This window comes from Micromonospora sp. AKA38 (genome assembly GCF_027925725.1).
Classification (GTDB): Bacteria; Actinomycetota; Actinomycetes; order Mycobacteriales; family Micromonosporaceae; genus Micromonospora.
Window position 1 is genome coordinate 567,819 of the sequence record NZ_BNEI01000003.1, and the last position, 97,182, is coordinate 665,000.

97 protein-coding genes, 2 rRNA genes, 1 pseudogene and 1 riboswitch (2 of these 101 running past the window's edge) are annotated in these 97,182 nt (G+C 72.9%); of the genes and pseudogenes, 33 read left to right on the forward strand and 67 right to left on the reverse strand.

What is annotated here, in order from left to right; genetic code table 11:
• Together TPA0908_RS11035 and TPA0908_RS11040 are read left to right on the forward strand one after the other, a co-directional pair.
• Positions 1-286, forward strand: the final stretch of a protein-coding gene (locus TPA0908_RS11035) for a beta-N-acetylhexosaminidase (protein ID WP_374709198.1). 1,493 nt of this gene lie to the left of the window's left edge; the window shows 286 of its 1,779 coding nt (coding positions 1,494-1,779); the start codon falls outside the window, past its left edge; it ends in the stop codon at positions 284-286.
• Between the two features lie 438 nt (positions 287-724).
• On the forward strand, positions 725-1,369 hold the full coding sequence (locus TPA0908_RS11040; RefSeq protein WP_281937151.1) for a C39 family peptidase: 645 nt from the start codon (positions 725-727) through the stop codon (positions 1,367-1,369).
• A 70-nt stretch (positions 1,370-1,439) separates the two neighbouring features.
• Here the strand turns inward: TPA0908_RS11040 and dusB are convergent, their stop codons facing one another.
• A complete protein-coding gene (dusB, locus tag TPA0908_RS11045; protein ID WP_281937154.1) occupies positions 1,440-2,588 on the reverse strand; it encodes a tRNA dihydrouridine synthase DusB in 1,149 nt (382 codons plus the stop codon).
• Positions 2,589-2,764: 176 nt separating this feature from the next.
• Here dusB and TPA0908_RS11050 point away from each other — a divergent pair, with 176 nt between their 5' ends.
• Positions 2,765-3,727, forward strand: a complete 963-nt coding sequence (locus TPA0908_RS11050) for a type IV toxin-antitoxin system AbiEi family antitoxin domain-containing protein (protein WP_281937156.1) — start codon at positions 2,765-2,767, stop codon at positions 3,725-3,727.
• Positions 3,728-3,780: 53 nt separating this feature from the next.
• Here TPA0908_RS11050 and TPA0908_RS11055 read toward each other — a convergent pair whose 3' ends face one another.
• The 3 genes from TPA0908_RS11055 to TPA0908_RS11065 all read right to left on the reverse strand — a co-directional run bounded on the left by TPA0908_RS11055 (position 3,781) and on the right by TPA0908_RS11065 (position 6,195).
• The gene (locus tag TPA0908_RS11055; protein WP_281937157.1) at positions 3,781-5,160 is read right to left on the reverse strand and encodes a glycine--tRNA ligase; all 1,380 of its coding nucleotides are present in this window, start codon (positions 5,158-5,160) and stop codon (positions 3,781-3,783) included.
• A 113-nt stretch (positions 5,161-5,273) separates the two neighbouring features.
• Positions 5,274-5,747 carry an Rv0361 family membrane protein gene (locus TPA0908_RS11060; RefSeq protein ID WP_281938539.1) on the reverse strand — a complete coding sequence of 158 codons (474 nt, stop codon included), beginning with the start codon at positions 5,745-5,747 and terminating at the stop codon, positions 5,274-5,276.
• 106 nt (positions 5,748-5,853) lie between these two features.
• Positions 5,854-6,195: an antibiotic biosynthesis monooxygenase family protein gene (locus TPA0908_RS11065; RefSeq protein WP_281937158.1), complete on the reverse strand. Its 342-nt coding sequence runs from the start codon at positions 6,193-6,195 to the stop codon at positions 5,854-5,856.
• A gap of 27 nt (positions 6,196-6,222) precedes the next feature.
• On the opposite strand from TPA0908_RS11065, the gene TPA0908_RS11070 reads away from it, so the two are divergent.
• The 8 genes from TPA0908_RS11070 to TPA0908_RS11105 all read left to right on the forward strand — a co-directional run bounded on the left by TPA0908_RS11070 (position 6,223) and on the right by TPA0908_RS11105 (position 10,725).
• Entirely contained in the window at positions 6,223-6,486 is a 264-nt protein-coding gene (locus tag TPA0908_RS11070; protein ID WP_281937159.1) for a DUF6703 family protein, read from the forward strand.
• An 84-nt stretch (positions 6,487-6,570) separates the two neighbouring features.
• Complete coding sequence (locus TPA0908_RS11075) at positions 6,571-7,518, forward strand: metal ABC transporter substrate-binding protein (RefSeq protein WP_281937160.1); 948 nt, start codon at positions 6,571-6,573, stop codon at positions 7,516-7,518.
• Positions 7,515-8,282, forward strand: coding sequence for a metal ABC transporter ATP-binding protein (locus tag TPA0908_RS11080; protein WP_107155732.1), 768 nt, complete (start codon positions 7,515-7,517; stop codon positions 8,280-8,282). The genes TPA0908_RS11075 and TPA0908_RS11080 overlap by 4 nt, the downstream gene beginning before the upstream one ends.
• A gap of 1 nt (position 8,283) precedes the next feature.
• On the forward strand, positions 8,284-9,162 hold the full coding sequence (locus tag TPA0908_RS11085; RefSeq protein ID WP_281937162.1) for a metal ABC transporter permease: 879 nt from the start codon (positions 8,284-8,286) through the stop codon (positions 9,160-9,162).
• A gap of 34 nt (positions 9,163-9,196) precedes the next feature.
• On the forward strand, positions 9,197-9,499 hold the full coding sequence (locus tag TPA0908_RS11090) for an ArsR/SmtB family transcription factor (RefSeq protein WP_281937164.1): 303 nt from the start codon (positions 9,197-9,199) through the stop codon (positions 9,497-9,499).
• Positions 9,496-9,894, forward strand: coding sequence for a Fur family transcriptional regulator (locus tag TPA0908_RS11095; RefSeq protein WP_281937165.1), 399 nt, complete (start codon positions 9,496-9,498; stop codon positions 9,892-9,894). The genes TPA0908_RS11090 and TPA0908_RS11095 overlap by 4 nt, the downstream gene beginning before the upstream one ends.
• A 45-nt stretch (positions 9,895-9,939) precedes the next feature.
• Positions 9,940-10,545, forward strand: coding sequence for a hypothetical protein (locus TPA0908_RS11100; protein ID WP_281937166.1), 606 nt, complete (start codon positions 9,940-9,942; stop codon positions 10,543-10,545).
• A gap of 9 nt (positions 10,546-10,554) precedes the next feature.
• A complete protein-coding gene (locus TPA0908_RS11105; protein WP_199199561.1) occupies positions 10,555-10,725 on the forward strand; it encodes a hypothetical protein in 171 nt (56 codons plus the stop codon).
• 58 nt (positions 10,726-10,783) lie between these two features.
• Here TPA0908_RS11105 and TPA0908_RS11110 read toward each other — a convergent pair whose 3' ends face one another.
• The 4 genes from TPA0908_RS11110 to TPA0908_RS11125 form a co-directional block, all read right to left on the reverse strand.
• Entirely contained in the window at positions 10,784-12,733 is a 1,950-nt protein-coding gene (locus tag TPA0908_RS11110; RefSeq protein WP_281937170.1) for an acyl-CoA dehydrogenase family protein, read from the reverse strand.
• 113 nt (positions 12,734-12,846) lie between these two features.
• Positions 12,847-13,350 (reverse strand): DUF6328 family protein, encoded by a 504-nt coding sequence (locus TPA0908_RS11115; protein WP_281937172.1) that lies wholly within the window; start codon positions 13,348-13,350, stop codon positions 12,847-12,849.
• Between the two features lie 91 nt (positions 13,351-13,441).
• A complete protein-coding gene (locus TPA0908_RS11120; protein ID WP_281937174.1) occupies positions 13,442-14,191 on the reverse strand; it encodes an SIS domain-containing protein in 750 nt (249 codons plus the stop codon).
• Positions 14,188-15,024, reverse strand: a complete 837-nt coding sequence (locus TPA0908_RS11125) for an alpha/beta fold hydrolase (RefSeq protein WP_281937177.1) — start codon at positions 15,022-15,024, stop codon at positions 14,188-14,190. The genes TPA0908_RS11120 and TPA0908_RS11125 overlap by 4 nt, the downstream gene beginning before the upstream one ends.
• A gap of 76 nt (positions 15,025-15,100) precedes the next feature.
• Positions 15,101-15,207, forward strand: a riboswitch (TPP riboswitch).
• A gap of 72 nt (positions 15,208-15,279) precedes the next feature.
• On the opposite strand from TPA0908_RS11125, the gene TPA0908_RS11130 reads away from it, so the two are divergent.
• From TPA0908_RS11130 to TPA0908_RS11140, 3 genes are all read left to right on the forward strand, one after another.
• On the forward strand, positions 15,280-15,870 hold the full coding sequence (locus TPA0908_RS11130) for an ECF transporter S component (protein WP_281937179.1): 591 nt from the start codon (positions 15,280-15,282) through the stop codon (positions 15,868-15,870).
• Positions 15,871-15,965: 95 nt separating this feature from the next.
• Entirely contained in the window at positions 15,966-17,441 is a 1,476-nt protein-coding gene (locus tag TPA0908_RS11135) for an ABC transporter ATP-binding protein (protein ID WP_281937181.1), read from the forward strand.
• Positions 17,438-18,238, forward strand: a complete 801-nt coding sequence (locus TPA0908_RS11140) for an energy-coupling factor transporter transmembrane component T family protein (RefSeq protein ID WP_281937183.1) — start codon at positions 17,438-17,440, stop codon at positions 18,236-18,238. The genes TPA0908_RS11135 and TPA0908_RS11140 overlap by 4 nt, the downstream gene beginning before the upstream one ends.
• Positions 18,239-18,437: 199 nt before the next feature.
• Here the strand turns inward: TPA0908_RS11140 and TPA0908_RS11145 are convergent, their stop codons facing one another.
• Complete coding sequence (locus TPA0908_RS11145) at positions 18,438-18,746, reverse strand: hypothetical protein (RefSeq protein ID WP_281937185.1); 309 nt, start codon at positions 18,744-18,746, stop codon at positions 18,438-18,440.
• A 275-nt stretch (positions 18,747-19,021) separates the two neighbouring features.
• Here TPA0908_RS11145 and TPA0908_RS11150 point away from each other — a divergent pair, with 275 nt between their 5' ends.
• Complete coding sequence (locus TPA0908_RS11150; RefSeq protein ID WP_107155720.1) at positions 19,022-19,318, forward strand: MTH1187 family thiamine-binding protein; 297 nt, start codon at positions 19,022-19,024, stop codon at positions 19,316-19,318.
• Between the two features lie 128 nt (positions 19,319-19,446).
• Positions 19,447-20,889: an NADP-dependent phosphogluconate dehydrogenase gene (gene gndA / locus TPA0908_RS11155; RefSeq protein WP_281937188.1), complete on the forward strand. Its 1,443-nt coding sequence runs from the start codon at positions 19,447-19,449 to the stop codon at positions 20,887-20,889.
• A 77-nt stretch (positions 20,890-20,966) separates the two neighbouring features.
• Here gndA and TPA0908_RS11160 read toward each other — a convergent pair whose 3' ends face one another.
• From TPA0908_RS11160 to recO, 4 genes are all read right to left on the reverse strand, one after another.
• Positions 20,967-21,167: a thioredoxin reductase gene (locus TPA0908_RS11160; RefSeq protein ID WP_281937190.1), complete on the reverse strand. Its 201-nt coding sequence runs from the start codon at positions 21,165-21,167 to the stop codon at positions 20,967-20,969.
• 113 nt (positions 21,168-21,280) lie between these two features.
• Positions 21,281-21,466 carry a hypothetical protein gene (locus TPA0908_RS11165; protein ID WP_107155717.1) on the reverse strand — a complete coding sequence of 62 codons (186 nt, stop codon included), beginning with the start codon at positions 21,464-21,466 and terminating at the stop codon, positions 21,281-21,283.
• 67 nt (positions 21,467-21,533) lie between these two features.
• Positions 21,534-22,310 carry an isoprenyl transferase gene (locus TPA0908_RS11170; protein WP_281938541.1) on the reverse strand — a complete coding sequence of 259 codons (777 nt, stop codon included), beginning with the start codon at positions 22,308-22,310 and terminating at the stop codon, positions 21,534-21,536.
• Positions 22,311-22,342: 32 nt separating this feature from the next.
• Complete coding sequence (gene recO / locus TPA0908_RS11175) at positions 22,343-23,218, reverse strand: DNA repair protein RecO (RefSeq protein ID WP_281937193.1); 876 nt, start codon at positions 23,216-23,218, stop codon at positions 22,343-22,345.
• 102 nt (positions 23,219-23,320) lie between these two features.
• On the opposite strand from recO, the gene TPA0908_RS11180 reads away from it, so the two are divergent.
• A complete protein-coding gene (locus tag TPA0908_RS11180; protein ID WP_281937195.1) occupies positions 23,321-24,166 on the forward strand; it encodes a DUF4097 family beta strand repeat-containing protein in 846 nt (281 codons plus the stop codon).
• 12 nt (positions 24,167-24,178) lie between these two features.
• Here the strand turns inward: TPA0908_RS11180 and TPA0908_RS11185 are convergent, their stop codons facing one another.
• From TPA0908_RS11185 to TPA0908_RS11220, 8 genes are all read right to left on the reverse strand, one after another.
• Positions 24,179-25,411 carry an acyltransferase family protein gene (locus TPA0908_RS11185; protein WP_281937197.1) on the reverse strand — a complete coding sequence of 411 codons (1,233 nt, stop codon included), beginning with the start codon at positions 25,409-25,411 and terminating at the stop codon, positions 24,179-24,181.
• A 120-nt stretch (positions 25,412-25,531) separates the two neighbouring features.
• Positions 25,532-26,428 (reverse strand): GTPase Era, encoded by an 897-nt coding sequence (gene era / locus TPA0908_RS11190; RefSeq protein WP_107155713.1) that lies wholly within the window; start codon positions 26,426-26,428, stop codon positions 25,532-25,534.
• Positions 26,425-26,811 (reverse strand): cytidine deaminase, encoded by a 387-nt coding sequence (locus TPA0908_RS11195; protein ID WP_281937199.1) that lies wholly within the window; start codon positions 26,809-26,811, stop codon positions 26,425-26,427. The genes era and TPA0908_RS11195 overlap by 4 nt, the downstream gene beginning before the upstream one ends.
• On the reverse strand, positions 26,804-28,210 hold the full coding sequence (locus TPA0908_RS11200; RefSeq protein WP_199199575.1) for a hemolysin family protein: 1,407 nt from the start codon (positions 28,208-28,210) through the stop codon (positions 26,804-26,806). Before TPA0908_RS11200 ends, TPA0908_RS11195 begins: the two co-directional genes overlap by 8 nt.
• A complete protein-coding gene (ybeY, locus tag TPA0908_RS11205; protein ID WP_281937201.1) occupies positions 28,186-28,659 on the reverse strand; it encodes an rRNA maturation RNase YbeY in 474 nt (157 codons plus the stop codon). The genes TPA0908_RS11200 and ybeY overlap by 25 nt, the downstream gene beginning before the upstream one ends.
• Before the next feature lie 17 nt (positions 28,660-28,676).
• A complete protein-coding gene (locus tag TPA0908_RS11210) occupies positions 28,677-29,735 on the reverse strand; it encodes a PhoH family protein (protein ID WP_281937202.1) in 1,059 nt (352 codons plus the stop codon).
• 133 nt (positions 29,736-29,868) lie between these two features.
• On the reverse strand, positions 29,869-31,245 hold the full coding sequence (locus TPA0908_RS11215; protein ID WP_281937204.1) for a serine hydrolase domain-containing protein: 1,377 nt from the start codon (positions 31,243-31,245) through the stop codon (positions 29,869-29,871).
• Between the two features lie 3 nt (positions 31,246-31,248).
• Positions 31,249-31,593, reverse strand: coding sequence for a histidine triad nucleotide-binding protein (locus TPA0908_RS11220; RefSeq protein WP_107155707.1), 345 nt, complete (start codon positions 31,591-31,593; stop codon positions 31,249-31,251).
• A 37-nt stretch (positions 31,594-31,630) separates the two neighbouring features.
• On the opposite strand from TPA0908_RS11220, the pseudogene TPA0908_RS31860 reads away from it, so the two are divergent.
• Both TPA0908_RS31860 and TPA0908_RS31865 read left to right on the forward strand, forming a co-directional pair.
• Positions 31,631-32,113: pseudogene (locus TPA0908_RS31860) on the forward strand (SDR family NAD(P)-dependent oxidoreductase); the annotation flags it as partial.
• A gap of 73 nt (positions 32,114-32,186) precedes the next feature.
• Complete coding sequence (locus TPA0908_RS31865; RefSeq protein ID WP_281937208.1) at positions 32,187-32,393, forward strand: SDR family oxidoreductase; 207 nt, start codon at positions 32,187-32,189, stop codon at positions 32,391-32,393.
• 20 nt (positions 32,394-32,413) lie between these two features.
• Here the strand turns inward: TPA0908_RS31865 and TPA0908_RS11235 are convergent, their stop codons facing one another.
• The 3 genes from TPA0908_RS11235 to hrcA all read right to left on the reverse strand — a co-directional run bounded on the left by TPA0908_RS11235 (position 32,414) and on the right by hrcA (position 35,389).
• Positions 32,414-33,148, reverse strand: a complete 735-nt coding sequence (locus TPA0908_RS11235; RefSeq protein WP_281937210.1) for a 16S rRNA (uracil(1498)-N(3))-methyltransferase — start codon at positions 33,146-33,148, stop codon at positions 32,414-32,416.
• A gap of 1 nt (position 33,149) precedes the next feature.
• Entirely contained in the window at positions 33,150-34,292 is a 1,143-nt protein-coding gene (dnaJ, locus tag TPA0908_RS11240) for a molecular chaperone DnaJ (RefSeq protein ID WP_199199573.1), read from the reverse strand.
• 71 nt (positions 34,293-34,363) lie between these two features.
• Positions 34,364-35,389 carry a heat-inducible transcriptional repressor HrcA gene (gene hrcA, locus TPA0908_RS11245; protein ID WP_107155704.1) on the reverse strand — a complete coding sequence of 342 codons (1,026 nt, stop codon included), beginning with the start codon at positions 35,387-35,389 and terminating at the stop codon, positions 34,364-34,366.
• A 208-nt stretch (positions 35,390-35,597) separates the two neighbouring features.
• Here hrcA and TPA0908_RS11250 point away from each other — a divergent pair, with 208 nt between their 5' ends.
• Positions 35,598-36,275, forward strand: coding sequence for a DUF4870 domain-containing protein (locus tag TPA0908_RS11250; protein ID WP_281937212.1), 678 nt, complete (start codon positions 35,598-35,600; stop codon positions 36,273-36,275).
• Between the two features lie 42 nt (positions 36,276-36,317).
• On the opposite strand, the gene hemW is transcribed toward TPA0908_RS11250, so the two are convergent.
• Positions 36,318-37,541, reverse strand: a complete 1,224-nt coding sequence (gene hemW / locus TPA0908_RS11255; RefSeq protein ID WP_281938545.1) for a radical SAM family heme chaperone HemW — start codon at positions 37,539-37,541, stop codon at positions 36,318-36,320.
• A gap of 19 nt (positions 37,542-37,560) precedes the next feature.
• Here hemW and TPA0908_RS11260 point away from each other — a divergent pair, with 19 nt between their 5' ends.
• Both TPA0908_RS11260 and TPA0908_RS11265 read left to right on the forward strand, forming a co-directional pair.
• Positions 37,561-38,346 carry an enoyl-CoA hydratase-related protein gene (locus tag TPA0908_RS11260; RefSeq protein WP_281937213.1) on the forward strand — a complete coding sequence of 262 codons (786 nt, stop codon included), beginning with the start codon at positions 37,561-37,563 and terminating at the stop codon, positions 38,344-38,346.
• A gap of 155 nt (positions 38,347-38,501) precedes the next feature.
• A complete protein-coding gene (locus TPA0908_RS11265) occupies positions 38,502-39,362 on the forward strand; it encodes a hypothetical protein (protein WP_281937215.1) in 861 nt (286 codons plus the stop codon).
• A 69-nt stretch (positions 39,363-39,431) separates the two neighbouring features.
• Here TPA0908_RS11265 and TPA0908_RS11270 read toward each other — a convergent pair whose 3' ends face one another.
• From TPA0908_RS11270 to TPA0908_RS11300, 7 genes are all read right to left on the reverse strand, one after another.
• Positions 39,432-40,262 carry a carbohydrate ABC transporter permease gene (locus TPA0908_RS11270; RefSeq protein ID WP_281937217.1) on the reverse strand — a complete coding sequence of 277 codons (831 nt, stop codon included), beginning with the start codon at positions 40,260-40,262 and terminating at the stop codon, positions 39,432-39,434.
• Entirely contained in the window at positions 40,259-41,248 is a 990-nt protein-coding gene (locus TPA0908_RS11275; RefSeq protein WP_281937219.1) for a carbohydrate ABC transporter permease, read from the reverse strand. The genes TPA0908_RS11270 and TPA0908_RS11275 overlap by 4 nt, the downstream gene beginning before the upstream one ends.
• A complete protein-coding gene (locus tag TPA0908_RS11280) occupies positions 41,245-42,537 on the reverse strand; it encodes a sugar ABC transporter substrate-binding protein (protein WP_281937221.1) in 1,293 nt (430 codons plus the stop codon). Before TPA0908_RS11280 ends, TPA0908_RS11275 begins: the two co-directional genes overlap by 4 nt.
• A 220-nt stretch (positions 42,538-42,757) precedes the next feature.
• A complete protein-coding gene (locus tag TPA0908_RS11285; protein WP_107155698.1) occupies positions 42,758-43,042 on the reverse strand; it encodes a GlsB/YeaQ/YmgE family stress response membrane protein in 285 nt (94 codons plus the stop codon).
• Positions 43,043-43,300: 258 nt separating this feature from the next.
• Positions 43,301-43,585: a GlsB/YeaQ/YmgE family stress response membrane protein gene (locus TPA0908_RS11290; RefSeq protein ID WP_091572003.1), complete on the reverse strand. Its 285-nt coding sequence runs from the start codon at positions 43,583-43,585 to the stop codon at positions 43,301-43,303.
• 234 nt (positions 43,586-43,819) lie between these two features.
• On the reverse strand, positions 43,820-45,697 hold the full coding sequence (gene lepA, locus TPA0908_RS11295; RefSeq protein ID WP_281937223.1) for a translation elongation factor 4: 1,878 nt from the start codon (positions 45,695-45,697) through the stop codon (positions 43,820-43,822).
• Positions 45,698-45,825: 128 nt separating this feature from the next.
• Positions 45,826-46,362, reverse strand: a complete 537-nt coding sequence (locus TPA0908_RS11300) for a DUF4240 domain-containing protein (protein ID WP_281937225.1) — start codon at positions 46,360-46,362, stop codon at positions 45,826-45,828.
• Here TPA0908_RS11300 and TPA0908_RS11305 point away from each other — a divergent pair.
• The gene (locus TPA0908_RS11305) at positions 46,361-47,440 is read left to right on the forward strand and encodes a phosphotransferase family protein (RefSeq protein ID WP_281937227.1); all 1,080 of its coding nucleotides are present in this window, start codon (positions 46,361-46,363) and stop codon (positions 47,438-47,440) included. The genes TPA0908_RS11300 and TPA0908_RS11305 overlap by 2 nt on opposite strands.
• 169 nt (positions 47,441-47,609) lie before the next feature.
• Complete coding sequence (rpsT, locus tag TPA0908_RS11310) at positions 47,610-47,876, forward strand: 30S ribosomal protein S20 (protein WP_089158054.1); 267 nt, start codon at positions 47,610-47,612, stop codon at positions 47,874-47,876.
• A gap of 177 nt (positions 47,877-48,053) precedes the next feature.
• Here the strand turns inward: rpsT and TPA0908_RS11315 are convergent, their stop codons facing one another.
• The 12 genes from TPA0908_RS11315 to pepN all read right to left on the reverse strand — a co-directional run bounded on the left by TPA0908_RS11315 (position 48,054) and on the right by pepN (position 60,267).
• Positions 48,054-48,551, reverse strand: coding sequence for a hypothetical protein (locus TPA0908_RS11315; RefSeq protein ID WP_281937228.1), 498 nt, complete (start codon positions 48,549-48,551; stop codon positions 48,054-48,056).
• Positions 48,548-49,528: a DNA polymerase III subunit delta gene (gene holA / locus TPA0908_RS11320; RefSeq protein ID WP_281937229.1), complete on the reverse strand. Its 981-nt coding sequence runs from the start codon at positions 49,526-49,528 to the stop codon at positions 48,548-48,550. Before holA ends, TPA0908_RS11315 begins: the two co-directional genes overlap by 4 nt.
• 124 nt (positions 49,529-49,652) lie before the next feature.
• Positions 49,653-49,880, reverse strand: coding sequence for a hypothetical protein (locus tag TPA0908_RS11325; RefSeq protein WP_281937230.1), 228 nt, complete (start codon positions 49,878-49,880; stop codon positions 49,653-49,655).
• Positions 49,881-49,951: 71 nt separating this feature from the next.
• A complete protein-coding gene (locus TPA0908_RS11330) occupies positions 49,952-50,317 on the reverse strand; it encodes a hypothetical protein (protein ID WP_281937232.1) in 366 nt (121 codons plus the stop codon).
• A 261-nt stretch (positions 50,318-50,578) separates the two neighbouring features.
• Entirely contained in the window at positions 50,579-52,954 is a 2,376-nt protein-coding gene (locus tag TPA0908_RS11335) for a ComEC/Rec2 family competence protein (protein WP_281937234.1), read from the reverse strand.
• Positions 52,951-53,898 (reverse strand): ComEA family DNA-binding protein, encoded by a 948-nt coding sequence (locus TPA0908_RS11340; protein WP_281937236.1) that lies wholly within the window; start codon positions 53,896-53,898, stop codon positions 52,951-52,953. Before TPA0908_RS11340 ends, TPA0908_RS11335 begins: the two co-directional genes overlap by 4 nt.
• A 282-nt stretch (positions 53,899-54,180) precedes the next feature.
• Positions 54,181-54,957: an SDR family NAD(P)-dependent oxidoreductase gene (locus TPA0908_RS11345; protein ID WP_281937238.1), complete on the reverse strand. Its 777-nt coding sequence runs from the start codon at positions 54,955-54,957 to the stop codon at positions 54,181-54,183.
• 61 nt (positions 54,958-55,018) lie between these two features.
• Positions 55,019-55,870 (reverse strand): DegV family protein, encoded by an 852-nt coding sequence (locus TPA0908_RS11350; protein WP_281937240.1) that lies wholly within the window; start codon positions 55,868-55,870, stop codon positions 55,019-55,021.
• A gap of 48 nt (positions 55,871-55,918) precedes the next feature.
• On the reverse strand, positions 55,919-56,548 hold the full coding sequence (locus TPA0908_RS11355) for a histidine phosphatase family protein (RefSeq protein ID WP_281937242.1): 630 nt from the start codon (positions 56,546-56,548) through the stop codon (positions 55,919-55,921).
• Positions 56,545-56,916 carry a ribosome silencing factor gene (rsfS, locus tag TPA0908_RS11360; RefSeq protein ID WP_107155880.1) on the reverse strand — a complete coding sequence of 124 codons (372 nt, stop codon included), beginning with the start codon at positions 56,914-56,916 and terminating at the stop codon, positions 56,545-56,547. Before rsfS ends, TPA0908_RS11355 begins: the two co-directional genes overlap by 4 nt.
• A 146-nt stretch (positions 56,917-57,062) precedes the next feature.
• The gene (nadD, locus tag TPA0908_RS11365; RefSeq protein WP_281937244.1) at positions 57,063-57,659 is read right to left on the reverse strand and encodes a nicotinate-nucleotide adenylyltransferase; all 597 of its coding nucleotides are present in this window, start codon (positions 57,657-57,659) and stop codon (positions 57,063-57,065) included.
• Between the two features lie 91 nt (positions 57,660-57,750).
• A complete protein-coding gene (gene pepN, locus TPA0908_RS11370) occupies positions 57,751-60,267 on the reverse strand; it encodes an aminopeptidase N (protein ID WP_281937246.1) in 2,517 nt (838 codons plus the stop codon).
• A 66-nt stretch (positions 60,268-60,333) separates the two neighbouring features.
• On the opposite strand from pepN, the gene TPA0908_RS11375 reads away from it, so the two are divergent.
• Positions 60,334-60,552: a DUF397 domain-containing protein gene (locus tag TPA0908_RS11375; RefSeq protein ID WP_013287999.1), complete on the forward strand. Its 219-nt coding sequence runs from the start codon at positions 60,334-60,336 to the stop codon at positions 60,550-60,552.
• 10 nt (positions 60,553-60,562) lie between these two features.
• Here TPA0908_RS11375 and TPA0908_RS11380 read toward each other — a convergent pair whose 3' ends face one another.
• Positions 60,563-60,952, reverse strand: a complete 390-nt coding sequence (locus tag TPA0908_RS11380) for a hypothetical protein (protein ID WP_281937249.1) — start codon at positions 60,950-60,952, stop codon at positions 60,563-60,565.
• Between the two features lie 271 nt (positions 60,953-61,223).
• Between TPA0908_RS11380 and TPA0908_RS11385 the strand changes: the two genes are divergently transcribed.
• Both TPA0908_RS11385 and TPA0908_RS11390 read left to right on the forward strand, forming a co-directional pair.
• Positions 61,224-62,471 (forward strand): cytochrome P450, encoded by a 1,248-nt coding sequence (locus TPA0908_RS11385; RefSeq protein WP_281937251.1) that lies wholly within the window; start codon positions 61,224-61,226, stop codon positions 62,469-62,471.
• A 100-nt stretch (positions 62,472-62,571) separates the two neighbouring features.
• Positions 62,572-63,654 (forward strand): glycosyltransferase family 2 protein, encoded by a 1,083-nt coding sequence (locus TPA0908_RS11390; protein WP_281937253.1) that lies wholly within the window; start codon positions 62,572-62,574, stop codon positions 63,652-63,654.
• 41 nt (positions 63,655-63,695) lie between these two features.
• Here the strand turns inward: TPA0908_RS11390 and TPA0908_RS11395 are convergent, their stop codons facing one another.
• From TPA0908_RS11395 to TPA0908_RS11405, 3 genes are read right to left on the reverse strand one after another with little or no spacing between them, the layout of a single operon-like run.
• A complete protein-coding gene (locus TPA0908_RS11395) occupies positions 63,696-64,334 on the reverse strand; it encodes a DUF3618 domain-containing protein (protein WP_281937255.1) in 639 nt (212 codons plus the stop codon).
• The gene (locus TPA0908_RS11400) at positions 64,331-64,783 is read right to left on the reverse strand and encodes a phage holin family protein (protein WP_107155680.1); all 453 of its coding nucleotides are present in this window, start codon (positions 64,781-64,783) and stop codon (positions 64,331-64,333) included. The genes TPA0908_RS11395 and TPA0908_RS11400 overlap by 4 nt, the downstream gene beginning before the upstream one ends.
• Positions 64,784-64,814: 31 nt before the next feature.
• Positions 64,815-65,597 carry a hypothetical protein gene (locus tag TPA0908_RS11405; RefSeq protein WP_281937256.1) on the reverse strand — a complete coding sequence of 261 codons (783 nt, stop codon included), beginning with the start codon at positions 65,595-65,597 and terminating at the stop codon, positions 64,815-64,817.
• Positions 65,598-65,791: 194 nt separating this feature from the next.
• On the opposite strand from TPA0908_RS11405, the gene TPA0908_RS11410 reads away from it, so the two are divergent.
• The gene (locus TPA0908_RS11410; protein ID WP_281937257.1) at positions 65,792-66,268 is read left to right on the forward strand and encodes a DUF4383 domain-containing protein; all 477 of its coding nucleotides are present in this window, start codon (positions 65,792-65,794) and stop codon (positions 66,266-66,268) included.
• A 75-nt stretch (positions 66,269-66,343) separates the two neighbouring features.
• Here TPA0908_RS11410 and TPA0908_RS11415 read toward each other — a convergent pair whose 3' ends face one another.
• The 11 genes from TPA0908_RS11415 to TPA0908_RS11465 all read right to left on the reverse strand — a co-directional run bounded on the left by TPA0908_RS11415 (position 66,344) and on the right by TPA0908_RS11465 (position 79,282).
• Complete coding sequence (locus TPA0908_RS11415) at positions 66,344-66,793, reverse strand: GNAT family N-acetyltransferase (RefSeq protein ID WP_281937258.1); 450 nt, start codon at positions 66,791-66,793, stop codon at positions 66,344-66,346.
• Between the two features lie 70 nt (positions 66,794-66,863).
• Positions 66,864-68,315 (reverse strand): GTPase ObgE, encoded by a 1,452-nt coding sequence (obgE, locus tag TPA0908_RS11420; protein WP_281937259.1) that lies wholly within the window; start codon positions 68,313-68,315, stop codon positions 66,864-66,866.
• Between the two features lie 89 nt (positions 68,316-68,404).
• Entirely contained in the window at positions 68,405-68,659 is a 255-nt protein-coding gene (rpmA, locus tag TPA0908_RS11425; protein ID WP_091072397.1) for a 50S ribosomal protein L27, read from the reverse strand.
• A gap of 10 nt (positions 68,660-68,669) precedes the next feature.
• Complete coding sequence (gene rplU / locus TPA0908_RS11430) at positions 68,670-68,987, reverse strand: 50S ribosomal protein L21 (protein ID WP_091072401.1); 318 nt, start codon at positions 68,985-68,987, stop codon at positions 68,670-68,672.
• Positions 68,988-69,174: 187 nt separating this feature from the next.
• A complete protein-coding gene (locus TPA0908_RS11435; protein WP_281937263.1) occupies positions 69,175-69,645 on the reverse strand; it encodes a hypothetical protein in 471 nt (156 codons plus the stop codon).
• A 121-nt stretch (positions 69,646-69,766) separates the two neighbouring features.
• Positions 69,767-72,991, reverse strand: coding sequence for an Rne/Rng family ribonuclease (locus tag TPA0908_RS11440; protein ID WP_281937265.1), 3,225 nt, complete (start codon positions 72,989-72,991; stop codon positions 69,767-69,769).
• Between the two features lie 130 nt (positions 72,992-73,121).
• Positions 73,122-73,937, reverse strand: coding sequence for a TIGR03936 family radical SAM-associated protein (locus TPA0908_RS11445; RefSeq protein ID WP_281937268.1), 816 nt, complete (start codon positions 73,935-73,937; stop codon positions 73,122-73,124).
• A gap of 62 nt (positions 73,938-73,999) precedes the next feature.
• The gene (mycP, locus tag TPA0908_RS11450) at positions 74,000-75,241 is read right to left on the reverse strand and encodes a type VII secretion-associated serine protease mycosin (RefSeq protein WP_281937270.1); all 1,242 of its coding nucleotides are present in this window, start codon (positions 75,239-75,241) and stop codon (positions 74,000-74,002) included.
• Between the two features lie 10 nt (positions 75,242-75,251).
• Positions 75,252-76,676: a hypothetical protein gene (locus TPA0908_RS11455; RefSeq protein WP_281937271.1), complete on the reverse strand. Its 1,425-nt coding sequence runs from the start codon at positions 76,674-76,676 to the stop codon at positions 75,252-75,254.
• Between the two features lie 13 nt (positions 76,677-76,689).
• A complete protein-coding gene (locus tag TPA0908_RS11460; protein WP_281937272.1) occupies positions 76,690-77,127 on the reverse strand; it encodes a hypothetical protein in 438 nt (145 codons plus the stop codon).
• A 169-nt stretch (positions 77,128-77,296) separates the two neighbouring features.
• Entirely contained in the window at positions 77,297-79,282 is a 1,986-nt protein-coding gene (locus TPA0908_RS11465; protein WP_281937273.1) for a TIGR03960 family B12-binding radical SAM protein, read from the reverse strand.
• 210 nt (positions 79,283-79,492) lie between these two features.
• Between TPA0908_RS11465 and TPA0908_RS11470 the strand changes: the two genes are divergently transcribed.
• Positions 79,493-81,325, forward strand: a complete 1,833-nt coding sequence (locus tag TPA0908_RS11470) for a hypothetical protein (RefSeq protein ID WP_281937275.1) — start codon at positions 79,493-79,495, stop codon at positions 81,323-81,325.
• A gap of 12 nt (positions 81,326-81,337) precedes the next feature.
• Here the strand turns inward: TPA0908_RS11470 and TPA0908_RS11475 are convergent, their stop codons facing one another.
• Together TPA0908_RS11475 and ileS are read right to left on the reverse strand one after the other, a co-directional pair.
• Positions 81,338-82,030: a lysophospholipid acyltransferase family protein gene (locus tag TPA0908_RS11475; RefSeq protein ID WP_281937277.1), complete on the reverse strand. Its 693-nt coding sequence runs from the start codon at positions 82,028-82,030 to the stop codon at positions 81,338-81,340.
• 158 nt (positions 82,031-82,188) lie between these two features.
• Positions 82,189-85,335: an isoleucine--tRNA ligase gene (ileS, locus tag TPA0908_RS11480; protein ID WP_281937279.1), complete on the reverse strand. Its 3,147-nt coding sequence runs from the start codon at positions 85,333-85,335 to the stop codon at positions 82,189-82,191.
• Between the two features lie 420 nt (positions 85,336-85,755).
• Here ileS and TPA0908_RS11485 point away from each other — a divergent pair, with 420 nt between their 5' ends.
• A complete protein-coding gene (locus TPA0908_RS11485) occupies positions 85,756-86,199 on the forward strand; it encodes a carboxymuconolactone decarboxylase family protein (RefSeq protein ID WP_281937281.1) in 444 nt (147 codons plus the stop codon).
• Positions 86,196-87,080, forward strand: a complete 885-nt coding sequence (gene sigJ, locus TPA0908_RS11490; RefSeq protein WP_281937283.1) for an RNA polymerase sigma factor SigJ — start codon at positions 86,196-86,198, stop codon at positions 87,078-87,080. Before TPA0908_RS11485 ends, sigJ begins: the two co-directional genes overlap by 4 nt.
• 31 nt (positions 87,081-87,111) lie before the next feature.
• On the opposite strand, the gene ndk is transcribed toward sigJ, so the two are convergent.
• Positions 87,112-87,537: a nucleoside-diphosphate kinase gene (gene ndk / locus TPA0908_RS11495; RefSeq protein WP_281937285.1), complete on the reverse strand. Its 426-nt coding sequence runs from the start codon at positions 87,535-87,537 to the stop codon at positions 87,112-87,114.
• A 144-nt stretch (positions 87,538-87,681) separates the two neighbouring features.
• Here ndk and TPA0908_RS11500 point away from each other — a divergent pair, with 144 nt between their 5' ends.
• Positions 87,682-88,935, forward strand: coding sequence for a VOC family protein (locus TPA0908_RS11500; RefSeq protein ID WP_281937287.1), 1,254 nt, complete (start codon positions 87,682-87,684; stop codon positions 88,933-88,935).
• Positions 88,936-88,952: 17 nt separating this feature from the next.
• On the opposite strand, the gene TPA0908_RS11505 is transcribed toward TPA0908_RS11500, so the two are convergent.
• From TPA0908_RS11505 to TPA0908_RS11515, 3 genes are read right to left on the reverse strand one after another with little or no spacing between them, the layout of a single operon-like run.
• Positions 88,953-89,351, reverse strand: coding sequence for a DUF4233 domain-containing protein (locus TPA0908_RS11505; RefSeq protein WP_281937289.1), 399 nt, complete (start codon positions 89,349-89,351; stop codon positions 88,953-88,955).
• Positions 89,348-90,691 (reverse strand): bifunctional folylpolyglutamate synthase/dihydrofolate synthase, encoded by a 1,344-nt coding sequence (locus tag TPA0908_RS11510; RefSeq protein ID WP_281937291.1) that lies wholly within the window; start codon positions 90,689-90,691, stop codon positions 89,348-89,350. The genes TPA0908_RS11505 and TPA0908_RS11510 overlap by 4 nt, the downstream gene beginning before the upstream one ends.
• On the reverse strand, positions 90,688-93,306 hold the full coding sequence (locus tag TPA0908_RS11515) for a valine--tRNA ligase (protein ID WP_281937293.1): 2,619 nt from the start codon (positions 93,304-93,306) through the stop codon (positions 90,688-90,690). Before TPA0908_RS11515 ends, TPA0908_RS11510 begins: the two co-directional genes overlap by 4 nt.
• A 69-nt stretch (positions 93,307-93,375) precedes the next feature.
• On the opposite strand from TPA0908_RS11515, the gene TPA0908_RS11520 reads away from it, so the two are divergent.
• Positions 93,376-94,053: a hypothetical protein gene (locus TPA0908_RS11520; protein WP_281937295.1), complete on the forward strand. Its 678-nt coding sequence runs from the start codon at positions 93,376-93,378 to the stop codon at positions 94,051-94,053.
• Positions 94,054-94,100: 47 nt separating this feature from the next.
• Here TPA0908_RS11520 and rrf read toward each other — a convergent pair.
• Positions 94,101-94,217: ribosomal RNA gene (rrf, locus tag TPA0908_RS11525) — 5S ribosomal RNA — on the reverse strand.
• An 82-nt stretch (positions 94,218-94,299) separates the two neighbouring features.
• Positions 94,300-97,182: ribosomal RNA gene (locus TPA0908_RS11530) — 23S ribosomal RNA — on the reverse strand (it continues 226 nt past the right edge of the window).

Consider the following 97,182-nt stretch of genomic DNA (forward strand, 5'->3'; position numbering starts at 1 on the left):
GGCTGTGCTGGGGGTGGAGGCGCCGCTGTGGACCGAGTCGGTCACCACCCGCGCCGAGATCGAGTTCATGATGTTCCCCCGCCTGCCCGCCGTCGCCGAGCTGGGCTGGTCACCCCGGTCGACGCACGACTGGGCCGGGTTCCGGGAACGGCTCGCCGGTCACGGCCCGCGCTGGGCCACCGCCGGCATCACCTTCCACCCCTCTCCCGAGATCCCCTGGCCGCAGTCCGCGACCGCCGGCATCCCGCGCCAGCCCGCGCACGACCAGACCGACATCGTGGCGTGATCCACCCGGAACCCGACACACCGGCCATCGGCGCTCCGGGCGGGCGACGGGTGCGCTCTCGACGGCCTGTCGACCTGATGGCGTGAACGACTCACCCCGGCTCTGACCCGTCCACGCCATCAGGTTCGTAGGCACGCCCCCGACCACCCGGGCCGTACTCCGTCACGCTCCGGCGCTCCGGCGGCGACATGTCCGTTCCGGGTGGGTGGTCGACGCCACCGCCACCGCGGAATCGACCCCGGGGCGGGGGCGTTGTACCTGGCTGACCGCGCCGCACCCGCCCGCCGACCTCGCCGCGAACGGCGGGGAATGACCCCGGGCCGCCGGTCGTTACACCCCCGAGCCGCCGGAGCAGGCCCCCTGGCCGCCCGCGCTGGCCACCACACTTCCGCGGCATCCCCCGATCGCCGCGCGCCCCCGACAGAGAGGCAACTGATCATGGCTACCACTCTGCTGCGCAAGACCGTGCTGACCGCCGCCGGTATCGCCGCCACCGCCGGTGGCATCGCCGGCCCCGCCATCGCCGCCCAGGCCACCCCCGCCGAGCGCGCCGCTGCTGTGGTCGCCGACCGCAAGAGCGGTGAGCGTGAGCTGGGCGTGCGCTACGAGGCCCAGCCCAACTTCTACTTCTGCGGCCCGGCCGCGGCCCGCAACGCGCTCAGCGTGCAGGGCAAGAACATCGACGTGGCCGCCATGGCCGAGGAGATGGGCACCACCGAGGCCGGCACCAACTCCATCAACGACATCACCCCGGTGCTGAACAAGGAGACCGGCAAGGACGTCTACAAGTCCACCGAGATCCCTGTCGACAAGGCCGGTGACAAGGTCGACAAGCTGCGCGCCGACGTCGTGCGCGCGGTGGACGACGGCCGGGCCGTGGTGGCCAACATCGCCGGGACCGCCACCGACACCGACGGCACCGTGCACTCCTTCGAGGGTGGCCACTACATCAGCGTGGTGGGCTACCGCGACGGCGGGAAGGTCGTGACGATCGCCGACTCGGCGAACCCGGACCAGGCCTCCTACCGGATGGACGTGGACGCCCTGGCGCACTGGATCGCCAGCCGCGGCTACAGCTCCTGACCGCACGACGATGACGAAGGGCCCGACCCCACCAACGGCCGTGGGGGTCGGGCCCTTCGGCGTACCGGGATCAGCCGCCGGAGTCGTCCAGCTCGGCGCCCTCCGGCGGGGTGTCGTCGTCGCGGCTGGCCAGCCAGCCGTCGGGCAGGAAGACCTTGCCCGGGGAGTTGGTCCGGCCGCGTGGCTGGCCGAGCGTCTCGACCGGGAAGGGCACCTCCGGGTCGAGCTTGCCGAGCAGGTCGTCGAGCTGGGCCAAGCTCTCGATCATGGCGAGCGAGCGGCGCAGCTCACCGCCGATCGGGAAGCCCTTCAGATACCAGGCGACGTGCTTGCGGAAATCGGTGCAGCCGTCCCGTTCGCCCCGGGCCGGGTTGCGGGCCCCGGCGACGAACTGCTCCACCAGCAGCTCGGCGTGCCGCCGCATGGTCACCGCGACCTCGCCCAGCGTGGGAAGCCGCCGGTCGGTGCGCCCCTCGAACGCGGCCTCCAGGTCGGCGAAGAGCCACGGCCGGCCCAGACAGCCGCGCCCCACCACCACGCCGTCCACGCCGGTGTGGGCGACCATCCGCAACGCGTCGTCGCCCTCCCAGATGTCGCCGTTGCCGAGCACCGGCACGTCCAGCGCCGCCTTGAGCGTGGCGATGGCGTCCCAGTCGGCGGTGCCCGAGTAGCGCTGCGCCGCCGTACGCCCGTGCAGGGCGACCGCCGCGACGCCCGCGTCCTGGGCGGCGAGCCCGGCCTCGACGTACGTCAGGTGGTCGTCGTCGATGCCCTTGCGCATCTTGACCGTGACCGGCACCCCGGCGGGTGACGCGGCGTCCACCGCGGCCTTGACCAGCCGGGCGAAGAGCCGGCGCCGCCACGGCAGGGCCGAGCCGCCGCCCCGGCGGGTGACCTTCGGGACCGGGCAGCCGAAGTTGAGGTCGATGTGGTCGGCGAGGTCCCGCTCGACCACGATCCGCACGGCGGCGGCGGTGATCTCCGGGTCGGTGCCGTAGAGCTGGAGGCTGCGCGGGTGCTCGTCGGCGCCGAAGGCGATCATGCGCAGCGTCTTCGGGTTCCGCTCGACCAGCGCGCGGGTGGTGATCATCTCGCAGACGTAGATGCCGCCGCCCTGCTCGCGGCAGAGGCGCCGGAAGCCGACGTTGGTGATCCCGGCCATCGGCGCGAGCACCACCGGCGGCCACACCGCATACGGCCCGATCTTCAGCTCACTCACCGCCCAAGTGTAAGGAGGGGCCCCCGCTTAACGCCTTCTGCATAGGCGGGGCCCCGCTTAACACGGCGCATATCACAGCGCCGGCGGGAGCTGCGGGGTTTCCACAAGCAGGCCGGTTGTCCACAGGACGGGGCGGCGGGCAGGACGAACTCCCGCCCATCGCCCACGCTTGCCGCATGGTCGATCACCCGCCCCGGCTGGCGGAGGTCGCGCACCGCCAGCAGGACCTGGTCACGCGCGTCCAACTGCTGGAAGCCGGCTACGACGACATGTTCATCTACCGGCAGACCCGCCGGGGCCGCTGGCAACGCGTGCTGCCGGCGACGTACGCCCTGGTCACCGGCGTGCTGACCGACGAGCAGCGGCGGATCTCCGCCGCCCTGTACGCCGGCCGGGGCGCCCAGCTGACCGGGCTGTCCGCGCTCGACTGGTACGGCTTCCGATACAGTCCGCGGACCACCGACGTACACCTGCTCGTCCCGCACTCGACGAGCCGCAAGTCGACCGGTCACGTGCTGGTGTCCCGGGCCCTGTCGCTTAATCCGAAGGCGCGTCCGACTGCCCACTACCCGGTCTGCTCGCCCGCGCGGGCCGTCGTCGACGCCGCCCGGGACCTGCGCGACCTGCGGACGGTACGGGCGATCGTGGCCGAGGCCGTCCAACGGAGTTTCACCGACCTGGCCGCCCTGGACGAGAAGATCATCCGGGCGAGGCGCAGCCGTACGGCGCTGATCCGGAAGGCGTTCCACGAGGTGACGGCCGGCACCCGCTCCGCGCCGGAGGCCGAGTTGCGGGACTGCCTCGCCGAGAGCCGGCTGCTCCCGGCGATCATCTGGAACCCACGATTGACGACCGATGAGGGGCACACGCTGCCGACGCCCGACGGGTACCTTGCCGAGTCGGCGCTGGCGCTGGAGGTCGACTCGCGGGAATACCACTTCAGTCCGGACGGTTGGGCGCGCACGCTCGACCGCCACAACGAGCTGAGCCGGCTCGGGGTGATGATCCTGCACTTCACCCCGGCGCAGATCCGGCGCGAGCCCCAGCGGGTACGCCGGACGGTGGAGCAGGCGCACGCTTCCCGCCAGGGTCTCGGCGCCACCGCGGTGGTCCATGCCGCCCCGGCGGCGGGGTGTTAAGCGGGGGCCCTTCCTCTACCGAAAGCGTTAAGAAGGGCCCCCGCCTTACACCGTCAGCAGCCGGGGAGGCGCTCGATCAGGTAGCGCTCTACCTGGTCCAGGGAGATCCGCTCCTGGGCCATGGTGTCCCGGTTCCGGACCGTCACCGCGTTGTCGTCGAGCGTGTCGAAGTCGACGGTGACGCAGAACGGGGTGCCGATCTCGTCCTGGCGGCGGTAGCGGCGGCCGATCGCCTGCGAGTCGTCGAACTCGACCACCCAGCGCTTACGCAGGTCGGCGGCGAGCTGCTTGGCCTTCGGCGAGAGCGCCTCGTTGCGGGACAGCGGCAGCACCGCCACCTTGACCGGGGCCAGTCGCGGGTCGAAGCGCATCACGGTGCGCTTGTCCACGCCGCCCTTGGTGTTCGGCGCCTCGTCCTCGTCGTACGCCTCCAGCAGGAACGCCAGCACCGCGCGGGTGAGGCCGGCGGCCGGCTCGATCACGTACGGCATCCAGCGTTCCTGCTTCGTCTGGTCGAAGTACGACAGGTCGACGCCGGAGTGCTTGCTGTGCGTGGAGAGGTCGAAGTCGGTGCGGTTGGCGATGCCCTCCAGCTCGGCGAACTCGGTGCCGCCGAAGCGGAACTTGTACTCGATGTCGACGGTGCGCTTCGAGTAGTGGGAGAGCTTGTCCTTGGGGTGCTCGTAGAAGCGCAGGTTCTCCTCGGACAGGCCGAGGTCGAGGTACCAGTTCCAGCGCTCGGAGAGCCAGTACTCGTGCCACTGCTCGTCGGTGCCCGGCTCGACGAAGAACTCCATCTCCATCTGCTCGAACTCGCGGGTGCGGAAGATGAAGTTGCCCGGGGTGATCTCGTTGCGGAACGACTTGCCGGTCTGCGCGATGCCGAACGGCGGCTTCTTGCGGGCGACCGTCTCCACGTTCTTGTAGTTGACGAAGATGCCCTGGGCGGTCTCCGGGCGCAGGTAGTGCAGGCCCTCGTCGCTCTCCACCGGGCCCAGGTAGGTCTTCATCAGGCCGTTGAACATCTTCGGCTCGGTGAAGGTGCCCTTGTTGCCGCAGTTGGGGCAGTTCAGCTCCGTCAGCGAGGTGAGCGGCTTGCCGTGCTTGGCCTCGTACGCCTCTTCCAGGTGGTCGGCCCGGAACCGCTTGTGGCAGGACTGGCACTCGGTCAGCGGGTCGACGAACTCGGCGATGTGGCCGCTGGCCTCCCAGACCTTGCGGGCCAGGATGACCGCCGAGTCGAGGCCGACCACGTCGTCGCGCTGCTGGACCATGGTCCGCCACCACTGCCGGCGGACGTTCTCCTTCAGCTCGACGCCGAGCGGACCGTAGTCCCACGCCGACCGGGTGCCCCCGTAGATCTCACTGGAGGGGAAGACGAAGCCCCGGCGCTTGGCGAGGCTGACGACGGCGTCGATACGGTCGGCTGGCATGTTTCCTCCTACGCCGGCTGGCGGTCGGCGCGGTCGAGATGGATGGAACCGGGCTGTTCGGGACCACGGTACGACCGCCGCTGCCCCGAGCCCAGCAGAATACCGGGGGCCGGTCAGCTCACCCCGCAGACCTCCATACCGCCGGTCTGCCGGTCGGGCGCCAGCGTGACGGTCTGCGCCTCCCGGCGCCCACCGGCCAGCGTGACGTCCACCGGCACGGTCAGCGTGGCGGTGTCGACCTTGCCCACCCGGTAGCCGGAGATCTGCGGCTCGGTGGCGGCCCGCCGCGCGAACTCCGGCCGGGACTCGCGTCGCCGGGCGTCGTCGCAGAGCCGGTCGTACGCCTTGGACCACTCCCGGGCGACAAGCGCCTGGTAGTAGTCGTCGGTGACGGCCCGGCCCTGCTCGCCGACCGCCTGCACGTTGCTCACCGCGAGCCCGACCACGGCCGCGCCGCCCCCGCCGCAGCAGAGCACCACGGCCAGCGCGCCGACGCCGAGGCCGAGCCAGAGCCGGGCCCGCCCGCCCTCGGTGGGCGGGGCGGCGAACGGCGGCGCGACGCCGGGACCGGGCGGCGGCGCGGGCACGCCCGGCTCCGCCGGGGCGGCCGGCGGCGTGCCGGGCGGCACGGGTGGCGGGGGCGGCGCGGCCGGTCCGGGAGCGGTCATACGCGCCAGGGTAGTGCCCCCGGACTCAGCGGTACGGGCCTGCGGCACGATCACTGGCGACGACGACGATCTCGCCCTGCGGGGCGGCGTTGGCGAGCGTCTCGTACGCCGACGGCTCGTCCACCGAGCGGGCGAGCAGCGGCACGGCGGTCACCTTGACGTCGAACCCGCCCAGCGCCCGCCGGTACGCCCCGACCGACTCCCACTCGGTGAGCAGGCACCAGTGGGTCGGGTCGTCGAGCGCCCGGAGCAGTTCGCCGCGCAGGTAGCCGGGGCGGGCGGCGAGCGCGGCCAGCGCGGCGTGCGCCTCCCGGGTGAACTCGTCAGCCGTTTCGGCGTCCACCACGAACCGGTTGGTGACCAGCACGGCGTTCCTCCTCGTAGAGTTTGTGGCATGCAGCGTACGCAGAGTCCCGTGCTGTCCCGGTTGGCCCGGCTCAACCCGACGACGGTGTTCCTCGCCGCGCTGGTGCTGGTGCTGGTCGGCCTCTTCGCGCCCGGCCCGGCCGGCGGCGTCCTGCTGTTGGTGCTGGCGGCCGGGCTGGTCGCGTTGATGTCGGTCACCTGGCCGGTGCAGCGGCCGGCGACCCGGGTGCTGCGGCTGTTGATGCTCACCCTGTTGATCGCGGTGGCGCTGGCGAAGCTGACGGTCGGCTGAGCCGCTCCGGGTCGGGCCGACCCGCGCTGACATGCAAGCATGCGTTTTTGACAATAATTTTCGTTATCGCGGACAGTTGCTTCCATGACCGCCCGTGCCACCCCCCGCGTCCTGACCGTCGCCACCGCCGCCCTGCTCGCCCTGGGCGGGCTCAGCGCCTGCTCGGACGGCGACGGCGGCGGTAAGGACCCGGACCGGGTCGACGTGGTGGCCGCGTTCTACCCGCTCCAGTTCCTGACCGAGCGCATCGGCGGCGACCGGGTCGTGGTCGGCAACCTGACCAAGCCCGGCGCGGAGCCGCACGACCTGGAGCTGAACCCCCGCCAGGTCGGCCAGGTGGTCGACGCCGAGCTGATCGTCTACCTGACCGGCTTCCAGCCGGCGGTGGACGAGGCGGTCGAGCAGAACGGCGGCGACCGCGCGTTCGACGTGGCCGGTGTCGCCCCGCTGCTCGACGCCGCCGCCGGCGGCCACGAGCACGAGGGCGAGGGTGAGGCCGGCCACGAGGAGGAGGGCGGCGGCAAGGATCCGCACCTCTGGCTCGACCCGACCCGGCTGGCCACCGTCGGCGACAAGCTCGCCGAACGCCTCGGCGCGGTCGACCCGGACCACGCCGCCGACTACACCGCCCGGGCCGGCGCGCTGCGCGCCGAGCTGACGACGCTCGACACCGAGTACGCCGAGGGCCTGCGTACCTGCCTGCGCCGGGAGATCGTGACCAGCCACACCGCCTTCGGTTACCTGGCCGAGCACTACAAGCTGGAGCAGATCGGGCTCACCGGCCTCACCCCGGAGGCCGAACCCTCCCCGCAGCGGCTCGCCGAGGTCGCGCGGGAGGCCCGGGAGCACCAGGCCGGTACGATCTTCTTCGAGACGCTGGTCAGCCCGAAGGTCGCCGAGACGATCGCCCGGGAGGTCGGGGCGAAGACCGCGGTCCTGGACCCGATCGAGGGCCCGCCCGCCGAGGGCGACTACCTGTCGGCCATGCGCGCCAACCTCCAGACCCTGCGAACCGCCCTGGACTGCTCATGACCTCATCACCCGTGATCGACATCGCGCACGCCACCGTCGGCTACGACGGCCGGCCGGTGCTGCGGGACGTCTCGCTGACGCTGACCGCCGGCGAGGTGGTCGCCGTGCTCGGCGCCAACGGCTCCGGCAAGTCGACGCTGGTCCGCGCCGCGCTCGGCCTGGTGCCGCTCGGCGCCGGGTCGGTCACCCTGTTCGGCACGCCGCAGCGCCGCTTCCGGCAGTGGCACCGCATCGGGTACGTCCCGCAGCGGCTCGGCGCCGGCGGCGGGGTGCCCGCAACGGTGGCCGAGGTGGTGGCGTCCGGGCGGCTGGCCCGCCGGGGTGTGCTCCGGCCGGCGGGGCGCGCGGACCGGGAGGCGGTGGCGGCGGCGCTGCGCGCGGTCGGGCTCGCCGACCGGGCCGGTGACCCGGTGGCCACGCTCTCCGGCGGGCAGCAGCAGCGCGCCCTGATCGCCCGCGCGCTGGCCGGCGGCCCGGAGCTGCTGGTGCTGGACGAGCCGACCGCCGGCGTGGACGCGGCGAGCCAGGAGGCGTTCGCCGGGGCGCTGCGCGGGTTCCGCGACGGCGGCGGCACGGTGCTGCTGGTCGCCCACGAGCTGGGGCCGCTGCGCCCGCTGATCAGCCGGGCCGTGGTGGTGCACCAGGGCGGGATCGCCCACGACGGCGCGGTGCCCGAGCCGGCCGGCCACCACGCCGACCCGGACCACGAGCACGTGCACCCGCACTGCGACGAGGAGCCCGCCGGGCTCTGGAGGAGCATCTGAGATGGACCTCTTCCAGTACGACTTCATGCTCCGTGCCCTGGTCGGCGCGCTGGTCATCGGCCTGGCCGCGCCGGCGCTCGGCATCTACCTGGTGCAGCGCCGGCTGGCGTTGATCGGCGACGGCATCGGGCACGTGGCGCTCACCGGCGTCGGCGCCGGGTTGCTGCTCAACCGTTCCCCGGTGCTGGTGGCGGTGCTCGCCGCCACGCTCGGCGCAGTCGTGATCGAGCTGGTCCGCGCGTACGGGCGCACCTCCGGCGACCTCGCGCTGGCGCTGCTGTTCTACGGCGGCATCGCCGGCGGTGTGATGCTCGTCGGCCTCTCCGACGCCAGCAGCGGGTCGCTCAACGCGTACCTCTTCGGGTCGCTGACCACCACGTCGCAGGGCGACCTGGTCACCATCGGCGTGCTCGGCGCGGTGCTGCTGGTGACCATGCTGGTGCTGCGCCCGGCGCTGTTCGCGGTCTGCCACGACGAGGAGTACGCGCGCGTCTCCGGCCTGCCGGTGCGGGCGCTGAACCTGCTCGTCGCGGTGGGCACCGCGGTGACCGTGACCATCGCCATGCGGGCGGTCGGCGTGCTGCTGATCAGCGCGTTGATGGTGGTGCCAGTGGCCACGGCCCAGCAGGTGACCCGCGGTTTCCGGTCCACCATGACGGCGGCCATGGCGTTGGGGCTGTTCGCGGCCGGGGCCGGGGTGTGGGTGGCCGCCACGGCCGACACCGCGCCGGGCGCCTCGGTGGTGCTGGTGGCGATCGGCTCGTTCCTGGTGGTGGCGCTGCTGGCGGCCGGCGGGCGGACGCTGCGGCGGCGTCGCGGCCGGGCGACGCCGACTCCCGCGCCGGTCGAGCCGGCCGAGCACGAGGTGCTGCTCGGATGAGAGCGCCCCAACCGGCAGTGGTTATCGTTACGGGGTGACCGGGACCAACGGGTACGACGCCTTCGAGGGCGCGGGCGAGCTGCTCCGTGCCCTCTCGGCCCCGATCCGGCTCGCCATCGTCAGCGAGCTGGCCGAGGGTGAGCGCTGCGTGCACGAGCTGGTCGAGACGCTCGGCGCCCCGCAGCCGCTGGTGTCCCAGCACCTACGCGTGTTGCGCGGCGCCGGGGTGGTGCGCGGCTCGCGACGCGGTCGGGAGATCGCGTACGCGCTCGTCGACGAGCACGTCGCGCACATCGTGGCGGACGCCGTCAGCCACGCCGGGGAGGGATCGGCATGACCACCGGCACGCCGCGTACCACCCGGCAACGCAGCGCGGTGAGCGCGCTGCTGGACGAGGTCGAGGGCTTCCACAGCGCCCAGGACCTGCACGCCATGCTGCGCCGACGGGGCGACCGGATCGGGCTGACCACGGTCTACCGGACGTTGCAGGTGCTCGCCGACGCCGGCGAGATCGACGTGATGCGCCCGCCGGGTGGCGAGCACCTCTACCGGCGGTGCAGCGACGACGGGCACCACCACCACCTGGTCTGCCGGGGCTGCGGTCGTACTGTCGAGGTGGCCGGGCCGGCGGTGGAGAAGTGGGCGGACCGCATCTCCGCCGAGCACGGCTTCACCGAGGTCAGCCACACCTTGGAGATCTTCGGCACCTGCCCGGCCTGCGCCGGCCGGTAAATCCGACCGGTGCCGCCGGGGCCGCGCCGTGGCAGGCTGTCCCGCGTGAAGATCTACGCCGACCGTTTTCCGACCGCCCTCCGCCAGCTCCTGACCGACCTGCTCGTGGTCGTCTGGGTGTACGCGGCGATCCGCTTCGCGCTCTGGCTGCACGACCTGGTCGAGAAGCTCGCCGTACCCGGGCAGAAGCTGGAGGGCGCCGGCGGCGGTCTCGCCGACAACCTGGCCGACGCCGGCGGCAAGGTGGGCCGGGTGCCGCTGGTCGGCGACGAGCTGACCGCGCCCTTCACCCGGGCCGCCGACGCCGCGCGCGCGATGGCCGAGGCCGGCCGGGACCAGCAGGAGCTGGTCGGCCAGTTGGCGCTCGCGTTGACCGTCGCGGTGCTGGTGTTCCCGCTCGGCCTGGTGCTGTTCGGCTGGCTGCCGCTGCGGGTGCGCTGGATGCGCCGGGCCGGCGCGGCGAAGGCCATGTCCGCCGCGCCCGCCGGCCGGGACCTGCTGGCGTTGCGCGCGCTCGCCGGTCAGCCGCTGTCGAAGCTCCAGCGGATCGCACCGGACGTGGCCGAGGCGTGGCGGCGCGGCGACGACGCCACCGTCGACGCGCTCGCCGCGCTGGAACTGCGCGGACTGGGGTTGCGCACCGGCCGGTAGGGTGTCCCGGTGCTGTACTTCCTGATCGTCGTGGCCGTGCTGCTGCTGGCCTACGCGGGCGTGCTGGTGAGTTTCGTCCGCAAGGGTCGCAAGATCCCGCCGGCGGCCTACCTGGTGCTGGCCGCCCTCAACGGCCTGATCCTCGCCGCGGTGATCGCCTGGGCCATCGCCCGCCGCTGAGCGGGTGTTGGAAGGGGCCCCCTCCTATACCGGAGGCGTTAACAGGGGGCCCCTCCTTTCACAGTCGGCGGCGGACGTCGTCGGCGGTGGAGGGGCCTGGGGTCCAGGGGGCCACCCAGGGGAGGTCAGTTGGTGGGGTGATCACGCCGGCCTCCACGGAGGCGTACCGGCCGGCGACGATCCGCTTCGCGGCGGCCACGTCGACCGAGTCGGTGTTCGACCAGAGGCCGGTGAACAGCTCGTCGACGCGCAGCCGCGCCTGGCGGCAGAACAGGTCGGCCAACTCGATGTTCTCCGGGTGTTCGAGCCGCTCGGCGTACGCCCGGACGCAGACCGCGGACATCGCGAACAGCTCCGCGCCGATGTCCACCACCCGGCCGAGGAACGCCTGCTTGCGCTCCATCCTGCCCTGCCACCGGGACATCGCGTAGAACGTCGACCGGGCCAGCTTGCGGGAGGTCCGCTCGACGTGCCGCAGGTGCCCGGCCAGCGGCCCGAACTCCTGGTACGCCCCGGGCGCCTGCCCCTTGCCGACCGCGAGCGTGGGCAGCCACTTCGCGTAGAAGGCACCGGCCCGCGCGCCGGCGGCGGCCTTGCGGCCCAGCCCGGCGTCCGGGTCGATGATGTCGCCGGCCACCGAGAGGTGCGCGTCGACCGCCTCGCGGGCGATCAGCAGGTGCATGATCTCGGTGGACCCCTCGAAGATCCGGTTGATCCGCAGGTCCCGCAGGAGCTGCTCGACCGCGGCCGGTCGTTCGCCCCGCGCTTCGAGCGAGTCGGCCGTCTCGTAGCCGCGCCCGCCCCGGATCTGGATCAGCTCGTCGGCGATCCGCCACGCCATCTCGCTGGCGTAGAGCTTGACCAGCGCCGCCTCGATCCGGATGTCGTTGCGGTCGTCGTCGGCGAGCAGGCAGGACAGGTCCAGCATGGACTCCATGCCGTACGTGGTGGCGGCGATGAACGACAGCTTCTTCGCCACCGCCTCGTGCTCGCCGACCGGCCGGCCCCACTGGACCCGGTCGGCGGCCCACTCCCGGGCCACGTTCAACGCCCACTTGCCGGCGCCCACGCACATCGCCGGCAGCGACAGCCGGCCGGTGTTCAGCGTGGTCAGCGCGATCTTCAGGCCCTTGCCCTCGCCGCCGATCACGTTCTCGGCCGGCACCACCACGTCGTGGAACCGGGTGAGGCTGTTCTCCAGGCCGCGCAGCCCGACGAAGGAGTTGCGCCGTTCCACAGTGATGCCCTCGCTGTCGCCCTCCACCACGAACGCGGTGATCCCGCCGCGCCGCCCCTCGGTGGCCGGCACCCGGGCCATCACCACCAGCAGGGTGGCGACCGTGCCGTTGGTGGCCCAGAGCTTCACCCCGTTGAGCCGGTAGCCGGTGCCGTCCTCGGTCGGCTCGGCGGTGGTGGCCAGCCGCGCCGGGTCGGAGCCGACGTCCGGCTCGGTGAGCAGGAACGCGGAGACCTCGCCGGCGGCCAGCCGGGGCAGGAAACGGTCCTTCTGCTCGGGCGTGCCGAACATCTTCAGCGGCTGCGGCACGCCGATCGACTGGTGCGCGGAGAGCAGCGCGCCGATCGCCGGGCTCACCGAACCGGCGAGCATCAACGCCCGGCAGTAGTGCAGGTTGCTGAGCCCGAGGCCGCCGTACTTCCGGTCGATCTTCATGCCGAACGCGCCGAGCCCGGCCATGCCGTGGAACACGTCGTCCGGGATCCGCGCGTCGCGCTCGATCGCCGCGCCGTCCACCTCGGCGCCCAGGTACGCCCCGAACGCGTCGAGGAACTCCGCCGCGCGGGCGGTGTCGGCCGGGTCGGACCGGGGCCACGGGTTGATCAGGTCGAGCCGGAACCGGCCGAGGAAGAGTTCCTTGCCGAAACTGGGCCGGTCCCAGGCCGCCTCGCGGGCCGCCTCGGCGACCTGGCGGGCCTCCTTCTCGGAGACCTGGCCGGCCTCGGTGGGCAGCGGCCCCACCCCGTCGGCGTTGTTCTGTGTCGTGGTCACGGCTGCCTCCTGGATGGTCGGTCCGGCTGCGATCGACGCGCTCGACGAAAACGACGCTACCCCCGGGTGTTACCCAGGGGTAGCGTCGCGTGCACGTCCGATTTGGCGGACCGTCAGTCGCCGGCCAGCGTCTGCGGATCGTCGTCATCGTCGTCGATGTCGTCCTCACCCCAGTTGCGCCGCGCGAACGGCAGGATCGCCCAGAACGTCAGGAACCAGATGCCGGTGAGCGCGCTGAGCAGGAACGCGATCGGCCGGTCCAGCACGAAGTCGCTGACCAGCAGCACCGAGCTGACCATCGCGATCAGCATGAAGAACAGGCCGCCGGTGGCCATCCGGTGGGCGAAGCGGACCAGCTCCGGCTTGCGGCCCTGGCGGAACAGCGCCCGGTGGAACGCCACCGGCGAGATGATCATCGCGGCGGACGCGGCGGCGGCCAGCAACGCCAGGATGTAGACGTCGCGCTGGAACTCGGTGGTCCGGGTGAACCCGTTGCTGAACGGCAGCGTCAGCAAGAAGGCGAAGAGGATCTGCACGCCGGTCTGCGCGACGCGCAACTCCTGGAGCAGATCGGCGAAGTTGCGCTGCCAGCGCTGCTTCTCGGATTCCTTGGACACTCGCGAACCTCCGGTGAAGACGGCACGGCCGGCGGGTGAACGCCCGCCGGCAGCAGCGCCTGTGCCCGATTCCGGTGATCGCGAAACCGGCTCAGGATCCCCGGCGGATCCGTCCTGCGTACCGGGCTTCCAGCTCCGCGTTGTGCTCGTCGCCGCCGGTGATGTTGGCGGACAGGTAGACCGGCGGCCGCTCTCCCGCCGCCACCAGCCGGGCCACCACCTCGACGGTGATCTGCTGGGCCAGCAGCGCCGCGGTGATCGACGAGACCGCGCCGACCGCGCCGCCGCCGGGCAACGGCAGCGTCGCGTCGCCGTACGGGGCGCCGTTGTCCAGCACCACGTCGGCGAAGTCGGCCAGCTTCCGCCCGGACGGGTGCCGCGAGGTCATCCGCGCCGAGTGCCGCGCCGAGGTGATCGCCACCAGCCCGTGCCCGCGCTGCTTCACGATCGACGCGAACTCGACCATCGCCCCGTTCACGCCCGAGTTGGAGGCGAGCACGAACACGTCCGGCGGCCGAACCGGGGCCAGCTCGTAGAGCCGGCGCGCCACCGCCGGCTCGCGTTCCAGCTTCGGACCGAGCACGTCGGCCGGCTCGCCGCCGTGCAGTACCAGGTCGCGCAGCGCGATGCGGTTGGTGGGCACCAGCCCGCCGGCGCGGCCGGCGATCTCCATGGCGAGCGCCTCGGAGTGCCCGGTGCCGAACGCGTGCACCACCCCGTCGGCACGGAGCGCCGCCACGATCAGATCGGCCGCCTCCGCCACGTTCCCCCGCTGCTCGGTGGCCACCTGCTGCATCGTCGACGTCACCGTCGCCAGGTACGCCTCGGCGCTCACCGTCATGCCTCCTCCGTCCCTCGGACCCGGGCCAGGACCGCCTCGGCCAGCGGGCCCGGGGCCTCGTCGGGGATCCAGTGGCTGACGCCGGCCAGGGTCACGAACCGGTAGTCGCCGGTGACGTGTCCCGCGCACGCCTCGGCGGCGGTCCGGCCGACCGCCACGTCCTTGTCGCTCCACACGTACGTGGTCGGCACCGCCACCGGGCCGACCGCCTTCATGTCCGACCCGCTCATCGCGCGGTACCAGTTCAGCGCCGCGGTGAGCGCTCCCGGCTCCCGCATCGGGTCGGCGTACCGGGCGACGGTGGCCGCGTCGCCGACGCCGCGCAGCATCCGGCGCAGCACGGCGCCGTGCAGCGCCAGCAGGACCTTCTCCGCCTTGCCCGGCATCCGGAACAGCGCCATGTAGGCGGACTTGGCCTTCTGCCGGGGATCGTTGGCGAGCGCGTGGCCCATCGCGGCCGGGTGCGGCACCGACACCGCGGTCAGCGTCCGCACCCGCTCCGGGTGCGCCGCCGCCAGGCCCCAGGCCACGATCGCGCCCCAGTCGTGGCCGACCACGTGTGCGGCGGTCACCCCGAGCGCGTCCAGCACGGCCGCCGCGTCGGCCACCAGCTCCGGAATCCGGTACGCCTCGACCGCCGCCGGCCGCGCGCCGGGCGAGTAGCCGCGCTGGTCGAGCGCGTACGTGCGCAGCCCGGCGGCGTGCAGCGCGGGCGTCACCGCGTCCCACTCGCCGGAGTGCTGCGGAAAGCCGTGCAGCAGCAGGACGGGGTCGCCGCCCTCGGGGCCGCCGGTGCGTACCTCGAACGTCAGATTTCGCGTCTCGACCCGCATGATCGCCAGCCTACCGACAGTCGCCCTGCTGGGCCCGGCCCCGACGTCGGTGCTAGCGTCTGCGACGAGACAACTTCACATCCGACAGGGGAGCGCACAGCGCTGAGAGTGCGGGCCGGTGCCCGCAGACCCTCGAACCTGATCTGGGTAATGCCAGCGCAGGGAGTTCGGTCGACCTCCAGCCGCGTCGACGTCCGGCATTCCGGGCGCGGCGTGCGTCTTCTCCTGGTTCCTCACCACGAACTGGGAGCCACCGTGAACCACACCGACAGCAACCGCTGGCGTACCGTCGACATCGTCGTCGCCTCGGTCATCGCCGTCGCCTTCGGCGTCGTCTTCTGGGCCTGGGGCCTGCTCTGGAGCGCCACCGACGCGGCGTTCGCGTTCTTTCCGCCGGCGCAGGCGGTGCTCTACGGCGTGTGGCTGATCCCGGCGGTGCTCGCCGGCCTGATCATCCGCAAGCCGGGCGCCGCGCTCTACTGCGAGACGGTGGCCGCGATCGTCTCCGCGCTGCTGGGCAGCCAGTGGGCGGGCATCGTGATCCTCCAGGGCCTGATGCAGGGCATCGGCGCGGAGTTGGCGTTCGCCGCGTTCCGCTACCGCTCGTTCAAGCTGCCGGTGGCGGTGCTGGCCGGCGCGCTGACCGGCCTGGGCGCGGCGATCTTCGACTTCGTCTACTGGAACAAGGCGTACGAGCTGACCTCCTACCGCATCCCGTACGCGCTCATCACGATCGTCAGCGCCACGGTCGTCGCCGGCCTCGGCGCCCACCTGCTGACCCGCGCCCTGGCCAACACCGGCGTCCTGGACCGTTTCCCCGCCGGCCGCGACCGCGCCCTGGTCTGACGGCGTCCGCCGTTGATCAAGGAGTTTGCGTCGGCGGCGGGCGGTTTCCCTGACGCGAACTTCTTGATCAACGAGGCTGGGGAGGGGGTGGCGCGGTGAGCGGGGTGGTTCTGCGGGGGTTCGGGTGGCGGCACGGGGGGCGGAAACGCTGGGCGGCGCGCGGGGTGGACCTGCGCGTCGAGAGCGGGGAGCGGGTGCTGCTGCTGGGGGCGTCGGGGGCCGGGAAGAGCACGCTGCTGGCGGCGCTGGCCGGGCTGCTGCCGGAGGACTCCGGCGAGCAGGAGGGGACCGTCGAGATCGACGGGCTGGACCCGCGCAAGGCCCGCGAACGCGTCGGTGTGCTGTTCCAGGACCCGGAGACCCAGCTCGTGATGGCCCGCTCCGGCGACGACGTCGCGTTCGGGCTGGAGAACCGCGGCGTGCCGGCCGGGGAGATCTGGCCCCGGGTCGACCACGCGTTGCGCCGGGTCGGCTTCCCCTACCACCGGGACCGCCCGACCGCCGCGCTCAGCGGCGGCGAGCAGCAGCGGCTGGCCCTCGCCGGGGCGCTCGCGCTGCGGCCGGGGCTGTTGCTGCTCGACGAGCCGACCGCCAACCTCGACCCGGCCGGCGCCGCGCTGGTCCGCCGCGCGGTCGCGGACGCGCTCGACCCGGACACCACGCTGATCCTGGTGGAGCACCGGGTCGCCGAGGCGCTGCCGCTCGTCAACCGCGTGGTGGTGCTGGAACCGGGTGGCGGCGTGCGCGCCGACGGGCCGCCCGGCGCGGTCTTCGCCGCGCACGGCGAGGCGCTCGCCGCCGCCGGGGTCTGGGTGCCCGGGCACACCGTGCCGCCGCGACACGCCACCGCGCCGGCCGGCGACGTGCTGCTCACCGCCGACCGGCTCGGCCTGCCGCCCCGGCTGGCCCCCACCGACCTCCGGGTACGCGCCGGCGAGGCGCTCGCCGTCCTCGGCCCGAACGGCGCCGGCAAGTCCACGCTGGCACTGCTCCTCGGCGGCCTGCTGCGCCCCGGCAGCGGCACGGTCACCGCGGCCACGGAGCTGGCCGGGCGGGACGCGCGCACTCCCCCGCACCGCTGGCGGGCGCCGGCGCTGGCCCGCCGGATCGGCTCGGTCTTCCAGGACCCGGAGCACCAGTTCGTCACCGGTACGGTCCGCGACGAACTGGCGCTCGGCCCGCGCCGGACCGGGCAGTCCGAGGCGGCGGTCACCGCCACCGTGGACGCGCTGCTGCACCGGCTGCGACTGGACCGGCTGGCCGGCGCCAACCCGTACACCCTCTCCGGTGGCGAGGCGCGGCGGCTGAGCGTGGCGACCGCCCTGGCCACCGCGCCCCGCCTGCTGATCTGCGACGAGCCCACGTTCGGCCAGGACCGGCGCACCTGGCGGGAACTGGTCGACCTGCTCGCCGAACTGCGCGACGCCGGCCACGGCGTGGTCACGGTGACCCACGACGCGGACTTCGTCGCCGCGCTGGCCGACCGGACGCTCACCCTGGACCGCCCGGCCGGGTCCGACGAGCCGGGCCGGTCTCCCTCCCCGCCGGGCCGAGGGGCGGGTACGCCGTGATCGACCTGGAGCCGGTGGCGACGCCGGGCGCCCCGCTGGCCCGGCGCAACCCGGTGGCGAAGCTGGCCGCCGCGATGGTGTTCACCATCGTGCTGGTGGCGACGCTGGACCCGGTCGCGCCGGCCATCGCCATCGCGGTCGAGCTGGCCGTGCTGCCGCTGTTCGGGGTCCGCTACCGGGTGCTCGCCCGCCGGGCGTGGCCGCTGCTGGCCGCCGCCGTCGGCATCCTGGTCACGCTGGTGCTCTTCGCCGCCGACCGGTCCGGGCCGGTGCTGGTCGAGGCCGGGCCGGTGCTGGTCACCCAGGGCGTCCTGGTCACCGCGCTCGGGCTGGTGCTGCGCATGCTCGCGGTGGCGCTGCCCGGCATCATCGTGTTCGCCACCACGGACCCGACCGAACTGGCCGACGCGCTGATCCAGAACGCGAAGGCGCCGGCCCGGTTCGCCATCGGCGCGCTGGCCGCGTTCCGGCTGGTGCCGCTGCTCGAACAGGAGTGGCGGATGATCAGCCTGGCCCGCCGGGCCCGGGGGGTGGACGCCGGCCGCAACCCGGTGGCCAAGCTGCGGCTCTTCGCGTCCACCGCGTTCACGCTGCTGGTCGGCGCGATCCGGCGCGGTACCCGGCTGGCCGTGGCGATGGACGCCCGTGGCTTCGACGCGGGCACCCCGCGTACGGTCGCCCGCCGACAGCGCTTCACCCGCGCGGACGCCCTGCTCGTGCTCGCCGCCGCCCTGCTGGCCGGTGCCGCCCTGACCACCAGCATCCTCCTCGGCACCTTCCGCCCCCTGATCGGCTGACCCCCTCCCCTCCCGGCCCGGCGATCATGAAGTTGACGGCATTCCCTGTCCGTTTTGCCGCCGCCAACCTCATGATCGACGCACCGCGGGGCGATCTTGGAAGGAAACGGCCCGTGGAGGGGCCGGGAGCTTCCAAGATCTATTGCGATCTCCGCGCACCCCCGTGACGGGGCACGCAGAGATCGGGGACGGATGAGGATCAGCTGCGCCGGAAGGCGTAGAACCGGTTCTGGCCGGCTCGCTGGCTACGGCCGGCCAACCGGGCGTCGCGGCCGGCGGACGGGCCGGCCTTCGGTGCCGAGCGAGCCGACGTCGAACCAGCCGGCTCCGACCCGACCGGCGCTGAACCAGCCGACACCGGCCCGGCCGACGCCGAACCGGGCGTCGAAACGGACAGGGTCACCGGTGTCGACGGGGACACGGTGAGCGCGTCGAGATCCGTCGGCGTCAACCCCAGCGGGGACGACGACGGCTTACGGGACTTCTTCGGGTTGCGCTTCGCGGGCATCCGCGGGCCTCCTGTCTGTCGGGCGCGCCGACCACGGTCGCGCCGGGGGCGCGCCGTTCGGGGACGCGCCGAGCGGGTGCGATCCGGTGCGATCCGACCGCGACAGACACCGCGAACAACGGCGACGGGAAGGGGATGCGGACGCCCGGAGCAGGACGGGTCCGCGGCATCTGCGGCGGCGGACCGGCTCGGAGGAAGGGCGTCAGTTGCGCATGCCGACACGCTAACCCGACGCCACCGACACCCGCACCCGAATTACTGACACCATCGTCGGCATGCTTGTCGCGTTCTCCATCACCCCGCTCGGCGTGGGTGAGTCCGTGGGCGACCCGGTCGCCGACGCCGTCCGGGTGGTCCGCGAGTCCGGCCTGCCGAACCGGACCGATGCCATGTTCACCACTGTCGAGGGTGAGTGGGACGAGGTGATGGCGGTGGTGAAGCGGGCCGTCGACACCGTCGCGGCCCAGGCGCCCCGGGTCAGCCTGGTGCTCAAGGCCGACCTGCGCCCCGGCGTGACCGACGCGTTGACCGCGAAGGTGGCGCACATCGAGGCGCGTCTCGCCGAGGGATGAGACGCGCCGCCACCGCCTCCTCACCCCTCGTCGCGGTGTGATCCCCTCACGCCACGACCGCGATACGGTCGCAGGACGGCAACGAGGACGGCCGCGGTCAGCGGCGCGGACGAGAGGTGGCGGTACGCATGGCAGAGCAGGCGACGGCGCAGATCGGGGTCACCGGTCTGGCCGTGATGGGTCGCAACCTGGCCCGGAACCTGGCCCGCAACGGCTTCGCCGTGGCGGTGCACAACCGGTCGCCGGAGCGCACCCGCAGCCTGGTCGCCGAGCACGGTGACGAGGGCACGTTCGTGCCGTCCGAGTCGCTCGCCGACTTCGTCACCTCGCTGGAGCGGCCACGCGCGGTGATCGTGATGGTGAAGGCCGGCGCGCCGACCGACGCCGTGATCGACGAGCTGATCCCGCTGCTGGAGGAGGGGGACATCGTCGTCGACTGCGGCAACGCGCACTTCGCCGACACCCGCCGCCGGGAGGAGGCGCTGCGCGCGCACGGGCTGCACTTCGTCGGCACCGGCGTCTCCGGCGGCGAGGAGGGCGCGCTGCGCGGCCCGAGCATCATGCCGGGCGGCTCGGCGGAGTCCTACCAGAAACTCGGGCCGATCTTCGAGAAGATCGCCGCACAGGTGGAGGGCGCGCCCTGCTGCCGGCACGTCGGCCCGGACGGCGCCGGCCACTTCGTGAAGATGGTGCACAACGGCATCGAGTACGCCGACATGCAGCTCATCGCCGAGGCGTACGACCTGCTGCGGGCCGGCCTGTCGGCGAGCCCGGCGGAGATCGCGGACATCTTCCGGGAGTGGAACGGCGGCGAGCTGGAGTCGTTCCTGATCGAGATCACCGCGGACGTGCTCGGGCACACCGACGCGGCGACCGGCCACGCGTTCGTGGACGTGGTGCTCGACCAGGCCGAGCAGAAGGGCACCGGCCGCTGGACCGTGCAGAGCGCGCTGGACCTGGGCATCCCGATCACCGGCATCGCCGAGGCCACGTTCGCCCGCTCACTGTCCGGCCACGCGGACCAGCGCGAGGCGGCCCGTCGCGTGTTCGCCGACGCCGGCGAGAAGTGGCAGGTGGAGGACCGGGACACGTTCGTCGAGGACGTGCGCCGCGCGCTGCTGGCCAGCAAGATCGTCGCGTACGCGCAGGGCTTCGACCACATCCGGGCCGGCAGCCGGGAGTACGACTGGAACATCGACCTGGGCGGCACGGCCACCATCTGGCGGGGCGGCTGCATCATCCGGGCCCGCTTCCTGGACCGCATCCGGGAGGCGTACGACGGCGAGCCGGAGCTGGCGACGCTGCTCGTCGCGCCGTGGTTCGCCGACCGGGTCAGCGCCGGTGTCCCGGCCTGGCGGCGGGTGGTGGCCGACGCGGCCCGGGCGGGCGTGCCGACCCCGGCCTTCGCGTCGTCGCTGGCCTACTTCGACGCGCTGCGGGCGCAGCGGCTGCCGGCCGCGCTGATCCAGGGGCTGCGGGACAACTTCGGCGCGCACACCTACCACCGGGTGGACCGGGACGGCGCGTTCCACACCCGCTGGGCCGGCGACCGCTCCGAAGTGGAGGGCTGAGCCCCACCACGCTCACCCGGCGGGCGGCCCGGGTCACGGCGCGGCACCGGACGCGCCGGGCCGGGGCCGTCGCCGGGTCACCGGGCCCAGTCCGCCGCCGGCTCACCGGCGGCCAGCTCGCCGATCTCGCCGGAACGGACGGTGGGGGTGTGTCCGAGGTCGGCGCACCACCGCTCGGCGACGCCGGCGCACAGCTCGGCGACCGTCTCCCGGCGGCTCGGCTCCACCAGGTCGGCGGCGGCCAGGGCGGCCGTCATCTCGTACCGGAGATCGCGCATCTTCCACCCCCGTGGCGGCGCGTCCCGGCGGCGCGCCCTGCGCCGATGGTAAAGCGGAACGCCCCACGGATGCGGGGCGTTCCGCCGATGGCCGGCCGACGCCGGCCGGCAGGTCAGAAGAACCGACGCCGCTTGGCCTTCTGCGGCCGGAGCAGGTCCGCGCCCTTGGTCAGCAGGCGGCTCACCCCGGTCGGCCCGCGACGGGCCTCCAGCGTGTGGCTGAGCCGGCGGGCGCCGGCCGCCGCCAGCGGCACGGCGACCGCCATGACCGCCCACTGCCCGATCCGCTTCTGAATCATGTGGCTCACCTCCGCGTTTGCTGTTGTCCCTACCGGTACCCAGCGCGTCGCCTCGGTAAGCGTGAGCTCAGACTCCCGGGGCCACCGGGTTGGGCAGCGCGCCGCCGAAGCGGCGGTCCCGCTGGGCGTACAGCTCGCAGGCGTACCAGAGATGACGGCGGTCGAAGTCGGGCCAGAGCGTGTCCAGGTAGACCAGCTCCGCGTACGCGGTCTGCCAGAGCAGGAAGTTCGAGATGCGCTGCTCGCCGGAGGGACGCAGGAACATGTCCACCTCGGGCACCTCGGGGTGGTAGAGGTAACGTGCCACCGTCTTCTCGGTGACCTTGTCCGGATGCAGCTTGCCGGCGGCGACGTCCCGGGCGATCGCGGCGGCGGCGTCGGCGATCTCCGCCTGGCCGCCGTAGTTGACGCAGAACTGGAGCGTCAGCGTCGAATTGTCCCGCGACATCTCCTCGGCGGTCTGCAACTCGGAGATGACGCTCTTCCAGAGCCGCCCGGCCCGGCCCGACCACACCACCCGGACGCCCAGGTCGACGAGCTGGTCCCGGCGGCGGCGGATGACGTCGCGGTTGAAGCCCATCAGGAAGCGGACCTCGTCCGGCGAGCGACGCCAGTTCTCGGTGGAGAACGCGTACGCGGACAGGTAGGGGATGCCCATCTCGATCGCGCCCTCGACGGTGTCGAACAGGCTGTGCTCGCCCTGCTCGTGCCCCTTGGTGCGGGGCAGCCCCCGCTCCTTGGCCCAGCGGCCGTTGCCGTCCATCACGATGGCGACGTGCCGGGGCACCGCGGCGGGTGGCAACGCCGGCGGCCGGGCACCGGACGGGTGCGGGGTCGGCGGCACCGGCTCACGGCGGTGCGCCCTCGTCGATCGGATCACTCGGTCATCTCCCTGTTCACACCAGCGACGGCGGGCCCGTCGCCGGTGCGCGGCGGGACCACACCCGGCCCCGCGCCGCCGGGCGGCGGGACCGCGCCGGGCGCCGGGGCACCCCGGTCGACCAGCGGCAGCGAGCGTAGCGCGCGCTCCAGATGCCACTGGAGGTGCGCCGCGACCAGCCCGCTGCACTCCCGGCGTACGCCGTTCTCGGCGGCGTCGGCGTACGCCCAGTCGCCGGTGGTCAGCGCGGACATCAGCACGAACGTGGCCGGCGCGGGATGGGCGGCGCCGGGCGGCCGGCAGTCCGGGCAGACGGCGCCGCCGGCCGGCACCGAGAACGCGCGGTGCGGACCCGGCTCGCCGCAGACCGCGCAGGCGGCCAGCGCCGGCGCCCAGCCGGCGAACGCCATGCCGCGCAGCAGGTACGCGTCGAGCACCAGCGTGGTGGCGTGATCGCCGCGGGCCAGGGACTTCATCGCGCCGAGGGTGAGCTGGAACAGCCGCAGCGACGGCTCCCGCTCGACCGGGGTCAGCCGTTCGGCGGTCTCGGCGATCGCGCTGGCCGCCGTGTAGCGGGGGTAGTCGCCGAGGAACCGCTTGCCGTACAGCTCGATCGCCTCGACCTGGCTCACGGTGTGCAGCGAGCTGCCCTGGTTGCCCTTGGGGTCGCCGGCGAGTTGGAGGTCGACGTGGCCGAACGGCTCCAGCCGGGCGCCGAACCTGCTGGTGGTGCGCCGGACGCCCCGGGCCACCGCGCGCAACCGGCCGTGCCGCCGGGTGAACAGCGTGATGATCCGGTCGGACTCGCCCAGCTTCTGCACGCGCAGCACCACCGCGTCGTCGCGGTAGAGCTGTCGGCGGTACCCGGCCATCGGTCCATTCTCCCTCGGGGTGCGATCTCAGGGTCGGCTCGGGGTGGACCGGCGGGCGATCCCGGATGTGGCGGTCACCCGGCCGGCCCTAGTGTGCTGGCCATGGCTTCGCTCCGAACGGCGCTCCGGCCGCGTGGCACCGCTTCCCGGCCGTACGGCGCCGCTTCCCGCCCGCGCACGGTGGTGGCGGCGACCGCGACCGCCGCACTCATCGTGCTCGCCGGGTGTGACACCCTCTCGTTCCGCCGGCTCGACTACGACCAGTCCGAACGCGCGAAGATCACCCGGATCACCGTGGACGGCAACGGCGACGGCTCCGGGGACGTGGTGGTGCGCGCCACCGGCCCGGTCGACCAGGTGCAGATCAAGCGCGTGGTCCGCTACCAGGGCAGCGAGCCGGACAGCCGGTACGAGATCAGGGGCGACGAGCTGGTGCTGCCCACCGACTGCGGGCAGCGGTGCAGCATCTCCTGGGAGGTGACCGCGCCGCCCGGCGTGGCGGTCCGGGGCGGCACCGGCTCGGGCAACGTCGACCTCACCGAGGTCGGGGCGGTGGAGTTCACGCTCAGCTCCGGCGACCTGACCATCAGCGGAGCCCGCGGCGAGGTCCGCGCCTCCACCGCCTCGGGCAACATCCGGCTGACCGAGGTGGCCGGTCCGGTCCGGCTACGGACCGGCTCCGGCGACATCGAGGCCCGCCGGCTCGCCTCCGCGGTCGACGCGGAAGCGGCCCCGGGCAACCTGACCGTCGAGCTGGACCAGCCGGCCCCGGTCCGACTGCACGCCACCAGCGGGAACATCGACCTCGCCGTGCCGGCTGGCCGATACCGGGTGCGGGCCGACGCGAAGTCCGGCGACACCGACGTGCGGGTGTCGAACGACCCCGGTGCGTCCCTGCTGCTCGACGTGACGGCCACCAGCGGCAACGTCACCGTCAGCAGCCGCTGAGCCGGCCGCCGCTCAGTTGGCGGCGCGGACGCCGGACGATCCGGCGGCGCGGCCCGCGGACGACCCGGCGGCCCGGTCCCGGGGCGCGTCGGCGTCGGCGGGCGGCCCGTCGGATCGGCCGGGCGTCGGCCCGGGAGCACGGCGGGGTGCCGGCACCCGGGCCCCGGCGCCGACCAGCCGGCCGGCCGCGCCGGCCGGGGCCGGGCTGGCCGGCGCGTCCGCCGCCCGCGCCGGCACGGTCCGCCGTGGCCGGCCGGGCACCAGTTCCGGGGTACGCCGGGCAGCCACGTCCTCGACCCAGCCGACCAGCAACGTCACCACGCCGACGAGCACGAAGACCAGCCCCACCCGCAGCCACAGGCCGACCGGGTCCCGCGGCGACCAGCCGACCAGGCCGACCAGCGGGGTGAGCGCCACCACGAACGGCATGTGCCAGAGGTAGACGGTGAGCGCCCGCCGGTTCACCACGGTCACCGCCCGGCCGAACACCGGGAACCGGTCGATCCACGCCGCGCCCGTGGGCGCCCGTCCGATCGCCACCAGGATGAACGCGGTCGCCCAGAGCGCATTGCCCAGCGGGATGTCGTTGATGTCGTAGCCGCGCGGCCCGGGATGGGTGACGATCCAGGCCAGACCGGCCGTGCCGAGCACGCCGGCGACCGGCAGCAGCACCCGGTTGCGCATCCGGCGCAGCAGGCCGTCGTGGTGGGCGAAGCCGAGCAGCCACGCGCCGAAGTAGAGGCCGAACTCGCGCAGCACCGTCGGCGGGTTCAGCAGGATGCCGAACTCGATGGCGGCGAGCAGCGCGTACGGGGCGACCAGCGTGGGCAGCGGCGCGCGGCGGAACAGCCACAGCGCCACCGGCGAGGCGAGCACGAACCAGAGGTAGTCCCGCAGGTACCAGATCGGGCTGAGCGCCAGCCCACCCCAGTAGTTGGCCGGCGGATCACTGATCGGGAAGAGCCAGAGCAGCACCTTCGGCTCGAACGCCAGCCCGGTGAGCAGCATCGCCGGCACGAAGACCGCCGCCGCCACCCAGAGCGAGGGCAGCAGCCGACGCAGCCGGCGCCCCACGGCGGACACCCCGCTGCGGTCCAGCGACGCGGCCATCAGCGACCCGGCCAGGGCGAACATCACCGCCATCGCCGGGAACACCAGTGTGAGCGTGGCGTAGCCGGTGACGTGGTAGGTGACGACGCGCAGGATGGCCAGGAAGCGGAGCAGGTCGAGGTAGCGGTTTCGCATCAGCTCGCAGCGGGGTCCGGGGGCAGAGACAGAAGTCCCTACCCTGCTCCCGCCGCCTGTGAAACGTGTAAGAACGCCCACGGAACGTGAGATGCCCCATAAGACTGACTGATCCGGCCCTCAGAAGCCGAGCTTGCGCAACTGCTTCGGGTCGCGCTGCCAGTCCTTCGCCACCCGCACATGCAGGTCCAGGTAGACCCGGGTGCCCAGCAGCTCCTCGATCTGCCGGCGCGCGGTGGTGCCGACGTGCTTGAGCCGGCTGCCCCGGTGACCGATGACGATCGCCTTCTGGCTGGACCGCTCCACGTAGAGATCCGCGTAGATCTTCGTGAGGTTGCCCTCCGGGATCATCTCCTCCACCACCACGGCGATGGAGTGCGGCAGCTCGTCCCGGACCCCCTCCAGCGCCGCCTCCCGGACCAGCTCGGCGACGAGCACCTGCTCCGGGTCCTCGGTGAGCATGTCGTCCGGGTAGAGCTGGGGCGACTCCGGCAGGTAGCCGGTCATCACGTCGACGAGCGTGTCGACCTGGTGGCCGGAGACCGCGCTCACCGGCACCACGGCCGCGAACTCGCCCAGCTCGCTCACCGCGAGCAGTTGCTCGGCCAGGCGCTTCTTGTCCACCAGGTCGGTCTTGGTGACCACGGCCAGCACGGTCGCCTTGAGGCTGGCCAGCTCGCCGGTGATGAACCGGTCGCCCCGGCCGACCGGCTCGTTCGCCGGCACGCAGAGCCCGATCACGTCGACCTCGCTCCAGGTCTCCCGGACCAGGTCGTTGAGGCGCTCGCCGAGCAGCGTGCGGGGACGGTGCAGGCCGGGCGTGTCGACCAGCACGAGCTGCGACTCCGGCCGGTGCAGCACCGCCCGGATGACGTGCCGCGTGGTCTGCGGCTTGCTCGACGTGATGGCGATCTTGGTGCCGACGATCGCGTTGGTGAGCGTCGACTTGCCGGCGTTCGGCCGGCCGACGAAACAGGCGAAACCGGCCCGGTACGGGCGGTCCACGGGGGCCGTCACTCGACCACCGTGCCGAGCACCGAGCCGTCCGGCGCGGCCACGTGGATCGGCGCGTCGGCGGAGAGGTCACGCACCGCGGCGTGTCCGGCGCCGTCCAGCGTCGACGCCTCGGTCACCACCACCGCGGCCTCCAGCCGGCTCGCGCCCGCGGCCACCGCCGAGGCGACCGCCAACTGGAGCGCGGTCAGGGTCAGCGACGGCAGCGCCACGCTGGCCGCCGCGTACGTCCGGCCGTCCTGGTCGCGGACCGCCGCGCCCTCCACGGCCCCCACCCGGCCCCGGGCGCCCCGGGCCAGCACGACCAGCTTGCCGTCCTCGGCGCTCAGCTCGGCCGGATCGGCGGGGGTGGGCCGGGCGGCCGGCACGGCGGGTGACTCAGGCATCGGCGGGTTGCCTCTCCTCGGAACGGTTGTGGTTGCCACGGGACTCGGTCGGATCGGGCCGCCCCGCGCCGTCCGGCGCGGAACCCGGCTCGGACCGGCTCACCAGCACGGTGTCGATCCGGTTGCGTCGGCCGGTGGTGCCCTCGGCGATCAGCCGCAGGCCGGCCACCTCGGCCTCGGCGCCCGGGATGGGCACCCGGCCGAGCGCCTGGGCGAGCAGGCCACCGACCGTCTCCACCTCGTCGGTGGGCAGGTCGGTGTCGAACAGCTCGCCCAGATTCTCCACCGGCAGCCGGGCGGTCACCCGCACGGCCCCGTCCGGCAGATGCTCCACCGGTGGGCGCTCGACATCGTACTCGTCGGTGATCTCACCGACGATCTCCTCCAGGATGTCCTCGATGGTGACCAGCCCGCCGGTGCCGCCGTACTCGTCGACCACGATGACCAGGTGGTTGCGGGCCGCCTGCATCTCGGAGAGCAGGTCGTCCACCGGCTTGGACTCCGGCACGAACGTCGCCGGGCGCATCAGCTCGGCCACCGGCATCTGCCGCGCTCCCCGGTCACCCTGGGTCCGCCGGATCAGATCCTTGAGGTAGAGCACGCCGAGCACGTCGTCGACGTTCTCGCCGATCACCGGGATGCGGGAGAACCCGGACCGCAGGAAGAGCGCCAACGCCTGCGCGAGCGTCTTACGTTCCTCTATCCACACCATCTCGGTACGCGGCACCATCACCTCACGGGCGATCGTGTCGCCGAGCGCGAAGACCGAGTGGATCATCTGACGCTCGCCGTGCTCCACCACGCCGCGCTGCTCGGCCAGGTCGACCAGCTCACGCAGCTCCACCTGGGTGGCGAACGGCCCCTCGCGGAAGCCCTTGCCCGGGGTCACCGCGTTGCCGATCAGGATCAGCAGCGACGCCAGCGGGTTGAGCGCCCGCCCCAACCAGCGCACCAGCGGCGCGACCGCCCGGCCGACCGCGTAGGCGTGCTGCCGGCCCAACGTGCGCGGCGCGACACCGACCACCACGAAGCTGACCACCGTCATCGCCCCGGCGGTGACCAGGGCCGCCCGCCAGCCGGCGCCGAACGTGTCCACCGCCACCAGCGCGACGAGCGTGGTGGCGGTCAGCTCGGCCAGCAGGCGGAGCAGGAGCAGCAGGTTGAGGTGGCGGACCACGTCGCCGGCGACCGCCTGGAGGGCACGCGCGCCGCGCGCCCCGTCGCGGGCCAGCTCGGCCGCGCGCGCCGGGGAGACCGCCGCCAGCGCCGCCTCGGTCATCGCGATCAGGCCGGCGAGCACCACCAGCCCGGCCCCGAAGAACAGGAGCTGAAGATCGGGCAGGCCGGCCGGGGCCGCCGCCGCGAGAGTGACCATCACCGGGACCGGGTCGACCGCCAGCTGGCCAGCAGCCGGGCCTGGAGACCGAACATCTCCCGCTCCTCCTCGGGCTCGGCGTGGTCGTAGCCGAGCAGGTGCAGCACGCCGTGCACGGTGAGCAGGTGCAGCTCGTCGGCGGCGGAGTGCCCGGCGGTGGCCGCCTGCTTGGCGGCCACCTCCGGGCAGAGCACGATGTCGCCGAGCAGGGCCGGCTCGCCGCCGGCCGGGCTGCTCTCGCCCGGGCCGTGGTCGACGCTTCCCTCGTCCATCGGGAACGCGAGCACGTCGGTCGGGCCGTCACCGCCCATCCAGCGGTGGTTCAGCTCCGACATGTATTCGATGTCGACAAGCAGCACGGACAGCTCGGCGAGCGGGTTGACCCCCATCTCGTCGAGGGCGTGCCGGGCGACGGCGAGCACGGCGTCGGTGTCGACGTCGGCACCGGACTCGTTGGCGATCTCGATGGACAACTGTCTTCCTCTGGTGGTTAGCGGCGCCGACCGGCCCGGCCGCCCTGGGCGGTCCGCCCCGGCACGGCGTGCACGCTCTGCGCCTGCTGGTTCTCCCGCTCGGCGTCCCAGCGGGCGTACGCGTCGACGATCTCACCGACCAGCTTGTGGCGGACCACGTCGGAGCTGGAGAGCTGGGCGAAGTGCACGTCCTCGACGTTGTTCAGGATCTCCCGGACCACCCGCAGGCCGCTGCTCGTCCCGCCGGGAAGGTCCACCTGGGTGATGTCGCCGGTGACCACGATCTTGGAGTTGAAGCCGAGTCGGGTGAGGAACATCTTCATCTGCTCGGGCGTGGTGTTCTGCGCCTCGTCGAGAATGATGAAAGCATCATTAAGGGTCCTTCCGCGCATGTATGCCAGCGGCGCGACCTCGATCGTGCCGGCGGCCATCAGCTTCGGGATGGACTCCGGGTCGAGCATGTCGTGCAGCGCGTCGTAGAGCGGGCGCAGGTAGGGGTCGATCTTCTCGTTCAGCGTGCCGGGCAGGAAGCCCAGCCGCTCGCCCGCCTCGACCGCCGGCCGGGTCAGGATGATCCGGTTGACCTGCTTGGCCTGGAGCGCCTGGACCGCCTTCGCCATGGCCAGGTAGGTCTTGCCGGTGCCGGCCGGGCCGATGCCGAAGACGATGGTGTGCGAGTCGATCGCGTCGACGTAGCGCTTCTGCCCGAGCGTCTTGGGACGGATGGTGCGACCGCGCCGGGAGAGGATGTTGAGCGTCAGGACCTCGGCGGGCCGCTCGGCGCCGCCCTGCTCGAGCATGCCGACGGTACGCCGAACGGCGTCTGTGGTCAGGGTCTCGCCTTTCTCGATCAGTTCGAGGAGCTCACTGAAGAGACGCTCGGCGAGGGCGTTGTCGGCGGGCGCACCGGTGATGGTGATCTCGTTGCCGCGCACGTGGACGTCGCTGTTGACCGAGCGTTCGACGAGACGCAGGATCTCGTCGCCCGCGCCGAGCAGGTTCACCATGATCTTCTGGTCTCCGACCGTGATCCTGGTCTGCACCCGGGGCGGGTCGGGAGGTGGGGTGCCGGTCATAGGTCGGGCCCGTCGGGCCCTGCGCCACCTGCTCTCCGATCTCGGCGCCGGGCCCTGCTGGCGCGGCGTACGGTGACTTCCATCGTATCGGGTCCGCACCGTACGCACCGCGCCCATTTCCGGTGCCCGGCGGTCAGCCGCCGGCGCGGAAGTCGTACCCGTCGAACGCCTCCTGCCGCCGGGTGAAGCGGTAGGTCGCCCAGTGCATCCGGACCACCTCGCCCCGCTCGTCCCGGGTGAGCCGGAGCAGCTCGCCCGCCTCCCGGCCGGAGACCGTGCGGAACACGTCCGGCCGGTCCGGCAGCGGCGCGAACACCGACGGCGGCTTGCCGGCCGGGTCGTCCGCGCCCCGGGCCCGCAGCGCGCCGTCGTGCCAGGAGAAGACGGACTCGAACCCCTCGCCCCACCAGCGGCCCAGCATGCCGCGCAGGTGTTCCGGGGCGGGTGGGCCGGGACACCACGGCTCGATCTCCGCCGGGTCGTGCTCGGCGGCGGCGGCGAGCAGCTCGTGCGCCAGGTCGAGCACCTCGACGCCGGTGCCGGACGAGCCGAGCACCGCGCAGCCCATCGCCCCGGCGGTGCCCTCGCCGCCACGGCGACCGTAGACGGCGGCCAGGAAGCCCGGCATCGCACCGTCGTGCCCGACGTGGGTCACCCGGCCCGGTCGGGGCACCAGGATCAGCCCGAGCCCGAAACCGGCCGTCCAGAGCGACTCGTCGGTGGTGGTGAGCGGCCAGCGCATCTCCTCGACGGTGGTCGGGGCGAGCACCGCGCCGGCCGGGTCCAGCGCCGCCGGGTCGGCCAGGAACGCCGCCCAGCGGGCCATGTCCGGCGCGGTGCTCCAGAGCTGGGCGGCCGGCGCCACCGCGCCGAAGTCGACGGGCGGCTCCGGGTGCGCCTCGTCGGAGTACGCGTCCACCAGGAAACCGGTGACGGCCCGCTCCCCCGGCGTGACGCCGGTGGCGGTCAGCCCCAGCGGGGCGAGCACCCGCTCGGCGAGCACCTCGGCCCAGGTGCCGCCGCGCCGCCGGGCGACCGCCTCGCCGAGCAGCGCCAGGCCGAGGTTGGAGTAGTGGAAGCGACGGCCGGTGGGCAGCACCCGCTCCACCCGGGCCAGGTCGGCCAGCAGCTCGTCGACGGCCGGGGCACGCAGCGTGTCCCACACGTCGCCGTACGGCTCGCGTTGCAGGCCGGCGGTGTGCGACAGCAGCCGACGGACGGTCAGCTCGCCGTACGCGGGCAGGTCCAGGTGCCGCCCGATCGGGTCGTCCAGGTCGAGCAGCCCGTCGTCGCGGCACTGCATGACCAGCACCGCGGTGAACGTCTTGGTGACCGAGCCGATCCGGAAGACGCTCTCCGGATCGAGCGCGGTGTCGTTGCCGGTGCCGCCCACCGCGCAGGCCCAGAGCGGCCGGTCGGCCCGGTGCAGCGCCGCCGACAGCGCCGGGACCCGCCCGTTCGCCTGGGCCCGCCGGGCCATCCGGTCGAGCCGGTCGGAGATCGAGGTCATGCCTCAGCGGCAGAGCATCGGGCCGAGTGGCGCGCCACCCAGCAGGTGGGCGTGCACGTGGAAGACCTCCTGGCCGCCGTACGGGCCGGTGTTGAACATGAGGCGGAACCCGTCCACGGTCAGGCCCTCCTCCTCGGCCACCAGGGCGGCGGTGTGGAGCACCTCACCGGCCAACGTGGGGTCGCCCTGGGCGAGGGTGGCCACGTCCGCGTAGTGCTCCTTCGGGATCACCAGCACGTGGGTGGGGGCCTTCGGGTCGATGTCCCGGAAGGCGAGGGTGGTGGCGGTCTCGCGGACGATGGTGGCGGGGATCTCCCCGGCGACGATCCGGCAGAACAGACAGTCCATCGCAGCAGTGTAGGGAACGTCCGGCAGGATGGCCGACATGGCGGGACGGGCGGTACTGGTGACGGGGGCCTCGCGGGGCATCGGGCGGGCGGTGGCGCGGGCGTTCGCGGCTGGCGGCGACCGGGTGGCGGTCCACCACCGGGACTCGGCCGGGCTGGCCGAGGCGTTGCGCGCCGAACTGCCCGGCGACGGCCACGTGGTGGTCCGCGCCGACCTGGCGGACCCGGACGCCGTACGGGCCATGGTGGACGAGGCGGCCCGGCTGCTCGGCGGTCTTGACGTGCTGGTCAACAACGCCGGTGTGTTCGGGCCGGCCGACCCGCCGCACCCGGTCTTCGAGAGCAGTTACGAGCAGTGGCGGGCGCGCTGGCGCGAGGTGCTGGACACCAACCTGGTCGGCGCCGCCAACGCCGCCTGGTGCGCCGCCCAGCACATGCGGGAGCGGGGCGGTCGGATCGTGAACGTCTCCTCCCGGGGCGCGTTCCGGGGCGAACCGGCCAATCCGGCGTACGGGGCCAGCAAGGCGGGGATGAACGCGATGGCACAGTCGCTCGCGGTGGCGCTGGCGCCGTACGGCATCGGGGGTGGCCTGCGTGGCCCCGGGCTTCGTCGAGACGGACATGACCAACGAGCACCTGAAGAGCGAGCGCGGCGAGGCGGTCCGGGCGCAGTCGCCGTTCCACCGGGTGGCCCGCCCCGAGGAGATCGCCGCCGCGGTCCACTGGCTGGCCAGCCCCGACGCGGAATGGGCCGCCGGCACCATCGTCGACCTGAACGGCGCCTCCTACCTCCGCACCTGACCGCCCGGAGGGGTTGGGGGTTACCAGCGGGGGAGGCGGGTGGAGAGGACGGCGAGGGCGGCTACGCCGGCGGTGGAGGTGCGCAGGACCGAGGGGCCCAGGCGGACCGGGCGGGCACCGGCCTCGCGGAACGCGGCCAGCTCCGGCTCGGCGATGCCGCCCTCGGGGCCGACCACCAGGACGATCTCGCCGGTCGACGGCAGCGCGACGGTGGTCAGCCGCTCGTCGGCCTCCTCGTGCAGCACGAAGGCGGCGTCGGCGCCGGCGATCCGGCGGGCCACCGTGACGGTGGACTCGTCCGGGGCGCCGGCCACCACCGGCAGCCACGGGCGGCGGGCCTGCTTGGCGGCCTCCCGGGCGGTGGCCACCCACTTCTCCCGGGCCCGGACGCCCCGGTCGCCGCGCCACTGGGCGACCGAACGGGACGCCGCCCAGGGCACGATCTCGTCCACCCCGACCTCGGTCATCGCCTGCACGGCCAGCTCACCCCGCTCGCCCTTGGCGATCCCCTGCACCACCACCAGCCGGGGGACGCACGCGTCGGCGTACCCCCGGGAGGTGACGCGCAGGTCGAGCGTGCCCCGGCCGACGGCGGTGACGACGGCGGCGGCGGTGCCACCCCGGCCGTCGGCGAGCAGCAGTTCCTCGCCGACGCGCAGCCGCTGCACGGTGGCCGCGTGGTGGCCCTCCGGGCCGTCCAGCGTCACCGTGTCACCGGCGGGCAGCGCCTCGACCAGGAACAGCGGCGCCGACACCTCAGGCGTGCCCGTTGAACGCGTCGCGCATCCGGGAGAAGAAGCCGCCCTGCTTGGTCAGCTCGGCGACCTCCTCGCCGCGGGTCTTGGCGAAGTCGCGCAGCATCCGCTCCTGGTCGGCGTCGAGCTTGGTCGGGGTCCGCACGTCCAGGTGGACGTAGAGGTCACCCCGGCCGGTGCCGCGCAGGTGCGGCACGCCGCGGGCGCGCAACCGCATCGTGCTGCCGGGCTGGGTGCCGGCCTTGACGTCGACGATCTCCTCGCTGTCCAGCGTCTTGATGGTCAGCCGGGTGCCGAGCGCGGCGGCGGTCATCGGCACCGTGACCCGGCAGTGCAGGTCGTCGCCCTTGCGCGAGTAGACGTCGTGGGTCCGCTCGTGGATCTCGACGTAGAGGTCGCCGGCGGTGCCGCCACCCGGGCCGACCTCGCCCTGCTGGGCCAGCCGGATCCGCATGCCGTCCTCGACGCCGGCCGGGATCTTGACGGTCAGCGAGCGGCGGGTCCGTACCCGCCCGTCACCGGCGCAGGTCGGGCAGGGGTGCGGGATCGTGGTGCCGTAGCCCTGGCAGACGGTGCACGGCCGGGCGGAGACCACCTGGCCGAGGAACGTCCGCTGCACCGACTGCACCTCACCGCGGCCCCCGCACGCCTCACAGGTGGCCAGGTGGGTGCCGGCGGCGGTGCCGGCGCCGGAGCAGGTGGTGCAGAGCACCGCGGTGTCGACAGTGATCGGCGCCTCGACGCCGAACGCGGTCTCGTTGAGGTCCAGTTCCAGCCGCAGGATCGCGTCGGCGCCCGGCCGGGTACGCGGCCGGGGACCCCGGCTGCCGCCCGCCGCGCCGCCGAAGAACGCGTCCATGATGTCCTGGAAGCCGACGAACGGGCCGGCGCCGCCCGGGCCACCCGCGCCCGCGCCCCCGCCGCCCGGGGCGAGCGGGTCGCCACCCAGGTCGACGATCTGCCGTTTCCGGTCGTCCGAGAGGACCTCGTACGCGGCGTTGATGTCCTTGAACTTCTCCTGTGCCTCCGGGTCCGGATTGACGTCCGGGTGGTACTGCCGCGCCAACTTCCGGTAGGCACGCTTGATGTCGTCGTCGGAGGCGTCCCGGCTCACGCCGAGAATTCCGTAGTAGTCCCTGGCCACTGCGTTCGGTGTCCTCATGTTCGTCTCGCGTCGCCGGTCGCCGGCCGTTCCCGGCCGTCGGCCCTGACTGGTCAGTTCTGGGCCAGCAGTTCGCCCACGTAGCGTGCCACGGCCCTCACCATGGCGATATTGCCGGGGTAGTCCATCCGGGTGGGCCCGAGCACGCCGAGCCCACCGACGATCGTGGCACCCGGGCCGTAACCGGTGCTGACCACCGAGGCGGCCCGCAGATTGTCGATCTCGTTCTCGTCGCCGATGAGCACCCGGGTGGTGTTGCTCGGCTCGGTCTCGCCGATCAGCTTGAGCAGCACGACCTCCTCTTCGAGCGCCTCGAGGATGGGGCGCAGCGAGCCCTGGAAGTCGAGCAGGCCGCCCCGGGTGAGGTTGGCGGTGCCGGCCAGCGCGATCCGCTCCTCGTGCCGCTCGACGAGCGTCTCCAGCAGCACGGTGGAGAGCGTGGTCATGGCCGGGCGCAGGTGCGGCGCGGACTCCTCGACCAGCGCCTGCACCAGCGGGGGCGTCTCGGCGAGCTGGCTGCCGACCAGTTTCTCGTTGACCAGCCGGCGCAGGTCCGTCACGTGTTCGGCGGGGACCGGGGCGGGCAGCTCGACCAGCCGCTGCTCGACCCGCCCGGTGTCGGCGATCATGACGACCATCAGCCGGGTGGTGGAGATCGGCACCAGTTCCAGGTGGCGCACCTTGGAGCGGGCCAGGCTCGGGTACTGCACCACGGCCACCTGCCGGGTGAGCTGGGCCAGCAGCCGGACCGTGCGGTGCACCACGTCGTCGAGGTCGACGGCGCCGACCAGGAAGCGCTCGATCGCCCGGCGCTCGGCCGGGCTGAGCGGCTTGACCCGGGAGAGCCGGTCCACGAAGAGGCGGTACCCGCGGTCGGTGGGCACCCGGCCGGCGCTGGTGTGCGGCTGCCGGATGTAGCCCTCCTCCTCCAGCACCGCCATGTCGTTGCGCACGGTGGCCGGTGAGACGCCGAGCTGGTGGCGCTCGACCAGGGCCTTGCTGCCCACCGGCTCCTGCGTGGCGACGTAGTCCTCGACGATGGCGCGCAGCACGGCGAGCTTGCGGTCGTCGAGACCCATCTCCCCACCTCCTGACGCACCTCGGCCGGGTGACGCGCGGCATCCGGCGGGCAACTGGCACTCGACTGTAGCGAGTGCCAGTCTACGTCGGCACCCCCGCCGGCGCGATGATCAGCGCCGCACCCCGGGTGCGGTCCGCCGGGGTCGGGCGGCGCGTCGGGCCGAACAGCCCTGGTGCCGCTTGCCCCCGGGACCTACCGTGACGTCCATGACTGAACCTCCTCGCCCTCCCGGAGCGGGGGACCCCGGCCCCCAGCCCGACCCGTTCCCGCCGTCGGCGCCGTACGGCTCCTCGCCGGCCGACGAGCCCCCCACCGCACCACTGTCCGGGGCGCCGGGCGGGGGCGGCTATCCCCCGCCCGGCGGTTATCCGCCCCCGGGCGGCCAGCCTCCGCCGGGCGGCTACCCCCCGCCGGGCGGCTATCCCCCGGCCGGTGGTGACACGCCGGGCTACGGCGCGCCCGGCGGTGGCGCCCCGGGCTACGGCGCGCCGGGCGGCGGCTACCCCGCCGGCGGCTCCTACGGCCCGCCGGCCGGCTACGCCAACAACGACGACAAGACCTGGGCCCTGGTGGCGCACTTCGGCGGCGCGGCCGGGATGCTGATCGGCGGCGGCGTGCTGGGCTGGGTCGCGCCGCTGGTGGCGCTGCTGGCCCGGGGCAACCAGTCCCCGACCGTCCGGGCGCACGCGGTCGCCGCGCTGAACTTCCAGCTCATCTGGTCGATCATCGCGCTGGTCGGCTGGATCCTCACCTGCATCCTGATCGGCCTGGTGGTCGGCTTCGGCGCCATGATCGTCGGCATCATCTTCGGCATCCTGGCCGGCGTGAAGGCCAACGAGGGGCAGCTCTACCGCTACCCGATGTCGGCCAGCCTGATCAAGTGACAGCCGCCGGCCGGTCCCGCACGGCGGGGCCGGCCGGACCGGTCAGGGCAGCAGGTCGCGGACCACGCCGTCGGCCAGCAGTCGACCGCGCAGCGTGAGCACGGCGCGACCGTCCGCGTACGCGTCGGCGTCCAGCAGCCCGCCGGCCCGGGCCCGCTCGGCACCCACCCGGCCGGCTTCGTCCAGCACGACAAGCGGCAGCCCGGAGTCGAGCCGCAGCCGCAGCATCACGTCCTCCATGTGCTGCTCGTCGGCGGTGAGCCGTTCCCGGGCCAGCGCCGGCGAGGCGCCGCCGGCGAGCCGCTCCGCGTACCCGGCCGGGTGCTTGACGTTCCACCAGCGCACGCCGCCGACGTGGCTGTGCGCCCCCGGGCCCAGGCCCCACCAGTCGGCGCCGGTCCAGTAGAGCAGGTTGTGCCGGCACCGGGCCGCCTCGGAACGGGCCCAGTTGGAGACCTCGTACCAGGAGAAACCGGCCGCGTGCAGCGCCGCCTCCGCGGCCAGGTAGCGGTCCGCCGCCACGTCGTCGGAGGGGTACGGCAGCTCGCCCCGGCGCATCCGCGCGGCCAGCCGGGTGCCGTCCTCCACGATCAGGGCGTACGCGCTGACGTGGTCCACGCCGGCGTCGACCACCTGGGCCAGCGAGGCGGCGAAGTCGTCCGCGGTCTCCCCCGGCGTGCCGTAGATCAGGTCCAGGTTGACGTGGTCGAACCCGGCGTCGCGGGCCTCGGCGGCGGCGGCGGTGGCCCGGCCCGCGCTGTGCCGCCGGTCGAGCACGGCGAGCACGCCCGGGGCGGCGGACTGCATGCCCAGCGAGATCCGGGTGTAGCCGGCCGCCCGCAGCGTCTTCAGCGACTCCGGGGTGACCGACTCGGGGTTGGCCTCGGTGGTCACCTCGGCGTCGGCGGCCAGCCCCCAGGTGCGGTCGATGGCGTCCAGGATCCGGGCCAGGTCGTCGGCGGGCAGCAGGGTGGGTGTGCCGCCGCCGACGAAGACGGTGTCCACCCGGGGCGGCGGGGAGTCGCCGAGCACCCGGCCGGCGAGCGCCAGCTCGGCCAGCACGCTGTCGGCGTACGTCTCCCGGCTCACCCCGCCGCCCAGCTCCGCGGCGGTGTACGTGTTGAAGTCGCAGTAACCGCACCGGCTGGCGCAGAACGGGACGTGCACGTACACGCCGAAGCCGCGGGCGCCGACGGCGCGGCGGGCGGTGGCGGGCAGCGACCCGTCGCGCGGGACGGGTTCGCCTTCTGGAAGGACGCCGGGCATGGCCACTAGTGTGCCCGGCATGACCTCTCCGGACGCTCTCGTGCGGGTCGCCACGGCCCGTGGGGTGACGACCCTCACCCTGGACAGCCCGCACAACCGCAACGCGCTCTCCACGCCGCTGATGACCGAGCTGCTGGCCGGGCTGGCCGCGGCGGTCGCCGACGACACGGTCCGGGCGATCGTGCTGGACCACACCGGCCCGGTCTTCTGCTCCGGCGCCGACCTGAAGGAGACCGCCGCCGCGTACGTCAGCGGGACCGTGCCGGCCGGCATGCTCGGCGACGTGCTGGTCGCCGTCCGGGAGTGCCCGAAGCCGGTGCTGGCGAAGGTGGCCGGGCCGGCCCGGGCCGGCGGGCTGGGCCTGATCGCCGCCGCCGACCTGGTGGTCTGCGCCGAGGAGGCGACGTTCGCGTTCACCGAGGTCCGGATCGGCGTGATCCCGGCGGTGATCTCGGCGACCGTGCTGCCCCGGCTGAGCCCGCGGGCCGCCGCCGAGCTGTACCTGACCGGGGAGACGTTCGACGGCCGGCGGGCCGCCGAGATCGGCCTGGTCACCGCCGCCGTGCCGGCGGACGGGCTGGACGCCGCCGTGGAGCGCTACCGCGCGGCGCTGGTGAAGGGCGCGCCGAAGGCCCTCGCCGGGGCGAAGGAGCTGCTGCGCCGGCCGGCCGCCGCCGACCTGCGGGCGGAGATCGCCGCGTTGGCGGCGCTCTCCACCGGGTACTTCCTCTCCGAGGAGGGGCGGGAGGGGGTGCTCGCGTTCCGCGAGAAGCGTCCGGCGGCGTGGGTGCCCGCCGGAGAATAGAAGGCGGGGCCCCCTGTTAACGCCTCCGGTATAGGCCGGGGCCCCGCTTGACAGCGACCCGTCACGGGGCGGTGACGCGGCGGCGAGCAGGCCGGTCGGCCGAGCCGGAAAGTGGGACGGGCGACGTACGCTGGTCGGACTGTCAGGAACAGGGGGTGCGGGTGCGGACGCGACCGGCGATCGTGGCATCTGGTGTGGTGGTGTGCGTGCTGGCCCTGCTCGCGATCTGGTTCGTGACCAAGCAGTTCGGTCACCACCTGCGGCTGCCGCTGGCCAGCCGGACCTGCACCGTCCAGGCCGACGGCGAGGTGGTGCTGGGCGCCGACCAGATGGCCAACGCGGCCACCATCGCCGCCATCGGCGCCCAGCGCCGGATGCCCGAGCGCGCGGTGGTGGTGGCGCTGGCGACCGCCTACCAGGAGTCGCACCTGCGCAACATCGCGCACGGCGACCGGGACTCGCTCGGCCTGTTCCAGCAGCGCCCGAGCCAGGGCTGGGGCACGCCGGAGGAGATCCAGGACCCGCGCTACGCGGCCCGGAAGTTCTACGCCGCGCTGAAGAAGGTCAAGGGCTGGGAACGGATGCGGGTCACCGAGGCCGCCCAGCGGGTGCAGCGGTCGGCCTACCCCGAGGCGTACCAGAAGTGGGCGGACGAGTCGGAGGTCCTCACCCGCGCGTTGCTCGGCCAGGCGACCGGCGCGGTGGCCTGCACGGTCGGTTCGACTCCGACGCTGCGGGGCCCGGCCGCCGCCAGCGCGGTGCTGGAGGGTCTGACGCTGGACTGGGGCCTGCCCCGCCTGACCGCGGCGACGACGCTGACCGGGCTGACCGTGCCGGCCGGTGACGACCGCGACGGCTGGCGCTACGCGCACTGGCTGGTCTCGCACGCCGACGACAACGGCGTGAAGCGGGTCCGCTTCGGCAGCCTGGAGTGGACCGCCGAGCAGGGCACCTGGGGCCGGGTGAAGGGCGACCCGGCGACGCAGGTGCTGGCCGAGGTCTTCGCCGACACCTGAGCCGACACCTGAGCCGGCGACGGGCCGCCGGCGTCCCGCCGACGGCCTGTCATCGAGGTCGACCGGGGATCAGCCCTTCACCGCGCCGGCGACCAGCCCGGAGACCATCCGGCGCTGGACCAGCAGGAAGAAGATGATCACCGGCAGCGTGAACAGCGTGGACGCGGCCATCACCGAGCCCCACGCGGTGTCGTCCCGGCCGAAGAAGAACGTCATCGCCACCGGCAGCGTGTACCGCTGCTGGTCGTTGATGAACGTCAACGCGAAGATCAGCTCGTTCCAGGCGGTGATGAAGGAGAAGATGCTGGTCGCCACCAGACCGGGCGCGACCAGCGGGAACAGCACCTTGCGGAACGTCTGCGCCCGGCTGGCCCCGTCGATCGCGGCGGCCTCCTCCAACTCCTTCGGCACCGCCGCGACGAAGCCGCGCAGCATCCAGACCGCGAACGGCAGCGAGAAGCCGAGGTAGGTGAGGATCAGGCTGGGCAGCGTGTTGTAGAGGCCGAGCCGCTGGATCATCAGGAACAGCGGGATGACCAGCGCCTCCAGCGGGATCATCTGTACCACCAGGAGCAGGATCAGGAAGCTGGTGCGCAGTTTGAACCGGAACCGGGCCACCGCGGTCGCGGCGAGCAGCGCGACCAGCCCGCTCAGCAGCACGGTGGCCACCGCGACCAGCACGCTGTTGACGAAGAAGTCGAGGAACGTCACGCCGGGGATCAGGTTGCCGGTGAGGATCTCCCGGTAGTGCTCCAGGGTGGGCTCCGCCGGCACCGGGCGCGGCGTGGCCGAGAAGATCTCCCGGTTGGGCTTCAGCGACGTCGCGATCATCCAGTAGACGGGGAACGCGGCGAAGAGCGCGACCAGCAGGCCGGCGCCGTTGAGCGCGATCTTCTTCACGACTCGTCCTCCTGCTTGAGCACCATGCGGACGTACAGGGCGGTCACCGCGAGCAGGATCACGGTGAGGATGACGGCGATCGCCGAGCCGAGGCCGTACTTGGGCGGCGGCGAGAACGCCTCCGCGTACGAGTAGATCGACAGCATGAACGTCGACCGGTCCTGGGTGCCGCCGGCGAGCACGAACTGCTGGGTGAAGACCTTGAAGTCCCAGATCGTGGAGAGCACCACCAGGATGCCGAAGACCGGCCGGAGCATCGGGAACGTGACCGACCAGAAGACGCGCCACGGCCCGGCGCCGTCGACGCGGGCCGCCTCCTGCAACTCGGTGGGCACGCTCTTGAGCCCGGCCAGCACGCTCACCGCGATGAACGGGAACGAGTGCCAGACCACCACCAGCGTCAGGATGCCGAAGAACAGCAGCGGGTCGTTGAACCAGCCGTAGCCGGTCCAGTCGCTACGCCCGAACAGCGTCGTGGAGAGGCCGTCGGGCAGCTTGTTGAACAGCCAGGTGACCAGGCCGCTCGTGTCGTCGAAGATCCACTTCCAGACGATGGTGCCGGTCAGCGCCGGGGTGGCCCAGGCGAGCATCACGCAGCTCGCCACGAACGTGGCCATCTTCTTGCCGAGCCGGTTGAGCAGCAGCCCGACCAGCGTGCCGAGCACCATGGTGAGCGCCACGTTGGCGACCGCGAAGAGCACCGTGTTGCGCAGCACGGTCCGGAAGAACGGGTCGCCGAGGATCTGCGCGTAGTTGGCCAGGCCGACCCAGGGCCACTCGCGGTCCCCCCGGAGCTGCCGGACGCTGTCCAGCTTGTAGAAGGACATCATCACGACCTGGCCGAGCGGCCAGAGCAGCAGCACGGCGATGATCGCCAGGCAGGGCAGGAGCAACAGGTACGGGAGGCGGTCCACCTTTCGGCGGCGCCGCCGCGCGGGGTTCTCCCGCGCGGCGGCCTCGCCGGTGGCCTTGGTCAGCGTTGTCACTTGGCGTTGAGAATGCTTTCCATCTCGGTGGCCGCGTCGGCGGTTGCCTTCTCGACCGTCTTCTGACCCTTGATGACCGAGCTGTTCATCGCCTGGGTCACCGTCTTGGTGCGGCTGACCTCGACCCACTTCGGGGTGAGCGGGGTCAGCTTGGTGTTCTGGATGGCGGTCGCGAACGCGGCCATCACCTTGTCGTTGGCGTAGTTCCCGCCGCTGACCAGGTCCTGGTAGACCGGGAAGAAGCCGAGGCTGCTGGCGAACTCCTGGTCCTTCTGCTTGCTCAGCAGCACGGTCATGTAGTCCCAGGCCAGCGCCTGCCGCTCGCTGTCCTTCCAGACCGCGATGTCGGAACCGCCGGCGAACGCCGGGGCGGCCTTGCCGTCCGGGCCGGGGATCGGGAACGTGCCCCAGACCTTCTCGATGTCGGGGTTGTCCTTCTTCATCGCGCCGCCCTGCCAGCTACCGGCGAACGCCATGGCGGCCTTGCCGGTGGCGAACTGGGTCCGGGCGTCGACCTCGTTCCAGCCGGCGGCGGCCGGCGGGGCGACCTTGTGCACGGTCACCAGGTCGGTCCAGAACTTGACCGCCTTCTGCGCCTCGGGCGTGTTGTAGCCGGACTTCCAGCTGTCGCCGTCCTTGGTGGCGATCTCGCCGCCGGCACCCCAGAGGAAGGAGTAGAACGGCAGCTCGGAGTTGCCGGGCAGGGCGATGCCGTAGGTGCCGGGCTTCTTGGCCTGGACGGCCTTGGCGGCGGCGACCATCTCGTCCCAGTTCGTCGGCGGCTTCACACCCGCCTCGGCGAACCAGTCGGTGCGGTAGTAGACGGCGCGCACGCCGGCGTACCACGGCACGCCGTACTGCTTGCCGTCGAGCTGGGCGTTCTTCACCAGGTCGGGCAGGATGTCCTTGCCCTCGGACCAGCCGTTGAACTTGTCCGTCACGTCGGCCAGGGCCTCCTGCGCGGCCCACCCCTGGGTCTCGGTGTTGCCCAGCTCGGTGACGTCCGGGCCCTCGCCGCCGGCGAGCGCGGCCTGGAACTTCTTCGGCGCCTCGAGCCAGGGAATGTACTGCACCACGACGTCGGTCTCGGGGTGCTTCTTCTTGAACTCCGCCTCGACCGTGTCGAGGAACGTGGTCTGGGCGTCGCCGCCCTCGCCCATCATCCAGACCGTCAGCTTGCTGTTGTCGGCGGCCTTGTCATCGTCGCCGGAGCCACCGCAACCGGTCAGCACCAGCGCGGCCGACGCCACGATGGCGGTGACCGGAGCCAGCCGCTTCCACCTGTTCACGCCATATCTCCCTCAGGGCCGTTTGGCACTAACCTTCTCCGCCGCACCTTAGTAGGAAAATTTCCTTTACAACAGGGGGTGGGCCCGGCGGGCGACCGAGGCGACCGTATCGCAGCCGAACGCCCGGCCGGCAGGGGTGCCGTCCGGGCAGGTCAGAGCGGGAGTACGCGGACGGGCGCCCGGCCGGTGGCCGGGCGCCCGTCGAGCGTCGTGGTGGGGGTCAGTAGCGCGAGACGCCACGCCGACGGCCGACACCGGCCACCAGGGCGACGCCGATGGCGGCGAAGAGCACCTGCAGCAGCAGCTCGCGCCAGTCGATGCCGGCGGTCTCGGCGAAGCCGGAGGCCCGGGCGACGATCGTGCCCAGCAGCGCGGCGCCGACGCCGATCAGCATGTGCAGCCACATCGGCATGTTCTGCCGGCCCGGCACGACCAGGCGGCCCAGCGCGCCGACGATCAGACCAACGACCAGCGCCGTGATGATGCCCCAAACGGTGAGCTCCATGGTCGCCCTCCTCCTTCAGATCGAGTCACACGATGTCGTGTGGTTTCTGTCGTGACCGGTAAGTTCCCGACCGGCGAAAAATCCAAACCGACTCCGGTGACGAATTGTTCATCCCTACCCTGAGCTTGGGTTTCCCGCCCAAAGTCCGGCCGGGGCTGCCGTCGTCCATACCGTCAGCGAACCGACAACTTCAATGCCAAACGGCGACGGGCGCCCGGCCGGTCGGCCGGGCGCCCGTCGCGGCGCGTTGGTACGCGGTCAGTGGTGGGTGACGCCCCGCCGACGACCGACCCCGGCCACCAGGGCCACGGCGATGGCGGCGAAGAGCACCTGCAGCAGCAGCTCGCGCCAGTCGATGCCGGCGGTCTCGGCGAAGCCGGAGGCCCGGGCGACGATCGTGCCCAGCAGCGCGGCGCCGACGCCGATCAGCATGTGCAGCCACATCGGCATGTTCTGCCGGCCCGGCACGACCAGGCGGCCCAGCGCGCCGACGATCAGGCCGACGATCAGCGCGGTGATGATGCCCCAGACGGTGAACTCCACGGTCGGTCCTCCTATAAGCGGTTTCGCACGTTCTGTGCGGTTGTTGTCGTGACCGGTAAGTTCCCGACCGGTCGAAAACCGAAACCGGCCGAATCCGCGACACGCCGGAAGTCGCCCGACCGCCGAGCCAAAACCGCAGGTGGGAGCGGTTCCGGAAGCTGAAAATTTCCTGAGTACGCGAACCGGCCGGCACCCTCGACGGAGGGTGCCGGCCGGTTTCGTGGGTCGCCGGGGCTACTTCTTGCCGGCGGGCTTGCCGTCGCCGGAGTCGGACGAGAGCGCCGCGATGAAGGCCTCCTGGGGAACCTCCACCCGGCCCACCATCTTCATCCGCTTCTTGCCCTCCTTCTGCTTCTCCAGCAGCTTGCGCTTCCGGCTGATGTCACCGCCGTAGCACTTGGCGAGCACGTCCTTGCGGATCGCGCGGATCGTCTCCCGGGCGATCACCCGGCTGCCGATGGCCGCCTGGATCGGCACCTCGAACTGCTGACGGGGGATCAACGAGCGCAGCTTCGCCGCGATCGTGGTGCCGTAGTTGTACGCCTTGTCCTTGTGCACGATTGCGCTGAACGCGTCCACCGGCTCACCGTGCAGCAGGATGTCCACCTTCACCAGGTCGGACGCCTGCTCGCCGGAGGTCTCGTAGTCGAGCGAGGCGTACCCCTTGGTGCGGCTCTTGAGCTGGTCGAAGAAGTCGTAGATGATCTCGGCCAGCGGCAGCGTGTAGCGCAGCTCCACCCGGTCGGCGGAGAGGTAGTCCATGCCGAGCAGGTTGCCCCGGCGGCCCTGGCACAGCTCCATCACCGCGCCGACGTAGTCGTTCGGCGTCAGCACGGTGGCCCGCACGGTCGGCTCGTACACCTCGGCGATCTTGCCGGTCGGGTACTCGCTCGGGTTGGTCACCACGATCTCCTGGGCGTCCTCCGTGATGGCCCGGTAGACCACGTTCGGCGCGGTGGAGATCAGGTCGAGGTTGAACTCCCGCTCCAGCCGCTCCCGGATGATCTCCAGGTGCAGCAGGCCGAGGAAGCCGCAGCGGAAGCCGAACCCCAGCGCGCCGGACGTCTCCGGCTCGTAGACCAGCGCCGCGTCGTTGAGCTTGAGCTTGTCCAGCGCCTCACGCAGGTTCGGGTAGTCCGAGCCGTCGATCGGGTAGAGGCCCGAGTAGACCATCGGCTTCGGGTCCTTGTAGCCGCCGAGCGCCTCCTTGGCCGGGTTGCCGTTGATGGTGACCGTGTCACCGACCCGCGACTGGCGGACGTCCTTCACGCCGGTGATCAGATACCCCACCTCGCCGACGCCGAGCGCGTCGGCCTTCACCATCTCCGGCGAGATGACGCCGATCTCCAGCAGCTCGTGCACCGCGCCGGTGGACATCATCTTGATCCGGTCCCGGGCCGAGATGCGGCCGTCGATCACCCGGACGTACGTGACCACGCCGCGGTAGACGTCGTACACCGAGTCGAAGATCATCGCGCGGGCCGGGTCGTCGGCCTCCCCGACCGGCGGCACGAACTGCCGGACGATCTCGTCGAGCAGGTACGGCACGCCCTCACCGGTCTTGCCGGAGACCCGGATGCAGTCCGCCGGGTCACCGCCGATCAGGTGCGCCAACTCCTCGGCGTACTTCTCCGGCTGGGCGGCCGGCAGGTCGATCTTGTTGAGCACCGGGATGATGCGCAGGTCGTTCTCGAGCGCCAGGTAGAGGTTCGCGAGAGTCTGCGCCTCGATGCCCTGCGCGGCGTCGACAAGCAGGACCGCGCCCTCGCAGGCGGCCAGCGAGCGGGACACCTCGTAGGTGAAGTCGACGTGGCCGGGGGTGTCGATCATGTTGAGCACGGCGGTCTCGCCGGCCCGGTCCCCCTCCCGGATCGTCCACGGCATCCGGACGGCCTGGCTCTTGATGGTGATGCCACGCTCGCGCTCGATGTCCATCCGGTCCAGGTACTGCGCGCGCATCTGCCGGGGGTCGACCACGCCGGTCAGCTGCAGCATCCGGTCGGCCAGGGTCGACTTCCCGTGGTCGATGTGGGCGATGATGCAGAAGTTCCGGATGCGCGCCGGGTCGGTGGCACCAGGAGCGTTCGCGCCGGGATCGAGCTTCGGTGGCACAGCGGTCCGTTCTGGTCGGCTGACGTGAGCGGGCCGGCGCGCCGCCGGCCCCCTCTATGCTCCCACGTCGTCCGGCGCGCGCCCGGGCTCCCCCGGCACTGCCCGGCCACCCGCCGCCGGGCGGGGCGTCACTCCGCCGGCGGTTCGACGAAGAGCGCGGCGAGCCGGGGCAGCCGGCGGCGGGCCTCCTCCTCGTCGTCGAAGTCCCAGAAGTCGTTCAGGTCCGGCACCTTCACCGGGTCCCGGTCGGCCGGCAACTCGGACGCGGTGGCCTGCCGGTACGCCTCCCAGGGCACCGACAGCATCCGCTCGCACTCGAACTCCTCGCCGCTGAGCGCGGCGGAGCGGACCCGGGGCAGCTCGGCCAGCGAATCCGGCTCGGTCACCGCCCGCGCGAAGACGGCCCGACCCTGCGTCATCAGCCAGCCGCGGAAATATTCGAAGCCGTCGTCCGAGGCGCCCCCGTTGATCAGATACGCCGCGCCCCACAGGTCGACCCGGTAGGAGGCGGCGAGCACCCGCCGCTGGTGGTGGGCGTACCCGACGATCTCCTCCGGATCACGCTCGGCGAGCAGCGCGACCGCCCGCACGGCGACCGCGTCGGCCTCTCCCCCGGCCCCGGCCCGGGCCTGGTCGATCAACTGCCAGAAGTCCTCGGTCCTCATGGTCGGCAGTCTGGCAGAGCCCACCGACGCGCCGCCCGCACCGGCGGTGGTGGCGGTGCGGCAGCATGGTGCGGTGCGTGCGATCTCGCTACCGCCCGTTCCGTACGGGGAGACGGCCGAACGACCCGGCTGGGCCGACCTGCCGGACGGGCTGCGCGACGCGCTGACGGCCCGGCTCGGCGGTCCACCGGCCGAGGTCCGGGTGGCCGGCGGCGGCTTCACGCGCGGCTTCGCCGCCGTGCTGACCGGCCTGGCCGGCGACCGGGTGTTCGTCAAGGCGGCGGCGCTGGCCGGGCAGCGGCACCTGGTCGACTGGTACGCCCACGAGGCCGCGATCCTGGCCCGGCTCCCCGCCGGCCTGCCGGTGCCCCGGCCGCGCTGGGCGTTGACCGAGTCCGGCTGGTACGCGCTCGCGCTCGACGCGATCGACGGGCACACTCCCCGGCTGCCCTGGGACCCGGCCGAGCTGGCGGCGGCCCTCGCCACGTACGCCGAGGTGGCCGCCGCGCTCGCCGAACCGCCCGGGGACCTCGTCGCGCTCGGGCTGCCGCGCCTGGCCGACCTGGCCCGGGACGACATCCTGTGGTGGGGCGAGGTGACCGCCGGTCGCGAACCGCTGCCCGCGGCGGCGGCGGGCGTCCCGCTGGCGGAGCTGGTCGCGCTGGAGTCCCGCCTCCCCGGCTATGCCGACGCCGCCCCCGGGCTGGCCCACGGTGACCTGCGGGTGGACAACCTCCTGCTGGACGCCGACGGCCGCGCCTGGCTCTGCGACTGGACCTGGCTCTGTCACGGGCCCGCCTGGTTCGACCTGGCCGGCCTGCTGCTCACCGGGTACGCCAGCGGCCTCGACGCGGACGCCGCCTTCGCCCGCCACCCGGCGACCGCCGGTGCGCCCGCGGACGCGCTGGACGTGAGCCTCGCCGCACTCGCCGGCTACTTCCTCACCGGCGCCGCCGCCGGCCCGTCGAGCGCCTCCCCACACCTGCGCTCCCACCAGCAGTGGAGCGGCACCCAGGCCCTCACCTGGCTCACCGCCCGCCGCGGCTGGGCCCGGGGGCAAGGAGGGGCCCCCGCTTAACGTTTCCGGTAGAGAAGGGGCCCCTTCTCACCCCTGCTGACCGGTGCGTTCGGGAGGCGTTTTGGCTCGTCCGGGAACGACCTGGTAGCCTGACCATTCGCGCGGCGATGACGCATGCTCGTCGCGCACGCAAGCTGACCAACCCGAGCTATCAAGACGAGGCTGTCGCGTGGCGAACATCAAGTCCCAGATCAAGCGCAACCGGCAGAACGAGAAGCGCCGGCTGCGTAACAAGTCGGTCAAGTCGTCGCTGAAGACCGCCATCCGCAAGTTCCACGAGGCTGCCGAGGCGGGCGACACCGAGAAGGCCGCCGTGCTCATGCAGGAGGCCACCCGGAAGCTGGACAAGGCCGCCAGCAAGGGTGTCATTCACGCCAACCAGGCGGCGAACCGGAAGTCGGCGATCGCCAAGCGCGTCGCCTCGTTCTCGGCCTGACGAGACCGTAGACCTGACCGGAAGCCCCGGGGCCACCGCCTCGGGGCTTCCGGCTGTCCGCGTTTCCCGCCGGGGGCGAGGTCAGGCACGCGGTCCGGCTGGCTGGGCTGCATGGGCCGCGGCCTGACTGAGTGGCGCTGCTTACTGACTGGCGCGGCTGGGCGGAGCGGGCGGCGGTCAGCGGAAGGAATCGGGCCAGGTGATCTCGGAGGCGGTCTGCCGCCCCCGCTCCTCGGGCCGGTCGAGCGGCGGCGCCGAACGCCCCGCCCGGTGGTAGGGAGCCGCCGAGCGGGTGGCACTGTCGCCGGTCAGGCTCAGGCCACCGGACACCGCCCGGACCGTGGCCGGCACCCGGGCCCGCCCGACGACCGGCTCCATCTGCCGGCGGAAGCGGTCCCGCTCCTGGTCGGGCACCTGGGCCGCGGTGCGGATCACGATCTCGGCCACCACGTCGTTGAGCTTGACCATGACCGCCACGGCGGTCGGCAGCACCAGCACCGCCCACCAGCTCACCAACTCGGCGAGCGAGAGCAGCACGGCCAGCGCCACCGCGCCCTCGAAGAAGAGGAAGCAGAGCACTCCGCCCGGGTTGACGAAGCGCAGGCCGAGCACCCGGGCGTAGAGGGGCCGGTAACGGTCCTCGTCCGTCGGCACGGTCGACCACGCTCGGGTCACCGGGCGCCCCCCTGCCGGGCCGCGGCCACCGAGAAGACAGCCCGCTCCAACGCGTACGCCCGGTCGTCGGCACCGCCCTTGACCGCCGCGTTGCACTCGGCGGCGGCCCGCATCGCCGTGACCAGGCCCTCCGGCGTCCAGCCCCGACCCTGGCGTTGGGCCCGCTCGATCTTCCACGCCGGCATGCCCAGGCTGCTGGCGAGCTGGTAGGCGCTGCCCCGCCCGGCCGAGGCGACCCGGGCCACGGTCCGTACGCCGTCGGCGAGCGCGTCAGCGATGGGCACCGGATCGACCCCGACGTGCAGCGCCCAGCGCAGCGCCTCCAGGGCGCCGGGAACGTCACCGACCATCGTCGCGTCGGCCACGGTGAAGCCGGTCACCTCGACCCGGCCCCGGTAGTAGCGGGCGACCGTCTCGGCGTCGATCCGACCGTCGGTGTCGGCAACGAGCTGTGAGCAGGCGGCGGCCAGCTCACGCAGGTCGTTGCCGACGGCCGCGATCAGCGCCTCGGCCGCGTCCTCGGCACACTTCCCGCCATGGCGGCGGATCTCGTCCCGGACGAAGGCGACCCGCTCACGGTGCCCCTTGAGCTTGCCCGCCGGCACCACGGTGGCGCCCGCCGACCGCAGGCCGTCGGCGAACGCCTTGCCCTTGGCGCCGCCCAGGTGCAGCACCACGAGCTGCACGTCCGGGTCGGGATTCTTCGCGTACGCCAGCAGCGCGGCGGACAGGTCCTTGCGGGTGTCCTGGCCGGATCGGAGCACCAGCACGCGGCGACCGCCGAACAGGGACGGGCTCAGCATCTCGTCGATCTCACCGACCGCCAGCGAGCCGGCCTGGTATTCCCGCACGTCCACGTCGGGGTCCACCGCGCGGGCCCGGGCGACCGCGTCGGAGACCGCGCGCGTGGCGAGCAGCTCCTCGTCGCCGAGGACGAGCAGAATGGGAGGCAGGCTGGCGGGGGTCACGTCGCACATACTCGCACGCCCTCGGGGCGGATCGTGCCTGCTCATCGCGGACTGTGACGGCCCAGCCCGCACTCAACGCAAATCCAGACATTTCCCTTGATCCCGCACCTATAGCAACAGAACCCCAGCACGTTCACCACGACCGTCCGGGCCCGCTACCGCGCGCCACCACCGCCAGACCGGCGCCGACCCGGGCGGCCTTCACCGGGGCGGCACCCCCTGCGGGGGAGTAGGTTCCGCTCGGCTCTGCCGCGTCCAGCAGCACCGCGCTCGTCCGGTCGACCAGCGCGCGCACCGACCGGGAAGCATCCCGGACCGTCAGCGACCAGGAGACCTCCGGTCCGGCCGTGGGCGTCGACACCGCACGCCTCGCCGGAGGTCTCGCCTGGTCTCAGGCCGTCACGCCGTCGACGAGGCCCATGGTCGCCACGACTAGCCGATGCAGATGGCGACGGCCCTGATGGTCTGGACCGTCGCGCCCCGGTTGCTGCCGCGCACCGCCCAGCCGTTGCCGGAGGCGAAGGAGTCGGTGATGAAGATGTCGAAGGCGGATGTCTGGCCGCCACCGCCGGTCACAATCGTGCCGGACGGGCAGGTGACGGTGGCGACCCCGTTGGCCCCCGGCGACACCGACACGGAGGTGCCGGTCCGCTGGGACATCGGAGCCATCGCCGCCTGCGACTTGGCTGCCGTGGTCGAGCCGGGGTCGGCGGCGGCGGCAGTCAGGGGTACGGCCAGCAGGAGGCCGCCGGCCAGTGCCGCCCCCGCGCCGGCGAGGATCAACTTCTTGTTCTTCATGGCTGGAATTCCCTTCGCTTGTCGAGACATGGTCGCCCGTACGGTGGCCCCAGGTTGGCTCACTCCGGGGGATCAAATCCATAGATGACCGGCTAAATTCCAGATAAGACAAATCTATCGACATTCATCTGGTTTGACCCACGGCAGTATCCTCTGACCAGGGCTTTTGCCCCGCCTGACCGCCGTTGGCCGCCTGGTCGTCAGCAGGCCACTCCGGCGGATGGGTCTGCCAGCGGCCGCGGCAGTGTGGCGGGCAGAGCTTCAGCGCGACCGTCCGGGCCCGGTGCCGCGTGCCACCACCGCCAGGCCGGCTCCGGCCCGGACGACGGCCACGTCCCCGTCGGTGTCGGTACGCATCACCCGGGCGCCACCCCTGCTCAACCGCCCCAGCAGACCGGGGTTGGGATGCCCGTAGTCGTTGTCGACACCGACGCAGACCAGCGCGACCGCTGGGCGCACCGCGGCGAGGAAGTCCGGATCCTGGTAGGCGGACCCGTGATGCGCCACCTTCAGCACCTCCGCCCGGAACGCGCCGGCCGGCACCGTCTCCAGCAATGCCCGCTGCTCCTCGGTCTCGGCGTCCCCGGCCAGCAGGATCCGCACCCCGGCCACCGTGGCGGTCAGCACCAGGGAATTGTTGTTCGGGTCGGAGCGGCTGCCGCGCAGCGGGTACGGCGGCCCGACCGCGACCAGCTCCACCGCACCGGCCCGCCAGCGCCAACCCGCCGACGCCGGGGCGAGCGACGCACCACCCCGACGGGCCGCCTCGCGCACCTGGGCCACCCCGTAGGGCGGCTCGGACCAGGGCGGGCCCACCACCGCGCCGACCCGGCGGCCCCGGAACACCCCGGCCACCCCGCCCACGTGGTCGGCGTGGAAGTGGCTGACCACCAGCAGCGACACCTCGCGTACGCGGAGGCGGCGCAGACAGGCGTCCACGCCGGACGGCTCCGGGCCGGCGTCGACCACCACGACCCGGCCGGGGGTGACCGGCAGCACCACGGCGTCGCCCTGGCCCACCGCGCACGCCACCACCACCCAGTCGCGCGGCGGCCACCCGGAGGCGAGCAACCGGATCGGCAGCGCGCCCAGCGCCACGGCGAGCGCCACGACCACGACCAGCCGTCGGGCCCGACGCCGCCGGGCGGCGAACAGCAGCGCCACGCTCACGGCGGTCAGCAGCAGGCCGCCGGTCACCCCGCCCGGCCAGGGCAGGTTCCCGGCCGGCAGCCCGGCCCCGTGGGTCGCCACCGCCACCAGCCAACGCGCCGGCCAGCTCGCCAGCCAGGCGAGGAACTCCGCGCCGGCCGGCCACACCGGTGACAGCACCGCGGCGAGCACACCCAGCACCGTGGCCGGCGCGACGGCGGGCACCACCAGCAGGTTCGCCGGCACCGCCACCAGGCTGACGGTCGCGGACAGCGCGGCGATCACCGGGCCGCAGGCGAGCTGCGCGGCGGCCGGCACCGCCAACGCCTCCGCCAACCCCGGCGGTACGCCCCGGCGACGCAGCGCGTCCCGCCAGCCCGGCGCGAGCAGCAGCAGCCCACCGGTGGCACAGACCGACAGCGCGAAGCCCGGGTCACCGGCCAGATCCGGGTCCAGCAGCACCAGCCCGGCGACCGCCGCGGCCAGGGCGGGCAGCGCGGCCCGGGGCCGCCCGGCGGCCAGCGCGGCGAGCCCGATCGCACCCATCGCCGCGGCCCGCACCACGCTCGGCGAGGGTCGCACCAGGATGACGAAGCCGACAAGCGCCAGGCCGCAGAGCGCCACGGCGGTACGCGGACCGGCGCGCGCCCAGCGGGCCAGCAGCAGCACCGCTCCCACGACGATGGCCACGTTGGACCCCGACACCGCGTTGAGGTGCGTCATCCCGGTGGCCCGGAAGTCCTCCTCCACCTCGGGCAGCAGCCGGCTGGTGTCGCCCACCACCAGGCCGGGCAGCAGCCCACCCGGGGCGTCCGGCAACGGTTCGCAGGCCCGCTGCAACCCGGACCGCAACGCGCCGGCCGCCCGCTGCGGCCACGACGCGGCGCCGTGCGGGGTGGGCGGCCCGGTGGCCGAGAGCACCGCCGCGGTCAGGTCGCCGCCGCGCGGCGCGGCGAGCCGTCCCCGGGTGGTGACCCGCTGCCCCGGCAGCAGCCCTCGCCAGCCGGGGTCGGTGGCGAGCACCAGACCGCGCACCGGGCCGGTGACCTGACCGCCGTCGGTGCCGGTGAGGCGTACCAGATCGACCCGGACCAGCAGGGTGGCCGCGCGGCCGGGCGCGCCGCGCACCGGGCGGGGGTCGTCCCGGACCACCAGGTCGGCGGTGACAAGCGCGCGTTCGGCGACGAGCGCGCGGACCGGGGCGGCGTCGCGGACCGCGACCCGCGCCCCGGTGGCCGCCGCCCCGCAGAGCGCGCCGAGCAGGACGGTGACGGCGATCCAGCCGTACCGGCGCGCCGGGCCGACGGGGTGACCCAGCACGCCACCGAGGTGCAGGCCCGCGACGAGCGCGAGCGCGGCGGCGACGGCGGCCAGCCCGGCGGTCCACGGGAGGGAGAGGTGTAGCCCGGCCAGCGCGGCGAGCCAGGCCGCCACCGCGAAGCCGGCCAGTCGCAGGTCCGGACCGGCCTCCCCACCGTCGGCGCTCACACCGTCACCAGTTCCTTGAGCTGCTCGTAGCGGGCGTCCCCGATGCCGTCGACCTGACGCAGGTCGGCCACGGACCGGAACCCGCCGTGCCGGTCCCGGTGGTCGAGGATCCGCTGGGCGAGCACCGGGCCGACGCCGGGCAGCGCGTCGAGCTGGGCCAGCGTGGCGGTGTTCAGGTTGACCGGCCCGGCCGCCGGTCCACCGGGCGCACCGCCGCCGGCCGCCGGACCGGGTGCGGGCTGTCCGGGTGGGGCAGTGACGCCGACCAGGATCAACTCACCGTCGGTGACCTTGCGGGCGGGGTTGAGCAGCGCCACGTCGATTCCGGGCAGTGCTCCCCCGGCCGCCGTCAGGGCGTCGGCCAGCCGGGCGCCGGCCGGGAGCCGGACCAGCCCGGGGCGGCGGACCTTGCCGGCGACCGTGACGACCACCTGGCCGGACGGACCAGCCAGGTCGGCCGCTTCGGTCGCCGCGCCGACCGCCGCCCGCGTCGCCGCGCCGGCCGGCGTCTCGCCGACCGGCGCGGCCGGCCGGACCGGTTCGGCGCTCGGACGGGATCGCCACGCCCAGACGGCGGCCACCAGGACGACGATCGCGGCCACCACGGCCAGGACGCGGACGCCCCGCCGCCCCGGGTCGAACGCGCCCGGCCCGGGCAGCCGGGACGTCAGCCCGGGCCCGGCCTCCGGGTCCGGGCTGTCCTCGTGGGACCCGTCAGCATCGTCCGTCGTCGGTGTCCCCGACAGGGGCGCCAGGTGTCCACGTCGCGGTCCGGGGCGGCGGTCCGGCTCGGCGAACGGGTAAGCCGGTGGCGGCTCGGGCACCGCCGCCCGGACGGCCTGCGGTGCACTGCCGGCGGGAGCCGGGACGACAGCGCTGCCCGCCGCCGGCGTGAACAGCCGGGTGAGCCTCCGCTGTACCGTCGTCTCCTCGTCGTCTGACACGGCCGGGACGCTAGCGGCGACGCCGGGCCGAGAGCTGTCCCGCGTACCCTCGCCTGTGGACACCGGGTGGTTGTGGACAACCACCCGATCATGCGAGCGATGTGCTGGCGATGACTGGGCGGGTGGATGGTCCGCGGTGGGTGGAACGTCATGGTTGCCAAAACGGGCCGGAGACAGCCATGGCGTTCCAGTCACGGGCCGGGTGGGGCTTGAGTGGAATGGCACGGGTGTCTCCGGCGCGCCCGTCACTCACGGCCAGCACGATCCGGAGGAGCGCGCCGGTCAGCGTGCCTCCGGGTCCAGCCCGAGCGCGGCCCGACCACCGTCGACCGGCAGCGTCACACCGTTGACGAACGAGGCCGCCTCCGACAGCAGGAACGCGACCACGTCGGCCACCTCCCCGGTACGCCCCATCCGGCCCACCGGGTGCAGCCGGGCCAGCTCCGACTCGACGTGCTCCACCCCGGCCCGGTCCAGCCCGGCCAGGTAGGCGGTATGCCGTTCGGTGTGGATCGAGCCGAGCGCGACCGCGTTGGTGCGGATGCCGTGCCGGCCGTAGTCGACCGCGAGCGCCCGGGTCAGCCCCTCCACGGCGGCCTTCGCGGTGGCGTACGGCAGGGCGCCCGGCACCGCCCGGCGGGCCTGGTGGGAGGAGACGTTGACGATCGCGCCGCCGCTCCCGGCGGCCAGGAACCGGCGTACGGCCGTGCCGGCACCCACCACGGCGGGGCGCAGATTGGCCGCGATCAGGTCGAACACCTCGGTCGCGGGCACCCGGTGCAGGTCGCCGTCGCGGAAGACCGCGGCGTTGTTCACCCAGCCGGCCAGCGGCGCGGACGCCTCGGCGCGGTCGGCGGCCCGGCCGGTGACCGCCTCGTCGGCGGCGTCCCCGGTGACGGCGTGCAGCCGGTCGGCGGCCGGATGCCCGGTCAGCCAGTCGAGCGCGCTGCCGTCCCGTTCGACCACGACCACCACCGCACCGTCGGCGGCCAACCGTTCGACGACGGCCCGACCGACCCCCCGTCCGCCTCCGGTGACGACGTACGATCGCGCGTTCATCCGGCCAAGCTAGCGTGCGGGCGACCGCGGCGTGCCCGGTGACCGCCCGCCACCGGGACCGTCACGGGCGGCGGTGGACGACCACGCAGGCCAGCCCGGGACCGGCGTGCGCGGCGACCACCGCACCGGCCTCGGTGACGTACGTGTCGTGCAGCCGGTCCCCCAACCGCTCGGTCAGCGCCGCCAGCAACGCCTCGGCACGCTGCGGGGCGGCGAGGTGGTGCACGCCGAGGTCGACGTCGTGGTCGCCGGCCGCCTCGACGGCCAGGTCGACCAGGCGCGCCACGCCCCGGCTGGCGGTGCGGACCTTGTCCCGCACCACGATCGCGCCGTCCGGCATGTGCATGATCGGCTTGACCGAGAGCGCGGTGCCGAGCAGCGCCTCCGCCGCGTTGATCCGGCCGCCCCGACGCATGAACTCCAACGTGTCGACGTAGAAGAAGATGGTGGTCCGGTCGATCGCGTCCAGCGCCGCCGCGCGTACCCCGGTCAGGTCGTCGCCCCCGGCGGCGGCCGAGGCGGCGGCGAGCGTCGGGAAGCCGAGTCCCATGCCGGTGGAGCGGCTGTCCACCACCGCGACCCGGTCGTCGCCGACCTCGGCGGCGGCGAGCCGGGCGGCGTCGACGGTGCCGGACAGCTCGGCGGAGAGGTGCACGGAGACCACACCGTCCGCGCCGTCGGCGAGCAACGCGCGGTAGACCTGCGCGAACTGTTCCGGCGCGGGCCGGGAGGTGCTCACCGAGACGCGCCGGGCACCCAGCGCCCGGGTGGCGTCCGCCGGGAAGGTCTCGATGCCCTCCAGCCCTTCGGCGCCGTTGAGCACGACGGTCAGCGGGACGACGGTGAGCCGGTGCGCGCGGACCAGCTCGGGGGGCAGGTAGGCGGTGGAGTCGGTGACGACCGCTACGGGCATGACCGGCACGCTAGCCGATGTCGCGGTGCCGCGCCGGGGCCGACCGGCTCAGACCGCGTCGGTCAGCGCCGGCTGGGTGATCAGCCCGACATTGTGCGCGCGCAGGTGCCAGCCGCGGACGTCGTCGTGGCGCAGCTCGGTCCAGTGGCAGTTGCCCAGCGAGCCGACGCTGCGCAGCACCGCATGGTCCCAGCCGAGCAGGTGACCGATGCCCTGCCGGGCCCCGCCGCCGTGGGTGGTGACCACCACGGTGCCGCCGGTGGCCAGGTCGGCCGCGTCGCGGAACGCGGCGCCGAGCCGCCCGCCCAGGTCGTCGAGGCTCTCGATGCCGGCGCCGGGGTCGGGGTCGCCGGCCCGCCAGCGGGCGAACTCGTCGGGGAACCGCTCGGCGGCCTCGGTCAGGGCCAGGCCCTGCCACTCGCCGAAGTGCCGCTCGCGCAGTCGCGGGTCGGAACGGACCGGCAGCCCGGTCGACGCGGCCAGCGCGGCGGCGGTGTCGGCGGCGCGGCGCAGGTCGCTGGCGACGATGGCGTCCGGGCGCAGCGCGGCCAGCACCGGCGCGGCGGCGCGGGCCTGCTCCCGGCCGAGGTCGTTGAGCGGCACGTCGGTCTGGCCCTGGACGCGGCTCTGCGCGTTCCAGTCGGTGTTGCCGTGCCGCCAGATGATCAGACGGGTCATTCGGCGGTGGCGGTGCCGGCGGCCGAGTCGGCGAGGTCGCGGTCCACGAACGGGATCTGCGGGCAGTCCTTCCAGAGCCGGTCGAGCGCGTAGAACTCGCGCTCCTCGGTGTGCTGGACGTGCACCACGATGTCGACGTAGTCGAGCAGCACCCAGCGACCGCCCCGCTCACCCTCGCGGCGGACCGGCTTGGCCTTCTCCGGCAGCTCCAGCAGGCGCTCCTCGATGGCGTCGACGATGGCGAGGACCTGACGCTCGTTCGGAGCGGAGGCCACCAGGAACGCGTCGGTGATCGCGAGCTGGTCGCCCACGTCGATGATGACGATGTCCTGTGCCTTCTTGTCGGCCGCGGCCTGGGCAGCGGCCATCGCCAGCTCGTAGGCGCGTTCCGGAATGGTGGTCACCGTTCTCCTTCGATCAACCGTGCGACTCTCCAAGCCTCTCACACCGGGCGGCGTGACGACCTGTCAGTTCTGGCCGGTTATCGGCACGAACGGGGCGGTAACGGGCGAGATCATCGCTGGTAGAGGCGACGTTTGGCGATGTACTGCACCACACCGTCGGGTACCAGGTACCAGACCGGCTCGCCCCGGGCGACCCGGGCGCGGCAGTCGGTCGAGGAGATGGCCATGGCGGGCACCTGCACCAGGCTGACCGAGTCGGCCGGAAGGTGCTTGTCGGTCAACTCGAAGCCGGGGCGGGTCACCCCGATGAAGTGGGCCAGCTCCAGGACGTCGTCCAGGTCCTTCCAGGAGAGGATGCGCTCCAGCGCGTCCGCGCCGGTGATGAAGAAGAGCTGCGCCTTCGGGCCGTACTCGGCGTGCAGGTCGCGCAGCGTGTCGACGGTGTAGGTGGGCCCGCCGCGGTCGATGTCGACGCGGCTCACCTGGAAGCGGGGGTTGGAGGCGGTGGCGATCACGGTCATCAGGTAGCGGTCCTCGGCCGGGCTGACCGGTTCGTCCGCCTTCTGCCACGGTTGCCCGGTCGGCACGAAGACCACCTCGTCCAGCCCGAACCGGTCGGCCACCTCGCTCGCCGCCACCAGGTGACCGTGGTGGATCGGGTCGAACGTGCCGCCCATGATGCCGATCCGCCGGATGTCTTCCTCCACCCCGCGATCCTAGGCCGCGCCCCGGTGTCGGTCGGCCGGGGTCGCCGGCTCGCGCCGGGCGGGCGGTCGGCCGCCCGGCGCGATGCGTCGGTCAGGCGCCCACGGCGGCCACCGCCGTCCGGGCCACCAGCGCGCGGCGCAGGTCGTCGTCCAGGTCGACGACCCGCCGGCGCAGCCCCGGTGTCAGGTCGTCGCGGGCCAGCAATGCCGCGGCCAGTTCCCGGGTGGACTGCGTCACGGCGTAGCGCGGGAACGCCACGGCCGCCACCCGGTCGGCCACCCACGCGGTACGCAGACGCGCGGTCGCCGGCATCTCGGCGAAGTAACGCTCGACGTAGCCGGCGGTCAGCTCCGCCTGCTCCGGCTGCCAGAACCCCTCGGCGGTGGCCTCCACCAACCGGTTCGACAGCTCGGTGTTGCTGACGATGACCTCCCAGGCCGCCCGCTTGGCGTCAGCGTCCGGCAGGGCCGCCCGGCAATCGGCCGCCCGCTCGGCGCCGGTGGCACTGCGGTCGGCGGCCGACTCGGCGGCGATCTCCGCCTCGCCGGCGCCACCCAGCACCACCAGCCGGTGCAACAGCGCCCAGCGCAGGTCGGCGTCGACCGCCAGGCCGTCCGGCACGCCCGCGCCGGCCAGCCAACCGTGGAGCAGGTCGGCGTCCGTGGTGGCGCCGATCAGGCCCCGCACGGCGGCGAGCTGGAGCGAACCGCCGGCGGGGGCGCCGACCAGCAGCGCCCGGCACGCCTCGGCGATCCGCAGCAGCGCCGCGTCCCGGGCCAGCGGCTCCAGGTAGCGGTCGACGAGGTTGCGGCTGAGCGCGAGCACGTCCTCCGCGATGATCACCTCGGTCTCGGCCGGCAGCGCGGCGGTGATCAGGGCGACCAGCTCGGCGACCGGCCGCTCGCCGTCGGTCGCGGCGTCCAGCGCCTCACCCCAGAGCAGCGCCCGGGCCAGCGGGTCGTCGAGCCCGGGGAGCAGCATCGGCACCGCGGCGGCGGAGGCCGCGTCGAGCCGGATCTTGGCGAACGTGAGGTCGCCCGCGTTGGGCAGCAGCAGGCCGGTGGCGGGCCGACCGGTCAGCTCGGGCAGCGGCGTCCGGCCGCCGTCGGCGTCCGGGTCGAGGTCGACCTCGAACCGGCGCGTCGGGCCCTCGGCGGTGTGGTGGGCCACGCCGATGCGGTGCGGTCGCAGCACCGGATGGGTCGTCGGCGCGGTCTGCGTCACGGCCACCTCGGCCCACAGCCCGTCGGCGTCCACCGCGGCCTCCATCCGCAGCGTGTTGACCTGCGCCCGGCGCAGCCACCGCTCGGCCCAGCCGCTGAGGTCCCGGCCGGCGGCCGAGGCGAGGCTGTCGAGCAGGTCGGCGAGGGTGGCGTTGCCGAACCGGTGCGTGGCGAAGTGTGCGTTCAGACCGGCGAGGAACACGTCGTCACCGAGCCAGGCGACGAGCTGGCGCAGCACGCCGGCGCCCTTGGCGTACGAGATGCCGTCGAAGTTGAGCAGGCCCGCCGCGGCGTCGGCGACCTCCTCGGGTGCCACCGGGTGGGTGGAGGGGCGCTGGTCGGCGGCGTATCCCCACGCCTTGCGGCGCAGCGCGAAGGTGGTCCAGGCCTGGTCGAAGCGGGTGGCCTCGGCGGTGACGCGGGTGCCGAGGTACTCCGCGAACGACTCGTTCAGCCACAGGTCGTCCCACCAGCGCATGGTGACCAGGTCGCCGAACCACATGTGCGCCATCTCGTGGGCGATCACGGTGGCCCGCTGCTCACGCTGGCTGTCGGTGACCGCGGAGCGGAAGACGTAGTCGTCGCGCAGCGTCACCAGGCCCGGGTTCTCCATCGCGCCGGCGTTGAACTCGGGCACGAACGCCTGGTCGTACTTGTCGAACGGGTAGCGCTCGGCGAAGAGCTGGTGGAAGCGGTCGAGGCACTGCCGGGTGACGGTGAGGATCTCGTCCGCGTCGGCGTCGAGGTGCGCCGCGAGCGAACGCCGGCAGTAGAACCCGAGCGGGATGCCGTCGTGCTCGGCACGCAGCACGTGCCAGGGCCCGGCGACCAGCGAGACGAGGTAGGTGGCCAGCGGCGCGGTCGGGGCGAACTCCCACCGACCCGGCGCCGGCCGGTCGGCGAGCTGCCCGTTCGCGGCCACCGTCCACTCCGGTGGCGCGGTGACCGCCAGCGTCACCGGGGCCTTCAGGTCGGGCTGGTCGAAGGCGGCGAAGATGCGCGGCCCGTCGTCCAGGAAGGACATCGCGTAGAGGTACGTCTCGCCGTCGGCCGGGTCGACGAAGCGGTGCAGCCCCTCGCCGGTGTTGGAGTAGGCCATCTCGGCCTCGACGGTGATCTCGTTGGTCCCGGCCAGCCCGGTGAGCGGCAGTCGCCCGTCGGTCAGCAGGGCCGGATCGAGGTCGCGGTCGTTGAGGCGGACCCGTAGGAGTCGGCGGGGCTTGACGTCGACGAACGTCTCGGCGCCGGGGGTGGCCCGGAACCGGATGGTGGTGGTGGAGCGGAACCGCTCGACGTCGCCGGTCACGTCGAGGTCCACCTGATAGGACTCGACGGTGATCGACGCGCCACGCGCGGTCGCCTCTGCACGGGTCAGGCTCGGCATCCGCTTATCCTGCCCGATGAGGTCCGCACGGGCCTTCCCGTGACGCGTGGCGATGGAGGTAAAACGATGGGTCAACACCCCAAGGGCGATTTCGACCTTTCTCGGGCGGTTTGGCAGCGAGCGGAGGGCGACACGTCCGAGGGCGCGGTCGAGGTGGCTTTCGTCGACGACCTGATCGGGATGCGCAACTCGGCCGAGCCGGACGGCCCGGTCCTGGTCTTCACCCAGGCCGAGTGGGACGCGTTCGTGGCGGGCGCCCAGGACGGCGAGTTCGACCTGGACTGAGCCGCCCGGGTCAGTCACCGTCGCCCCAGCCGAGGCCGCCCGGCCCGGGCGCATGGTGGAAGCCGGGATGGCCGGCCACGTCGGCGCACCGCTCGCCGTCGGGCCCGGCCGCCCCGCAGAACAGCCGCTCGGCCCGGTGCCAGGCGTCGGCCGGGGACAGCGCCGCCGCGCCGAGCGCCAGCTCCGGGCGGAGCAGGTCGAGCGCTTCCGCGTACGCGACCGCCAGCTCCCGCGCGACGGCGGGGTCAGCGGCCACGAAGCCGAGGTGCACGGTGAAGAACCCCGGCGGGCGGGCCCCGGGCCGCCGGGGCCCGCTGGTCAGTGACTCCGCCCGCCCGCCGCCCCGCAGCCCGGCCGTCCCGTCGCGGTGATACCGCCGCGCCGCCCGGTTGTCGCGCATCCGTGCCTCCCCCGTCGCCGGTGACCGCCCGCCGGACGCCGGGCCCGGCGAGGGCCGGACCGGCCGCCGCCGGTCCGGGTACGAGCCAACCAGCTTTTCCGCGCCCCGGGAGGGGCCAGCGCCCGGGTGTGTGGGCCGCCCTCCCCCGGGCGGGCGGATCTGCGGAAACGGAGGATTCGGCCGCCCCGGCCCGGGTAGGTAGCGCAGACCGCGCAGGGTCCAGGAAGCGCAGATCGCGCAGGGTCGCCGAGCCGGGTCAGGAGCAACCGAGATGAGCACCGTGCCGAGCGACCGGAGCTTGGACAGCACGCTGGCCTACTTCCGGGAGGGCTACCGCTTCGTCGGCGCCCGCTGCGACCGGCTGGGCTCCGACGTCGTGCAGACCCGGCTGCTGCTGGAGCCGACCATCTGCCTGCGCGGCCGGGAGGCCGCCGAGCTGTTCTACGACGAGGAGCGGTTCGTCAGGCGTGGCGCCACGCCGATGCGCGGCCAGCGCACGCTGACCGGGGTGGGTGGCGTCCAGGGCCTCGACGGGGCGGCGCACCGCGCCCGCAAGGCGATGTTCATGTCGATGATGACGCCGGCCGCGGTCCGGCGACTCGGGCAGCTCTTCGACGACGAGTGGCGGGCCCGGATCCCGGTCTGGGCGGAACACGGGCCGCTGGTGCTCTACGACGAGATGGGCCGGCTGCTGACCCGCGCGGTCTGGGCCTGGGCCGGAGTGCCGCTGGCCGAGGCCGACGTGCGCCGCCGCACCGCCGAGATGCACGCCATGATCGAGGGACCGGCGGTGCTGGGCCCGAAGCACTGGCGCGGCCTGATCGGCCGCCGCCGGGCCGAACGCTGGGCCGGCGCGCTGGTCGAGCGGGTCCGCTCGGGCGCGCTGCCGGCGCCCGAGGGCAGCGCGCTGCGGATCGTCGCCGAGCACCGGGACGAACGCGGCCAGCCGCTGCCCCGCCGGATCGCCGCGGTGGAGTTGCTCAACGTGCTGCGCCCCACGGTCGCGGTGGACCGGTACGTGGTCTTCGCCGCGCTGGCGCTGCACGACCACCCGCACTGGCGCGACCGGGTACGCGGCGACGACGACGCGACCGAGCAGTTCGTGCAGGAGGTCCGCCGCTACTACCCGTTCTTCCCGCTGGCCGCCGCGCGGGTGCGCCGCTCGTTCGAGTGGCGGGGGTACGCGTTCCCGCAGGGCCGCCGGGTCCTGCTCGACCTGTACGGCACCAACCACCACCCGGAGCTGTGGCCGGAGCCGGAGCGGTTCCGGCCGGAGCGCTTCGCCGGTTGGCGGGACGACCCGTTCGGTCTGGTCCCGCAGGGCGGCGGCGACCACGACACGGGTCACCGCTGCGCCGGCGAGTGGATCACGATCGAGTTGATGAAGCGGGCGGTGGCCAACCTGACCGGCGCGATGAGCTACCGCGTCCCGCCGCAGGACCTGGCGCTCGACCTCGGCGCGATGCCGACGCTGCCGCCCAGTGGGCTGGTCGTCGACGGGGTGCGGCCGGCCGGCTGAGCGGGTCGCGCGCCCCGTCGCGGTCGGGCGCGGGAGCACCGGAGCGGTTTCAGGGGCCGCGCCGCGGGCACTCGCGGGACCCGACCCGACCGGAGGCGACGTGACCCGAGCGACCGTTCCACCGCTGCCGCACCCCGGCCGGTCCGTCGCGGCGTCCGCGCCGGACCGGCTTCCGATGGCGTACGTCCTGCCGCTGCGCGCCGCCGACGACCACGGTCTCGACGAGCTGACCGGCTACCTGCGTGAGCTGCGCCGCCGGGTGGACGTGGTGGTGGTCGACGGCTCGCCACCGGAGCTGTTCGCCCGGCACGCGGACGCCTGGCGGGGGCTGGTCCGGCACGTCCCGCCGGATCCCGCGCTGCGCGGGCGCAACGGCAAGGCGCTCGGGGTGCTCACCGGCGTCGCGCTGGCCCGGCACGAGCACGTGGTGATCGCCGACGACGACGTCCGGTACGACCTGTCGGCGTTGCGCGCGGTGCACGACCTGCTCGACCGGGTGGACCTGGTCCGGCCGCAGAACCACTTCGCCCCGCTGCCCTGGCACGCCTGGTGGGACACCGGACGGACGCTGCTCGCCCGGGTGTTCGGCGGGGACTGGCCGGGCACGCTGGCGCTGCGCCGGAGCACCTTCCTGGCGATGGGCGGCTACGACCCGGACGTGCTCTTCGAGAACCTGGAGCTGGTGCGGACCGTCCGCGCGTACGGCGGCAGCACGGCCACCCCGGCCTGGCTGTACGTGCGGCGACTGCCGCCCACCGCCGGGCACTTCCTCGGGCAGCGGGTGCGCCAGGCGTACGACGAGACGGCCCGGCCGGCGTGGCTGCTGGCCGCGCTGGCGGTGCTACCGGCCACGGCGGTCGCGCTCGCCGCCCGCCGTCCGGGGCTGCTGGTGCGGGCCGGGCTGGTCACGGTCGCGGTGGCGGAGCTGGGCCGGCGACGGGCCGGCGGGGCCCGGGTCTTCCCGGCGCACACCACGCTCGCGGCGCCCGCCTGGGTGCTGGAGCGCGGCGTGTGCGCCTGGCTGGCGGTGGGCCGGCGGCTGCGCGGCGGGGTGCCCTACGCGGGCAGCCGCCTGCGGACGGCGGCCCACAGCACCCGTGCCCTGCGGCGGCTGGCCACCCGCCACCGCCCCGACGATCTGACCCGCTGGGTCGAGACATGCGAAAGCGGGGGCCCTTGTTGACGCCTGAGCGACAGCAGGGGCCCCCGCTTGGCAGACTGCGGTCAGGAGCGCGCCTGGTGGGCGCTCTCCCGCACGTCCTGGGCGGCGCTGCGGCCGTCGTCCTTGACCGCGTGCACGGCGTCCTGCGCGGTGGAGCGCACCGACTCGGCGGCGTGCTGGGCCGGCTCGCGCAGCTCGTCCCTCAGCTCGTTGGCGACCTCACCCAGCTTCTCCTTGACGACGCCGCTGTGCTCGGTCGCCTTCTCCTTGACCTGCGCGGCGAGCTCCTGCTCGCGGCGGGTGGCCGGGATCAGCGAGGAGACCAGCATGCCGACGCCGAACGCGATCACGCCGGCGGCGATCGGGTTGCCCTGGGACTTCTGCCGCACGACCTGCGGTGCCCGGTGCGCCGCGTCGCCCACCGTGGCGGCGGCGGAGTGCGCCTTGTCGCTGACCGTGGACGCGGCCGAGGAGGCATGGTCGCCCACCGAGTGCGCGGCGTGGCCGGTGCTGTGGCCGAGGTCGGAAGCGGTTCCCATCACCTTGTCCTTCACGTTGGTCAGCGCGCTGCGGACGCGCTGCTTGCGGTCGTCGACGATGCGGCTCGGGCTGACCTTGTACGCCAGGGCGTCCACGTCCGAGCTGAGGTTGTTGCGGGTGGCTTCGATCTCCCGGCGGATCTGGTCGGGATCGGTGCTCATCGGGTGACTCCCTCCGGGTGCGGCTTGAGTGCGTCCGGGATGCGCTGGACGCTGTCGTTGGTCTGCTTCAGGCCACGGATCTGCTCGGCGTTCTTCTTGGCCTTCGAGTAGAGGACCGCCGCGATCGCGGCCCACACCACCGCCACGATGAGCGCGGCCAGGCCGGAGTCCATGACGTTGTCGAGGAACTGCCACACCGCGACGGAGACGAAGAGCGCCACCATGTAGCCGCCGAAGCCGGCGCCGCCGTAGAGGCCGGCGGCCTTGCCCGCCTTCTTGCCCTCCTGGCGGATCTCGGCCTTGGCCAGCTCGACCTCCTGGCGCATCAAGGTGGAGAGGTCGCCGGTGACCTGGCTCATCAACTGCCCGATCGAGCTGCCGCGTACCTCGTCGGCGTGGTGCGGCGCGCCCGCGGCCTGGTAGCCGGGGTCCTGCGTCGGCACGGTCATGCCGTGGTCTCCCTTCTGCCGGCCCGGCCGCTCACGGGCGCGGAGCGCCGGTCGACGGCACGCCCGGCAGCGGGTCGGTGTGGCTCGGCGGCGGCAGCGGCTGGCCGGTGCCGCCGGCCGGGTCGGCCCAGGTGTTCGGGGCGCCGCCGGCCGGGTAGGTCGCGCCCGGCGCGGAGTAGCCCGGGTCCGGCTCGGCGTAGGTGCCCGGCGTCGGGTCGAGGTAGCCACCGGCCGGCTGGGTCGGCACGGCCGGCATGGTCGGGATGACCGCGGTCCGGTCCGGGTCGTAGGCCGGACGGACGCCGCTGTCGTCGTTGCCCACGGCGGCGATGTTCCGGGTCAGCCGGCCGGCGACCACGCCCAGCAGCGCGGCGCCGACCAGGAACGTGCCCGGGTTACGGCGGGCGTAGCTCTTCACCTCGTTGAGCAGGTCACCCGGCTCGCGCTGCTCCAGCCAGCCGGCCACGCCGTGCACCCGCTCGGCCGCCTGGTGGGCCAGCTCGGTGACCGGCCCGGAGCCGCCGCCCTGCTGCGCCATCGACCGCATCTCGTCGGCCAGCGACCGCAGGCCGCTGGCGGCCCGCTGCTGCTGCTGGCCGGCCTGCGCGGTGACCTGGTTACGGGTCTCGCCGTAGAGGTCACGGGCCTGCCGCTTGGCCTCGCCCACCACCTCCCGGCCCTGCTCCTTGGCGGTCTGCGCGACCGCGCCGCCCGCGCTTGCGGCGTCGGAGCCGACCTGGCGGGCCTGATCGCGTACGCCGCCGCCGTTCGTCGACTCGTACGTGGCGGTCGTGGAGGAAAAGTCCTGAGTCATGGTGTCCCTTCCGCTCGTGCGTTCCCAGCGGTTGTGTTCGGGGGGCTCACGCGAATACTTTCCGCGTGACAAGTGCCCTACCCTCGGCCGTCGGGTCCATGCCTGATTCGTCATTTCTCTGCGGAAGCGGCCCGTCCCGATCACAGAATGGGGAGGCCGGCCCGCCCCGGGTGGGCCCCACGGGGGTGACAGCGATGGCACGTGAGGTGCGCGGACACCCGTCCGCCCGGCCGACGGTGCAGAAGGTCGCGCTCGCGGTCGCGGCCGTCTTCGTACTGATCGGCGTGCTCGGCTTCGTCCCGGGCGTCACCACCCACTACGGCGAGCTGGCGTTCGCCGGGCACCACTCGGGGGCGAAGCTGCTCGGGCTGTTCCAGGTGTCGGTGCTGCACAACCTGGTGCACCTGCTCTTCGGGCTGGTCGGGCTGCTGGCCGCGCGGCGGCTGGCCGGCGCGCGGGTGTTCCTGGCCGGCGGCGGCGCGCTCTACCTGGTCCTCTGGCTGTACGGCTTCGCCATCGACCGGGAGAGCACGGCGAACTTCGTACCGGTCAACGACGCCGACAACTGGCTGCACCTGTTCCTCGGCTTCGGCATGCTCGCCGCGGGCCTGCTGCTGAACAACGAGGTGGGTGCCGGCGGCCGGCCGGACATCCCGATCGACCGGCCCTGACCAGCCACGACACGCCCGAGCGGTGTGTGAGAAGGGGCCCCTTCTCGACGCCAGGCGTTAATGAGGTGCCCCTCCTTACGCCGCCACCGGGAGGTGCTTGGCGAAGCAGACGCTGTACGGGTTGTCGACGTACTCGCCGTACACCGGGATCGGCTGGTAGCCGCTGGACCGGTAGAGCCCGATGGCGGCCGGCAGGTAGGTGCCGGTCTCCAGGCACACCGTCCGGTGCCCCTGCCGGAAGGCCAGTTCCTCCAGCGCGAGCAGCAACTGCCGGGCGATGCCGCGCCCCCGGTACGCCGGCCGGACGTACATCCGCTTCAGCTCGCCGGTGTCGGCGTCGAGCGCCTGGAGACCGCCGCAGCCGACCGCCCGGCCGCCGACCACGGCCGCCAGGTAACGAATGTCGGAGTGGGTGACGGTGACCTGCCCGTCCAGCCCGCCGTCGGCGTCCCGCAGCTCACGCTGCTGGGCCACGACGAGCGCCGCGACCTCCGGATCGGTGGCGGGCCGGCATTCGATCAGCATCCCGTCACGGTAGGTCGACCGGATTTCGCGAAGGTTTCCGGCCGAGGTCCCCGACACGGACACGACCGGACTAGTCGTCGTCCGGTTCCGCCGCCGGGGCCGCCTCGACCTCGTCCTCCGGTCGCTGCCGGCGGGCCTTGCGAGCGGCCAACCGGTCCGAGGCGGAGGGACGCGTCGACGTGTCCTCCAACCGCACGTCGGTGCCCCGGTTGCCGGGCACGAAGTCGACGCCCGCGTAGAGCGTCGGCTGCCAGTCGAACTCGCGCTCGCCGATCCGCACCAGGTCGCCGGCCTGCGCGCCGGCCTTGGCCAGCTTCTCCTCGACGCCCAGCCGGGCCAGCCGGTCGGCCAGGAAGCCCACCGCCTCGTCGTTGTCGAAGTTCGTCTGCTTCACCCAGCGTTCCGGCCGGCTGCCCCGGACGGTGTAGGAGCCGTCCGGCTCGGCCTCGATGGTGAAACCGGCGTCGTCGACCGCCTTCGGGCGGAGCACGACCCGGGTCGGCTCCACGTCCGGAACGGCGCGGCGGCCCTCGTCGACCACCTGGGCCATCGCGTACGTCAGCTCGCGCAGGCCCTCGCGGGTGGCGCTGGAGACGTCGAAGACGCGGAAGCCGCGGGCCTCCAGGTCGGGGCGGACGATGTCGGCGAGGTCCTTCCCGTCCGGCACGTCGACCTTGTTCAGCGCGACCAGCCGGGGCCGGTCGGCCAGCCCGCCGTACTGGGCCAGCTCCGACTCGATGGCGTCGATGTCGGCGAGCGGGTCGCGGCCCGGCTCCAGCGTCGCGGTGTCGACCACGTGCACCAGCACGGCACACCGCTCGACGTGGCGGAGGAACTCCAGGCCCAGCCCCTTGCCGGTGGCGGCGCCCGGGATCAGGCCGGGCACGTCCGCGACGGTGAACGTGTGGTTGTCCACCCGCACCACGCCCAGGTTGGGCACCAGCGTGGTGAACGGGTAGTCGGCGATCTTCGGCTTGGCGGCCGAGATCACCGAGATCAGCGAGGACTTCCCGGCGGACGGGAACCCGACCAGGCCGACGTCGGCGACGCTCTTCAGCTCCAGCACCACGTCGAGCCTGTCGCCGGGCTCACCCAGCTCGGCGAAGCCCGGCGCCTTGCGGCGGGCGTTGGCCAGCGAGGCGTTGCCCCGGCCGCCCCGGCCACCGCGGGCCGCCTCGAAGGTGGTGCCCACCCCGACCAGGTCGGCCAGCACCTCGCCGTCCAGGGTCTGCACCACGGTGCCGTTCGGCACCTTGATCACCAGGTCGCGGCCGTTGGCGCCGTCCCGGTTCGAGCCGGCCCCGCCCTTGCCGTTGTCGGCCTTCAGGTGCGGCCGGAAGTGGAAGTCGAGCAGCGTGGTGACCTGCGGGTCGACCACCAGCGACACGCTGCCCCCATGGCCGCCGTTGCCGCCGTCCGGGCCACCGAAGGGCTTGAACTTCTCCCGGTGGATCGAGACACAGCCGTGCCCGCCGTCGCCGGCCTGCATGTGCAGGACGACCCGGTCAACGAACGTCGTCACGACGCCAATCCTTCCAGCGGGGTCCGCCCCGCACGTGGAAAGCCGAAGCGGGCCGGGACCCGAGGTCCGCGGCCCGCTTCGGCTTCGAACTACTGCTGAGGCACGATGCTGACGGTCTTGCGACCGCGCTTGGTGCCGAACTGCACCGAACCGGCGGACAGCGCGAACAGCGTGTCGTCGCCGCCACGGCCGACCAGGTCACCGGGGTGGAACTTGGTGCCACGCTGACGGATGAGGATCTCACCCGCGCTGACGACCTGACCACCGAAGCGCTTCACGCCGAGCCGCTGGGCCGCGGAGTCGCGACCGTTACGCGAGCTGGACGCACCCTTTTTGTGAGCCATTTCCGACGACCTACTTCCCGCTGTTGGAGATGCCGGTCACCTTGATCTGGGTCAGCGGCTGCCGGTGACCCTGACGCTTGTGGTAGCCGGTCTTGTTCTTGAACTTGTGGATCCGGATCTTCGGGCCCTTGGTGTGCGCGGCGATCTCGCCGGACACCGCGACCTTGGCGAGCTTCGCCGCGTCGGTCACCAGGTCGTCACCGTCGACGAGGAGCACCGCGGTGAGCTTCACCGCGTCACCGGGGGCACCGGTGAGCTTCTCGACCTCGATCACGTCGCCCTCGGCGACCTTGTACTGCTTGCCGCCGGTCTTGACGATCGCGTACATCGGAGGCGCACTCCCTGTCGTTGAGGCTGCTGGCGTCTTTTCCCACCGTTGCCGGCGGGTCGTTCCCACGGCGTCTCGCCGGGAGCCGTGACACCGGCGGCGCGGGCGCGCGGGAACTAGGCACACCAAAGTGCGCCGCAGGCAAGAGTACGCCATACCCGGTCCGCCGCCCAAACCGGGCTGCCGGTCACGCCGGGCAGAGCTGGTCGAGCCGCTGCTGGAGCCGGTCGAACGCGGTCTCGTCGATCTTCCGCACGTCGGTGCCGAGCCCGCCCACCTCGGTGGCCAGGTCCGCCAGCAGCGTCCGCAGGCGCGGGTCGGTGGCCCGCCCGGACTGCTCCCGCAGCACGTCCCGCCAGCCCGCCAGCGCGGCCTCCGCGTCCCGCCGGGCGGCCTTCTCCGTGCCCCGGTCCCCGGTGCCGCCCGCCCGCAGCATCTCCGCCAGCTTCTGCACGTACGTCTGGACGGCCACGGACCCGGCCTGCTTCGCGCGGGCACAGACGCCCGCGTCGCCGGTGACGGTCGGGGCGGGAGTGGGCGACGTGGCCGCCGGGGCCGGTGAGGCGAAGCCCACCGAGAACGGGTCGGTCCGTTCGGCGCAGCCCGACCCGACCAGCAGCAGTCCGGTCAACGCGGTGACCGCGAACACCCGGCGCATGTCTCCTCCCTCCGGGGCGCGGCCGGCCCGACCGGGGGTCGACGGGAAACGGCAGGGCCCCTGCTCCCGGCACTCTGTTGCCGGACCAGGGGCCCTGTCAAACGCCACGCAGGTCAGCGGCTCACGGCCGGGTACGCCGCCGGGCGCCGCCACGGCGGGACCGCCGCCGCGACGAGCCGCCGTCGGCGCCCTCGTCGTCGCTGTCGCCGTCGCCGATCGCGTCCGGGTCGTCAGCCGCCGCGAGTCGGGCCGAGTCGCCCTCCTGGCTGTCCGCGACCGCCGGGGCGGCCGGCGTCTCGGTCTCGAACCGGGACAGGTCGTAGCCCTGGGTGTCGTAGTAGTCGTCGGCGGACTCGGCCACCTCGACGACGGTCCGCTCCGGCGCGGCGGCGGCCGGCGGCTCCGCCGCGGCCTCCACGGCGGGCTTCTCCGCCGCGGCCTTGCGACCCCGGCGACGGCCCTTCTCCTCGGCCGGCGCGACCGCCGAGGCGACCGCCTTGACCTTCTCCCCCGCGCCACCGGCACGCGGCTTCTCCGGCACCGGCTCGGTGTGGATCACCACGCCCCGGCCCTTGCAGCACTCGCAGGTCTCGCTGAACGCCTCCAGCAGGCCCGCGCCGATGCGTTTGCGGGTCATCTGCACCAGGCCCAGCGAGGTGATCTCGGTGACCTGGTGCTTGGTGCGGTCCCGACCCAGGCACTCGGTGAGCCGACGCAGCACCAGCTCCCGGTTCGACTCCAGCACCATGTCGATGAAGTCGATCACCACGATGCCGCCGAGGTCGCGCAGCCGCAACTGGCGCACGATCTCCTCGGCCGCCTCCAGGTTGTTGCGGGTGACCGTCTCCTCCAGGTTGCCGCCGGAGCCGGTGTACTTGCCGGTGTTGACGTCGACGACGGTCATCGCCTCGGTCCGGTCGATCACCAGCGACCCGCCGGAGGGCAGGAAGACCTTCCGGTCCAGCCCCTTGAGGATCTGCTCGTCGATCCGGTACTCGGCGAACACGTCGGTGACGCCGGCGTGCCGGCGCAGCCGCGCCACCAGGTCCGGGGAGACGTGCGACAGGTACGACTCGACCACGTCGTACGCCGACTCGCCCTCGATGACCAGCTCGCGGAAGTCCTCGTTGAAGAGGTCCCGGACCACGCGGATGACCAGGTCCGGCTCCTCGTAGAGCAGCACCGGGGCACCACCGGAGGCAGCCTTGGCCTGGATGTCGTCCCACTGCGCCTGGAGCCGCTTGACGTCCCGGGCCAGCTCGTCCTCGCTGGCGCCCTCCGCCGCGGTCCGGACGATCACCCCGGCGCCGTCCGGCACCAGCTTCTTGAGGATGTCCCGCAGCCGCTTGCGCTCGGTGTCCGGCAGCTTGCGGCTGATCCCGGAGGCGTTGCCGTTGGGCACGTAGACCAGGTGCCGGCCGGAGAGCGCGACGTGGCTGGTGAGCCGCGCGCCCTTGTGCCCGATCGGGTCCTTGGTGACCTGCACCAGCACCGGGTCGCCGGAGCGCAGCGCCTGCTCGATCGAGCGGGCCCGGCCCTCCAGGCCGGTGGCGTCCCAGTTGACCTCGCCGGCGTACAGCACGGCGTTGCGCCCGCGCCCGATGTCGACGAAGGCCGCCTCCATGCTCGGCAGGACGTTCTGCACCTTGCCGAGGTAGACGTTGCCGGCCATCGTGCCGGACGAGTTGCGGGTCACGTAGTGCTCGACCAGCACGCCGTCCTCGAGCACCGCGATCTGGGTGCGGTCGCCACGCTGGCGCACCACCATCGTCCGGTCGACCGCCTCGCGGCGGGCCAGGAACTCCGACTCGCTCAGGATCGGCGGCCGGGTGCGCCGCTGCTCGCGGCCGTCCCGGCGGCGCTGCCGCTTGGCCTCCAGCCGGGTCGACCCGGAGACGCCCTGCACCTCGTCGACCGCCTTGCGCGGCTCACGGATCTTGACGACGGTGGGCACGCCGTCCTCGGCCGTGGTCTCCGCCTCACCCGCGCCCCGGCGACGACGCCGACGGCGGCGACGGGTCATCCCGTCGCCCTCGGCCTCCTCGTCGCTCTCCTCGGCCTCCGCGTCGGCCGGCTCCGCCGTACCGGTCTCGTCCTCGTCGGCCTCGTCGGCGCCGCCCTTGCCCCGGCCACGGCCCCGGCGACCACGACGACGGCGGCGGCGACCCTCGGCGGTGTCGTCGTCGTCCTCGGCGTCGGCGGACTCGTCCGCCTCGGCGGCCGGCTCCTCCTCCTCGACGGCCTCGGGCTCGATCTCGGCCGCCACCGGCTCGGCCTCCCGCCGGCCACGACGGCGACGGCGACCGGTCTCGACCGGCTCCTCCGCCGCCTCCTCGACGGCCGGGTAGGTGACCCGGACCGCCGGGGCCTCCTCGGGCTGCGGGGGCATGAACAGGACGGTGGGCGCGGAGAGTGCCGCGCGACGCCGGCGGCCGGTGGCCGGCCGCTCCTCGGCCGCCGGCTCGTCCGCCACACCCGGCACCGCGGCGCCGGTCGACACCACGCCGGTGGCGTCCGCGGGCCCGCCGGCCCGGGCCAGGTCAACCTCATCGGTACGCCGGGACGCGCGCCGCCCGCCGGCACGCGACCGCGCACCACCCTCGCCTGCGGTCCCGCGGGTACGGGACCGGGTGGCGCCCTCGCCCGGGGTGGGCTCGTCCACGGCGTCCTCGCCGACCGCGTCCCCGTCGAGCGCGTCCTCGTCGAGCGGGGCCCGCCCCTCGGCGATCTCGCCCGCGCCACCCGGGACCGAGACCGGTCCGTCGACCACGGCACCGCCCGACGGCCCGGTGGCCGGCTCGACCGACGGGCCGGTGGCCTCGGCGGCCGGCTCGACCGGCGCGGCCGACGGCCCGGTGGGCGCCTCGGTCGACGCGGTCGGCGGCCCGGCGGCCTCGGCGGGCGCCTCGGTCGGCGACTCGGCGGCCGGCATCGGCTCGGCGGCGGGTGGGGTGGCCTTGCGGCGGCGGGTCCGGGTGACCTTGACCGGCGGTACCACCTCGTCCGAGGTGGCCTGCACCTCGGCAGCGGCCACCGGCTCCTCGACCGCCTTCGCCGGGGTCGCCTTCCGGCGCCGGCGGGTGGTCTTCGGCGCGGCCTCCAACTCACCGGCCACCGGCGCGAACACCTCGGCCTGCGGCGACTCGCCGCTGCCGGTGGCCGCGGCGGACGCCTCGACCGGCGCGTCGGTCTGCTCCGGCTGGTTGAGCGGCGCGGCCTTGCGCCGGCTGGCCCGCTTGCGGGGCGGCGGCTTCACCTCGGCGACGCCGTCGGTGCTGCTGGTGGCGGTCGGGTCGGCCGGCTCGGCGCCGGTCCGTTCGCCGCCCTCGGGCTCGTTCTCGAGCATGGACGTTCTCCAGTTCTGGCTGCCCCGGGCGCGGTTGAGCGCTGCCACGCAGGGTTGCCGCAAAGGTGTTTCCGCCGGGCGCGCAGGTGCGCGACCGCCGAAGTCTGCCTGCCAGAGCGCTGACCGTCGGTCAGTGCCCTCCGATGGCTGCCCCGTCGCGATCCGCGTCCAACGGATCGACGATCTCGCCCTGCGCGGTCAGCGTGCCCTGCGCCAGCCGGATCACCTTCGGGGTGACCGGCGGCTCCAGGTCGGCCACCACGCGGAGGCCGGAAAGGACGTCATCGGGTCGCACGGACGGGGTGACCTGCCGCACGACCAGTTCGAGTATCGCACACGGTACGGTCGCCGCTCCGGAAGGCGTCTCAGCCGGCACCAGCGCATCGATGGCGATCACGGCAGCGCGGGCGTCGAACGTCCGCCGCCCCTGCTTGGTCATCCGCTCGACCTGGATCTCCTCGGCGGCGGTGAACGCCGCCACGGCGGCCCGGAGCACGTCCGGATCGACCTCGGGCAGCTCGATCCGCCAGTACGACGCCTCGATCCGGTCGGCCAGGCTGCCACCGGACGCCTCGACCGCGTCGAGCACGTCGAGCCCGGGCGAGAGCGCGGCGTCCAGAGCGGCACGGAGGCGCTCCGGGTCGACCGGTTCACGCAGGCCGATCTCCAGGTACTCGGCCTCGCTGGCCACGCCGGTCGGCGCCGCGGAGGCGTACGAGATCTTGGGGTGCGGGGTGAAGCCCTGGGAGAACGCGATCGGCACGCCGGCACGGCGCAACGCGCGCTCGAAGGCTCGGGCGAAGTCCCGGTGCGAGGTGAACCGCAGCGGTCCACGCTTGGCGTACCGGATGCGGACCCGCTGGACGACGGGCGCCTGGCCGCCCTCGGGTTGAGGCTTTCTGGCGATCGTGAACTCCTCGGCTGTGCCTGCGCGTGTCCGTCCCATCCTGGCGCAGCCCGCACCGCCCCCCACACCCACCCCCACCACCCCCTCTACGGTGGGGTGGGTCAGGGGCGACGGTCGCCGGCCGGGGTGGGGCCGCCCAGCCGGTCGAGCGCGTCGTCCGGGAGCTGCGCCACCCGGGCCAGCTCACGTCGGTGCCGGCGCCGGTTCCAGATCAGGAACACCACGAGCGCCAGCAGCACCACCAGGGCCACCGCGAGGCCGATGCCGATCACCAGCACCTGCTGGTCGGTGGGGCCGCCGCGGTCGCCGTACTTCGTCACGTCGAAGTCGTCGTCCTCGGCCGTCCGCGGCGCAGCCGCGCTCGCCGAGGCCAGGTCGAGCAGCGGGTTCGCCGAGACCGACGGCACGTCCGCGGTGAGCGCCGCCACCGGGTCGATCCGGCCGAAGCCGAACTGCGGGTCCCGGCCCGACGGGCCGGCGTCCTGGGCGGTGCGGATGATCCGGTTGATCACGTCGGACGCGGAGAGCTGCGGGTACTTCGAACGGATCAACGCCGCGACACCGGAGACGATGGCGCTGGAGTCGGAGGTGCCGTCACCCCAGCCGTAGCCGTGGTCGCGGCCGGCGTTGTAGATCCCGTCCGCCGGCGCGGCGACCACCGCCTCCGGGCCCTGGGCGGAGCCGGACCAGAAGCCGCCGCCCCGGGTGGTGCCGGTCACCGCGATCACGCCGGGGATCCGGGCCGGCGAGGCGATGTCCACGTCGCCCGCCTTGCGGTTGCCGCCGGCGGCGACCACGACGACGTCGCGCGCCAGCGCGTACCGGATCGCCTCCTCCTCGTCCGGGTCGGGCGCGCCGGCCCGGCCGAAGGAGAGGTTGAGCACCGTCGCGCCACCGTCGACCGCCATCCGGATGCCCAGGGCGGACGCGCCGTCGGGCACGGTTCCCGGGCCGGGCTCCTGCTTGATGGGCAGGATCCGGGCGTCCGGCGCGATGCCGTCCACGCCGTCGCCGACGTTCGCCGCCGAGATGATGCCGGCCATGTGCGTGCCGTGGCCGTCCGGGTCCTCCCGGCCGTCGCCCCGGGCGCCGTAGCTGCGGTCGCCGGGCAGCACGCGACCGCGCAGCGCCGGATGGGTGGCGTCGACGCCGGTGTCCACCACGCCGACCACCACCCCGCGCCCGGTGGAGATCCGATGCGCCCGGTCGATGCGCAGCTCGTCGAGGTACCACTGCTCGGCCCGGCGCGGCGCGGCCGGCGCCGGCTGGGCCGCGCCCAGCACCATCAGGCCGGCCAGCAGTCCGGCCGCCACCGGCCGGAGCGCGGCGACGTGCGCCCTCATCCGTCCGTCCTCATCGCAGGACGCCCGGGGACGCACTGTCACCGGCACCCCACGGATCGTCGTCCTCAGTCAACCACGACGAGTGCTCGGCACCGCCGCCGCCGTGCCCGGCGCCGCCGTGCCCGCCCATCATCCCGCCGCCCATCATGCCCCCGCCGGCACCCGCGCCGGTCGCGTTGCGGAGCGCGCTGGCGGCGCTGGTCAGCGGCGGGACCTTGCCGTTGCCGCCGCCGACCAGGCCGGGCAGCGCACCCACGCCCAGCCCGCCGGCCGCGCCGACACCACCGCCGCCGAGACCACCACCGGCGCCCAGCCCGGCGCCACCACCGCCGAACCCGCCACCGCCACCGACGGTGCCCGGTCCACCGCCACCGAACGCGCTGCCCGGACCACCGGTCGTGATCGTGCCCGGCCCGCCCGCGCCGGCCAGGCCGGTGCCGTAGTCGTGGTCACCCGAGCCCGGGTAGCCGCCACCGGTGACCGGCGGGACGTACGACCCGCCGCCGGTCTGACCGCCGCCGAGATCGACGCCGCCCGTGGTGGGCGGCGGTGAGAACGAACCGCCACCGTACGAACCACCACCGCCACCACCGATGCCGGTGCTGCCCAGCGAGGGCACCTTGCCGCCCCCGCCGCCACCACCGCCGGGCAACCCGGTGTCGGGCACACCGGACGGCGGGACGCGGTTGTCGGGCGTGTAGCCGTCACGCGTGTCATTGGCCGAGGGCTGGGGCACGACCAGCTTCGGGCGTTCCGTCTCCACCGCGGCGGGCAGCGGCGACATCGCCCTGTTGGCCGCCTCCTGGTTGTCCCGGTACCAGTTGTCCAGGTGCGACTTGGTGTCCCACCAGCCACCACGCTTCTGGTCGTCGGCGTTGCCGTCGACCCTCATCGTCGCCTCGAGGTCGTCGGCCTTGTCGCGGAACGCGCCGTCGGCGTAGAGCGACTGGTTCTGCTGGTAGTCGCTGCGCAGCGAGGCGAGGAAGCCGGACTGGCTCTCGCCGTCGCGGGCGTCGTCGAGCTCGGTGCCGCCGGGCAGGCTCCACTCGTTCCAGCCGAAGTCGTCCATCAGCGGGATCGGGATGCTGGCCACCGCCTTGCGGATGTCGCCCTCGATCCGCGACAGCGCGCCGCTGACGTCACTGGCGTGGGTGATCAGCTCCTCGATGTCCTTGCCGATGCCGCCCAGGTGCTCGCGGTACGCGTCACCGCCGCTGCCCGTCCAGCCGGCCAGCAGCCCGGGAAGACCGCCGCTGTGCGGGCGTTCCTGACCGGACGCGATCGGACCGACGAACGAGCGCCCGACAAGCGCGTCGCGCAGGTGCCCGAGCCCGGCGGAGAGGTTGCTCCAGCCGACGCCGACCGACCCGACCGTCTCCGGATCCGCGGCGAGCGTCACCTCCCGGACGCAGCGCTCCCAGGTGCCTCCAGCCATGATCGCCTCTCCCTCAGGCCGGGTACGGGTACGTGGGCTGCTGCCCCGCCTCGGGCGGCGGCGCCGCGGACTCCAGCAGCCGCTCGATCTGCTTGCCGTTGGCGGCGTTGCGGGCCTCGGCGTCGCGGAACGCCTTCGCGATGTCCTCGGTGCCCTTCTTCAGCCCGGCCAGCTTGCTGGAGATGGCCTTGAGATGGGCCTCCATGTTGGCCGTCGACCGGGTCAGCGCCGCCCACTGCATCCGCGCGTCCTCGTACGCGCCGAACGGCGTGCCGTTGGGCACCGCCTGGGCGTTGTTGCTGTCGCCCTTCATCCGCTCCTTGATGCGTTCCATCTCGTAGCCGATGGTGTCGTCGACGTACTGCTTGAGGCGCTCGACGTAGTCGGCGGCGGCGTCCAGGTCCTCGACGCTGACGTGCAGGTCGCCGGTGTCCGGCGGCTTGATGCCCATGCTGCTGTCCTCCCCCGCTACCGGCCCGGCCGGTCCAATACGGACGCAGCGTATCGAGGAAGCACCAGCCGGGGCAGCCCCGCCCCGACCATCCGACGGTCGACACGTGACACGACGGAGCGCGGGCCCCCGAGGGGTTCCCGCGCTCCGTCACACGTCGGTGCGGGGCTCAGCCCTGGGCCGCCGCGGGCAGCCGCATCCCGCCGACCGGCGTCAGCGGCAGCAGCTTGCGCCCGGTCGGGCCGATCTGGATCTCGGTGTCCATGGACGGGCACACGCCGCAGTCGAAGCAGGGCGTCCAGCGGCAGTCGTCCTGCTCGTACTCGGACAGCGAGTCCTGCCAGTCCTGCCAGAGCCAGTCCTTGTCCAGGCCGGAGTCGAGGTGGTCCCAGGGCAGGACCTCCAACTCCTCGCGCTCCCGGGTGGTGTACCAGTCGAGGTCCACCCCGAACGCCGGCAGCGTCTCGGCCGCCGCGTCCACCCAGCGCTGGTACGAGAAGTGCTCACTCCAGCCGTCGAACCGGCCGCCGTTCTCCCAGACCTTGCGGATCACCGCGCCGACCCGGCGGTCGCCCCGGGACAGCAGGCCCTCGATCAGCGACGGCTCGCCGTCGTGGTAGCGGAAGCCGATCGCCCGGCCCAGCGAACGGTCACTGTTGATCGCCTGCTTGAGCAGCTTGAGCCGGCCGTCGATGACCTCGGGCGTGGACATCGAGGCCCACTGGAACGGGGTGTGCGGCTTCGGCACGAACCCGCCGATGGAGACCGTGCAGCGGATGTCCTTGGACCCGGTGGCCGCACGGCCGGCCCGGATCACCTCGTGCGCCATGTCGGCGATCTCCAGGACGTCCTCGTCCGTCTCGGTGGGCAGGCCGCACATGAAGTAGAGCTTCACCTGCCGCCAGCCGTTGGTGTACGCGGTGACCACGGTGCGGATGAGGTCTTCCTTCGACACCATCTTGTTGATCACCTTGCGGATCCGCTCCGACCCGCCCTCCGGGGCGAAGGTCAGGCCGGTCCGCCGCCCGTTGCGGGACAACTCCTGGGCGAGGTCGATGTTGAACGCGTCCACCCGGGTCGACGGCAGCGACAGCGAGACGTTGGTGCCGGCGTACTGCTCGGCCAGGCCGGAGCACATGTCACCGATCTCGGAGTGGTCGGCCGACGACAACGACAGCAGGCCCACCTCGTGGAAGCCGGAGAACTCCAACCCCTGCTGCACCATCTGGCCGACCGTGGTGATCGAGCGCTCCCGCACCGGGCGGGTGATCATGCCGGCCTGGCAGAACCGGCAGCCCCGCGTGCAGCCCCGGAAGATCTCCACCGCGTACCGCTCGTGGACCGTCTCGGCGAGCGGGACCAGCGGCTTCTTCGGGTACGGCCAGGCGTCCAGATCCATGGTGGTGCGCTTGTGCACCCGGAACGGCACGTCCGGGCGGTTCGGCACGACCCGCTGGATCCGACCGTCGGGCAGGTAGTCGACGTCGTAGAAGCGCGGCACGTAGACGCTCTCGGTGCGGGCCAGCCGCAGCAGCAGCTCGTCCCGGCCGCCCGGGGAGCCCTCGGCCTTCCACTCCCGGACGATGGCGGTGATCTCCAGCACCGCCTCCTCGCCGTCGCCGAGCACCGCGGCGTCGACGAAGTCGGCGATCGGCTCCGGGTTGAACGCGGCGTGCCCACCGGCCACGATCACCGGGTCGGCGTCGGTGCGGTCGGCGGCGAGCAGCGGAATGCCGGCCAGGTCGATCGCGGTGAGCAGGTTGGTGTAGCCCAGCTCGGTGGAGAACGAGACGCCGAACACGTCGAAGTCACGTACCGCGCGGTGCGCGTCGACGGTGAACTGCGGAACCCCGTGGGCGCGCATCAGCGCCTCCAGGTCCGGCCAGACCGCGTACGTACGCTCGGCGAGCACGTCGGGCAGCTCGTTGAGCACCTCGTAGAGAATCTGCACGCCCTGGTTGGGCAGCCCCACCTCGTAGGCGTCCGGGTACATCAGCGCCCAGCGGACGGTCGCCGCGTCCCAGTCCTTGACCACCGCGCCCAACTCGCCCCCGACGTACTGGATGGGCTTGGTCACCTGGGGCAGCAGCGGCTCCAGCCGGGGCCACACGGAATTGGCCGCGACCGGGCGCGGCGTCGTCGACGGGGCACTCATGATGCCCAAGGATACGCGGTCCCCCACCCCGCCCTCCCCCACCGGCACGGTTCCCCTTCCCCTTCCCCGTTGATCAAGGAGTTGGCGCGCGAATCCAGGCCCCGGCCGACGCGAACTCCTTGATCAACGGGCTGGCGGCGGAGGCGGGGATTCGTCGGGGGTGGCGGGGCGGTACTAACCTCGCAACGGGCGCGAGAGGAGATTGCCGCGATGTCGCAGCCGCAGCCGGAGGCGGGCCGGCCGGCCGACGGGGCCGATGGGCCAGCCGTCACCGAGCCGCCGACCGCCGTACCGACGCCGGCCGACGCCGAGGCCACCACCCCGCCGTCCCCATCCGACGCGCCGTCCCCACCCGACGCGCCGTCCCCACCCGACGCGCCGGAGACGGGGGTGCCGCAGGTGGCGGCGCCCGACGAGGCCCCGGCCGCCGGGGCCGGGGAGCCGGTCACCGCGGGAGCCACCCCGCAGGTCCCCGACCCGTCAGACGCCTCGACCTCGTCGGAGGCATCGGACGCCTCGAACGCCTCGGCCGACAACGACGCCGTCGGAACCAGCGCCGTCGGGACCGAGGCGGAGCGCGACGCGCCGCCGACCACCGACACCGACACCAGCGCCGACGCCACCCCGGTCGTACCGGTCGTACCGGCCGGCCGTGCCCGCGGCTCCGCGGCCGTGCCCGGCCGCGCCACCCCACCGCCCCCCACCCGGATCGAGAACGGGCCGCATCCCACCCGCGTCGAGAGTGCGCCGGACGCCGTCCCAATGGAGACCGGCCCGAACGCCACCCGCGTCGAGAACGGCCCGAACGCCACCCGCATCGAGACGGGGCCGAACGCCACCCGCGTCGAGACGGGGCCGAACGCCACCCGCGTCGAGAACGGGCTGGACGCCGCCCGCATGGAGACCGGCCCGAACGCCACCCGCATCGAGAACGGGCCACCGCCGACCCGCGTCGAGCCGCCCGCGCCGCGCTGGAGCGGCTCCGCCGCGGTTCCGCCCCCGCAACCGCGCCGGCGCGGCTGGGGCGAGTCGGCCGAGCCCACCCCGGTACCTCCGGTCGCCTCACCCGAGCACGCCACCCCGGTCGATCCGTGGGCGGGCGTGGACACCACCGGCTGGGACCTCCACGCGGCCGAACTGCCGGCGCCGCCGGCGACCATGCCGTACACCGCGCCCTGGCCGGCGCACCCGGCGCCGCACCCCGCCCCGCCGCCGGGCGCGCGGCCGGTGTCACCGCCGGCGCCCGCCCCGCCGTACCCGGGGCCGCCGGCCGCCCGGCCGGTCTCGCCACCCGCGCACACGCCGCCGTACCCGGCGTCACCCGCCGCCCGTCCGGTGTCACCGCCGGCGCACACCCCGCCGCCGGCCCCGGTGGTCGCCCCCCGGGCGCCGAAGCAGGCCCGGCCGCCGAAGCAGCGCCGGGGCGGGACTCCGCCGCCGGTCGCGCCGCCGCCGGGGTGGCAGGCGCCCAAGGGGTACGCGCCGCGACGCCGACGGCGTCGCTGGCCCTGGGTGCTGCTGCTCTCCGTGGCCTGCTGCTGCGGCGTCCCGCTGTGGTGGGTCCAGCCGCTGTCCAGCCAGTATCCGGCCAGCGCCAGCCTCCCGGACCAGCTCGACTCGATGCAGTTGCGTCAGGACGAGCGCAGCCGGGCCGCCGCCGAGGAGCTGAAGAGCCAGGTACGCCAGGCGGACCTGCTCGCCGAGGACACGTTCGCCGGCATCTACGCCACCGACGACGGCAAGCGGGTGACCCTCTTCGGCAGCACCGGCTTCCGGTTGACGCCGGAGTCCGACGCCGAGGCCGAGCTGAAGCGCCTGGCCGGCGACTACGCCCTGCAAGCCTCGGTCAGCGTGGACACCGGGGTGCGGGGCCGGTACGAGCGCTGCGCGGTCGGCCGGACGGACGACGACGCGGTGGTGGTGTGCACCTCGGTCGACTACGGCAGCCTGACCACTGGCGTGTTCACCCGGCTGTCGGTGGACGACAGCGGCCGGCTGCTGAACGAGCTGCGGGAGCAGGTGGTGGTCCCGAAGAAGTCCTGACCCGGGGCCGGGTCAGGCGGGCGACTCACCCGGCGTCTGCTCGGCGCGCTTCGGCGCGTAGCGCGGGACGTACTCCTGGCCGGTGAGCTTCTGGATCTCGGTCATCAGCTCGTCGGTCATGGTCCGCAGCGACGTCCGGTCGTCGGGCCGGCCGGTGAAGTCCAGCGGCTTGCCGAACTTGATGGTGATCTTGGCGCGACCCGGGCGGGGCACCCGCGTCCCGATCGGCTGGGCCTTGTCGGTGCCGGTCACGCCGACCGGGATGATCGGCACGCCGGCGGCCACCGCCAGCCGGGCCGCGCCGGTGCGCCCGCGGTAGAGGCGCCCGTCCGGCGAGCGGGTGCCCTCCGGATACACCGCGACCAGGTCACCGGCCTTGAGCACCGGGATGGCCGCGTCGAACGCGGACAGCGCCGCCCGACCGCCGGCCCGCTCGACTGGGATCGCACCCAGCCCGGTGAGCACGAACTTGGAGAAGCCGCCCTTCACCCCGGTGCCGTTGAAGTACTCCGACTTGGCCCAGAAGGCCAGGTGGCGGGGCACCACGGTGCCGAGCAGCAGCTCGTCCGCGACGGAGAGGTGGTTGCCCGCGAAGATCGCACCGCCGGTCGCCGGGATGTGCTCCAACCCCTCCACGTGCGGACGGAAGGCCAACCGGAGCGTGGGCGCCACGGTGAGCTTGCCGATGGTGTAGAGCAGGGGCACGGGTCCTCCGGCGGTCGTACGCGGAACAGGCGCTGTCACGGTAGCCGACGCCGCCACCCCCGGCCGAGCGGGTGGCGGGCAGTCCACCCGCCGGTGCGTCGAGTGAGACGGGGCCCCTTCTCTACCGAAGGCGTTAACAAGGGGCCCCGCCTTACACCTCACACGCGGCGGACGCCGACCACCACGCGCTCGCCGTCGCCGACCTCGCCGGCGAAACCGTCGAGGCCCTCGACGAAGTCGACGGTGTCCGCCAGCACCTCCCGCGCCACGAAGTCCGTGAACGCGGCGACCGCCGCGCGCACCTCCTCGGACGCCGACACCGCCACCGTGATGCGGTCCGAGATGTCCAGGTCGGCGTCCCGGCGGGCCTGCTGCACCACCCGGACCACGTCCCGGGCCAGCCCTTCGGCGGCCAGTTCCGGCGTGACCTCGGTGTCCAGCACGACCACGCCCTCACCGCCGGGCAGCGGCGCGGAGTGCTCGGCGTCGGCGGCGACCAGGCGCAGCTCGTACTCGCCCTCGGCCAGGGTGACCCCGGCGGCGACCGGAGCGCCGTCGACGAGTTCCCACTCCCCCGACTTGACCGCCTTGATCACCTGCTGGACGGCCTTGCCGACGCGTGGGCCGAGCGCCCGCGGCACCACGGTCAGCACCTGCTGGCAGTACGCCGCCACCTCGCCGGTGAGCACGACCTCCTTCACGTTGACCTCGTCGGCGACCAGCTCGGCGAACGGCCGGAGCTGGTCGGCGACCGGCGACGCCACGGTCAGCGTCGCCAACGGCAGCCGGACCCGCAGGCCCTTCGCCTTGCGCAGCGACAGCGCCGCCGAGGCGACCGCCCGGACGTTGTCCATCGCGGAGACCAGCTCGTGGTCGGCCGGGAACTCGTCCGCCGACGGCCAGTCGGTCAGGTGCACCGACCGCTCGCCGGTCAGCCCGCGCCAGATCTCCTCGGCGGTCAGCGGCGCCAGCGGCGCCACCACCCGGCAGAGCGTCTCCAGCACGGTCGAGAGCGTGTCGAACGCGTCCGCGTCGCCGGCCCAGAACCGGTCCCGCGAGCGACGCACGTACCAGTTGGTCAGCGCGTCCAGGTAGGACCGGACGGTGGCGCAGGCGCCGGAGATGTCGTACGCGTCCATCTGCGCGCCGACGGTCGCCACCAGCTCGTTCGTCTTCGCCAGCACGTACCGGTCGAGCACGTTCGTCGAGTCGGTGCGCCGACGCGCCTGGTAGCCGTCTGCGTTGGCGTAGAGCGTGAAGAAATACCACACGTTCCACAGCGGCAGCAGCACCTGACGCACCGCGTCCCGGATGCCCGACTCGGTGACCGCCATGTCCCCGCCGCGCAGCACCGGCGAGGACATCAGCATCCACCGCATCGCGTCCGACCCGTACGCGTCGAAGACGTGGTAGACGTCCGGGTAGTTGCGCAGGCTCTTGGACATCTTGCGCCCGTCGGAGCCGAGCAGGATGCCGTGGCTCAGGCAGTTGCGGAACGCCGGCCTGTCGAACAGCGCGGTCGCCAGCACGTGCATGGTGTAGAACCAGCCGCGGGTCTGCCCGATGTACTCGACGATGAAGTCGCCCGGGTAGTGGTGCTCGAACCAGTCCCGGTTCTCGAACGGGTAGTGCACCTGGGCGAACGGCATCGAGCCGGACTCGAACCAGCAGTCCAGCACCTCCGGCACCCGGCGCATCATCGACCTGCCCGTCGGGTCGTCCGGGTTGGGGCGGACCAGGTCGTCCACCGCCGGCCGGTGCAGGTCGGTCAGGCGTACGCCGAAGTCGCGCTCGATGTCGTCGAGCGAGCCGTACACGTCGACGCGCGGATAGGTCGGGTCGTCGGAGCGCCACACCGGGATCGGCGAGCCCCAGAACCGGTTCCGGCTGATCGACCAGTCCCGGGCGTTGGCCAGCCACTTGCCGAACGAGCCGTCCTTGATGTGCCCCGGCGTCCAGTTGATCTGCTGGTTCAGCTCGACCATCCGGTCCCGGAACTGCGTCACCGCGACGAACCACGACGACACCGCCTTGTAGACAAGCGGCGTGTCGCAGCGCCAGCAGTGCGGGTACGAGTGGGTGTAGACGTCCTGCCGCAACACCACCCCCCGCTCCTTCAGCTCCCGGATCACCGGCTTGTTCACGTCGAAGACCTGCTCGCCCTGGTACGGCGGGACCAGCGCGGTGAACCGGGTGTGGTCGTCCACGGTGACCACGGTCGGGATGCCGGCCGCGTTGCAGGTGTTCTGGTCGTCCTCGCCGAACGCGGGCGCCAGGTGGACGATCCCGGTGCCGTCCTCGGTGGTCACGAACTCCGCGCCGAGCACCTGGTAGGCGTTCGGCCCGGCCGGCTCGACCAGGAAGTCGTAGAGCGGCGTGTAGCGGCGACCGACCAGGTCCCGGCCGTACACGGTGCCGACCTGCTGGTACCCCTCCAGCTCCTTGGCGTACGCGCCGAGCCGGGCCGCGCCGACCACGTACCGCTCGCCGTCGCGCTCCAGCACCGCGTACTCGATGTCGGGGCCGACGGCGAGCGCCAGGTTCGACGGCAGCGTCCACGGCGTGGTGGTCCAGACGCCCAGCCTGACCGGCCCGCGCAGCGGCTCCGGCGCGTTCTCGTCGGCGGTCAGCTCGAACCACACGGTCAGCGTCGGGTCGCGCCGGTCCCGGTAGACGTCGTCCATCCGGGTCTCGGTGTTCGACAGCGGGGTCTCGCACCGCCAGCAGTACGCCAGCACCCGGAAGCCCTCGTAGACCAGGCCCTTGTCGTGCAGCGTCTTGAAGGCCCACATGACGCTTTCCATGTAGTCCAGGTCGAGCGTCTTGTAGTCGTTGGCGAAGTCGACCCAGCGGGCCTGCCGGGTGACGTAGCGCTCCCAGTCCTGGGTGAACTCCAGCACGCTGGCCCGGCAGGCGTCGTTGAACCGCGCCACGCCGAGGTCGAGGATCTCCGCCTTGCTGGTGATGCCGAGCTGCTTCTCGGCCACCACCTCGGCCGGCAGCCCGTGGCAGTCCCAGCCGAACCGGCGCTCGACGTGCCGCCCGCGCATGGTCTGGTAGCGCGGCACCACGTCCTTGACGTAGCCGGTGAAGAGGTGGCCGTAGTGCGGCAGGCCGTTGGCGAACGGCGGGCCGTCGTAGAAGACGTACTCGTTCTTGCCGTCATCTCCGGCGGGGCGGGCCTCCACGGAGGCTTCGAAGGTCTTGTCGGTGGTCCAGTGCTCCAGCACCCGACGCTCGACCGCGGGCAGGTCCGGGCTCGCCGGGACACCGGCGCCGGTCGGGTCGTGCAACGGATAGGCCATCGGGGGTCGCTCTCCTCGCGCAGCTCACTCGTCGGTGGGTCTGCGAGGACGAACCTTCCGGGTACGCCTGGAACGACGCCCCCGGGTGGTCCGCGGTACCACCCCGCTTGGCGGTCGAGGTGCGACCGCCCGCTCGTTGGTCGGCTGTGACGGGCCGTCCCGTCCGGTTCTACTGAGCCGGTTGCCCGGCCGTTCTTCCGGAGGCTCGCCGGTGATGGCCGGGTCGACGCCTGTGCGCCCCAGCCTACCCTCCCCGCCCACCCCGCCGCCTCCGAGTAAGGAGGGGCCCCCTGTTAACGCATACGGATTGGCGGGGGCCCCTCCTAACACCCCGCATGACCGGCGTCACACCGTCGGGCGTCACACCGGCCGGCGTCGGATCCGTCGTGTGGGCGTACCGACGACACGAGGGAGAAGACGATGAGCCGGATCAACCTGGCGACGGTGGCGCCGGAGGCGTACCGGGCGGTGCTCGGGCTGGAGACCTACGTCCGGGGCGCCCTGGACCACACCGTGCTGGAGCTGGTGAAGGTGCGGGCGTCGATGCTCAACGGCTGCGCGTTCTGCGTGGACATGCACACCCGGGACGCGCTGGGCGCCGGGGAGGACAGCCGGCGACTGTTCGCGGTGGCGGCCTGGCGGGAGGCGCCGTCGTTCTTCGACGAGCGGGAGCGGACCGCGCTGGCGCTGACCGACGCGGTCACCCGGCTCGGCGAGCACGGCGTGCCGGACGACGTGTGGGACGCCGCCGCGAAGGTCTGGTCGGAGAAGGAGCTGGCGGACCTCGTCGTCGCGATCGCCACAATCAACGTGTGGAACCGAATCGTGATCAGCAGTCGGACCCAGCCACCGCTCGAGGTGTGACCGCCACTGGGGCGGCGGAGTCGGCCGGTGCGCTCACCGCGCACCGGCCGATGCTGCTCGGCCTGGCCTACCGGCTGCTGGGCAGCCTGCACGACGCCGAGGACGTGCTCCAGGAGGCGTACCTGCGCTGGCTCGGCGTGGACCGGGAAACGGTCACCGAACCGCGCCGTTACCTGTCCCGGGTGGTGACCCGGCTGGCGCTGGACCGGCTGCGCGCCCGGCAGGCCGCCCGGGAGACGTACGTCGGCCCGTGGCTGCCCGAGCCGGTGCCCACCGACCCGTCGCCGTTCGGGCCGCTGGAGACCGTCGAGCTGCGGGAGACGGTCTCCACCGCCCTGCTGCACCTGCTGGAACAGCTCACCCCGCCGGAGCGGGCGGTCTACGTGCTGCACACCGCGTTCGCGCTGCCGTACGCGGAGATCGGCGACATCCTGGACCGGTCGGCGGCGGACTGCCGCCAGCTGCACCACCGCGCGGCGGCCCGGCTGACCGAGCAGCGGCGGCGCTTCACCGCCGGCCCGGCCGAGCAGCGACGACTGCTCGACGCGTTCCTCGCCGCGGCGCGCGACGGTGACCTGGCCCGGCTGACCGATCTGGTCGCGGCCGACGCCACCGCCTGGTCCGACGGCGGCGGGCGGATCCGCGCGGCCCGCAACCCGCTGTACGGCGCGGACCGGATCGCCCGCTTCTTCGCCGGGGTGTACGGCCGCCGGCGGCCCGGGGTGCGGATCACGTCGGTCGAGCTCAACGGCGCGCCGGCGCTGGTGCTGAGCTGGCCGGACGGCACCCACTACACGCTCGGGGTCGCCGCGGCCGGCGGCCGGATCACCGGCGTCTACCTGGTCGGCAACCCCGACAAGCTCACCCGGGTCGCCGGCTGAACCGGACGGGCCCGCGCCGGTCGGGGTGCGGTCAGTCCAGCTCGGGGAACCAGAGCGCGATCTCGCTCTTGGCGCTGTCCGTCGAGTCGGAGGCGTGCACCAGGTTCTCCCGGTTCGACAGCGACAGGTCGCCACGGATGGTGCCGGCAGCGGCCTTGCGGCCGTCGGTGCTGCCGATCATGCCGCGCACCACCTCGATCACCTGGTCGCCGGAGAGCACCAACGCCACCAGCGGGCCGCCGGTCATGAACGTCTTCAGCGGCGGGTAGAACGGCTTGTCGACGTGCTCGGCGTAGTGCTGGTCGGCGAAGTCGCCGTCGACGGTCCGGTGCACCAACGCGTCGATCCGCAGGCCCTTGCGCTCGAAACGGGACAGGACCTCACCCACCAGACCGCGGCGCACCGCGTCGGGCTTGATCAGTACGAGCGTCCGCTCTGCCGGGCTGCTGCTGGACACGCTGGTTTCCTCCTGTGCACGAACCGGGGTCAGGCTGGGTACGGTCAGCGTAGCGACCCGGTCCCGGCGCCGGCGCGGCGGCTGCGTCTTCCCTGGCCCGCCGCGGCGGCCTAGCCTGGCCTTGGAACCCCTGGGAGGTCCACTGTGGCGAATGGCGGGAACCGCACCATCGCGCCGGTACGCAAACTGATCGGCGCGGTGCTGGGCACCGTGGCCGCCTTCGTGACCCTGTTCGGGCTCGGCATGACCAGTTGGGCGATCGTGGCGCTCGGCGTCGCGCTGCTCGTGCTCGCGATAGCCCTGGCCACGGTGCGCGGCGGTGGCCGCACCTGGGTGATCGGCCTGGGGCACGTGCACAGCGCGTCCGAGCCGCCCACGCAGTACGCGTTCGGTCGCTGCGAGTTGCAGCTGGTGATCGACGCCCCCGGGCTGCCACCCCGCTCCAAGAAGATCATCGAGCCCCGGGTGCCGGTGGCCAAGTGGCCCTCGCTCGGCCAGGCGCTGCCGGTCCGGGTGGCCCTCGACGACCAGCGCCACGTCCGGGTGCTCTGGGACGAGGTGCCCACCCACGCCGAGAACGCCGCCACGGTCGCCGACCTGCCGCCCGAGTACGCCGAGCCGGAACAGCCGCTCGACGAGCCGCTCATCGGGCAGGAGGCGCCGCCGTGGGCCGGGCGCGCCCCGGAGGACGACTTCCGCGACGACTACCCGCCCGCACCGGACCCGCTGCTGGACGACGTCACGCTGCGCGGCGAGGACCGCGAGCCGGTGGTGATGCACCAGCGGCCCGGCGGCCCGGTCGTGCTGGAGGGGCAACTGGTCGAGCCGACCACCCTCGGCCCGCTCCCGCGCCGCGCGCCGGCCCCCCGCCCGCCGGCCGAGGAGCAGGACCCGGACACGGTCCCGGTGGAGTCGATCGACGTGCCGCTGGACGCTCCCGAGTCCGCCACCGCGCCCACCCCGCAGGAGCTGGACGAGGCAATCTTCGGCCCGGTCGGCGACGCCGAGCCGGACGAGCTGGCCAGCCCGATCAGCGGGGTCGGCATCACGCTGCTCGTCACCGACCTGGACCGGTCCCTCGACTTCTACCGGGAGCTGGGCTTCGACGAGATGGACCGGGGCGAGGGCAACGCCGTGCTCTCCTCCGGGCCGACCCGGCTGGTGCTGCGCCGGGTGACCGGGGCCGCCCCGATCAGCCGCCGGCTGGTGCACGTCAACCTGGAGGTCGACGACATCCAGGCGGCGTACGAGCGGCTGCGTGAGTCCGGCGTGCGCTTCACGTACGCCCCGCGGGTGGTCAACCGGGGCACCAAGCTGGAGGTCTGGGCCGCTGCCTTCCGCGACCCGGACGGCCACGGCGTCGCCCTCACCCAGTGGCGCACCCTCGCCGACGCCTGACCGCCCGCCCTCGGCGCTCAGCCGAGGATGACCCGGCGCACGTGCAACGCGTACGCCCACACCAACGCGAAGATCACGCCGAGCCCGAACAGCGACCAGTGCAGCAGCCCGGAGAGCAGCAGCAGGCCCTGGAGCACGGTGCCGGCGTGCCAGGCCCAGGGGCGGCGCATCATGCCGGCCAGCACCACACAGGCGACCGCCAGCGCGACGATCACGCCGATCGCGGCGCCGCCCAGGTCACCGCCGACCACCCGGATCGGCTGGATGGCCAGCAGCAGCACCAGCGCCTCCAGCGCGAGCGTGCCGGCGCCCAGCCCGCGTACCGCCCGGTCCGGGTTGCGCAGCCCGGAGCGGCGGACGCCGCCCGGCTGCTCCGACCCCGGCTGCGCGTCCGGGCGCTGCTCCGGGCCGGTCATCGCTTGAGCAGCCGGCGGGCGTCGGCCACGGTCACCACCGAACCGGTGATCAGCACGCCCACCCCGGCCAGCTCGCCCGGCACGTCGGACTCGGCCTCCGCCACCGCCGCCTCGATGGCGTCGGGCATGTCCCGGGCCACCTGCACCCGGTCCGGCCCGAAGACCTCCCGGGCCAGCTCGGCCACCTCGTCGACGGGCATCGCCCGGGGCGAGCTGTTCTCCGCGACCACGATCGTGTCCAGCACCGGCTCCAGCAGTTCGAGCAGGCCCGCCGCGTCCTTGTCGCCGAGCACCGCCAGCACGCCGACGAGCTTGCTGAACGCGAACTCCTCCTGGAGCGCGGCCACGGTGGCGGCCATCCCGTGCGGGTTGTGCGCGCCGTCGAGCAGCACCGTCGGCGCGGTACGCACCCGCTCCAGCCGGCCCGGGGAGCTGGTCGCGGCGAAGCCCTCCCGGACCGCCTCGATGTCGAGCTGCCGCCGCGCGCCGGCCCCGAGGAACGCCTCCACGGCGGCCAGCGCCACGGCCGCGTTCTGCGCCTGGTGCGCGCCGTGCAGCGGGATGAAGATCTCCTCGTACACCCCGCCCAGGCCCTGGATGGTCAGCACCTGACCACCGACGGCGACGGCCCGGCGCATCACCCCGAACTCGGCGCCCTCCCGGGCGACCGTGGCGTTGACCTCGGCGCAGCGTTCCAGGATCGGCCGGGCCGCCTCCTCCTCCTGCGCCGCGGCGATCACCGTGGCGCCGGGGTGGATGATGCCCGCCTTGTGCAACGCGATGTCCTCGATCGTGTCGCCCAGCCACTCGGTGTGGTCCAGCCCGATCGGCGTGATCACCGCGACGCCGGCCTGGATCACGTTTGTCGCGTCCTCCGCGCCGCCCAGCCCGACCTCCACCACCGCCACGTCGACCGGGGCGTCGGCGAACGTGGCGAACGCCAGCGCCGTGGTCAGGTCGAAGTACGTCAGCGGCTCGGCGGAACGCTGGTCGACCAGCTCGGCCAACGGCGCGATCTCCCGGTACGTGGAGACGAACCGTTCCTCGCTCACCGGCTCGCCGTCCAGGCTGATCCGCTCCCGGACGGTCTCCAGGTGCGGGCTGGTGTAACGCCCGGTGTGCAGCCCGAACGCCCGCAACAGCGAATCGATCATCCGGGCCGTCGAGGTCTTGCCGTTGGTGCCGGTCAGGTGGATCGACGGGTACGCCCGCTGCGGACTGCCGAGCAGGTCCAGCAGGCTCTCGATCTTCTCCAGCTCGAACCGCATCCGGGTGAAGCCGCGCGCGTTCAGCGCGGCCTCCACCTCGACGAACGCGGCGTGGTCGGTACGGTCGCTCACGATGTCAGCGCCTCCAGGGCGGCGTCGATCCGGGCCAGGTCCGTCTCGGCCACCGCCAGCCGCTCCCGGATCTTCGCGACCACCGGCTCGGGCGCCTTGCCGACGAACGCCGGATTGTTCAACTTCGCCCGCGCCTGGGTGGCCTCCTTCTCGGCCGCCGCGCGGTCCTTGGTGAGCCGGGCACGCTCGGCCGCCACGTCGATCGCGCCGCGGGTGTCGAGCGCGACGCTCACCTCGCCGGGCATGGCCAACGTGGCGCTGGCCTGGAAGTCGTCGCCGGGCGCGTCGAGCCGGGCCAGCGACCGGATCAGCGGCTCGTGCGCCGCGACGCCCGCGCCGGCCAGGCCGTCGAGCCGGGCGGCGACCCGCTGGGTCGGCCGCAGCCCCTGGTCCGAACGGAACCGGCGGACCTCGGTGACCACCCGCTGCAACGTGGCGACCTCCGCCTCCGCGGCGTCGTCGATCCCGGTACGGTCCACCGCCGGCCACCGGGCCGCCAGCAGCGTCTCCGCGCCGGTCAGCGCGGCCCACAGCTCGTCGGTGACGAACGGGATCACCGGGTGCAGCAACCGCAGCAACTGGTCCAGCACGTGGCCCAGCACCCGGCGGGTGGCGTCGGCCGCCGGCCCGCCCTCGGCGAGCACCGACTTGCTGAGCTCCACGTACCAGTCGCAGACGTCGTCCCAGGCGAAGTGGTACAGCAGGTCGCAGACCTTGGCGAACTCGTACGCCTCGAACTGCTCGTCCACCTCGGCGGTGACGTGCGCCAACCGGGACAGGATCCACCTGTCGACGGTCGACAACTCATTGGCCGCCGGCAGCGGACCGTCGGTGTGCGCGCCGTTGAGCAGCGCGAACCGGGTGGCGTTCCACAGCTTGTTGCAGAAGTTACGGGAGCCCTGACACCACTCCTCGCTGACCGGCACGTCCTGGCCCGGGTTGGCGCCGCGGGCCAGCGTGAACCGGGTGGCGTCGGCGCCGAACCGGTCGATCCAGTCGAGCGGGTCGACCACGTTGCCGAACGACTTCGACATCTTCTTGCCGTGCTCGTCGCGGACCATGCCGTGCAGCGCCACCACGTCGAACGGCTGGACGCCGTCCATCGCGTACAGGCCGAACATCATCATCCGGGCGACCCAGAAGAACAGGATGTCGTAGCCGGTGACCAGCACACTGGTCGGGTAGAACTTGGCCAGGTCCGGCGTCTGCTCCGGCCAGCCGAGCGTGGAGAACGGCCAGAGGCCGCTGGAGAACCAGGTGTCCAGCACGTCCTCGTCCTGGTGCCAGCCCTCGCCGGTGGGGGCGGCCTCGTCCGGCCCGACGCAGACGATCTCGCCGGCCGGGCCGTACCAGACCGGGATGCGGTGGCCCCACCAGAGCTGGCGGGAGATGCACCAGTCGTGCATGTTGTCCACCCAGGCGAAGTAGCGCTTGGCCAGTTCGGCCGGCTCGACCTTCACCCGGCCGTCCCGCACCGCGTCGCCGGCCGCCTTGGCCAGCGGCCCGGTGTTGACGAACCACTGCAACGACAGGCGCGGTTCGACGGTCGTCTTGCACCGCGAGCAGTGCCCCACCGCGTGCAGGTACGGCCGCTTCTCGGCCACGATCCGGCCCTGCTCGCGCAGTGCCGCCACGATCGCCGGGCGGGCCTCGTACCGGTCCAGGCCCTGGAACGGCCCCGGCGCGGTGATCACGCCCCGCTCGTCCATGATCGTCAGCGAGGGCAGGTCGTGCCGCTGCCCGATCTCGAAGTCGTTCGGGTCGTGCGCCGGGGTCACCTTGACCATGCCGGTGCCGAAGCTCGGGTCGACGTGCTCGTCCGCGACGATCGGGATGCGCCGGTCGGTGAGCGGCAGCGCCACCTCGGTGCCGATCAGGTGCTGGTACCGCTCGTCGTCCGGGTGCACCGCGACCGCGGTGTCGCCGAGCATCGTCTCGGCCCGGGTGGTGGCCACCACGACCTCGTCGCCGTAGCGGATCGAGACCAGCTCGCCCTCGTCGTCGGTGTGCTCGACCTCGATGTCGGAGAGCGCGGTGAGGCAGCGCGGGCACCAGTTGATGATCCGGTTGGCCCGGTAGATCAGCCCGTCGTCGAAGAGCTTCTTGAACATGGTCTGCACGGCCCGGGAGAGGCCCTCGTCCATGGTGAAGCGCTCCCGGTCCCAGTCGACCGCGTCGCCGAGCCGGCGCATCTGGCCCAGGATCGCGCCGCCGGACTCGGCCTTCCACTGCCAGACCCGCTCGACGAACTTCTCCCGCCCGAGATCGTGGCGGGACAGCCCCTCACCGGCGAGCTGCCGCTCGACCAGGTTCTGGGTGGCGATGCCGGCGTGATCCATGCCGGGCAGCCAGAGCGCCTCGAAGCCCTGCATCCGCTTGCGCCGGGTGAGCGCGTCCATCAGCGTGTGCTCGAACGCGTGGCCCATGTGCAGCGAGCCGGTGACGTTCGGCGGCGGGATGACGATGGCGAACGGCGGCTTGTCACTCTCCGCCGACGCCCGGAAGTGCCCGCCGGCTACCCACTGCTCGTACCGTCGCTGCTCTACCTCGCCGGGCTGGTACTGGCCGGCAAGGGTCGGGGCGTCGGGGCGTCGGGCATCCAGTCTCTCGGTCACTCTCAAAGTCTACGGAGCGCTTCCGGAGACCTGACGTGCGCCACCGGTGATTCGCGTACGGTGGCGGACATGTCCGACGCGCATCTCACCGAGCGTCAGGTCGACGGGGGTCACGGTCCGGTCGAGCTGACCGACGAGCCGATCCGACTGAGCCGCCGCGACCCCGCGCTGGAACCCGAACGACGGCCCGTCTCGCGGCGTCGAAAGGTCGTGCTGGCCGCGGTCCTGGCGGCCGGCCTCGCCGGCGCGGGCGCGCTCGGCCTGGGCGGCTGGCGGGTGCTCCAGCAGAAGGACGCCGAGCTGACCCAGCCGCCCGGGGTGGCCGGGCTCACCCGCGACGACAGCGACCGGGCCCGCAGCACGGCCGAGTACCTGCGCGACGGATTCGCCGCCGACATCGACCTGGACCGCAGCTTCGGCGCGGTCTACTCGGACCCGGCGGACGCGAAGCGGTCGGTGCTGCTGTTCGGCGGCACCACGCTGCTCTGGCAGCCCGAACGGGACCTGGACACGCTCTTCGGCCTGATGGCCGACGAGACCGGAAAGGTCGCCGGGGTACGCGAGGTCGACGCCGGCCGGCTGGGCGGCGTGATGAAGTGCGGCACCACGAGCGGCGACGGCGGTGACTTCGCGGTGTGCGGCTGGGCCGATCACGGCAGCGTGGCGATGGGGATGTTCCCCGGCCGGGCGGTCGACGACGCCGCGACGTTGTTCCGGGAGATCCGCGAGGGCGTGCAGCGTCGGTGAAACGCAGTTCAGGGCCACCCCGAAGGGTGGCCCTGAACTGGAAGATTGTCCGGCGGTGTCCTACTCTCCCACACCCTCCCGAGTGCAGTACCATCGGCGCTGGAGGGCTTAGCTTCCGGGTTCGGAATGTAACCGGGCGTTTCCCCTCCGCCATGACCGCCGTAACTCTATGAACATATCAACCAACAACCCACACAAGGGGTTCGGTGTTTGTTCAGAGTTGCACAGTGGACGCGTAGCAGCTTAGTAGTCAAGTCCTCGGCCTATTAGTACCGGTCAACTGAACCCGTTACCGGGCTTACATTTCCGGCCTATCAACCCAGTCGTCTAGCTGGGGGCCTTACCCCACAAAGTGGGTGGGATACCTCATCTTGAAGCGAGCTTCCCGCTTAGATGCTTTCAGCGGTTATCCCTTCCGAACGTAGCTAACCAGCCGTGCCCCTGGCGGGACAACTGGCACACCAGAGGTTCGTCCGTCCCGGTCCTCTCGTACTAGGGACAGCCCTTCTCAAGTATCCTACGCGCACGGCGGATAGGGACCGAACTGTCTCACGACGTTCTAAACCCAGCTCGCGTACCGCTTTAATGGGCGAACAGCCCAACCCTTGGGACCTGCTACAGCCCCAGGATGCGACGAGCCGACATCGAGGTGCCAAACCATCCCGTCGATATGGACTCTTGGGGAAGATCAGCCTGTTATCCCCGGGGTACCTTTTATCCGTTGAGCGACACCGCTTCCACATGCCAGTGCCGGATCACTAGTCCCGACTTTCGTCCCTGCTCGACCTGTCAGTCTCACAGTCAAGCTCCCTTGTGCACTTGCACTCAACACCTGATTGCCAACCAGGCTGAGGGAACCTTTGGGCGCCTCCGTTACCCTTTAGGAGGCAACCGCCCCAGTTAAACTACCCACCAGACACTGTCCCTGAACCGGATAACGGTCCGAAGTTAGATACCCAAATCAACCAGAGTGGTATTTCAAGATTGCCTCCACCCATACTGGCGTATGGACTTCACCGGCTCCCACCTATCCTACACAAGCTAATTCAGATACCAATGTCAAGCTATAGTAAAGGTCCCGGGGTCTTTCCGTCCTGCCGCGCGTAACGAGCATCTTTACTCGTAATGCAATTTCGCCGGGCCTGTGGTTGAGACAGTGGGGAAGTCGTTACGCCATTCGTGCAGGTCGGAACTTACCCGACAAGGAATTTCGCTACCTTAGGATGGTTATAGTTACCACCGCCGTTTACTGGCGCTTAAGTTCTCCGCTTCGCCCCGAAGAGCTAACAGGTCCCCTTAACGTTCCAGCACCGGGCAGGCGTCAGTCCATATACATCGAATTACTTCTTCGCATGGACCTGTGTTTTTAGTAAACAGTCGCTTCCCCCTGCTCTCTGCGGCCATACAACGCTCCACCCGCGCGGGGCTTCACGTCTCCGGCCCCCCTTCTCCCTAAGTTACGGGGGCAATTTGCCGAGTTCCTTAACCACAGTTCGCCCGATCGCCTCGGTATTCTCTACCTGACCACCTGTGTCGGTTTGGGGTACGGGCCGCTAAGAACTCGCTAGAGGCTTTTCTCGGCAGCATAGGATCACTGACTTCACCTGAATCGGCTCGGCATCACGTCTCAGCCTACATGCGCCACGGATTTGCCTATGGCACGGCCTACACGCTTACCCCGGCACAACCACCGGCCGGGATCAGCTACCTTCCTGCGTCACCCCATCGCTTGACTACTACCCGCCAGGTTCCCACGCTCCCCCCGTTTGGTCCGAAGACCGCCCGGAGCTCGGGTGGTTAGCACAACGAGGTTCATCAGGGACGCTCTTTCGCGGGTACGGGAATATCAACCCGTTGTCCATCGACTACGCCTCTCGGCCTCGCCTTAGGTCCCGACTCACCCAGGGCGGATTAGCCTGGCCCTGGAACCCTTGGTCATCCGGCGGAAGGGTTTCTCACCCTTCTTTCGCTACTCATGCCTGCATTCTCACTCGTGCCGCGTCCACGACTGGGTCACCCCGTCGCTTCACCCCCGGCACGACGCTCCCCTACCCATCCACACACCTGCACGACACATCAAGGCGCCGCGAAGTTGAAATGTGAATGCCACAGCTTCGGCGGTGTGCTTGAGCCCCGCTACATTGTCGGCGCGGAACCACTTGACCAGTGAGCTATTACGCACTCTTTAAAGGGTGGCTGCTTCTAAGCCAACCTCCTGGTTGTCTATGCGACCCCACATCCTTTTCCACTTAGCACACGCTTAGGGGCCTTAGCTGGTGATCTGGGCTGTTTCCCTCTCGACTACGAAGCTTATCCCCCGCAGTCTCACTGCCGCGCTCTCACTTACCGGCATTCGGAGTTTGGCTGATTTCGGTAAGCTTGTGGGCCCCCTAGACCATCCAGTGCTCTACCTCCGGCAAGAAACACGCGACGCTGCACCTAAATGCATTTCGGGGAGAACCAGCTATCACGGAGTTTGATTGGCCTTTCACCCCTAACCACAGGTCATCCCCCAACTTTTCAACGTTGGTGGGTTCGGCCCTCCACGCGGTCTTACCCGCGCTTCAGCCTGCCCATGGCTAGATCACTCCGCTTCGGGTCTAGAGCATGCGACTAAAAACGCCCTATTCAGACTCGCTTTCGCTACGGCTCCCCCACACGGGTTAACCTCGCCACATGCCACTAACTCGCAGGCTCATTCTTCAAAAGGCACGCCGTCACCCCGTAAGGCTCCGACGGATTGTAGGCGAACGGTTTCAGGTACTATTTCACTCCCCTCCCGGGGTACTTTTCACCATTCCCTCACGGTACTTGTCCGCTATCGGTCACCAGGAAGTATTTAGGCTTACCAGGTGGTCCTGGCAGATTCACGGCAGATTTCAGGAGTCCGCCGCTACTCGGGAACACCCACAGAAGACCAGCAGCTTTCACCTACCGGACTATCACCGTCTACGGTCAGCCATTCCAGACTGTTCGACTAACCACTGGCTTTGTAACTCCTCAAACGAGTGTCAGCTCGTTTCGCAGGGTCCCACAACCCCGAACACGCAACCCCTGACAGGTATCACACGCATCCGGTTTAGCCTCAATCCGCTTTCGCTCGCCACTACTCACGGAATCACTGTTTGT

Bases quoted from the DNA above. Each gene is read 5' to 3' on its own strand.
- TPA0908_RS11075 (WP_281937160.1), top strand. From the start codon at position 6,571: ATGACCGCCCGTGCCACCCCCCGCGTCCTGACCGTCGCCACCGCCGCC.
- TPA0908_RS11050 (WP_281937156.1), top strand. From the start codon at position 2,765: ATGGTCGATCACCCGCCCCGGCTGGCGGAGGTCGCGCACCGCCAGCAG.
- TPA0908_RS11395 (WP_281937255.1), bottom strand. From the start codon at position 64,334: ATGAGCACCGATCCCGACCAGATCCGCCGGGAGATCGAAGCCACCCGC.
- hrcA (WP_107155704.1), bottom strand. From the start codon at position 35,389: ATGGGTCTCGACGACCGCAAGCTCGCCGTGCTGCGCGCCATCGTCGAG.
- TPA0908_RS11195 (WP_281937199.1), bottom strand. From the start codon at position 26,811: ATGCCTGAGTCACCCGCCGTGCCGGCCGCCCGGCCCACCCCCGCCGAT.
- TPA0908_RS11460 (WP_281937272.1), bottom strand. From the start codon at position 77,127: ATGGGCATCAAGCCGCCGGACACCGGCGACCTGCACGTCAGCGTCGAG.
- TPA0908_RS11040 (WP_281937151.1), top strand. From the start codon at position 725: ATGGCTACCACTCTGCTGCGCAAGACCGTGCTGACCGCCGCCGGTATC.
- holA (WP_281937229.1), bottom strand. From the start codon at position 49,528: ATGTGCGACGTGACCCCCGCCAGCCTGCCTCCCATTCTGCTCGTCCTC.
- TPA0908_RS11070 (WP_281937159.1), top strand. From the start codon at position 6,223: ATGCAGCGTACGCAGAGTCCCGTGCTGTCCCGGTTGGCCCGGCTCAAC.
- rsfS (WP_107155880.1), bottom strand. From the start codon at position 56,916: ATGGCCGCTGCCCAGGCCGCGGCCGACAAGAAGGCACAGGACATCGTC.
- hemW (WP_281938545.1), bottom strand. From the start codon at position 37,541: ATGCCCGGCGTCCTTCCAGAAGGCGAACCCGTCCCGCGCGACGGGTCG.
- TPA0908_RS11150 (WP_107155720.1), top strand. From the start codon at position 19,022: ATGCTTGTCGCGTTCTCCATCACCCCGCTCGGCGTGGGTGAGTCCGTG.
- rpmA (WP_091072397.1), bottom strand. From the start codon at position 68,659: ATGGCTCACAAAAAGGGTGCGTCCAGCTCGCGTAACGGTCGCGACTCC.
- TPA0908_RS11125 (WP_281937177.1), bottom strand. From the start codon at position 15,024: ATGCGGGTCGAGACGCGAAATCTGACGTTCGAGGTACGCACCGGCGGC.
- TPA0908_RS11120 (WP_281937174.1), bottom strand. From the start codon at position 14,191: ATGACGGTGAGCGCCGAGGCGTACCTGGCGACGGTGACGTCGACGATG.
- TPA0908_RS11300 (WP_281937225.1), bottom strand. From the start codon at position 46,362: ATGAGGACCGAGGACTTCTGGCAGTTGATCGACCAGGCCCGGGCCGGG.
- ileS (WP_281937279.1), bottom strand. From the start codon at position 85,335: ATGGCCTATCCGTTGCACGACCCGACCGGCGCCGGTGTCCCGGCGAGC.
- TPA0908_RS11160 (WP_281937190.1), bottom strand. From the start codon at position 21,167: ATGCGCGATCTCCGGTACGAGATGACGGCCGCCCTGGCCGCCGCCGAC.
- TPA0908_RS11165 (WP_107155717.1), bottom strand. From the start codon at position 21,466: ATGATTCAGAAGCGGATCGGGCAGTGGGCGGTCATGGCGGTCGCCGTG.
- TPA0908_RS11095 (WP_281937165.1), top strand. From the start codon at position 9,496: ATGACCACCGGCACGCCGCGTACCACCCGGCAACGCAGCGCGGTGAGC.
- TPA0908_RS11250 (WP_281937212.1), top strand. From the start codon at position 35,598: ATGACTGAACCTCCTCGCCCTCCCGGAGCGGGGGACCCCGGCCCCCAG.
- TPA0908_RS11400 (WP_107155680.1), bottom strand. From the start codon at position 64,783: ATGACCGTGCCGACGCAGGACCCCGGCTACCAGGCCGCGGGCGCGCCG.
- TPA0908_RS11440 (WP_281937265.1), bottom strand. From the start codon at position 72,991: ATGCTCGAGAACGAGCCCGAGGGCGGCGAACGGACCGGCGCCGAGCCG.
- TPA0908_RS11080 (WP_107155732.1), top strand. From the start codon at position 7,515: ATGACCTCATCACCCGTGATCGACATCGCGCACGCCACCGTCGGCTAC.
- pepN (WP_281937246.1), bottom strand. From the start codon at position 60,267: ATGCCGAGCCTGACCCGTGCAGAGGCGACCGCGCGTGGCGCGTCGATC.
- TPA0908_RS11445 (WP_281937268.1), bottom strand. From the start codon at position 73,937: ATGGGACGGACACGCGCAGGCACAGCCGAGGAGTTCACGATCGCCAGA.
- TPA0908_RS11305 (WP_281937227.1), top strand. From the start codon at position 46,361: ATGGTCGGCAGTCTGGCAGAGCCCACCGACGCGCCGCCCGCACCGGCG.
- TPA0908_RS11415 (WP_281937258.1), bottom strand. From the start codon at position 66,793: ATGCTGATCGAATGCCGGCCCGCCACCGATCCGGAGGTCGCGGCGCTC.
- TPA0908_RS11260 (WP_281937213.1), top strand. From the start codon at position 37,561: ATGACCTCTCCGGACGCTCTCGTGCGGGTCGCCACGGCCCGTGGGGTG.
- TPA0908_RS11185 (WP_281937197.1), bottom strand. From the start codon at position 25,411: ATGCGAAACCGCTACCTCGACCTGCTCCGCTTCCTGGCCATCCTGCGC.
- TPA0908_RS11375 (WP_013287999.1), top strand. From the start codon at position 60,334: ATGGGTCAACACCCCAAGGGCGATTTCGACCTTTCTCGGGCGGTTTGG.
- TPA0908_RS11210 (WP_281937202.1), bottom strand. From the start codon at position 29,735: ATGACCGGCACCCCACCTCCCGACCCGCCCCGGGTGCAGACCAGGATC.
- TPA0908_RS11330 (WP_281937232.1), bottom strand. From the start codon at position 50,317: ATGAAGAACAAGAAGTTGATCCTCGCCGGCGCGGGGGCGGCACTGGCC.
- TPA0908_RS11220 (WP_107155707.1), bottom strand. From the start codon at position 31,593: ATGGACTGTCTGTTCTGCCGGATCGTCGCCGGGGAGATCCCCGCCACC.
- TPA0908_RS11455 (WP_281937271.1), bottom strand. From the start codon at position 76,676: ATGGCTGGAGGCACCTGGGAGCGCTGCGTCCGGGAGGTGACGCTCGCC.
- TPA0908_RS11470 (WP_281937275.1), top strand. From the start codon at position 79,493: ATGTCGCAGCCGCAGCCGGAGGCGGGCCGGCCGGCCGACGGGGCCGAT.
- TPA0908_RS11355 (WP_281937242.1), bottom strand. From the start codon at position 56,548: ATGACCCGTCTGATCATCTGGCGGCACGGCAACACCGACTGGAACGCG.
- TPA0908_RS11405 (WP_281937256.1), bottom strand. From the start codon at position 65,597: ATGACTCAGGACTTTTCCTCCACGACCGCCACGTACGAGTCGACGAAC.
- recO (WP_281937193.1), bottom strand. From the start codon at position 23,218: ATGGCCGGGTACCGCCGACAGCTCTACCGCGACGACGCGGTGGTGCTG.
- TPA0908_RS11085 (WP_281937162.1), top strand. From the start codon at position 8,284: ATGGACCTCTTCCAGTACGACTTCATGCTCCGTGCCCTGGTCGGCGCG.
- gndA (WP_281937188.1), top strand. From the start codon at position 19,447: ATGGCAGAGCAGGCGACGGCGCAGATCGGGGTCACCGGTCTGGCCGTG.
- TPA0908_RS11520 (WP_281937295.1), top strand. From the start codon at position 93,376: ATGTCCGACGCGCATCTCACCGAGCGTCAGGTCGACGGGGGTCACGGT.
- TPA0908_RS11435 (WP_281937263.1), bottom strand. From the start codon at position 69,645: ATGCGCCGGGTGTTCGCGGTCACCGCGTTGACCGGACTGCTGCTGGTC.
- TPA0908_RS11465 (WP_281937273.1), bottom strand. From the start codon at position 79,282: ATGAGTGCCCCGTCGACGACGCCGCGCCCGGTCGCGGCCAATTCCGTG.
- TPA0908_RS11345 (WP_281937238.1), bottom strand. From the start codon at position 54,957: ATGAACGCGCGATCGTACGTCGTCACCGGAGGCGGACGGGGGGTCGGT.
- TPA0908_RS11215 (WP_281937204.1), bottom strand. From the start codon at position 31,245: ATGACCTCGATCTCCGACCGGCTCGACCGGATGGCCCGGCGGGCCCAG.
- TPA0908_RS11350 (WP_281937240.1), bottom strand. From the start codon at position 55,870: ATGCCCGTAGCGGTCGTCACCGACTCCACCGCCTACCTGCCCCCCGAG.
- TPA0908_RS11145 (WP_281937185.1), bottom strand. From the start codon at position 18,746: ATGCCCGCGAAGCGCAACCCGAAGAAGTCCCGTAAGCCGTCGTCGTCC.
- TPA0908_RS11385 (WP_281937251.1), top strand. From the start codon at position 61,224: ATGAGCACCGTGCCGAGCGACCGGAGCTTGGACAGCACGCTGGCCTAC.
- mycP (WP_281937270.1), bottom strand. From the start codon at position 75,241: ATGAGGGCGCACGTCGCCGCGCTCCGGCCGGTGGCGGCCGGACTGCTG.
- TPA0908_RS11285 (WP_107155698.1), bottom strand. From the start codon at position 43,042: ATGGAGCTCACCGTTTGGGGCATCATCACGGCGCTGGTCGTTGGTCTG.
- TPA0908_RS11485 (WP_281937281.1), top strand. From the start codon at position 85,756: ATGAGCCGGATCAACCTGGCGACGGTGGCGCCGGAGGCGTACCGGGCG.
- TPA0908_RS11380 (WP_281937249.1), bottom strand. From the start codon at position 60,952: ATGCGCGACAACCGGGCGGCGCGGCGGTATCACCGCGACGGGACGGCC.
- TPA0908_RS11180 (WP_281937195.1), top strand. From the start codon at position 23,321: ATGGCTTCGCTCCGAACGGCGCTCCGGCCGCGTGGCACCGCTTCCCGG.
- TPA0908_RS11410 (WP_281937257.1), top strand. From the start codon at position 65,792: ATGGCACGTGAGGTGCGCGGACACCCGTCCGCCCGGCCGACGGTGCAG.
- rplU (WP_091072401.1), bottom strand. From the start codon at position 68,987: ATGTACGCGATCGTCAAGACCGGCGGCAAGCAGTACAAGGTCGCCGAG.
- TPA0908_RS11505 (WP_281937289.1), bottom strand. From the start codon at position 89,351: ATGACCGGCCCGGAGCAGCGCCCGGACGCGCAGCCGGGGTCGGAGCAG.
- TPA0908_RS11055 (WP_281937157.1), bottom strand. From the start codon at position 5,160: ATGCCAGCCGACCGTATCGACGCCGTCGTCAGCCTCGCCAAGCGCCGG.